This window comes from Lysinibacillus sphaericus, from assembly GCF_015844675.1.
Taxonomy (GTDB): domain Bacteria; phylum Bacillota; class Bacilli; order Bacillales_A; family Planococcaceae; genus Lysinibacillus; species Lysinibacillus sphaericus_E.
Genome location: NZ_LDGC01000075.1, coordinates 57672 through 163810, shown reverse-complemented (window position 1 = coordinate 163810; position 106139 = coordinate 57672). Strand labels below are relative to the sequence as shown.

The 106139-nt window shown below is 36.7% G+C and carries 108 protein-coding genes and 2 pseudogenes (1 of these 110 only partly in view); 71 read left to right on the top strand and 39 right to left on the bottom strand.

All coding sequences use genetic code 11. From position 1 onward, the window contains the following. Positions 1-222: zinc ribbon domain-containing protein (locus ABE34_RS19800; protein WP_197142287.1), on the top strand; the 222-nt coding region annotated here is incomplete at its 5' end. 527 nt (positions 223-749) lie between these two features. Here ABE34_RS19800 and ABE34_RS19795 read toward each other — a convergent pair. Then, on the bottom strand, positions 750-1169 hold the full coding sequence (locus tag ABE34_RS19795; RefSeq protein ID WP_197144160.1) for a DUF4183 domain-containing protein: 420 nt from the start codon (positions 1167-1169) through the stop codon (positions 750-752). A 683-nt stretch (positions 1170-1852) separates the two neighbouring features. Here ABE34_RS19795 and ABE34_RS19790 point away from each other — a divergent pair. The 7 genes from ABE34_RS19790 (at position 1853) to ABE34_RS19760 (ending at position 10261) form a co-directional block, all read left to right on the top strand. Beyond that, the gene (locus tag ABE34_RS19790; protein WP_197144159.1) at positions 1853-5464 is read left to right on the top strand and encodes a dynamin family protein; all 3612 of its coding nucleotides are present in this window, start codon (positions 1853-1855) and stop codon (positions 5462-5464) included. A 10-nt stretch (positions 5465-5474) separates the two neighbouring features. After that, positions 5475-6284 (top strand): sulfurtransferase, encoded by an 810-nt coding sequence (locus tag ABE34_RS19785; RefSeq protein ID WP_197144158.1) that lies wholly within the window; start codon positions 5475-5477, stop codon positions 6282-6284. A 58-nt stretch (positions 6285-6342) separates the two neighbouring features. Then, positions 6343-6567 (top strand): hypothetical protein, encoded by a 225-nt coding sequence (locus tag ABE34_RS19780; RefSeq protein WP_197144157.1) that lies wholly within the window; start codon positions 6343-6345, stop codon positions 6565-6567. After that, a complete protein-coding gene (locus ABE34_RS19775) occupies positions 6564-6899 on the top strand; it encodes a hypothetical protein (protein WP_197144156.1) in 336 nt (111 codons plus the stop codon). The genes ABE34_RS19780 and ABE34_RS19775 overlap by 4 nt, the downstream gene beginning before the upstream one ends. 64 nt (positions 6900-6963) lie before the next feature. Continuing rightward, positions 6964-7794, top strand: coding sequence for an MBL fold metallo-hydrolase (locus ABE34_RS19770; protein ID WP_197144155.1), 831 nt, complete (start codon positions 6964-6966; stop codon positions 7792-7794). A 94-nt stretch (positions 7795-7888) separates the two neighbouring features. Next, positions 7889-8497, top strand: a complete 609-nt coding sequence (locus ABE34_RS19765; RefSeq protein ID WP_197144154.1) for a DUF998 domain-containing protein — start codon at positions 7889-7891, stop codon at positions 8495-8497. A gap of 561 nt (positions 8498-9058) precedes the next feature. Then, positions 9059-10261, top strand: coding sequence for an NAD(P)-dependent malic enzyme (locus ABE34_RS19760; protein WP_197144153.1), 1203 nt, complete (start codon positions 9059-9061; stop codon positions 10259-10261). Positions 10262-10321: 60 nt separating this feature from the next. Here the strand turns inward: ABE34_RS19760 and ABE34_RS19755 are convergent, their stop codons facing one another. From ABE34_RS19755 to gdhA, 3 genes are all read right to left on the bottom strand, one after another. Next, positions 10322-10975 (bottom strand): Yip1 family protein, encoded by a 654-nt coding sequence (locus ABE34_RS19755; RefSeq protein ID WP_197144152.1) that lies wholly within the window; start codon positions 10973-10975, stop codon positions 10322-10324. Between the two features lie 169 nt (positions 10976-11144). Further along, entirely contained in the window at positions 11145-11831 is a 687-nt protein-coding gene (locus ABE34_RS19750) for a phosphoribosylaminoimidazolesuccinocarboxamide synthase (RefSeq protein WP_197144151.1), read from the bottom strand. A 173-nt stretch (positions 11832-12004) separates the two neighbouring features. Beyond that, the gene (gene gdhA, locus ABE34_RS19745) at positions 12005-13378 is read right to left on the bottom strand and encodes an NADP-specific glutamate dehydrogenase (RefSeq protein ID WP_197144150.1); all 1374 of its coding nucleotides are present in this window, start codon (positions 13376-13378) and stop codon (positions 12005-12007) included. A gap of 187 nt (positions 13379-13565) precedes the next feature. Here gdhA and ABE34_RS19740 point away from each other — a divergent pair, with 187 nt between their 5' ends. After that, complete coding sequence (locus tag ABE34_RS19740; protein WP_197144149.1) at positions 13566-14039, top strand: YaiI/YqxD family protein; 474 nt, start codon at positions 13566-13568, stop codon at positions 14037-14039. Then, on the top strand, positions 14029-15369 hold the full coding sequence (locus ABE34_RS19735; RefSeq protein ID WP_197144148.1) for a D-serine ammonia-lyase: 1341 nt from the start codon (positions 14029-14031) through the stop codon (positions 15367-15369). Before ABE34_RS19740 ends, ABE34_RS19735 begins: the two co-directional genes overlap by 11 nt. Positions 15370-15470: 101 nt before the next feature. Here ABE34_RS19735 and ABE34_RS19730 read toward each other — a convergent pair whose 3' ends face one another. Continuing rightward, positions 15471-15662 (bottom strand): hypothetical protein, encoded by a 192-nt coding sequence (locus tag ABE34_RS19730; protein WP_197144147.1) that lies wholly within the window; start codon positions 15660-15662, stop codon positions 15471-15473. A 227-nt stretch (positions 15663-15889) separates the two neighbouring features. Further along, entirely contained in the window at positions 15890-17059 is a 1170-nt protein-coding gene (locus ABE34_RS19725; protein WP_197144146.1) for an aminotransferase class V-fold PLP-dependent enzyme, read from the bottom strand. 207 nt (positions 17060-17266) lie between these two features. Between ABE34_RS19725 and ABE34_RS19720 the strand changes: the two genes are divergently transcribed. Continuing rightward, positions 17267-17965, top strand: coding sequence for a nuclease-related domain-containing protein (locus ABE34_RS19720; RefSeq protein WP_197144145.1), 699 nt, complete (start codon positions 17267-17269; stop codon positions 17963-17965). Positions 17966-17989: 24 nt separating this feature from the next. Next, positions 17990-18325 carry a nucleoside triphosphate pyrophosphohydrolase gene (locus tag ABE34_RS19715; protein ID WP_197144144.1) on the top strand — a complete coding sequence of 112 codons (336 nt, stop codon included), beginning with the start codon at positions 17990-17992 and terminating at the stop codon, positions 18323-18325. Between the two features lie 310 nt (positions 18326-18635). Here the strand turns inward: ABE34_RS19715 and ABE34_RS19710 are convergent, their stop codons facing one another. After that, on the bottom strand, positions 18636-19121 hold the full coding sequence (locus tag ABE34_RS19710; protein ID WP_197144143.1) for a hypothetical protein: 486 nt from the start codon (positions 19119-19121) through the stop codon (positions 18636-18638). A gap of 663 nt (positions 19122-19784) precedes the next feature. Here ABE34_RS19710 and ABE34_RS19705 point away from each other — a divergent pair. From ABE34_RS19705 to ABE34_RS25895, 3 genes are all read left to right on the top strand, one after another. Then, entirely contained in the window at positions 19785-20528 is a 744-nt protein-coding gene (locus ABE34_RS19705; protein WP_197144142.1) for a hypothetical protein, read from the top strand. A gap of 338 nt (positions 20529-20866) precedes the next feature. Then, entirely contained in the window at positions 20867-21088 is a 222-nt protein-coding gene (locus tag ABE34_RS19700; RefSeq protein WP_197144141.1) for a YdbC family protein, read from the top strand. Between the two features lie 229 nt (positions 21089-21317). Further along, the gene (locus ABE34_RS25895) at positions 21318-21425 is read left to right on the top strand and encodes a putative holin-like toxin (RefSeq protein ID WP_220443510.1); all 108 of its coding nucleotides are present in this window, start codon (positions 21318-21320) and stop codon (positions 21423-21425) included. 167 nt (positions 21426-21592) lie between these two features. On the opposite strand, the gene ABE34_RS19695 is transcribed toward ABE34_RS25895, so the two are convergent. Together ABE34_RS19695 and ABE34_RS19690 are read right to left on the bottom strand one after the other, a co-directional pair. After that, complete coding sequence (locus ABE34_RS19695) at positions 21593-22219, bottom strand: nitroreductase family protein (RefSeq protein WP_197144140.1); 627 nt, start codon at positions 22217-22219, stop codon at positions 21593-21595. A gap of 346 nt (positions 22220-22565) precedes the next feature. Continuing rightward, complete coding sequence (locus ABE34_RS19690; RefSeq protein ID WP_197144139.1) at positions 22566-23810, bottom strand: ferredoxin reductase family protein; 1245 nt, start codon at positions 23808-23810, stop codon at positions 22566-22568. 207 nt (positions 23811-24017) lie between these two features. Between ABE34_RS19690 and ABE34_RS19685 the strand changes: the two genes are divergently transcribed. After that, positions 24018-24506 (top strand): metal-dependent hydrolase, encoded by a 489-nt coding sequence (locus ABE34_RS19685; protein WP_197144138.1) that lies wholly within the window; start codon positions 24018-24020, stop codon positions 24504-24506. A 59-nt stretch (positions 24507-24565) separates the two neighbouring features. Here ABE34_RS19685 and ABE34_RS19680 read toward each other — a convergent pair whose 3' ends face one another. Next, entirely contained in the window at positions 24566-25387 is an 822-nt protein-coding gene (locus tag ABE34_RS19680; protein ID WP_346655592.1) for a squalene/phytoene synthase family protein, read from the bottom strand. A 701-nt stretch (positions 25388-26088) separates the two neighbouring features. On the opposite strand from ABE34_RS19680, the gene coaW reads away from it, so the two are divergent. Continuing rightward, positions 26089-26925, top strand: coding sequence for a type II pantothenate kinase (coaW, locus tag ABE34_RS19675; RefSeq protein ID WP_197144136.1), 837 nt, complete (start codon positions 26089-26091; stop codon positions 26923-26925). Between the two features lie 447 nt (positions 26926-27372). Here coaW and ABE34_RS19670 read toward each other — a convergent pair whose 3' ends face one another. The 4 genes from ABE34_RS19670 to ABE34_RS19655 form a co-directional block, all read right to left on the bottom strand. Beyond that, entirely contained in the window at positions 27373-28008 is a 636-nt protein-coding gene (locus ABE34_RS19670) for a hypothetical protein (RefSeq protein WP_197144135.1), read from the bottom strand. A 71-nt stretch (positions 28009-28079) separates the two neighbouring features. After that, positions 28080-28586: a PadR family transcriptional regulator gene (locus ABE34_RS19665; RefSeq protein WP_197144134.1), complete on the bottom strand. Its 507-nt coding sequence runs from the start codon at positions 28584-28586 to the stop codon at positions 28080-28082. A 6-nt stretch (positions 28587-28592) separates the two neighbouring features. Further along, a complete protein-coding gene (locus ABE34_RS19660; protein WP_197144133.1) occupies positions 28593-31058 on the bottom strand; it encodes an ABC transporter permease in 2466 nt (821 codons plus the stop codon). Continuing rightward, positions 31027-31746: an ABC transporter ATP-binding protein gene (locus ABE34_RS19655; RefSeq protein WP_197144132.1), complete on the bottom strand. Its 720-nt coding sequence runs from the start codon at positions 31744-31746 to the stop codon at positions 31027-31029. Before ABE34_RS19655 ends, ABE34_RS19660 begins: the two co-directional genes overlap by 32 nt. Positions 31747-31979: 233 nt before the next feature. Between ABE34_RS19655 and ABE34_RS19650 the strand changes: the two are divergent. Both ABE34_RS19650 and ABE34_RS19645 read left to right on the top strand, forming a co-directional pair. Then, positions 31980-32363: pseudogene (locus ABE34_RS19650) on the top strand (transposase); the annotation flags it as partial. Between the two features lie 78 nt (positions 32364-32441). Next, positions 32442-33869, top strand: coding sequence for a serine hydrolase domain-containing protein (locus ABE34_RS19645; protein ID WP_197144131.1), 1428 nt, complete (start codon positions 32442-32444; stop codon positions 33867-33869). Positions 33870-34187: 318 nt separating this feature from the next. Here the strand turns inward: ABE34_RS19645 and ABE34_RS19640 are convergent, their stop codons facing one another. Together ABE34_RS19640 and ABE34_RS19635 are read right to left on the bottom strand one after the other, a co-directional pair. Next, on the bottom strand, positions 34188-34745 hold the full coding sequence (locus tag ABE34_RS19640; RefSeq protein ID WP_197144130.1) for a carbon monoxide dehydrogenase: 558 nt from the start codon (positions 34743-34745) through the stop codon (positions 34188-34190). Further along, a complete protein-coding gene (locus tag ABE34_RS19635) occupies positions 34732-34884 on the bottom strand; it encodes a hypothetical protein (RefSeq protein WP_197144129.1) in 153 nt (50 codons plus the stop codon). Before ABE34_RS19635 ends, ABE34_RS19640 begins: the two co-directional genes overlap by 14 nt. 310 nt (positions 34885-35194) lie before the next feature. Between ABE34_RS19635 and ABE34_RS19630 the strand changes: the two genes are divergently transcribed. From ABE34_RS19630 to ABE34_RS19620, 3 genes are all read left to right on the top strand, one after another. Next, the gene (locus tag ABE34_RS19630; protein WP_386827991.1) at positions 35195-35431 is read left to right on the top strand and encodes a hypothetical protein; all 237 of its coding nucleotides are present in this window, start codon (positions 35195-35197) and stop codon (positions 35429-35431) included. Between the two features lie 14 nt (positions 35432-35445). Then, on the top strand, positions 35446-35589 hold the full coding sequence (locus ABE34_RS19625; RefSeq protein WP_170938888.1) for a hypothetical protein: 144 nt from the start codon (positions 35446-35448) through the stop codon (positions 35587-35589). Between the two features lie 99 nt (positions 35590-35688). Beyond that, on the top strand, positions 35689-36018 hold the full coding sequence (locus ABE34_RS19620) for a DUF3889 domain-containing protein (RefSeq protein WP_241747092.1): 330 nt from the start codon (positions 35689-35691) through the stop codon (positions 36016-36018). Positions 36019-36056: 38 nt separating this feature from the next. On the opposite strand, the gene ABE34_RS19615 is transcribed toward ABE34_RS19620, so the two are convergent. Then, the gene (locus ABE34_RS19615; RefSeq protein ID WP_197144128.1) at positions 36057-36611 is read right to left on the bottom strand and encodes a DJ-1/PfpI family protein; all 555 of its coding nucleotides are present in this window, start codon (positions 36609-36611) and stop codon (positions 36057-36059) included. A gap of 242 nt (positions 36612-36853) precedes the next feature. Here ABE34_RS19615 and ABE34_RS19610 point away from each other — a divergent pair, with 242 nt between their 5' ends. After that, on the top strand, positions 36854-37252 hold the full coding sequence (locus ABE34_RS19610) for a MarR family winged helix-turn-helix transcriptional regulator (protein ID WP_197144127.1): 399 nt from the start codon (positions 36854-36856) through the stop codon (positions 37250-37252). Positions 37253-37257: 5 nt separating this feature from the next. Next, on the top strand, positions 37258-38451 hold the full coding sequence (locus tag ABE34_RS19605; RefSeq protein ID WP_197144126.1) for an MFS transporter: 1194 nt from the start codon (positions 37258-37260) through the stop codon (positions 38449-38451). Positions 38452-38567: 116 nt separating this feature from the next. On the opposite strand, the gene ABE34_RS19600 is transcribed toward ABE34_RS19605, so the two are convergent. Both ABE34_RS19600 and ABE34_RS19595 read right to left on the bottom strand, forming a co-directional pair. After that, positions 38568-39206, bottom strand: a complete 639-nt coding sequence (locus tag ABE34_RS19600; RefSeq protein WP_197144125.1) for a C40 family peptidase — start codon at positions 39204-39206, stop codon at positions 38568-38570. Between the two features lie 346 nt (positions 39207-39552). Continuing rightward, positions 39553-39945, bottom strand: coding sequence for a ribonuclease HI family protein (locus ABE34_RS19595; RefSeq protein ID WP_197144124.1), 393 nt, complete (start codon positions 39943-39945; stop codon positions 39553-39555). 171 nt (positions 39946-40116) lie between these two features. On the opposite strand from ABE34_RS19595, the gene ABE34_RS19590 reads away from it, so the two are divergent. After that, positions 40117-40308 (top strand): zinc-finger domain-containing protein, encoded by a 192-nt coding sequence (locus ABE34_RS19590; protein WP_197144123.1) that lies wholly within the window; start codon positions 40117-40119, stop codon positions 40306-40308. 238 nt (positions 40309-40546) lie between these two features. Here ABE34_RS19590 and ABE34_RS19585 read toward each other — a convergent pair whose 3' ends face one another. Then, on the bottom strand, positions 40547-41530 hold the full coding sequence (locus tag ABE34_RS19585) for an SEC-C domain-containing protein (RefSeq protein ID WP_197144122.1): 984 nt from the start codon (positions 41528-41530) through the stop codon (positions 40547-40549). 223 nt (positions 41531-41753) lie between these two features. Then, the gene (gene pepF / locus ABE34_RS19580) at positions 41754-43562 is read right to left on the bottom strand and encodes an oligoendopeptidase F (RefSeq protein ID WP_197144121.1); all 1809 of its coding nucleotides are present in this window, start codon (positions 43560-43562) and stop codon (positions 41754-41756) included. A 215-nt stretch (positions 43563-43777) separates the two neighbouring features. On the opposite strand from pepF, the gene ABE34_RS19575 reads away from it, so the two are divergent. The 3 genes from ABE34_RS19575 (at position 43778) to ABE34_RS19565 (ending at position 45982) form a co-directional block, all read left to right on the top strand. Then, positions 43778-44707, top strand: a complete 930-nt coding sequence (locus ABE34_RS19575; RefSeq protein WP_206700837.1) for a hypothetical protein — start codon at positions 43778-43780, stop codon at positions 44705-44707. 275 nt (positions 44708-44982) lie between these two features. After that, positions 44983-45423 carry a Dps family protein gene (locus ABE34_RS19570; protein ID WP_197144119.1) on the top strand — a complete coding sequence of 147 codons (441 nt, stop codon included), beginning with the start codon at positions 44983-44985 and terminating at the stop codon, positions 45421-45423. 211 nt (positions 45424-45634) lie between these two features. Beyond that, positions 45635-45982: a general stress protein gene (locus tag ABE34_RS19565; RefSeq protein ID WP_197144118.1), complete on the top strand. Its 348-nt coding sequence runs from the start codon at positions 45635-45637 to the stop codon at positions 45980-45982. Between the two features lie 130 nt (positions 45983-46112). Here the strand turns inward: ABE34_RS19565 and ABE34_RS19560 are convergent, their stop codons facing one another. Next, entirely contained in the window at positions 46113-47012 is a 900-nt protein-coding gene (locus ABE34_RS19560; RefSeq protein ID WP_197144117.1) for a DMT family transporter, read from the bottom strand. Between the two features lie 134 nt (positions 47013-47146). Here ABE34_RS19560 and ABE34_RS19555 point away from each other — a divergent pair, with 134 nt between their 5' ends. The 3 genes from ABE34_RS19555 to ABE34_RS19545 all read left to right on the top strand — a co-directional run bounded on the left by ABE34_RS19555 (position 47147) and on the right by ABE34_RS19545 (position 49690). Then, a complete protein-coding gene (locus tag ABE34_RS19555; RefSeq protein WP_197144116.1) occupies positions 47147-48022 on the top strand; it encodes a LysR family transcriptional regulator in 876 nt (291 codons plus the stop codon). Positions 48023-48508: 486 nt separating this feature from the next. Next, positions 48509-49174: a phosphopantothenoylcysteine decarboxylase gene (locus tag ABE34_RS19550; RefSeq protein WP_197144115.1), complete on the top strand. Its 666-nt coding sequence runs from the start codon at positions 48509-48511 to the stop codon at positions 49172-49174. Positions 49175-49534: 360 nt separating this feature from the next. Next, complete coding sequence (locus ABE34_RS19545) at positions 49535-49690, top strand: YezD family protein (RefSeq protein WP_197144114.1); 156 nt, start codon at positions 49535-49537, stop codon at positions 49688-49690. A gap of 230 nt (positions 49691-49920) precedes the next feature. On the opposite strand, the gene ABE34_RS19540 is transcribed toward ABE34_RS19545, so the two are convergent. Continuing rightward, positions 49921-50409 (bottom strand): flavin reductase family protein, encoded by a 489-nt coding sequence (locus ABE34_RS19540; RefSeq protein WP_197144113.1) that lies wholly within the window; start codon positions 50407-50409, stop codon positions 49921-49923. Between the two features lie 185 nt (positions 50410-50594). Here ABE34_RS19540 and ABE34_RS19535 point away from each other — a divergent pair, with 185 nt between their 5' ends. Beyond that, entirely contained in the window at positions 50595-51380 is a 786-nt protein-coding gene (locus ABE34_RS19535; protein ID WP_197144112.1) for a VOC family protein, read from the top strand. Between the two features lie 76 nt (positions 51381-51456). On the opposite strand, the gene ABE34_RS19530 is transcribed toward ABE34_RS19535, so the two are convergent. Further along, positions 51457-51657, bottom strand: coding sequence for a cold-shock protein (locus ABE34_RS19530; protein ID WP_079560081.1), 201 nt, complete (start codon positions 51655-51657; stop codon positions 51457-51459). Between the two features lie 212 nt (positions 51658-51869). Here ABE34_RS19530 and ABE34_RS19525 point away from each other — a divergent pair, with 212 nt between their 5' ends. Further along, complete coding sequence (locus ABE34_RS19525) at positions 51870-53549, top strand: formate--tetrahydrofolate ligase (protein WP_197144111.1); 1680 nt, start codon at positions 51870-51872, stop codon at positions 53547-53549. 82 nt (positions 53550-53631) lie between these two features. On the opposite strand, the gene ABE34_RS25260 is transcribed toward ABE34_RS19525, so the two are convergent. Then, complete coding sequence (locus tag ABE34_RS25260) at positions 53632-53841, bottom strand: hypothetical protein (protein WP_430982173.1); 210 nt, start codon at positions 53839-53841, stop codon at positions 53632-53634. A gap of 574 nt (positions 53842-54415) precedes the next feature. Between ABE34_RS25260 and ABE34_RS19520 the strand changes: the two genes are divergently transcribed. The 16 genes from ABE34_RS19520 (at position 54416) to ABE34_RS19445 (ending at position 74366) form a co-directional block, all read left to right on the top strand. Then, complete coding sequence (locus ABE34_RS19520; protein WP_197229836.1) at positions 54416-54643, top strand: hypothetical protein; 228 nt, start codon at positions 54416-54418, stop codon at positions 54641-54643. 997 nt (positions 54644-55640) lie between these two features. Further along, positions 55641-56255: an HD domain-containing protein gene (locus tag ABE34_RS19515; RefSeq protein WP_197144109.1), complete on the top strand. Its 615-nt coding sequence runs from the start codon at positions 55641-55643 to the stop codon at positions 56253-56255. Between the two features lie 591 nt (positions 56256-56846). Beyond that, positions 56847-58268, top strand: a complete 1422-nt coding sequence (locus tag ABE34_RS19510) for an anion permease (protein ID WP_206700669.1) — start codon at positions 56847-56849, stop codon at positions 58266-58268. 240 nt (positions 58269-58508) lie between these two features. Then, complete coding sequence (locus ABE34_RS19505; protein ID WP_197144108.1) at positions 58509-60395, top strand: ABC-F family ATP-binding cassette domain-containing protein; 1887 nt, start codon at positions 58509-58511, stop codon at positions 60393-60395. Positions 60396-60407: 12 nt separating this feature from the next. Beyond that, the gene (locus ABE34_RS19500; RefSeq protein ID WP_197144107.1) at positions 60408-61532 is read left to right on the top strand and encodes a conserved virulence factor C family protein; all 1125 of its coding nucleotides are present in this window, start codon (positions 60408-60410) and stop codon (positions 61530-61532) included. Between the two features lie 409 nt (positions 61533-61941). Continuing rightward, entirely contained in the window at positions 61942-62850 is a 909-nt protein-coding gene (locus ABE34_RS19495; protein ID WP_197144106.1) for a hypothetical protein, read from the top strand. Between the two features lie 596 nt (positions 62851-63446). Further along, positions 63447-64679, top strand: a complete 1233-nt coding sequence (locus ABE34_RS19490; RefSeq protein ID WP_197144105.1) for a M20 family metallopeptidase — start codon at positions 63447-63449, stop codon at positions 64677-64679. A 2-nt stretch (positions 64680-64681) separates the two neighbouring features. Further along, positions 64682-65770, top strand: a complete 1089-nt coding sequence (locus tag ABE34_RS19485; RefSeq protein WP_197144104.1) for a tartrate dehydrogenase — start codon at positions 64682-64684, stop codon at positions 65768-65770. A gap of 1 nt (position 65771) precedes the next feature. Continuing rightward, positions 65772-66518 (top strand): SDR family NAD(P)-dependent oxidoreductase, encoded by a 747-nt coding sequence (locus tag ABE34_RS19480; RefSeq protein WP_197144103.1) that lies wholly within the window; start codon positions 65772-65774, stop codon positions 66516-66518. A gap of 11 nt (positions 66519-66529) precedes the next feature. After that, positions 66530-67984: an aldehyde dehydrogenase family protein gene (locus ABE34_RS19475; RefSeq protein WP_197144102.1), complete on the top strand. Its 1455-nt coding sequence runs from the start codon at positions 66530-66532 to the stop codon at positions 67982-67984. A gap of 25 nt (positions 67985-68009) precedes the next feature. Then, positions 68010-69038 carry an ABC transporter ATP-binding protein gene (locus ABE34_RS19470; RefSeq protein ID WP_197144101.1) on the top strand — a complete coding sequence of 343 codons (1029 nt, stop codon included), beginning with the start codon at positions 68010-68012 and terminating at the stop codon, positions 69036-69038. Beyond that, on the top strand, positions 69013-69990 hold the full coding sequence (locus tag ABE34_RS19465) for an ABC transporter ATP-binding protein (RefSeq protein ID WP_197144100.1): 978 nt from the start codon (positions 69013-69015) through the stop codon (positions 69988-69990). Before ABE34_RS19470 ends, ABE34_RS19465 begins: the two co-directional genes overlap by 26 nt. 37 nt (positions 69991-70027) lie before the next feature. Beyond that, positions 70028-70999, top strand: coding sequence for a P1 family peptidase (locus ABE34_RS19460; RefSeq protein WP_197144170.1), 972 nt, complete (start codon positions 70028-70030; stop codon positions 70997-70999). An 18-nt stretch (positions 71000-71017) separates the two neighbouring features. Beyond that, positions 71018-72565, top strand: coding sequence for an ABC transporter substrate-binding protein (locus ABE34_RS19455; RefSeq protein ID WP_197144099.1), 1548 nt, complete (start codon positions 71018-71020; stop codon positions 72563-72565). Between the two features lie 17 nt (positions 72566-72582). Next, positions 72583-73524 (top strand): ABC transporter permease, encoded by a 942-nt coding sequence (locus tag ABE34_RS19450; RefSeq protein WP_197144098.1) that lies wholly within the window; start codon positions 72583-72585, stop codon positions 73522-73524. Between the two features lie 14 nt (positions 73525-73538). Then, on the top strand, positions 73539-74366 hold the full coding sequence (locus tag ABE34_RS19445; RefSeq protein WP_197144097.1) for an ABC transporter permease: 828 nt from the start codon (positions 73539-73541) through the stop codon (positions 74364-74366). Between the two features lie 467 nt (positions 74367-74833). Here ABE34_RS19445 and ABE34_RS19440 read toward each other — a convergent pair whose 3' ends face one another. Then, positions 74834-75259: an HD domain-containing protein gene (locus ABE34_RS19440; RefSeq protein ID WP_197144096.1), complete on the bottom strand. Its 426-nt coding sequence runs from the start codon at positions 75257-75259 to the stop codon at positions 74834-74836. A 177-nt stretch (positions 75260-75436) separates the two neighbouring features. Next, complete coding sequence (locus ABE34_RS19435) at positions 75437-75889, bottom strand: MarR family winged helix-turn-helix transcriptional regulator (RefSeq protein ID WP_197144095.1); 453 nt, start codon at positions 75887-75889, stop codon at positions 75437-75439. 197 nt (positions 75890-76086) lie between these two features. Here ABE34_RS19435 and ABE34_RS25255 point away from each other — a divergent pair, with 197 nt between their 5' ends. The 4 genes from ABE34_RS25255 (at position 76087) to ABE34_RS19425 (ending at position 78303) form a co-directional block, all read left to right on the top strand. After that, complete coding sequence (locus ABE34_RS25255) at positions 76087-76464, top strand: hypothetical protein (RefSeq protein ID WP_241747094.1); 378 nt, start codon at positions 76087-76089, stop codon at positions 76462-76464. Positions 76465-76495: 31 nt separating this feature from the next. After that, entirely contained in the window at positions 76496-76789 is a 294-nt protein-coding gene (locus tag ABE34_RS25250) for a hypothetical protein (protein WP_241747095.1), read from the top strand. A gap of 76 nt (positions 76790-76865) precedes the next feature. Continuing rightward, a complete protein-coding gene (locus ABE34_RS25245) occupies positions 76866-77573 on the top strand; it encodes a hypothetical protein (RefSeq protein ID WP_241747096.1) in 708 nt (235 codons plus the stop codon). A gap of 289 nt (positions 77574-77862) precedes the next feature. Continuing rightward, on the top strand, positions 77863-78303 hold the full coding sequence (locus ABE34_RS19425; RefSeq protein WP_197144094.1) for a GNAT family N-acetyltransferase: 441 nt from the start codon (positions 77863-77865) through the stop codon (positions 78301-78303). 58 nt (positions 78304-78361) lie between these two features. On the opposite strand, the gene ABE34_RS19420 is transcribed toward ABE34_RS19425, so the two are convergent. From ABE34_RS19420 to ABE34_RS19385, 8 genes are all read right to left on the bottom strand, one after another. Further along, the gene (locus ABE34_RS19420; protein WP_197144093.1) at positions 78362-78751 is read right to left on the bottom strand and encodes a hypothetical protein; all 390 of its coding nucleotides are present in this window, start codon (positions 78749-78751) and stop codon (positions 78362-78364) included. A gap of 62 nt (positions 78752-78813) precedes the next feature. Further along, a complete protein-coding gene (locus ABE34_RS19415) occupies positions 78814-79260 on the bottom strand; it encodes an aminoglycoside 6-adenylyltransferase (protein ID WP_197144092.1) in 447 nt (148 codons plus the stop codon). 61 nt (positions 79261-79321) lie between these two features. Then, the gene (locus ABE34_RS19410) at positions 79322-79711 is read right to left on the bottom strand and encodes an RDD family protein (RefSeq protein WP_197144091.1); all 390 of its coding nucleotides are present in this window, start codon (positions 79709-79711) and stop codon (positions 79322-79324) included. A 20-nt stretch (positions 79712-79731) separates the two neighbouring features. Then, positions 79732-80706: a carbohydrate kinase family protein gene (locus tag ABE34_RS19405; protein ID WP_197144090.1), complete on the bottom strand. Its 975-nt coding sequence runs from the start codon at positions 80704-80706 to the stop codon at positions 79732-79734. A 613-nt stretch (positions 80707-81319) separates the two neighbouring features. Further along, entirely contained in the window at positions 81320-82234 is a 915-nt protein-coding gene (locus ABE34_RS19400; protein ID WP_197144089.1) for a DMT family transporter, read from the bottom strand. 218 nt (positions 82235-82452) lie between these two features. Beyond that, a complete protein-coding gene (locus ABE34_RS19395; RefSeq protein ID WP_197144088.1) occupies positions 82453-83703 on the bottom strand; it encodes a glutamate-5-semialdehyde dehydrogenase in 1251 nt (416 codons plus the stop codon). A gap of 12 nt (positions 83704-83715) precedes the next feature. Next, positions 83716-84810, bottom strand: a complete 1095-nt coding sequence (proB, locus tag ABE34_RS19390; RefSeq protein WP_197144087.1) for a glutamate 5-kinase — start codon at positions 84808-84810, stop codon at positions 83716-83718. Between the two features lie 503 nt (positions 84811-85313). Then, on the bottom strand, positions 85314-85697 hold the full coding sequence (locus tag ABE34_RS19385; RefSeq protein WP_197144086.1) for a sodium:proton antiporter: 384 nt from the start codon (positions 85695-85697) through the stop codon (positions 85314-85316). Between the two features lie 292 nt (positions 85698-85989). Here ABE34_RS19385 and ABE34_RS19380 point away from each other — a divergent pair, with 292 nt between their 5' ends. The 3 genes from ABE34_RS19380 to ABE34_RS19370 all read left to right on the top strand — a co-directional run bounded on the left by ABE34_RS19380 (position 85990) and on the right by ABE34_RS19370 (position 87827). After that, a complete protein-coding gene (locus ABE34_RS19380) occupies positions 85990-86613 on the top strand; it encodes a LysE family translocator (RefSeq protein ID WP_094075065.1) in 624 nt (207 codons plus the stop codon). 14 nt (positions 86614-86627) lie between these two features. Then, positions 86628-87434: a DUF1835 domain-containing protein gene (locus tag ABE34_RS19375; protein WP_197144085.1), complete on the top strand. Its 807-nt coding sequence runs from the start codon at positions 86628-86630 to the stop codon at positions 87432-87434. A 240-nt stretch (positions 87435-87674) separates the two neighbouring features. Then, positions 87675-87827: a hypothetical protein gene (locus ABE34_RS19370; protein ID WP_197144084.1), complete on the top strand. Its 153-nt coding sequence runs from the start codon at positions 87675-87677 to the stop codon at positions 87825-87827. A gap of 41 nt (positions 87828-87868) precedes the next feature. Here ABE34_RS19370 and ABE34_RS19365 read toward each other — a convergent pair whose 3' ends face one another. Further along, positions 87869-88750 (bottom strand): LysR family transcriptional regulator, encoded by an 882-nt coding sequence (locus ABE34_RS19365; protein ID WP_197144083.1) that lies wholly within the window; start codon positions 88748-88750, stop codon positions 87869-87871. Positions 88751-89034: 284 nt separating this feature from the next. Here ABE34_RS19365 and ABE34_RS19360 point away from each other — a divergent pair, with 284 nt between their 5' ends. From ABE34_RS19360 to ABE34_RS19345, 4 genes are all read left to right on the top strand, one after another. Then, positions 89035-89787 carry an alpha/beta hydrolase gene (locus ABE34_RS19360; RefSeq protein ID WP_197144082.1) on the top strand — a complete coding sequence of 251 codons (753 nt, stop codon included), beginning with the start codon at positions 89035-89037 and terminating at the stop codon, positions 89785-89787. 189 nt (positions 89788-89976) lie between these two features. Further along, positions 89977-91314 (top strand): branched-chain amino acid transport system II carrier protein, encoded by a 1338-nt coding sequence (gene brnQ / locus ABE34_RS19355; protein ID WP_197144081.1) that lies wholly within the window; start codon positions 89977-89979, stop codon positions 91312-91314. Between the two features lie 254 nt (positions 91315-91568). Beyond that, positions 91569-91955: a hypothetical protein gene (locus ABE34_RS19350; protein WP_197144080.1), complete on the top strand. Its 387-nt coding sequence runs from the start codon at positions 91569-91571 to the stop codon at positions 91953-91955. A 42-nt stretch (positions 91956-91997) separates the two neighbouring features. After that, the gene (locus ABE34_RS19345; protein WP_197144079.1) at positions 91998-92372 is read left to right on the top strand and encodes a DUF6612 family protein; all 375 of its coding nucleotides are present in this window, start codon (positions 91998-92000) and stop codon (positions 92370-92372) included. A gap of 353 nt (positions 92373-92725) precedes the next feature. Here the strand turns inward: ABE34_RS19345 and ABE34_RS19340 are convergent, their stop codons facing one another. Next, on the bottom strand, positions 92726-93484 hold the full coding sequence (locus tag ABE34_RS19340; protein ID WP_197144078.1) for an SDR family oxidoreductase: 759 nt from the start codon (positions 93482-93484) through the stop codon (positions 92726-92728). 197 nt (positions 93485-93681) lie between these two features. Between ABE34_RS19340 and ABE34_RS19335 the strand changes: the two genes are divergently transcribed. Further along, positions 93682-94251, top strand: a complete 570-nt coding sequence (locus ABE34_RS19335; RefSeq protein WP_197144077.1) for a TetR/AcrR family transcriptional regulator — start codon at positions 93682-93684, stop codon at positions 94249-94251. A gap of 163 nt (positions 94252-94414) precedes the next feature. Here ABE34_RS19335 and ABE34_RS19330 read toward each other — a convergent pair whose 3' ends face one another. Then, a complete protein-coding gene (locus ABE34_RS19330) occupies positions 94415-94636 on the bottom strand; it encodes a hypothetical protein (RefSeq protein ID WP_197144076.1) in 222 nt (73 codons plus the stop codon). 148 nt (positions 94637-94784) lie between these two features. On the opposite strand from ABE34_RS19330, the gene ABE34_RS19325 reads away from it, so the two are divergent. From ABE34_RS19325 to rarD, 8 genes are all read left to right on the top strand, one after another. Then, positions 94785-95096: a PadR family transcriptional regulator gene (locus tag ABE34_RS19325; protein ID WP_197144075.1), complete on the top strand. Its 312-nt coding sequence runs from the start codon at positions 94785-94787 to the stop codon at positions 95094-95096. 4 nt (positions 95097-95100) lie between these two features. Continuing rightward, positions 95101-95637 (top strand): DUF2812 domain-containing protein, encoded by a 537-nt coding sequence (locus ABE34_RS19320; RefSeq protein ID WP_197144074.1) that lies wholly within the window; start codon positions 95101-95103, stop codon positions 95635-95637. Between the two features lie 220 nt (positions 95638-95857). After that, on the top strand, positions 95858-96388 hold the full coding sequence (locus ABE34_RS19315) for a DUF2812 domain-containing protein (RefSeq protein ID WP_197144073.1): 531 nt from the start codon (positions 95858-95860) through the stop codon (positions 96386-96388). Positions 96389-96399: 11 nt separating this feature from the next. After that, positions 96400-97305 carry an ABC transporter ATP-binding protein gene (locus tag ABE34_RS19310; protein ID WP_197144072.1) on the top strand — a complete coding sequence of 302 codons (906 nt, stop codon included), beginning with the start codon at positions 96400-96402 and terminating at the stop codon, positions 97303-97305. Further along, positions 97292-98533: an ABC transporter permease gene (locus tag ABE34_RS19305; protein ID WP_241747097.1), complete on the top strand. Its 1242-nt coding sequence runs from the start codon at positions 97292-97294 to the stop codon at positions 98531-98533. Before ABE34_RS19310 ends, ABE34_RS19305 begins: the two co-directional genes overlap by 14 nt. 288 nt (positions 98534-98821) lie before the next feature. Next, a complete protein-coding gene (locus ABE34_RS19300; protein ID WP_197144071.1) occupies positions 98822-99991 on the top strand; it encodes a toxic anion resistance protein in 1170 nt (389 codons plus the stop codon). A 172-nt stretch (positions 99992-100163) separates the two neighbouring features. After that, the gene (locus ABE34_RS19295; RefSeq protein ID WP_197144070.1) at positions 100164-100700 is read left to right on the top strand and encodes a hypothetical protein; all 537 of its coding nucleotides are present in this window, start codon (positions 100164-100166) and stop codon (positions 100698-100700) included. 132 nt (positions 100701-100832) lie between these two features. Next, positions 100833-101738 (top strand): EamA family transporter RarD, encoded by a 906-nt coding sequence (gene rarD, locus ABE34_RS19290; protein ID WP_197144069.1) that lies wholly within the window; start codon positions 100833-100835, stop codon positions 101736-101738. Between the two features lie 512 nt (positions 101739-102250). On the opposite strand, the gene ABE34_RS19285 is transcribed toward rarD, so the two are convergent. After that, positions 102251-102784, bottom strand: coding sequence for a GNAT family N-acetyltransferase (locus ABE34_RS19285; RefSeq protein WP_197144068.1), 534 nt, complete (start codon positions 102782-102784; stop codon positions 102251-102253). A gap of 933 nt (positions 102785-103717) precedes the next feature. Here ABE34_RS19285 and ABE34_RS19280 point away from each other — a divergent pair. Together ABE34_RS19280 and ABE34_RS19275 are read left to right on the top strand one after the other, a co-directional pair. Next, positions 103718-103942, top strand: a pseudogene (locus tag ABE34_RS19280) (hypothetical protein); the annotation flags it as partial. A gap of 803 nt (positions 103943-104745) precedes the next feature. Beyond that, on the top strand, positions 104746-106139 hold the 5' portion of the coding sequence (locus tag ABE34_RS19275) for an endonuclease MutS2 (RefSeq protein ID WP_197144168.1). It continues 511 nt past the right edge of the window; only the first 1394 of its 1905 coding nucleotides appear in the window; its start codon is at positions 104746-104748; its stop codon lies beyond the right edge, outside the window.

Sequence of the window (106139 nt, the reverse complement as noted above, 5' to 3'; positions counted from 1 at the left end):
AAATTAGAATACAAAGCAACTTGGTATGGCAAAACAATCGTCAAAGTAAGCAGATGGTTTCCATCTAGCCAAATATGTTCTGATTGTGGACATCATGATGGCAAGAAATCTCTTAAAATAAGAGACTGGACTTGTCCTATTTGTCATGCAAACCACGATAGAGATATTAATGCTAGTAAAAATATTCTAGCTGAAGGCTTACGAACATTAGCCTTGGTTTAAAAAATCATAGAACCGTAGGAATCTACGGAGATAGCTTGGTAAATAAGAGAAACCGCTGTTGGTAAAGAAATACACCAACAAGTATGCTCTGTTCCCAAGAATCTCCCACTTCAATCAGACCGTAAGGCCGATAAGTGGGAGTAGTTCAAGTAATAACATTATGTATGAAGGGCTTGTTTACGCGAAGCAACATAAAGAGGTCCGTGCTGGCGTCATTTGATTTGGCGATTCAACATGGAAAAATACCGGGATGGAATATCCAAGATTTAATCACGTGTATTAGGCTCTGTATCGAGGAGACAATTCGTTCAGCAAATGATTGATTTTCCTCAAACGATGAGGATAAATAAAGAAGTACAATGGATGACCTGAAATGATAATCATCATTTTAGGCATCCATTTTTAGATAGATAAGTAATGAAACAAATTATGGGATAGTAGGATTGATTTGATATCAACGTACTCCTATTTATTCTATCACTAATACAGTGTCCAGGCAGATAAAGTATCTATTTCAAGGCTTTATTTTACTGTGTTGAAAACCCTATTGATTCTATGATGATTGGAGTACCACTATAAATTGTTGAATTACTTGGACTTAAGGTTAACGTGGTTGGAGTTAAGGTATAAAATCCACCTTCCTGCATGACGGCATTGATATAAAGATTAACGTAGCCATTCGGATTAAAAATGGTAAATTCGGTTGCTTGGTTCCCATTATCATTCCAAAATTGGCTAGCAGGTATAGTCGCCCCATTAGTCAAATCAATATCCGATGTAACAATATTGAAATATCTATTTACTATTGGAATAATATTTCTACTAGGTTCAACGACTGGGGGAGGGTCTCCAAAAGGAATGGTACTAGCTTTTATACGTGGCCAAATAAACCGATCTTTACATTCACATTCTTGCTCGATTTTTCGATGGTTCCTAAAGTTCACCATATGTTTATCACTCCATTTAACTTCGTATTTATCTATTCACTATTAGATTTATAATCGCACACCAATCTTTTTTCTTACTTTAAAATATGAAGAAAATTATTAGTTGAATAGTTGCACATCCATCTTTGCAATAGAAATTAGTAGTTCGAAAAATAATGACCATAACGTGTAGGTAATTTCTGTTCAGGCTGGGCGTTTTCCTGGTATAAGGTTTTAAGAAACATCATTACCTAGTAATAATGAGCCTATAAAGCTTTAATTTTATAAATAAACAGGGCGATATGGATGAATATGGCGTCTGAAATCCTGATATATATGCTTTTAATAGTAAATTAGTGTTATACTTTGCTTGTCGAATAAGGTAGAATATTATTTATGACTATCTTCATTCGTAAAAACTACTTCCTCTGAAGTTGTAAGATGAATACGGATATAGTTTCTTTTCAAACATCACTGAAATAGAAGAACTCAGTCTAAGAACGCCACGTCTTGTGGCAACTACTGAGTGACCAACATCGTGTTGGCCTAAAGCCTCGGGCGGATGTCACGGATTTTTAAAGGATTGAATTGTCTCTACAATTCAAAATCCGGACGCATTGTTTATCTGTAGCGAAAGCAAAGCGTCAGCTACAATTACGCCAAGGCTAAATTGATTAATATGAATAAAGGGGTTACTGGTTTTTATGAAAGATTTTGAACAACAATTGGAGGCGCTTTTAAAGCAAGCTTCGTTACAATACATAATTTATCAGCATAATGGTGATACAGAGCGTATGGATAAGACATCACTTTTTGCACGTAAAATTCAGCAAAAAGAATATGTTATTGGCTTTGCAGGCCATTTCTCTGCTGGTAAATCGAGTATGATTAACGCACTATCTGGTGAAGATTTACTTGCGGCAAGCCCTATTCCAACGAGTGCAAATATCGTCAAAGTCCATAAATCTGAAGAAGACTTTGCAATTGTCTATATGCATAATGAAAAGCCTGTAAAATTTGAAGCGGGCTATGATTTTAAAACAGTTAAAGAGCTTAGTAAAAATGGGGACCTAGTGTCACAAATTGAAATTGGTCATAGTACATCGACATTACCATTAGGTGTCACTGTTATGGACACGCCAGGTGTTGACTCGACAGATGATGCACACCGTATGTCAACAGAGTCTGCTCTTCATATTGCTGATATCGTATTTTATACAATGGACTACAATCACGTGCAATCAGAATTGAATTTTCAATTTACAAAGCAATTAATGAAGTACAATCCAAACGTTTATTTAATCGTTAACATGATTGATAAGCATAAGGAAAATGAATTAAGCTTCGAGGAATTTAAAGCAACTGTTCACAATTCCTTTGCAGCTTGGGGCGTAGTACCAAAAGGCGTATTTTTCACTTCATTAAGAGAGCCTGAGCACCCAAATAACGATTTTGCGGTTGTAAAGAAAATCGTTATGGATAGTATGAATGATTGGCAGGAGCAACTTGTACAAACTGCATCAAATACATTGCGTTTATTACAAAGTGAGCATGACAATTATTTAACGGAAGAAAGACAGGATCGTTTAGACATTGATGAAGATGTATTAAGTGCCGATGACTGGGCAAACCATAAGGATATTTTAGAGCAGTACAATAAGCTAAATCGTCAAGTTGAATTGTTCTCAGTTGAGGCATGGAATGAAATGTTCGAAGAGCAACGTAAAGAACTACTTGCGAATGCAGCAATTATGCCAGCAGATTTACGCGATAAATTGCGACTTTATTTAGAAAGTCAGCAGGAAGGATTTAAGGTAGGGGGCTTATTTACTGCTAAGAAAAAAACGGAGGAAGAGCGTAACCGCCGTAAAGAGGATGCCTATAGTGCCTATCAAAATGTTGTTCATGCACAGATAACTGGACATTTAAAAGGGCTAATGAAAAAGGTGATAAAGGATGTTGGTGCGTTAAATGAAGAACGTGCTACAACTATTGATGCCTACGCCTTTGATTTACCATTCTCCCTTATTGAGCAGCAGGTACAAGTTGGTGCAATTTTAACAGGAGATGCTGTGTTGAATTTTGCCAACCGTGTGGCAGAAGCTACTAAGCGCTACTACATCCAGGAAACTGATAAGTGGAAAGATGCGCAAGCAACAACTTTGGAAGCAGTAGCTACAGAAACGGCTGCTCCATCTAAATTAAAAATGGCAGGGATGCAAGAGAAAGTTGATGCCATTCAAGCAGTGCTTGAAATCGAGGGCTATCAGCAATATAGTGCTAGTATTATGCATCAGGCAAGCAATGAAATACGTAAAATAGCAAATCAACAGCTGACAAATTGGGAGCATGCATTTAAGCAAGATTTAGCAGATATTCGATTATTTGACGAATCGATGTTAAAGCCAAAAGAGGAAGCGTTAATTGAGGAAGAGGCACATCAAACAGTTAGTGCAACAAGTCTTCCTATTGAAGGTGTAGTGAAGCGTGCACTTCACACGGCAAATGCTGTAAAAGATGTACAAGGCTTTGCGGAAGTAGCAACTTACTTAGAAAATAAAGTAGAACGCTTACAGAAAAAGGATTTCACAATTGCGCTTTTCGGTGCATTTAGTGCAGGGAAATCTTCGTTCTCTAATGCGTTAATGGGTGCCAAGGTTTTACCTGTATCACCAAACCCGACAACAGCGGCTATTAATAAAATTCGTCCTGTGTCACCAGATCATCCGCATGAAACAGCAGATGTTCAATTAAAAACAGCTGACCAAATGCTAGAAGATATTCAAGCTTCATATGCAGCGATTGGTTTATCGGTTTCTTCATTAGAAGAAGCATTTAATCGTGCAGATGAGGGACTTGCGGTGCAACTATCTGACGAACGCTTAAATGTGCATAAATCATTTATTCGCGCATATAAAGAAGGGTTCCCAACATTTAAGTCTGAACTTGGAAAAGTATTACGTGTACATCGTGAAGAGTTCGAAAAATTTGTTGCGCAGGAAAATAAATCATGCTTTGTTGATAATATTGATTTCTATTATGACAGTCCGTTAACACGTATGGGTGTGACACTTGTTGACACACCAGGAGCAGATTCTATTAATGCGCGTCATACAGGTGTGGCATTTGAATATATTCGTAATGCCGATGCAATCTTGTTTATTACTTATTATAATCATGCTTTTGCTAAAGCGGACCGTGAGTTTTTAATCCAGCTTGGTCGTGTGAAGGATGCCTTCGAACTTGATAAGATGTTCTTTATCGTCAATGCGATTGATTTAGCGACAACAGAAGAAGAACAGGAAGATGTAAAAGGTTATGTGCGTTCAGAATTACAACGCTTTGGCATTCGCTTCCCACGACTTTATGGTGTGTCTAGCTTATTAGCATTAAAGGAAAAAGTAGAGGGTGCGGATTTAACATCTGGTATGCCACCTTTCGAAGATTCTTTCCACACATTCTTAAATGATGAATTAAGTGCATTGGCGGTTCAGGCACTTGCAGAGGAAGTCGATAAAACGGAGCAACGTTTAGGTGACTTAATTGCGCAAACAGAAGAGAACTTAAAGCGTAAGGATGAGCGTTTAGAGGAATTAACAACTCTTGAACAACATGTGAAATCGAAATTCAATTCGCTTAATACAAGTATGGTAGAAAGTGAAACGAAGCAAGAGCTTGATGAATTACTGTATTATGTTCTTCAGCGTGTGTACTACCGTTACCCAGAGTTCTTTAAGGAAGGCTACAATCCGTCAACATTTGCAGCAATGCCGGTTCAGCAAGCATTAGAGCATGCTTTAAAGGAAGTAATGCAAAGTTTACGATTTGACTTTACACAAGAAATGCGTGTAACAAACTTCCGTTTATCACAGTTTATTAGTAAAAAAATGCAACTGCGCTTTAAAGATGAAGTACGTGAGCTTAAAGAATTAAACCGTAGCTTCTCATTTTTAGCGTTTGAATCTTCTGAGCCAGATTTACTTGATTTTGAAGGGCCATTTACAAATATCACTAAGTATTCAGGTGTGAAATCACACTTCCGTAATCAAAAGGCATTCTTTGAGAAGAATGAAAAAGTGAAGTTAAGTGAGGCGCTAGAGATCTTAACAAAACCAGATGCGCAAGACTATTTAGATTCACAAAAAGTATCTCTCATGGCATGGGCGATTACTTATATTGCGGAGGAAGCAGAGAAATTACGTCTGCATATATATCATCAGGCACTTGAACAAATTGCAACAGAAAGACTTGCACTTCAGGAAGAAAGTCGTTTAGCTTCTTGGAAAGCAATTTATGCTCAATTACAATACGCATGAGGTGATTCATTTGGGAAAAGTATTCAAATCAGTTGAGGAAATTCAGTTTGATGAAGTCCGTTTCGTAGATGCTCGCTTTGATTTACAAAAGAAAGAGGCGGGTAGCAAAGCATTTGAAGAAGGACATGCACCAGGAGCGATTTATATCGATTTAGAGCAGGATTTATCTGATATGGGGTCCAGCGATGGTCGCCATCCCATGCCGAATAAGGAAAAGCTATCGGCAGTATTTCAAGGATTGGGATTAAACTATGAGGATCAAATTGTCGTTTACGATCAAGGAGCAGCTCCATTTGCACCACGTGCTTGGTGGATGCTGACTTATGCAGGCTTTCCGAATGTAGTAATTGTGAATGGTGGGGCACCGGCTCTTGAGGAGAAAATACCTTTCACAAAAGACATTATCAAATATCCACCAACTACTATCGAATTTGTTTGGCGAGATGAACTATATGCTCCACGTGAAGCAGTGAAAGCAATTGTGGATGGAGAAGTTAATGCTACGCTGTTAGATGCACGTGCCGCAGCTCGCTATCGTGGTGAGATGGAGCCTCTTGATAAGGTAGCTGGGCATATTCCAACTGCGAAAAACTTTGACTGGGAGCAATTAAAGTCAGATGGTCATTTGCAAGCGAATGATGCGTTACGTAACAAGGTTACTCGTGACGAGCACGTTGTGGTATACTGCGGCAGCGGTGTTACAGCATCACCATTGTATGCAGTGCTAGCAGATGAAGGCTACGAAAATATCCAACTGTATGTAGGTAGCTATAGTGACTGGATTACACAATATGGTGTTGAAAAAGGGACAAATGAATAAAAGATTATAGAAGAAACGCTCACTTAGGTGGGCGTTTTTTTTTATTGGAGTGGAAAAGGTGGAAAGCGGTCGAAGTGACGGGAAGAAGGGCGAGAGCGACGGAAAGAAAGGTAAGAGCGATGGAAAGAAGAGCGAAGGTGACGGAAGGAATCAGAGCGACGGAAAGAAAGGCCAAAGCGACGGAAAGAAAGGCAAGGGCGACAGAAAGAAGAGCGGAGATGACGGAAAGAAATCAAAGCGACGGAAAGAAAGGCCAAAGCGACAGAAAGAAGAGCGGAGATGACGGAAAGAAATCAAAGCGACGGAAAGAAGGGCCAAAGCGACGGAAAGAAGGGCCAATGCGACGGAAAGAAGGGCCAAAGCGACGGAAAGAAGGGCCAAAGCGACGGAAAGAAAGGCCGAAGCGACGGAAAGAAGGGCAAGAGCGACAGAAAGAAATCAGAGCACGGAAAGAATAGCCGAAGCGACGGAAAGAAAGGCAAGGGCGACAGAAAGAAGAGCGGAGGCGACGGAAAGAAATCAAAGCGACGGATTGAGATCAAAGCGATGGAAAGAATAGCCGAAGTCGTGGATAGCCCCGCCAGAGCGAAATTATACCAAAGAACGGAGTTTTGATGCATCAATAAAATGACTGAATATTCTTTTTATGCTAAACTCTTTTTACAAAGGGGGAGAAAGGATGTTTGAACGAGAGAAAAGCATAGAAATTCAACGGAATCTTGATGTGCAATGTGCTCAAGGGAAAGTGGCGGTTCAGGGTATTGGCATGAGTGTTTATAGCTTTTTTGTAGATGGGTTATTAATTGATACAGGCTCATACTCACTTTCGCAGGAGTTCCAATCTTTTTTTAAAGAATTACCGATTGAACAATTGGCGCTCACTCATGCTCATGAGGATCACTCAGGAAATGCAGCATGGATTCAGCAGCAAACGGGTGTACCTATCTATGTTCACCGTGATTCGGTGAGCCTTTGTGCAAAGGAAGGGGAGTATCCTTTTTATCGACAGGCATTATGGGGTGAGCGACCGGCGTTTATAGCTCAACCGTTTGGCGATACGTTACAAACGAATTCAACTACTTGGGATGTTATTGAAACACCAGGACATACGACAGATCATGTATCATTTTATAATCGGGAAACGGGTGCTATGTTTACAGGTGATTTGTATATACAAACGAAAACTAAGGTTGTCCTGGATGAAGAAAATATCGTACATACCTTAGCGTCTTTGAAAAAAATAGTAAACTATGATTTTGAGGTAGTATATTGTTGTCATGCAGGCTTTATAGCGGATGGTCGAGCGAAAATACAAGAAAAAATTGCTTATTTAGAAGAGATGGAGGAGAATATAAGGCAACTGTTTCATAAAGGCTATTCGGTAGACGAAATGACAAAATCAATCTTTTCTCGAGAATACCCGATTACAAAAGTATCAGGGGAACAATGGTCTTCCAAGCATATTATCACGGCATTTATAAATCAGTTTACGCAAGAGTCCTTAAAATAAGGGCTCTTTTGTTTCGTAATAATAAAGTCGTTTAAATCATAATATTATTGTTTTGAAAATAATAAAGTCATTTAAAACTAAGGGAGGTCTTAAATTGTCCATCGAGAAAATACTATCGATTGTGGCCGTATTGTTCTTTTTGAGTTATTTCATCCTTTTTCTTATACTTCACTTTAAGAAAACAAGCTATCATCCTATTCGACATGCTGTAAGTGATTACGGTGTAGGTGCTACAAAAAATTTATTTTTAATTTACGCTTGGTTTAGCAATTTAGGGGCATTGTCACTTTCTATCGTGTTGTTGAATGTAAAAGATCGCTTCTCCATATCCGCGTCAATTCCGATTTTAATCATTCTAATGGTCATCTCCCGTATCCTCATGTTATTCTTTCCAACTGACCTAGAAGGAGAAAAACTTACGGTTCGGGGAAAACTCCATTACTTATTTGCTATACTTGCGTTCGCTTTTTCCTATATGGTCATTGATCGAGGAGGAAGTCATTTAAAATTACTGGAAGGCTTTGAAAATCTAAATTCATTTTTTTACACCATAACCATGATTTCTTCTATCTCGCTTGGAGCTGTTATTGTAACGATGATCAAGCCGTTGCGATTTATCTTTGGGATTTGTGAGCGAGTGTTCCTGTTGTCCATCAACATTTGGTTTATTGTCGTAAGCATCTGGTTGGCTTATCTTCTATGATAAGTGAATGTAATGGTAAAAGGTTATTAACAATTAATCAAACGCGCGTGATTAATGATTGTTTTTTAAACGACTTGAATTAAAACACATTACACCGTCCACATTTACGGACGGTGTAATGTGTTTTTCTGCTTTAATAATAAACATCTATTGCTTAAAAATCGACGAAAGTAGAAAGTGAAGTAAGAATACTTGAGGATGCATAATAAAAAACTTTGTGAAAAAATGTGGAGAAAATGTGACGAATCTAGATAGAGTAATGGATGCGCTTACATAAGTTTGTGAAAAAATTCTCATTTACATAAGAAAAATACTATGTGAAAAGTTGAACAGGTTTAATGCCGGTAATTATACATTTATTGAAACGTTAATAGTTGTAATTGTTATATTAAAATAATAGATTGTGAAAATAATAACAAGACGAAAAACAGTAGTGGACGATTAAAAATAGCGCTATTTCAAAGAAAAAATAAAATTGACAGAAAATTCATTGACTTTACTTTCACAAAGTATTATGATTCTGAAATATATAATAATTCGAAAAGAAAAGGATGGGATTGAATGGACATTATGAAAAAGGCTTTAGAAATGCATGAATATTATAGTGGTAAATTAGAGGTGATTTCTAAAGTACCTGTGCAAGATTCATATGATCTAAGTCTTGCGTATTCTCCGGGGGTAGCTGCGCCTTGCGTAGAGATTGAAAGAAATCCATCGCTTGTTTACGACTATACAATGAAGGGGAATATGGTGGCTGTTGTTTCAGATGGTACAGCGGTATTAGGATTAGGGGATATCGGTCCGAAGGCGGCATTACCGGTAATGGAGGGAAAGGCGATTTTATTAAAGCGCTTTGCTAATGTTGATGCTTTTCCTATTTGTTTAGATACGAAGAGTACGGATGAAATCGTCAGCATTGTGAAGGCGCTTGCTCCAACTTTCGGTGCTGTAAACTTAGAGGATATTTCAGCGCCAAGATGCTTTGAAATTGAGGATCGTCTTCGCCAAGAATGTGATATTCCTGTATTTCATGATGATCAGCATGGAACAGCGATTGTAGTAGGTGCAGGGATGATTAATGCCAATCGTATTGTGAAGAAAGATGTGGCAACGATGAAGGTTGTCATTAATGGTGCAGGAGCGGCGGGTATTGCTATTTTGCGTATTCTTGTGCAGATGGGCTATAAAAATATTTTTATGTGTGATACAAAGGGACTCATCTATGAAGGCCGCGCTGAAGGTATGAATCTGATTAAAGAAACGGTTGCCCATTTAACAAATCCAGAAAAAATACATGGTACATTGGAGGATGCCATTAAAGGGGCTGATGTCTTTATCGGCGTATCTGTTGCCAATTTATTAACAGAAGCACATATTGCTTCAATGAATGAAGATCCGGTCGTGTTTGCACTTGCAAATCCAAATCCTGAAATTACGTATGAAAACGCCAAGGCATGGGGAGTGCGTGTTATGGGAACAGGGCGCTCAGATTATCCGAACCAAATTAACAATGTACTCGCTTTCCCAGGTATTTTCCGTGGGGCATTGGATGTTCGAGCAACAGATATTAATGAAGCGATGAAAATAGCTGCAGTGGAAGCGATAGCGGCTCTTGTTAGTGATGAGGAATTAACCGAGGAATATATTGTACCTAAATCATTAGATGTGCGAGTTGTTGAAATTGTGTCGCAAGCTGTAAGTGGTGCAGCTGTTGAGTCAGGTGTGTCGGAGCTCTTCCAACAAAATACAGTGCTTTCAGTTTAACATTTACGAATACAGGTGAACCTAAAAAAGCTCCCACTCTCATAGAGAGGGGAGATTTTTTTACATCATTCCGAAAAAAATGCCGAAAATGAAAACTAGAACAATAATAAGAATAATAAATAGTATAACGAAAATAATGGTTGGAATTAAGAGCGTTAAGAAAGCCATCCAATTTGGAATTTGATGTGCTTCTGCAACAATTCCTACTGTAATAACGAGGGACCAAATTACAACCACAAGGGTTAATAAAATTGCTGGCCAAATAACCCAAGGGTAAGTTCCAACGAAATCAGAATTCATTAAAGACTCAGGTGATGTAAATAACCAAATTAAGTAAAAAGGAATAAGTACTATAAATGGGATAGAAGTTAAACTTAGCCCTTTGAATAAGTGTGAGTACGTACCTGTTCCTTTAAAAAGTTTACCGAACAGCCAAGTGATTAGTGCAGAAAAAGCCGTACCAATTATCCCTAAAATCGGTGCTGCAATAACACAAAAAATGACGATAAACCAAGGAGACACGTCTGACAAAAATGAACTATCGATAAGGTCTGAAAGTGTAACACCTAGATAACCAATTGACATGAGAAGAATCGCAAAACCTATTGATTTTTCCTCTATCATGTAACGGGTTGTTTTCTTTGGATGCAACCAAATAGACAAAAATGGATTAACCTTTGGCCTTTCTTGTGATGATTCATTACAGTTATCCATCAAATTACCTCCAAAATAAAAGTATAAATTTATGCGTATACTGAGTATACGGAATGACCTAGTGAAAAGTTTCAAAAGAAATCATTTTATTAACAAAAAGAGCCGCAAAAAGCGACTCTTTTGATTACTCGAAACTACTCTTACATAGCATATTAATAGAATGTTTTTTTTATTCAGCTAACATAATTTTTTCAAGCTCTAATGGTTCTATGTATTGTTCGCCTTTGTAAGCGCGCATATTACCACCTGAAATTTCATCTATTAATAAAATTTCATTTGTTTGAGCATCACGGCCAAATTCTAATTTAATATCGTAAAGGGTTAACCCTTTTTTTGCAAGTTCTGCAGCAACAAATTTAGCAATTTCAATCGTACGTTGTTTTAAAATTGCATATTCTTCGTGTGTTAATAGGTCTAACATTGCTAAAGCATCTTCGGAAATAGGAGGATCTAGTCGATCATCATCTTTGATGGTAACTTCTACGAAAGAATCTAAGTCTTGTCCTTCTTTCACGTAAGCACCATAGCGACGTAGGAAAGATCCTACTGCCTTGAAGCGGCAAATGACCTCTAACCCTTTACCGAAAACAGTTGCAGGTTTTACCGTCATTGTTGCATCGTTGAAGTTTGCATCAACATAGTGAGTAGGAACACCTTGTTCGTTTAGTTTTGAGTAGAAATAAGAAGTTAAGCGAAGACCAGCTAAACCAGCACCGTCGATTGTTAATCCAACAGTATTAGCACCTGGGTCGAATACGCCGTTTTCACCAGTTACATCATCTTTAAATTTTAATAAGTAATGACCATCTTCTAACTTGAACACATTTTTCGTTTTACCTGTATACAATAATTCCACAAAAAAACCCTCCAATATGTTGTAGTACTCCAATATTATAACACGAATGTTTTGGTTATTTAATAGTAAAATCGTTCGTTTTAATGTATTTTTAACGCGTGTTTTAACTTTTTTTTTTATAAAAAATAAGATGATAACGAATGTTCGTTATCATCCAGGGTGGAATAAAGTTATTAATATACGCCTTCAGCAAGCATACCATCAGCAACTTTTACGAAGCCAGCGATGTTCGCGCCAACTACAAGGTTCCCAGGGTAACCATATTTTTCAGCAGCCGCTTTACTATCTGCGTAAATATTTTTCATAATTTCGTGTAATTTAGCATCTACTTTTTCAAATGACCAGAATACGCGACTTGAATCTTGCGCCATTTCAAGAGCAGATACTGCAACACCTCCGGCATTAGCCGCTTTTGCAGGACCGAATAATACGCCCGCATTTAAAAATTCATTAATTGCTTCTAAATCTGATGGCATGTTTGCACCTTCACCAATAGCTTTTACGCCGTTTTCAATTAAAGTACGAGCTGAATCGCCATTAATTTCATTTTGAGTAGCACATGGAAGCGCGATGTCACAAGGAATCGTCCAGATACCTGTGCAGCCTTCTTTAAACGTAGCATTTGGACGATAGTTTAAGTAAGTGGAGATACGATCGCCTTTAACTTCTTTAATTTCTTTAATTGCATTAAGGTCTAAACCTTCTGGATCGTAAATATAGCCTGAAGAGTCAGAGCAAGCAACAACTTTTGCACCATATGATTGTGCTTTTTCAATTGCATATGTTGAAACGTTACCAGAGCCTGAAACTACAACTGTTTTACCCTCGAATGAATCGTTGGCATCTTTTAGCATTTCATTTACAAAATAAACAGTACCATAACCAGTTGCCTCTTTACGAGCTAAAGAGCCACCATAGCCAGGAATTTTTCCTGTTATTACACCAGATTCACTTGCTTTTGTTATACGCTTATATTGGCCCCATAAATAGCCAACTTCACGAGCGCCAACACCGATATCACCTGCTGGAACATCGACATCAGGACCAATATGGCGGTATAATTCAGTCATGAATGCTTGACAGAAACGCATGATTTCTGAATCTGACTTACCTTTAGGGTCGAAGTTTGAGCCACCTTTACCACCACCGATTGGTTGGCCTGTTAAAGCATTTTTAAAAATTTGTTCAAAGCCTAAGAATTTGATAATGGATTCATTTACGGAAGGGTGGAAGCGAAGGCCGCCTTTGTAGGGCCCCATAACGTTATTGTATTGCACACGGTAACCACGGTTTACTTGAACTTGATTGTTATCATCTTGCCAAGCAACACGGAAGGAAATGATTCGATCTGGCTCAACGATACGTGATAAGATATTGGCTTTTATATATTCAGGGTGTTGTGCAAATACAGGCACTAATGAAATAAAAATTTCCTCAGCTGCTTGTAAGAACTCTGCTTGATAGCTGTTTTGGTTTTTTAGTTGCTCAAATACGCCATCAACGTATTCTTTTGCTAATTGTTCGTTGCTTACAGTTACAGTTGTCATAGTAAAAAACCTCCAGTTAGTTGATAGGTGTATCGTATATCTATTTTTCACACTATTCAATAAAATACTTTTTTTAACAGTCTTAAGTTTGTGAAAAATTGAACAAACGGGAGTGAGAATTTGTTATATTAAAATAACAATGATGTGATTGATCTATCTAATTATGAGAAAGGAATGATGCTTTATTGTGAAGGTTTTAATTGACGCTGATGCTTGTCCAGTCGTGGATTTAGCACTATCTATATCATCTGAATTTGAGATTGAAACAATCTTGTTTTGCGATACATCCCACCGTGTTGAACGTGATAATGTAATAACAATTATTGTTCCTAAGGGTCCAGATTCGGTTGATTTTACGCTAGTGAATGCGCTTTCAAAGCATGATATTGTCATTACACAGGATTACGGGTTAGCAGCAATGGTTTTGGCCAGAGGAGGTTATCCAATCGATCAAAATGGACGAGAGATGTCCGATGAAAACATCGAACGTTTGCTCGATATGCGCCATGTTGGACAAAAAATTAGACGTGCAGGTGGACGTACGAGAGGACCGAAAAAACGAACACAAGAAAACAATATTTCGTTCGAATTGAAATTTCGACAAATTTGTGAACGAGCAATTTTAGCTCAAAAAGTGGAGGAATCTAAAGGTGAAAAATGAACTTAAACACGAACTATTTAATCGATTTCCGAGATTAGAGGAGTTAGCGAATCATGAAACTGTGTTATGGGAAAATACAAATCGGAAAAAAAGGGGGGAAACCGATCTTTTTTCAATGGGAGAGGTTGAGGAAGCAGAAGAAACACTTAAACGTTTTTCTTCCTATTTGACTATTGCATTTCCTGAGCTTTTGGAAAGTAAAGGACTTATTGAATCATCTATACAAGACATAGCTTTGATAAAGAAAGCCTTTGAAAAGGAATTTGATGTTTTAATACCGGGTCAATTGATCTTAAAATGTGATCATACTTTGCCAATTTCAGGCTCTATAAAAGCTCGCGGGGGGATTTTTGAAGTATTAAGGCATGCAGAGCGCCTTGCCATCGCTAGTGGCAAACTAACAAAAGAGGACAATTATGCAGTGTTGGCAACAGATGATTTTCAATCATTCTTCCAGCAATACACGATTGCCGTAGGGTCTACAGGTAATTTAGGGTTAAGTATCGGCATTATGGGCAAAAAACTCGGCTTTAATGTCGTTGTACATATGTCGAGTGATGCAAAAGAGTGGAAAAAAGCATTGCTGCGTAAAAAAGGTGCGACAGTTATTGAATATGAAGCTGATTATAGCATTGCTGTGGAACAAGGGCGTCGAGAAGCTGAACTAGACCCTATGTGCCATTTCATAGATGATGAGAATTCGAAGGACTTATTTGCTGGCTATGCAGTGGCGGCGAAGCGTTTAAAAGCCCAGTTTGAAAAGACGAATATTGCAGTGGATGAAGCCCATCCATTGTTCGTGTATTTGCCGTGTGGTGTAGGTGGTGGACCAGGCGGTGTTGCATACGGAATACGTGAAATTTTTGGAGAACACGCCCATATTTTCTTCGCTGAGCCCGTAGCCTCTCCTTGTATGACAATTGGCTTAATGACAGGTTTACATGACGCCATCAGTGTAGAAGATATTGGCCTTGACAATAAAACAGAAGCGGATGGCCTTGCTGTTGGCCGCGCTTCTAAGTTCGTAGGGAAAGTAATGGAAACTTATATTAGTGGCTGCTACACGGTAAAAGATGAGCAATTATTTAAATCGCTTGCAATAACTATGGAAGTTGAAGAGTTATTTTTAGAACCATCTGCACATGCAGGGATGTTCGGACCAATTCAGTTAATGAAAAATGGACAAAATTATTTAGAAAAGCATGATTTGGTTGATAAGATGGAGCAAGCTACCCATCTTGTTTGGGCGACAGGTGGAAGTATGGTGCCGTTGGAAATGCGTGAGGAATACATGGCAAAGGTAGTGCAAGTAGCGAAAATTGATGATTAACGTATTTAATAAGAAAACGCAAGAATGCGATCGGACTTAACATTCTTGCGTTTATTACTTTTTGATTTGAAATTATTAAAAGGATATTTGCTCATTTAAAGTTATTTATATAAATAGTCCAACGCTTGATAATCTTGTTGATAGCGTCCACCATCCGCTACTTCAGCGTGATATAGAGCTTTTAAAGCATAATTTTTTTGCAAATCCATTTCGGCCATTAATTTTTTTAGGCGATCATGTAATTCACGATTTTCTTTCACAAGTTGCTGCATTTGTGGTTTGAAATATTTCATTCTATCTAACTCCTCAATTTATAACGTGCTTATTAGTATAACACTTTTAGCTTTTGAAAATACACCCGTATTCATAATTCTAGTTTTAAAAGATTATTCAGTCCATGCCATGAAATATTGTCCTAAATTGCAATTTTCCTTACGTTTATCGCTCGCTTAACCTGTAAAAATAATAAGAAAACCTCCAAATCCATATAAAGATTTGGAGGTTTCATATAGTCAAAGCTTTATCGTTGCAATTGTTTTCGCTGAGCGGTTAAAAACACTTCTTGTGCCGCACGTACACCTGCACCTAGCTCAAAGTCATATTCAAAGTCTTGAAGTGCGGCTTCCATTAAAGAAATAGCCTGTAAAATATCACTTGGGAAACAATAGCCCATATGACCGAATCTAAAAATTTTACCTTGCAAATGACCAAGTCCTCCAGCGAAATCTAAATGATAGTGCTGCTTTAAATGTGTCAAGAAGTCACCGAGAGCTATTCCCTTTGGTGCCATAATAGCTGTAATGGTCGGAGAAGCATGCTCATCAGTAGTGAGAAGTTCAATATTAAGGGCATTCATAGCATGACGAACCATGTTTTTCATTAGTTCATGGCGGGCAATTGTATGTTCAATACCTCCTTCTTCCTCTATAAGCTTACATACCTCGTGGAGTCCATATATTAAAGTGACAGTAGGCGTATTTGGAGTCATTCCTTTTTCTGCCCAGCTACGATAGCTCAATAAGTTTAAATAATAGGATGGTGCTTTATTTTCTTCGATAACTTTCCAAGCTCTTTCGCTTACACTGACTAAGGAAAGTCCAGGAGGTAGCATCATAGCTTTTTGAGAGCCTGTAACAAGAATATCGATGCCCCAAGCATCCATTTCAGCAGGAGCTCCACCTAGGCAACTAACACCATCGACAATACATAATGCATCTGTTTCTTCACGAACAACTTGTGCTAATTCAGCAATTGGGTTTATGATCCCAGTCGAAGTTTCATTGTATGTGATAAAAACAGCTTTAATATGTTGTAACGGCTGCAAAAATTCTCGTAGCTCTTTCGCTGTGCAAGCTTGTCCCCATTCTTTTTCAAGCTTATGTACATGAAAACCGTATTTCTCACAAATCGAAACGAAATAGTCTCCGAAAGCTCCAACAGTGATTACAACAACATTTTCACCAGCAGAAACAGTGTTAATCGCTGCAGCTTCTAAAGCGGCCGTCCCACCTGATGGAAGGAGTAAAATATCCTGTTTTGTTCCGAAGACAGGTTTTACTAATTCAATGGTTTCACGGTATAGCTCCACAAATTCATTGCTTCGATGACTAATAATATCACGATTCATCGCAAGCTGAACCTTTTTTGGAATAGGAGTAGGCCCAGGATGTCTTAAAATATTTTCATACACTATCATCAAACCCCTTTGCATTAAATTTTATAGATTCTAAATATTCTAATTATAGTATAGCATACTTTTTGATAGCTAACTTTCTTTTCAAAGATACGGTGGTAATGGATAAGGGAAATAGTTAAAGAATGTAAAAACATAATTGGTATAATAGTTTTGGGAATTATTGTTTTTTATCGAGTGGAAATATAATGAGATAGGGGATTTATGTTGCTAATTATTTTCTTTGTATTGATCGTTTTAGTTTTAAGCTTTTACCTCATGGAAAAAAATTATCGGAAAAGTGTCTATTATAAACTGACAAAAAATAATTTCTTTGCAGTTAAATTCAATAAAGGGAGAAATGGTGAGTACTTAACGTCGAAAATTATTGAGAAGCATGCCTTACAAAGTCATAGACAATTATTAAATGTATATGTTCCAAAGAGAAATTCAGATGAATTAACGGAAATTGACCTTCTATTTATTGATCGAACGGGACTATATGTGATTGAGTCAAAAAACTATAGTGGCTGGATTTTTGGTAATGAAACACAACAGCAATGGACACAAACGATGCCGAATAAGAAAAAATATAAATTTTTCAATCCAATTCGTCAAAATGCTACGCACATACGTGCAATTCAAGATTTCCTAGAACTTCCGATAGAAGCAATTCATTCAGTCATTGTGTTTAGTGAGCGCTGTACTTTGAAAAAAGTGGCGGTAACTTCCCAAAATGTACATATTATAAAACGAGAGAATTTAAGGCGTTTTATCCAAACGCAAAAGCAAACTGCAAGACAACTTTTCTCTCAAGACGATATTCAAGCAATTTACAATAAGCTTGTGCCTCGAATGCAAGTATCCGATGAAGTCAAAAAACAACATATCCAAACGATTCAGCAGAAATATGGTGAAAAATAAGATGTTAAGAGGGAGACAGGGGACATGCCAATATACAATAAATTAGTACGTGATTTAATTCCACAAGTAATTGAAACGGGAGGGAAAACATGTAACATAAGAACATTAGAACCGAGTGAACATTTAGAAGAAATAAAAGTGAAAATGCAAGAAGAAGCATTAGAATTTCTAGAGGCAGTCTCACCAAAAGAAGCCATTGAGGAACTTGCGGATATTTTAGAACTAGTACATACAGCTATACAAATGTACGATGTTTCCTACAAACAATTAGAACAGATACGTACTCGGAAGAAGAGGCAACGCGGAGGATTTTCGAAAGGTATATATTTAATTGAAGTAAAGGATGAAGAGGGAAGGTAAAATTATAATAATATACATTTACATAAGATACTGAAGAACATTTACTATGATCGATTCTATAATTTTATTCCTAGGGGGATTGGAATGAAAAAAGTAATTTTATCCATTTTGATTGTTACTCTTTTGGGTGGATGTAACGGATGTTAATGTAAAATAAAAACTATAACTACAATGGTTGGTTAGAGGAATCAAAAATTCAAACGTGAGATAAGGTCTTTCCTAAAATTAGGAGATTCTATAGTATAAATAAGTTCAAAACCTCTTAAACACTTTTAAAGGTGTAAAGAGGTTTTTGTACTTGCATATGTATTTATGCAACGAAAGGTTTATTCATTTTCATTAAGCCGTAAATATAATAGAATAGTCCGAATGTAATGAATGATAAAATGATATAAAGTATAGCTTTGCCAGTTTCACCAGTCCAACGATAGAAGAGGCGATAAGTGAAATACAATGTAAAGCCTAAAAGACCTAATGAAGCAATAATACCTATAAGTGGGATAAATGAAACAAGTATTAATCCTACGTAAATAAGAGCATTCTTTTTCGCTGCACCACGAACAGTTGCGTTATCTTCACCTTTTGCAGTTAATAGGAAAAGGCTATAAACGTTGATAATTGGAATCCATCCAATATAAGCTAGATCGCTAAAACCATTTACTTTTGACGCCTTATAATAAATTAGTGAACTAATAACATAGCTTACAATACTCAACACAAGGCCAATTAACATAATAATGATAAATATACCTCCGAGAGCCGCATCAAAATCATCGTAATAATAAGAATCGTACACAAGATAACCTCCTTTTCTAAAAAAATACTTTTTTATGATAACAGTGCTAAAGTAATAAATCTACAGTTAAAAATATCCGGAATTTAATGGTAATCACGTATTTGTATTATTTTCTTAGGGATATAATCGATAATAATAATGTGTTTTTGTCATTGGATTATAAGGCAACCCCGAAATTAGTGATTGAACCAAAAAGGAAGTAATGACAAAGGATGGCTTTTCCTTGTCGTTACTTCCTAGTTCGGTAGTAATGTTGCTGCCGCTACGTTGGCACTGCGCTTTCGCACAAAAGACATTTGTTGCTGCCGCTACGTTGGCACTGCGCTTTCGCACAAAAGACATTTGTTGCTGCCGCTACGTTGGCACTGCGCTTTCGCACAAAAGACATTTGTTGCTGCCGCTACGTTGGCACTGCGCTTTCGCACAAAAGACATTTGTTGCTGCCGCTACGTTGGCACTGCGCTTTCGCACAAAAGACATTTGTTGCTGCCGCTACGTTGGCACTACGCTTTCGCACAAAAGAATAACTGTTGTCCTAAAGCCTTCGGTGATGTTATTTTAATAATGAATGTTGTTACTATCCTTTATTTTACAGTAGAAGAGAGTACATGTTATATTGCATGTAGCACGTGTAAAATAATAGGCGGAAGGGGCAAATAGAAATTGAAAAAAGAAATTGGAATATTGATGTTGTTGAGTATTTTTACACTATCTGGATGCAGTTTAGATAAGTCAACAACAAGTACAGTAAAGGCTTCTGGTGAACAGGAAACAACGCAGTCAGAGCAACAGAATAATGCAAAGTTGATTGAGGCATCAGATGATAAAAAAGTTAAACTTTACGCACTTAATGAAGAAAACAATGAAATAAAAAGCGTAGTTTTGGATATTGATGGTGAACAAAAAAACTTTGACTGGGAAATCCCTAATACAGGAACTAAACCCCAGTTATTCTATACAGATCTTACAAATGATAATAAGGAAGAAGCCGTAGTTATAATCCAAACGGGACGAGGAACAGGATTAGATAACTATGATATTCATGTTATTAATGTTGAGGATTTCTTAGAGATTAAAGTACAAAGTTATGAAGACATTGTTGCTAATGAGATTAAATCAAAAGTTGTTAAAAATGACGATGGTACATTAACGATTACAGCTACAGCGCAAGGAAAAGAATCTAGATTTGATTATGATTTTGATCCAGCGCCAAATCTAAATCAAGATGAACTTGCATTCGGCGGTGTAGTTATATATACATTGGAAAATCAAAAAATAAAATTAAACATGCCTGGATCTGTAGGGGTATCTCCAGTATATGTAGGTGATTTCAACATCACATATAAATTCGATAGTGCCAAGAATGAATTCATTGTTGATCAAATTGAAATGATGCCTACAAAATAATAAAAAGAAAAACTAACAATAATATAATGTGTGCCCTTTGTAAAAGACAATACGTTTCAGGTAACTTAAAAAAGATGATGACTGTATGGTGTATCGTGCAGGCGTCATCTTTTTTTAATGAGCGTTGAAGGAAATTCAATGGGGCAAAGACTAAATTGGGAATAAGTTGTTGCCATTAGTACGTGAATAGAAACCAAAGAAATTACACAAATTGAAGTAATAATTTGATTTCTTTAAGGAAGGCCATAGAAAAGTCTCAATTTCACGATCTAGTTTCTATACAATTCCATTATTTCAAGATATAGTTCTTAATACAGATACATGAAGGAGGAATACATATGGCAGAAGTTAAATACGAAATTATTGAAACGATTGCGGTGTTATCGGAGGGCAATAAAGGCTGGAAAAAAGAATTGAATTTAATTAGTTGGAATGATCGTGAACCGAAATACGATATTAGAGATTGGTCGGAGGATCATACAAAGATGGGGAAGGGTGTTACGTTATCAATGCCTGAACTGCAGCTTTTGAAAGAGTCGTTAGCTAAACTGTCAGAATAACAATGGCATTTTTTTAGTGTTTTTTTAGGTAATTACGTAAGTCGGGATTCATGCTTATGAAGCGTAAAATATTGAGTATAGCCTTTCCTGACTATTGATGTGCGTTGAAGAACATAAATCTTCTGAGGATTTTCCGTAGAATATATTTCATAAAATTGGTAGACTAGCAATAGCAACAATTCATAAAGCAGGTGGCGGCTGAACTCCCTTTTGAAAGGGGGTGAGGCGGATGACAGTATTTGAAGCATTCAGTTTGATTGTACAGTGTAGCCTATTGCTAATTGCAGTACTAACGCTGATGCTTAGCATTATTGTCTCTCAAAATAAAAAGAAATAGCCACCCTGCCGGCTAAGTAAGGTGGCTATTTCTATGAACTTTAACTTGGTTAGCCGTTATGTTTGCGGCATGATTGTTGCTTTTGGCTGGATGTTAACGCATTCAGTCTTTTTTATTCTATAGTCAGTGTATCATATTTATTCTAAAAAGAACATTTTGTATAAGTCTTAAATGAATTTTGCAATGTCATTTAACGCTAAACGAGAAGAGCCGTAAGCCGGTGTTGCTGCTTTTCCGATGGCGATTAAGACAATTGGCACTAGATTATCTGTTAATTCAAAGCGTTTCGCAAAAGCCTCTTTATTGAAACCACCCATTGTAACTGTATCGTAGCCCATTTCTTTTGCTAAAAGCATGATTTGCATAGAAATTAAGCCCGCATCAAATGTAGCTATATTTTTTAGTACTTCTTTAGGAAGGTTTGAATATAGCTTTAATGAATTTTCAATCATCATATTTTTCGTTGTTTCATCCATGTAGCCAAGCTCGAAGTTTTTTGTATAGACTTCCTCTACATTATTGTACATTTCAGTATCACCTAATACCGCAATGATGGCAGAAGCAGTTTCTACTTGCTCCTGGTTATTAGCAATCAAACGTAGTTCTTTTTTTACTTCTTCATCTTGAATGACTAAAAAGCGCCAAGGTTGTAAATTGCTTGATGATGGAGCGGTTGTTGCCTCAACAAGCAATTCCTCTAATTCAGATTGTGGAATTTTAAAATTTGACTCATATTTACGAACAGATTTACGATCGTGCATTACTTTATTTAAATAACTTTTAGTTGTAGTCATGTTAAAAAATCTCCTTTAATTTTGATGAGATTTTTACTATACGATATCCTTTTCAATATTCCAAGTAAATTGCTCGAATTAGAGAGTTTTGACTTTTAGCGGGTATGCAAACACCTGCTAAAAGAAGTAAAAGCCTCCGACGGATGTTACGGAATCGGAAGGGAGTTCAATATAGGATGTTAGCCTAAAATCATCGCATCCATGCGATAACGGCTAACTGACCTGCATCGGTAAAAACGCCACGTCCTGTGGCATTACCGAAATGACCGACATCGTGCCGGCCCTCACGCAGGCCTAAGCGCAAAGCCGATTCCTGACGCAATTATGCCGAGGCATAATTGATTAATTACTTAAATTTAAATGCTTCGAAGTGAATGCTTAGATCTTTATTACAGGTTTTCAATTGCTTGGCAAAATGGTTAAGCATTTTTTGGGGGCCACACATAAAAATACTCGTATGCGCTGGCACTGAAATATTTTCAAAAGAAAGCCTGTCCATTTGGGCAGTATCAATAAAGTTCACACTAAATTGTTGATTAGTTTGTGCATACTCCTGTAAAAATTTTTTATAGATCGCATTGTCTACACCGTGATAAGTGTAAAATAACTCGATATTACGATCGACAGGCTGAGATTGCAAATAAGATAAAAAAGGAGTAATGCCTATGCCACCAGCTATCCAAATTTGTTGTTGTGCAGCATTTTCAAAATCGAAATGACCATATGGACCATCAAGTGTCACTGGTGTGTTCAGTTGAACGGAATCATATACTTTTTTTGTGAAATCACCAAGTACCTTCATAGAGATAAATACTTTTTTTCCATCGCCACCTGAAATAGAAAACGGATGAGGCGCCTTTTCTATGCCATCTTGCAAAATCTTGATAAAAATAAATTGTCCATGTCGATATGGTAATGTTTTATTAAGTGTGAGTTCCAGCTCAATAACATTTGGCCCCAATTTTTTGATCCCCGTAATGTTGCCATTATATTTAAAAAACATATCCTGATACATCGTCAACATATATAATGCTGACATAAATCCAATAGTAGCCGTTATTACGGTAAAAATTCCTAAAGGTGTAGGCTGTAATAAATCGTATTTGCTTGAAAAATAGGCATGATAAATTCCAAATGTATAAGGGATAAGCAATAATCGATGAAAGATCCGCCAATGTTCATATTTTAGAAATTTAGCTAAAAGCGCAATTAAAATAAGTGCAATGAAGCCATATTGGCCAAGTGACCCTAGTTCTTTCGCAAATTCACTGAATGAAGTTCTTTCTACTTTATCGAAGCGGGGGACTAGATCTTGTAATTGCCCATGGATAATTACCAATACTAGTGAAAATATTGCTAAATATTTATGATAAAAATAAACATTCTCTAGCCCATGGAACCAACGCTCAAAAATTTTTATTCTTGTTGCTAAAAAGAAGACAAGAAAGAAGCCCGTAATGGCCATGCCTCCAATAATATGACTAAGCCTGTTAACAACATGGATAGGTTCTATAGGCGTAGCAAAATACCACAGGGAAGCACTACTACTCATTATTAGTATAATAAACAAAATTCCTTTGATAGATTTCATACATAACCTCCAATACTCATTTTTATCTCTAATCATCCTATATATACAATAAGAACCTGAAATGTTTCTGATTTTTTATGAGAGTTTTTTCTCGAGTAAGCATAAAAAAGGGGGATTGTTTGTTCGGAATATATGTTCCCTTTTGGGGTGAGGTGTGATAAGTTAAGAAAGGTAAAAATATAGAGAGAGAAGGAGTGGAAGTAAATCATGCAAGGGAATACACATATTATCGGAGGCATCACGGCAAGCCTTGCTGTTGCACAAATTTCTAATGATAATGCGCTTGTTTTAGTAGGAGCAGGCGTTATCGGTGCATTACTTCCAGATATTTGCCATGGCGGCAGTAAAATTGGGAGGAAGCTTCCCATCATTTCAAAGATTGTCAACACTATGTTTGGACATCGTTCCTTTACACATAGTTTGCTTTTTTTATTTCTAGTTGGAATGCTACTACATACATTTATACCTTACGAAACTATTTCACTAGGTATTTTATTGGGGATCGCCAGTCATATACTTCTTGACATGGCGACGAAGAAGGGTGTTAAGCTGTTCTTCCCAGTATCCATATCAGTGCGTCTACCCATTACTACAAAAACGGGTAGTAAAGCTGAAAAGGTAGTGTTTATGTTGTTAACAATACTTTCAGTGTTTTTTAGCTATGAAATTATTTTTAAGCTTATACAGACAGTATAAAAAAGAAGCCCCAGTACGAAATTTTTTTCGTACTAGGGCTCTTTTTAAAGGAGCAGGTTTTAGTCAGCCTGTACTTCTTCAACCGTTTGTTCTACTTCTGCTCGTGTCATTTTTTCACGACCATCTTGCATCGCCTTCAATGTTTTATGAGCTAAGGCAAGCGGTAATCGACAGAATAATAATACCGTTCGTTTATTAATATCTTTCATATAAAGATCCGCTTTCGCAAGATTTTCTTCCGCGTATGCAAATAAATCATCACGTGTCCAACCGTCAGGAACGAAACTTACGCCGCGCTCATCTAAATCTTCATGCTGATTGCGTAAAATATTGACTGCTTGGAGACCTCGACCATAGCCAATTGCTAAATCGCGATCAGTTTGTATGTCTGCACCCCACGCCCAAAGCTCAGACAGCATTGTCCCAACAAGCCCTGCAACGTAGTATGTATAATCATCTAAATCGTCTCGCGTATGCACTTGCCAGTTTGCCTTTGCCCATTTTGCCATCCCGAATGCCATTTCACTCGTTGAATCTTGAACAATTTTACGTGAGCCTTCAGGACAAAATATTAGCCAATCTGCTAAACGAAGTGATACTTCAGGTAGCTGATCTGCATATGGCGCTAATAATGCTTCATAAGCCTCGGCATTGAATGTATTTTTTAATAATTCACTTGTTGCAGTTAGTAAATCAAATTTTACATCATTTGAAAGTTCTTCATGATCCTCAATCTCATCTATAGCGCGCATTGCTAAATATGCGGCTGCCACTGACAATTTTAAATCATTTTTTAAAAAAGTAATTGGTATATAAAAAGTGCGACTAGTTTCCTTTAAAACTTGCATCGCTTCTTTATAAAGTTTCTTTTGCTCTTTCACTTGTATTCCTCCGTTCAAATGGTAACGCATCTATAGTATATCGTATCGTAAAAGTGAAGAAAGATAAAACAGATTGTTCAATTTATAATCAACTATTTTCAAATGGGATTGAAAGGATGGATAACAAAGTTGCGAATAATATAGGTTGTACGTCAAGGATAGCCGTAGCACTGGATAAATTGTTTGGGTTGGTGAAAAAAATTACCTTGTGAATGATGAAGGATCTTCGGCTCGTTAATTGCTAGAATTGCTTTAGAAATGAAAATGTATCAGTGTGTTTCCGCTTCTTTTGTTTTTTTAGTTGAATAATGTTAAAGTTATAAAAATGCGACGAAAATCGCGTGAATAATAGAAGAAATTTGATGTTTTTCGTGTTTTTTTCATGAAAGTTTGCTAAGTTATTGCACAATTATTTCAACAGCGTTAAAGTTTAGGAAGAACAAATATGCAACTTCAGCTTTCAAGAAATTGCGGCTGCCGCTTCACTTTCGCACAGAAACATTTGTTGCTGATGTTTGCTTTCGGTACTTAAATACAATACATCGGATTTTGGCACAATAACTCCTTGCAAAATCCGTGACATTTGTGGAGACATGAACGTTATTCAACTGGCTTCTAAACGCCTCTTGAATACAAGCAAAATCTAGTATATATCTCACCATCTGAAATAGAGATTGTACGTAAAGTCAAAGGAGAATGGTATGCCAAAGGCTATAGGTATTGATGCAGGCGGAACATTGACAAAAGTTGCTTATTTAGATGAGCATAACGAGCTTGTTTTAACAACTTTTCCGTCAAATGATTTGCTCGCTGTGAAGAATTGGATTATTAATCATCCAGATATTGAGGATATTGGAGTTACGGGGGGGCGTACGGAACAATTACTTGATGTCATTAAAACAATGAAATCGATTCATTATATAGTAGAGTTTGAAGCCACTTTGAAGGGCGTTCGATTTTTGTTGCATAAAGAGGGCTACTTCTTCGAGCGAAGTATGATAACGAATATTGGTACTGGTACTTCAATTCATTATATGGAAGATAATACGCATGTCCGTGTTGGTGGGACAGGCGTTGGTGGTGGAACATTGATTGGATTGTCAGCGCTTACAACTGGAATCACGGATTACAATGAAATAAGAAATCTAGCCTCTATGGGAAATCGTGAAAGTATTGATTTACTTGTCAAGGATATTTACCAAGGGATGGACACACCTATTGATGGGCACTTGACAGCTAGTAATTTTGGGAAAGTTGGTATTACCGAGTCAGTCAAACATCCAACAGAAGATATTATTGCAACTGTACAAGGGCTTGTTGGTGAAGTTATTACTACACTTAGTATTCAATATGCTGAAGAGAAAAATGCTCAGCATATCGTTTATATCGGTTCAACTTTAAGTAATAATAATCATCTTGCACGTGTTATTGCCAATTACACACGAACGAAAAAACATACACCAATCTTTATAAATGACCACGGTTTTTCTGGTGCTGTCGGTGCACTATTAAATATAACTGAATATACGATTGTCTAAATACAATGTACATTACTAACGATTTGTTATCCAGACTTAGTATTAAAAAAGTGAAATAAATTAAAGGACATAACATATTATATATGACTAATATGTTATGTCCTTTGCTATTCAATTAACATACCCCGTTAGAAAAAGCATTCCTGCTTATAACAGAAAAAATAATACATTCATTCAAATGTTGATGGAGAAAAAAGCTTCCCGAAGTGAGGTTTAGGGGCTACTGATCATAAAGTGCCAAAACAAAATACTCGATGTATAAGGATAATAAAGTTATTGAATTTTGATTAATAAAAGCTAAGAGCCTTACTACATTCTACGTAGCAAGGCTCTTTAAAGTTGTTTCAAATTACATCCATCTGTTTATATAATACTTAATATTAAAAAGCGATTATAACTTGTATATGCCATAATTGTGCGAATTTTGAAGTTCCAACTTACTTCTGCCTAATTTTTAGGAAACAATGTATAAGCCCATGAATAAATAAAGTCAGCAATAAATACAATTCCCCAAATTACACCTATTGCAAACGCAGTATCATTTGGATAAGGTGATCCTTTAGCATTTTCATTTCCTAGCCACGAAAAATCACTTAAGTACATCTTTATTTCTGCCAAACTTTCTGTACCAATTACCCACAGAATAGCTTGAACTGTAATGAACAAAACTAAATGAATATAGGATGATACACGATATTTCTTTGCAATATATTTAGGATTATTATTTTTTTCAATAATCTCATAATCTTTATCAGTCAATAATTCAACGCCACGTAACTTTCCAATTTTTTTACGCATCCAACGATCCAATTTGATAAAATCGAGTATACCAAATGTAAAAGCATAAATGATAAAGATGATAATAACGATTTGAAAAGTTGATATTTCTCCTGTTTGACGATAGACATACAGTCCGAGTAATCCCTCAATTATCAACAAAAACAGAAATAAAAAAATAAACATTAGGCTATATCGAGTTTTTTTTAAAAGATAGCGAAATATACCGAATAAGATCAGGGATCCCAATGACAATACCTCTATAGAGATAAACAATTCCCAATTGTAATCAAGGATAACATCCAAAAAATTTTCACTCCCCTTCAAAAGAATGAATAACGGCAAAGGTTTTTAAAAGAGAAAACCTTTACCTAGAATTATGGTCTATTTCGATTTTCAACTTGATTTATCCAGTTTAAATCTGCTTCTAAATGCAAGAGGGTACCAGTGATTAATAAATACCTATTCTCGTCACCTTGAAGAAGAAATTCCGTTTTAAATTTAGTCAATTCCATGACATCTTTCATTATCATTGCTTTTTGTTGATCAAACATTTTCTTTTCCTGTTCGAAATCAATCTTACGGGCACAGCTCCATTTAAAATGAAAGTCTTCTTTAGTAGAATGATAGGGTACAGGTTCCAGTAACCAATTTTCCAACTCTTTTTTACCTTCTGTAGTGATTTCATAAAGTTTTCTTTCTTGGTCATCCATTCCTACAGATAAAACAAGTTGATCACGTATTAGACGGTCTAGAGTCGTATAAATTTGACCAGGATTAATTTTTCCTTTAACTCCCAGATGGGATTCTAACTCTAATTTTAATTCATACCCATGATTTTTTTGTATAAATAGCAGTGTTAATATTCCGTACTTAACCGACATAATTGCTTAACCTTCTTTGAGTGATGATATAATATTTATTTTACTAGCTGTTGTACTGGAAATCCAAGAAGCAAGGAGACTTAGAGAAACACCAGCAATCAGTGCTAGAATAATATTCCCTAAAGGTAATTGAAAAGATATAAACCCTCCCAATAGTTCGGATTGGCTAGTTGTATAAAGTAAAACTACACCCGAAATTATACCACCAATAACCCCCGACAATCCTATAAGTAAACCTTCTCCAATGATCATCTTTTTAACTTGCTGTTTCGTAAAACCAAGCGCTCGCATTGTCCCTATCTCGGTGGTACGTTCCAACGTATTCATTAATAAAGTGTTTGCTGTACCGATACTAGCTAGTCCAATGATTAAAACTAACATGATTAAAATCAACTCATTCATACCGGTTACTGCTGAAGTAGTTGATTTAATTTTATCTTCTACTGTTTCTACTTTTGAGAGATGAGTGCTGAAATCCAACCATAACTCATTACGTAATTGTTCACCAGTATATCCGTCATTTAAAGTTAATAATATGTCGAAAGGATTCGTCCAACCAAATTTATTATTTAAATGATTCTCATCCATAAATGCAACATAGCCTGAGTAATTCGATGTTTTCACTACATCAAGGACTTCAAGTTGTTGTTTACCTGAGGGTGTATTAATGTAAATATATTCTCCTATATTTCCACCCCATTCATCAAAAGCTCTTTCGCCGAGGATAACAGAAGGTTCCTTTGCCAGTTCATAATATAAATTGTCTTTATTAGAACTTTCAAATAAGGTGGGGCCTTCTTCATCTACAGCAAAAATGGAAAACTGTCTCTTCTCCCCATCAGTGGTTACCCATGTAATTGGCGTAGCTTCCGTTAAAGGATCAACATTTACAACAGCATCATACGATAGTAACTTTTCTATATCCTGATTAGACCAAGGTGCTTCTGATGAAACTCTCAGGTCTCCTCCATACGTATTCCTGATTTCATTTTCATAACCTTCAGGTGCGGATTCAATAACAGCACTTAGTAATAATATCACTGCAATCCCCACAGCAAGAATAGCAGCAGTATTAGCATTTCGATTTAATTGTTTTGTAAGGGTTTGCGTTGCCAGACTACCAGAGTAGCCGAAGATTAATTTTAAAATAGGTTTAAATATCCTGCTCACACCAAGTAACAATAATGGAAACAACAAAATGATGCTTACTAAAATCGCTAAATAAGAGATGGGATGATTGATAAATACAAAAGCAAGCAAGCCAACACCTAGAACTGCCCTAACTATGTACAGGCTTCTCGATGATTGGGTTTGATTTGCCATTTTTAATGTCAATAACACAGAGGTTTTCCCCGCATTGTAAATAGGAAATAATGAAGATGCAACAGGAAATAAAATTCCAACTACTACAGCTATTAATGCAGGGATTTTCCAATTTAATGTGTAAACCATGTCAAATTCAAATACGCTTAGTAAAGTTTGCATGAACATATCCCCAAGCCAAATTCCCATAGGCACCCCAACAGCTGTACCTATTAGCCCCAACAGTAGTACTTCAATAAGAATAAGTCTGGAAACAGAACTTTGTAGATATCCGAAACTTTTCATGATTGCAAATTCCTTTTTTCGCTCCATAACACTTGTATAAATCATATTAAAAACAATGAATCCGCTAATAAACATAGATAACCCAGCAATTAAGTAAAAGAACGTATATAGTCCCCCTATATCGTTACTTTGCCGATCATCCGCGACAACTGGTTGTACATATACATTTGAATTACGAAATTCTTCCTGGAGAGATTGAAAAAGTTTCTCTCCTTCTTCAGTTGTTTGAAATCTTACATAGGAAAGTTTGTCCTCCATACCAGTCCATTCTTGTAGCAATTCAAGTGGAGCCATGATTCGGAAGCTGGTTGATTCAGCACGCTCCCAGTTACTCGGACTTGCAAGCAACTGCGTATATTCAACAATGGCGGAAACCTTAGCTTCTCCCAAATCGGTAAACCTAATTGTATCTCCTACGTTTTTATTTAACAGATTTGCAACAGCTTTTGGTATCACCAAACCTTCTTTATCCAAACTCCCTTCGATAACAGGAAGTTTCAGTAAAGAACTGCTTTGATCATTCACGCCTGTAATTCGGACGGATCTTTGATTTAAAGATTGATCACCCTCCAGCTCAAAAAAGGCTTGTTTATCAAGTGCAAGCATGGTTTCCGTCACAATTGGGCTAGTTAAAACTGACGAAACCACATCCTCAGAGTAAGTATGTTCATCGCTTTGAACCCAATAATCCGCATTTGCCACATACATTTCTTCATAATAATCGAAAACATCATTTGTTGTTTTGTCTGCAATAAGCATAGATGTTACAAAAGCTATACCTAAGATTATCCCAAGTAGGGAAATGAAAAACCTTTTTTTATTTTGTGATATATTACGCCATGAAATTCGCCACATATTTAGCATAATCATCATCCTTTCTAGAAATCACTTGATCAATAACACCATCCTTAAAAAGAATAATTCGATCAGCAAACCCAGCTGCGAAAATATCATGCGTTACCATGATGATTGTTTGATTATTCTCTCGATTGAATCTTGATATTAATCCGAGTATTTCTTCGGCTTTACCTCTATCTAAATTTCCTGTTGGTTCATCGGCTAATAGAACAGAAGGGGTATTAACTAACGCCCTGGCTATAGCAACTCGTTGTTGTTGACCGCCACTCAGCAAATTAGCACGTTTCCGACCAAGTCCTTTCAATCCGACAGAATCAAGTAGTTCTATAATAATTTGGTTCTTCTTTTTAGTTAAACTACCATCTGCATGAAGAGGGAAAGCTATATTTTCTTCTACACTTAATGTAGGGAGTAGCTGGTAATTCTGAAAAATAAAACCGATATACTTTCTGCGAAATATCGTTCTTTCTTTTTCCGTCATATTACTTAAATTACTTTGATTTATTACTATATCACCTTCAGTAGGGACATCAAGACCCCCTAAAAGTTGTAGTAATGTGCTCTTTCCAGAACCACTTGGGCCCATTACAGCCACAAATTCGCCTTTTTCAACGTTCAAATCAAAACCCTTCAAGACTTGAGTTCTTTCTTGCCCCTGTATAAATTCCTTTTTCAAATTTCTAACTTTAATCATGTTTTAATTCCTCCTATCCTTTCGAAAGTATTATATACTAAGTATATAATACATAAAAGAAAAATCGTTTGAATTTCAGTATAAATTATGTATTTTTTATAAAATACCCCTAAGTATAATATATACTTAGTATGCATTATACATAAATATTGTATAATGATAAAGTCGTCACTTTTTTGAGCCATCTTCACGGATTTCAACGGTAATATAAACAGCCTCTTTTGCGACTGTTAATCTGTGACGATTTCAAAAAGGTTTACCGTGCAGATAACTTGGAAAATGCACAGAAAGCGCTCCAAGATTTCATTGAAAAGTGGAAAACACTCTATCCAAAAGTCACAAAACCATTAGCTGCCAATCCTTATATACTCACGTTCTATAGCTTTCCAAAATCCATTTGGCGTAGTATTTACTCCACCAACTTGATTGAATCATTCAATAAACAAATCAAGAAATATAGCAAGCGTAAGGAGCAATTCCCCAACGAAGAATCGTTAGAACGCTTTCTAGTTTCACAGTTTGAAGAATATAATCAACGGTTCGCCACCAGGTACCATATAGGTTTTGACAAAGCAGCTCGAGCAGAACTTGAAAATCTGTTCAAAACGAAAGAATAAAAGAGTGTCTACAAGAAAAGGAAAAACTTATTTACACAAAATTATTGACGGTACTTAATTTTTCAAAAAGGAGAGTTTATGAATAAGATTATTGTTTTTGTATTAACGATATTTATATTATTCTCAGGATTCGCAACACAAAGTTATGCGTTGTCAGATTCGAAATCTGCGGCAATTCAAGCGTTGCTAGATGATGCCCGTCGTATATCAGGTGTGCCGGGAATGTCAATCTCAATACTTGCTGATGATGAAGTGTTCTACTTTTCTTCAGGGTATGCAGACCGTGAAAAGGGGTTGTCTGCAAGTGAAAATACACTCTATGAGTTAGCCTCGGTCAGTAAAGCTTTTACCGGTATGGGTATTAAGCTGTTGGAAGAGAAAGGTCTGCTCTCAATGACTGACCCAGTCCAAAAATATTTACCTTGGTTTACGTTAAAGTATCAAGGGAAACCTGTTGATATGAAAAGCCTTACACTAAATAACTTTCTTCACCATACCAGTGGTCTAACAAATATTAGGCATTCTCAAAATATTCCTCAAGGCAATACACCGGATATGTTGCAAAAGACTGTGGAAATGCTCGTGGATGCTGAATTGGCGTTCCCTCCCGGTGAACAGTATAACTATGGAACTGTTAATTATGACGTATTGGGTTTGGTTATTGAGATTGTGTCGCGACAAAGCTATGAAGACTTTATGAGGGAGCAGGTATTTCAGCCATTAGGTCTTCACCAGACGTATGTTGATAAGGAAGATGCTCAAGCCACTGGACAGTTGGCGCAGGGCTACCGTTCTTCCTTTTTTATGACAACTCCATTTAAAGCTCCGGATTATGCTGGGAATAAACCCGCAGGCTACATCATTTCTAATACAAAAGATATGGCGCGTTGGATGGGCATACAGATGGGTATCGTGCAGGACATACCCGAAATATTTCACACGGTTATCGAAAAATCACATAAGGGTGATATGTCTGTTTCGGCTGTCAACGATATGTATTATGCGGCAGGTTGGTCGGTAAACGCCGACCAAACGATTATAGAACACACTGGGGGCAATCCAAATTTCAGAACCGAAGTAGTCATACTGCTAAATGAACGAACAGCTGTCTGCTTGCTGAGCAACGGTGCAAATACCAATATAAACCTGGTACTAAAAGTTAAAGATATATTAGACGGGAATCTAACTCAGTCATATGAAATAAGCGGCACACAGCTTTTGGATATCACTTTGTCGTCTATCACAATTATTCTTTGCCTATTGGCCGTTTTGTTATTTCTCTTAGGATTACGCAGAAGGAAAACGAATGAGCGGCAGCCAATGACAAAGAAGAGAATAATCGTAACAATTATTTTCCTGATCGCTACGATTGCCCTGGGTATACTGTGCTGTGCTTTAGATTGGTCAACGATACTTATTTGGCAAACATATAGTGTTCTTACAGCTTTGATTTCGTCAGTATTAATAACAGCAAGCATTGCATGGTTTATATACACTCACCGATAAAATACCTTGCTCCCAAGATAAGCATAATATTAAGTAATTAAATTTCAATTTATCGGTATGCTTAATTTGAAAAACATAAGACACTTCGGTGTCTTTTTTAATATCATCGACAATTTTCCCAGCCAAACCTAATTACTTTACTTCCACTAACTTGTTCGTTCGAAATAAGGATTTTTAAACAACTATATTATTTTTTAAATGACTTTATTGTAAATTAAACTAATAAAGAAAAAAGAGCTGCCAAAGCAACTCAATGATATTTAATTAACGCCTCGTTAATTGAAGAAGAAGACAACTAATGGACTTTAACTGAAGTAGTTAGTCAATTGAATTAGCTATTCTGACTAATATGTCAGGTGTTTCTGTATTGGCTACTTTATTATATATCCCCAACATATACTGCAAATTATTCTTTTCAAAGACAAAAAAATTAAATAATCGGTCTTCGAAATAAATCCCTTTGGTACCATCTTGAAGTGTATACTCCTTACCATTTAAGTTCAGTTTATTTTTGAAGTTCAATTTATTTTTTGAAGGACGAATGTCAATTTTAAAGATATTTTCTCTTATTTCTTTATTAACAAACCTAATTTCTAAGGAATCATTCATATTATAGTTCTTATCTTCAAAAAACCTTCCAAATTGATGTGTGAAAGATATTGAAGGCAACATTTCGGGCAACTTTACTTCACATTTAAAATGATTTTCAAATTCCATTACTGCTGCTTTTACAGATTTATATCCAGCTTTTGTGAACCCTTCCTCAAAAGAAGGTGGAGTGTCGTTCGGATTTGCATTTACTGTTCCGTAATACAACTCACAAATAAATAAACTTAATAAAAACAATAGAAGAGGAATGCTTTTATTCAATTTCATCACCCTTGCGATAGCTTTTTAATAAATCCTTTGTATTTCTAAAGCGATAGAGAATTTTCCTGATCGAAGTAATCTTAATAGTATCTTCGCTTTTTTGCATTCTCTCTGTAACCTCTTTTACTGAGAGTAAATCATCCATTAATCATATCCACCTTTCTTATCAATTTTTACAACAACAATTAATGGCATTAGAAAAGGTTATTGTTGTATTAGAGGTCAATAAGAGCCTTACAAAGAAGCCTGCTTATATTGTGCATAATATGTTTAACATTTATATTATGTAATAAAAAAAGGATAATATGTCCTTATATTGAACATATTATCCTCTTATTAGTTTAGTCTATTTAATTAATATTGGTGATGTACATTTTTTTTGGCAATGTCTGCAGTAATCCCCAAAGCATAAATCGTTCTATCCTGAGCACATTACAATTAGGAGGTGAACATCCGTGGGCAATAGAAACACGAATAAAAACAACAAAAATAACAATAAAACAATGAACATTAGAACACACAATCCTTTTGATACCTACAAAAAAATAGACCTCGATCAATCAAATAGTAATAACAATAACCCGAATGACAATCTAAATGAAGAATTCTCTGCAGAATTCGATGCGAAGGCCAAAAATAAAGATAATAAAACGAACCATAAGAAAAATCAACAGTCCAACAAAAACAAATAGTGGAGGCATAAAAAATGGCAAAGAAGGGTAAAACAAGCTTCAAAAAGAAAAAGAAAGAAGATACACATAAAAGAAATGATCGTGAAGAATATTCAGCAGAATTTAATCAAGTAATTCATAACAATCCTCAACAACCAAAACAATCCAGCAAAAGATAATAAAAACTGCTCCTTAAGTAAATTGAAAAAATACTTAGGGAGCACTTATTTTATGCCGTTTTGGCGACTTTATGCAAAAAAATTGAGAGGTTGATTCACTTGCGAAAAATTTTTGTAATGCTAGGATTCTCTCTTGTATTGTTTGCTGTATCGACCTTCCACCCAACAAGTGTCTATGCTCAGCAAGAAATACCAGCCCATGCTCAATGGGGAAAAGTAGCGATAAAAGAAACGCAGGTAAAATACCCTCAAGCTAAAATCCTCGATTATTTGCATGAGGGAAGCGAGGTTAAAGGAGACACCACGATTGAGAAATTTAAGCTTTGGATAAAACTAAGTGATAAGGAATTCGGTGTACAAGTTCGAATCAAGTATGTAACCAATACAAATAAATTGGTAAAGATTGAATTCCAAGAAATCACTTCATAAAATAAGAGGATGCCTATCTACAGGCATCCTCCTTTCTACTAGTTTTCTAGCTTATGAATAAATTCTCGCATTAATCCAGGTAAATCTGGCCATGCATGACCACTAATCAAATTGCCGTCTGTATGAAGATTAGCATCGATATATGTTCCTCCTGCTACTTGAACCTCTGGCTTGCAGGCAATATAAGCAGTTAGCTCACGTCCTTGCAGAACTTTTGGAATGGTCGCGAAAATTTGTACTGCGTGACATACAGCGGCGATTGGTTTATTTGCTTCAAAGAAATGGGACACTAGTGCTGGCACATGCTCATTTAAACGAATGTATTCCGGTGCTCGTCCTCCAGGAATGATGAGTCCGTCAAATTGTGTTGGGTCTACTTCGGCAAAGGATGAGTGGGCTTCTAAGCCATATGCTGTACGCTCGATGTAAGTATCAACTCCATCGACAAAATCGTGTGATACAGTTTGTAACTTCTTTGCGGATGGTGCTGCAATCGTTACATCATAGCCAGCCTCCAGACAACGATAATAAGGATAAAAAATTTCTAAAGCTTCAACTGCGTCTCCTGCAAGTATTAATACCTTTTTCCCCATGCTTTCATCTCCTTTTATTGTAATCTAGTAGCTAAATTCGACACTTTCAAAAAATTCCCTTCTAATAGTATAGAAAAGCTATAAGAAGTAGTGTAATCGCTGTTAATTGCGTGGGAATCCGCGCCAGTCGACTCTGGCTCATTCCCACTAAATGCACTACATAAACAGCTTGCTTTACAACGAAAAAAATGAGGCGTATAGTATTTATTTAGCTAGGTAAATAAATGCAGGAGGTCACAATCATGAATCCTTTATTTCATGCATTATTCCAAAAAAGTCGTTATATAACGAATTGTTTAAATGAAGTACTGAAACAGCATAATTTGTATAGCTCACAATGGACTATTTTATATTGCTTACATAATCACGGACCAATGACATTAACACAAATATGGAAGTATTTGAACGTTGAAGCGCCGAGTGTTACAAGAGCAATAACTCGACTCGAGACTTTAGGTTGGGTGCTAAGAATAGATGGTGAAGATAAACGGGAAAAAATTGTTACCTTATCTCCATATGCGGAGAAACATTTGCCTGATATTACTAAAACTATTTTAGCTTTTGAGGAAGAAATGGTTGGGGCATTGACGGTAGAGGAGCAGCAGCAATTTATGATTTTACTGGAAAAAATGAAAGGTTGATTGATATGCAGCAAGAGGGAAATACAAAAATATGGACGCGACGATTTATTAGTCTCTTTTTCACAAATATCTCGGTATTTTTTGTTTTTTATGGGTTAGTAACGACTTTACCGCTTTATGCGATTGGTGAGTTACACCAGACTGACAAGGAAGCGGGATTGTTACTGTCAGGATTTTTACTATCGGCTATAATCGTTCGTCCCTTTTCTGGTAAGCTATTAGATGTATTTGGAAAGAAAAAACTTTTAGTTATTTCGATTATCGGCTATTTTTTATGTACAGTTTTATATTTATTTATACATCCTTTTGGACTTTTACTAGGATTACGTTTTATTCAAGGGATCTTCTTTAGTATTATTACAACGGCAGCCGGCTCATTAGCAGCGGATATTGTGCCAGCCAATCGGAAAGGAGCAGGTCTAGGCTATTTTACAATGTCTACTAATCTAGCAGTAGTTTTAGGGCCATTTATCGGTTTACTGCTTATTCAATATAGCAGCTTTAATGTACTATTTATTGTTATGAGTATTTGCATATTAGTAGGGGGCATCCTAGCTGTAACAATGAATACGAATGATTTACCTAAGCCTGAACATCAAGGTAAATTGACATTTAAATTTAATGATTTATTTGAACGTCGTGCACTTCCGGTAGCAGCTATTGCTAGTTTAGTAGCTTTTTCATATGCGAGTGTTTTATCGTTTTTATCAGTGTACGCACAGCAAAAAGATTTAATGGATGTTGCGAGTCTTTTTTATGCGGTTTTTGCAGCGGCAATGCTTATAACAAGGCCATATACAGGTAAGCTTTATGATACAAAAGGGCCGCAATTTGTTATTTTACCGGGTATTATATTTTTTGCAATCGGACTTGTTATGCTTGCATTTGTCTCAGGGCCGGCATTGTTTTTATGTGCAGCCATCTTTGTTGGAATTGGCTACGGAGCGGTGAATACAAGTTTACAAGCATTAGCGGTACAGTCTACATCACATACACGTAGTGGTTATGCAACCGCAACGTACTTTACGATGTTTGACATGGGGATTGCACTTGGCTCTTATATTTTAGGAATGGTTGCCGTGCAAGTTGGCTATGGCTCTGTTTATCTAATTGGAGCAGGCATACTAGTCGTTGTCTTTATCATTTATTTAGCGCGTTCAACTTCTTTCAGCGGGCTAACATCCGCTGAAAGAAGTTGAAGCCTCCGGACGCAATATGCCAAGGCATCATTGATCAAAAAATAAAATCGAATAAAGTGGCACATATATAAGTACAAAATAAAACAGTTGGTATATCCCAACTGTTTTATTTTGTACTATAAACGACCATATCCTGCAAAATGCTTTTTCCAATAAGTGCTATTGATGTTAGCAATGGAAACACCACTGTTACTCGCGCTAATCATTTGGTTATTTCCAATATAAATACCTACATGTGAGATACCAGCTTTATACGTATTAGCGAAAAATACTAAATCGCCTGCTTTGGGTGAACTTACTTTTTTAGCTGTACTATAAAAACCTGCTGCTGACTTACGAGCGGTCGAAATACCAGCATTATTAAAAACGTAAGTAACATAGCCTGAACAATCAAAGCCTGTACTTGGTTTACTCCCACCAAATGTGTATCTTACGCCTAATTGTTGTTTAGCAATTTGTACTAGACTAGCTGTTGGTTTAGGTGTAGATATTGGTTTTGGTTTAACTGTTGATGTTGATGTAGTATTAAGGTTTAACTTTTGTCCAACGCGAATGGTTGAAGAAGATAAGTTATTCCATTTCATTAAAGTTTGATAAGAAACACCGTACTGATTGGCAATCTTCCATAAAGAATCACCGGATTTTACTGTATAAGTTGCCGCCGATGCTGTGTCGATTGTTGAAAAAAGTACAGATGAACTTAAAACCAATGTAGCTAATTTCATTCCCCATCTATACTTTTTATTCTTTTTCATAATATGTATCCTCCTGAAAATTTAAAAACTTAATACTTAAATGATATTAACATTGTAATATTACAATAGTATGTCAATAAAATAACATTAAAGATACAAATTTTACTAATAATAATTAGGGAATCATCCACTTTATGGCTCATTATCTAAAGTCAGGGATGATATAAGGTAAACGTATTTCATATGGAAGAGGATTTATATTTTATGGGAACGTAGTTTTGTGGAAGAATGTATTTGAAGATGATAAAAATGAAATATTGGTGGATATTAAGTATCTAAATAAAGTGAAGGTGGATAAAGGAAGGAGACCGGCTCTTGGTTTAAGACAAGGGACAGTCCCCGAAGTTTAATTTTTTTCTTTTTGAATTGCTTTACGTGCAAGTGCATCTGCAGCTTTATTTTGCGTATCTGGAACCCATTTGATAAAAAATAAATCGAAGTTACTTACAAGTGTAAGTGCCTGCTCAAGATAAGGTTTAAATTCCTCATTTTTCACATACTCTTTTTCCATAGAGGCTACAACAATTTTTGAATCAGAGCGCACTGATACTAGGTTTGAACTAAGCTTGAGTGCTTCCTCAAGTCCACGTACTAATGCAGTAAACTCGGCGATGTGGTTATTGGTCTGTCCTATATACTCACTTATTTGTATATGGTGGCCCTCTCCTTTAATAAATATTCCGATACCACTGGGGCCAGGGTTTCCTGCACTAGCAGCATCAATGTAAACTTCTAACATAAAATCCCTACTTTTTGATTTAGATTTTACATTAATTGTACATCAATAGTGCTTTTTCACAATATTTTAGTTGAAGTTAAATATGGATAAACAAAATAGTTGCTTGTTCAAAATGTTCACTTCATAATAGTAAGAAGCGAAATTTGGACGTGAAAGGAGCGAGAGTTCAAATTGGATAAAGTGACGGTTATGAAAGATATTGATGAACTACATGATATGTATTGTGCTGATTGCTTAGTGATCAAGCAATTACGAAAAGAGCGTGGTAAATCTGGAGCTCATCGCTTCTGTATTGAAGCCTGCACAATAGGAGAGCGACTACAATTTCTTGGTGAAGAACTCATGAAGGTATATAGTAAATAATGTTTTCACATATTGCAAAAATGTCTTTGAAGTAATCATAGGACTAAATGGACTATGTTTAAATAAAGTAAAGCTTAATGAAAAAATTTTTACTCAATTAAAATGGTGATGGTTGGATACCGTAAAATAAGCTACTTTATTGTTGTTTCACTACCGACAAATGTAGCTTTTTCTATGGTAACAAAAATGCGCCACACACTCTAAAATCTGAGCGTGTAGCGCAATATAATTTTAAGTATTATTTAGTTGCAGCATAGGTACTTAAGTCTTGGTAGTATTTTGTGAGAGAAGAAGCTGAAATATCGAATGTCGCTGCAATTTCTTTTACTGTCAATGATAGCGGCTCGAACAGCTCTTTTTCTTGACCATATCGAATCGCGCCAGCAGCAATCGCAGCCTCTTTGCGCGCAGATGGTTGTCCTTCAATTAAGTAGTCTTCTAAAAGCTCTAACATAGGAGCTGTTTCACGATCATTTTGCTCAAGGAAATCTTTCACTTGTGTGATTACATTGCTCTCAAAATTCGTGAATTCCTCGCCTTTATAACCGTTTGACACAAGTAACTCCCAAAAGGATAAATGCTCTTCTTTTAAGAATGCGCCAACCTTCTTCTCAGAAGCCTCGAATTTTTTATTAAATTGCTCAAACACCTTCGCGTGATCTTCCGGGAAGAAGATCAGCGTTGAAACAGCTAAATAATGCTCTGATTTTTTTGTACCATCCGGTAAGATGAATGCAAAGACATGCATACCTTCAGGGATTGGTTTGTCATTTTCACGACGAATATAAATTTCTTCATTTGATAACACATGTGTAGCCTTGAAATATTTTTCTTCTACAACAGACACAGAACCAATAAATAGACGAGGTTGTGACCAGCCTTCTAACACTTTTACAGTAGAAGGTCTTACCGCTTTTTTCTTTGTTTTCTTTAAGTAACCTTTCCAAATAGATGGCTCCTGATGGAAGAAGAAGTCGTCTAACGCGATTGCTTCAATTAGCTCTCTTTGTAGTACGCTTTCTAATTTAGGCTGCCATGTACCTACATGCTCGATATAAGCGCGAACATCTTTGCGTTCTGGATATTCTAAGTAAAATGTTTGTAGTACACGTTCTAATTCTTCGATTGCTACAGTTTCTACTGTAACCTGCTGTTTGCCTTCACAACATTTTTTGTATTTTTTGCCGCTTCCGCAAGGGCATGGATCATTACGTTTTACCATAATTAGAAACACTTCCTTTGAAAATTGTTAGTCGAATTTTGCTAAATAAATTGCATCTACTTAATAATAACGGTACATTTGTATGAAGAAAAATGATTGTCTATTTAGAAATATCAAAAAATGGACGCCCTGATTCTATTATATGAACATATTTTCCAACTTAGAACTAAAAAAAGAAAACCATCTACGCTTTATAAATAGCATAGATGGTTCTAAGGTTTGTTTAGCTTTTGATAGCTTCCATTTCTGTTGTTAATCGTTCAAGCTCATCAACGAGGTGACCAATGTAAGCAATCGTATCTTGAAGCGGCTGGTCTGTTGTAACATCGACACCCGCCATTTGAGCTAGCTCTACAGGTGACTTCGTACCGCCAGCTTGAAGGACGGCTAACCACTCATCTACCGCCGGCTTACCTTCTTTTAAGATACGCTTGGATACTTGTGTAGAAATTGTTAAGCCAGCACTGTATGTGTATGGATATAAGCCCATATAATAGTGTGGCTGACGCATCCATGTAAGTTCTGCACCTTCAGAAATGTCGACAGTATCGCCCCAGAAATCTTCAAGGACAGAACGTTTTAATTGATTTAAAACCGAAGCATTAACAGCTTCACCGGCATCAATTAATTCATATACTTTTCGTTGATATGCTGCCTCTAGTAAGTGTGTGACGAAATTATGATAGTATGTTTTGGACACAATGTTTGAAATAACCCAACGTTTGAAACGAGGATCTTCGTTATGGGCCAATAAATAATTGGCTAGAAGCATTTCATTCATTGTTGATGGTGCCTCGATAAAGTATAACGAAGGACGACTATTAAAATAAGATTGATGGGCATGTGCATTCACAAAGTGACCTGCATGTCCTAGCTCATGAATAAGCGTAAATACCTCATTCATACGTTCATTCCAAGACATTAAAATATAAGGGTGATTACCATATGGACTTGAACAGAATGCCCCAGTAGATTTTCCCTTGTTTGTTGCATAATCAATCCAGCGCTCGTTAAATGCCTTTTCAATCATGTTCTTGTAATCATCGCCCATAACCGATAATGATTTCTCAACATATTCTTTTGCTTCCGACATTGTTAATTTTGGATCATACTCTGGATCTAGTGCTATTTTTAAATCTGCAAAAGTCATGTTCTCGATATCGTTCGCTTGTTGAATAAGCTTTGCGTAACGGCGCATATGAGGCGCAAGCTCTTTAGTAATAAGGTCTATTTGACGATTATAAAGTGATCGATCAACATCCTGATCAAACAATAAATAATCAATGATAGAGTCAAAGCCACGTAAATCTGCCATTGTTTTTTCTTGTTGAATATGTGTGTTATAAATTTTTGCAGTTGTGTGCTGATAATCTCGTAACTTACTAGAAAATGCTTCAAATGCAGCACGACGTACGTTTGTATCAGCCTCGAACTCCCAGTTGTTTTCGTATAATACAAAACTTAATGGATGCTTTTCACCATTTGCCTCAAACTGTCCAAAATGCATATCAACAAGCTTTGTCGTATTATATGTTTCATAAGGTGCTTTAAAAGTTGAGCTAAATGCAGCTAATGCCTTTTCTACTTCAGGGTGCAGCTGATAAGGCTTTTGCTTTAACAATTCCTCTAAATAAACTTTGTAAATAGGACTCAACTCAGTGGCTTCTTGTAAAATTGCCTCGTCTAGTGCTAGTAATTCACTGCGTACGAAAGAAAATGCGCTACTTATTTTACCCACCGCAGTACTGTATTTGGCAGAGCGCATTTGCGCTACATCATCTGTAAGATCTGTTTGAATATTTAAATTTGCATAAGTGCCAATAGGGACGATGCTTTTCTGTAATGCTTCAAAAGCTGTTAAAACTTCAATTACTTTTTGCGCATCCGTAATTGTACCTTGATACTTGTGTTCAAAGCTTAGTGCATCCTCTACAAGTTGAGCTAAAACAGGCTCAAAATCCGCATCATTTTCAAATAAATCTTTTAAATTCCATGTTTCTTCTACTGGTACATCTTTTCGTAATACTTCCATCAATAAACACCCCTTATGTGTAAGTGTCTCCATTATAACGAAACTATTTCGGAAAGTGAAATAATTATAGAGAATAGTTTAAATATTTTTAAAAATAGAATAACGAAGTAGAAACTTATGTTCGTGTTGGGTATAATGGATGGAAAGAAGGGAGGAGGAATGAAGTTATAAAGCAGTTAGTGTGGGAAAAACCAGATGTATATAGACTTAGCCAAGTGAATCAAGATAATTTATGGAAGAAGTTAATTGCGGATTTGTTTGAAGATTTTTTGTTGTTCTTTTTGCCAGAATTACACTTAGAGGTAGATTTTTCGAAGCAAGTAGAATTTTTGCAACAGGAGCTTTTCAAAGAAATTATTGAGCATCGTCAAGGGCGCAAAATAGCTGATCAAATTGCGAAGGTTCATTTAAAAAATGGGAAAGAGCAATGGATTCTTGTCCATACGGAAATACAAGCTGGAGATGAAATGCATTTTGCGAAGCGTATGTTTGAGTATTTCTATCGTATTAGGGATCGATATGGAAAGAAGATTGTGGCTATTGCTATTTTTACGGATAAGAGTACAAAAAGCACGAACTGGTATCATGAAAAGTATTATGGTACAGAATTAATGTACACTTTTAATAAATTTGTTGTATCTGATTTTGATGAAGAAGAATTGAAAAAGTCAACGAAGCTACTCAGTAAAGCATTACTAGCATCTCTTTATTTGAATCGTACAAAAAATGAAATGAGTCTTCGTAGTGCGTACAAAAGAACTTTACTAAGAGAAGTATGGTCATTAGAAAATGTTGAAAAAACAGAAGTAAATGCGTTACTTTACTTTATTGATTATTTATTGAAACTACCAAGAGCTATGACTGAGCAACTTATAAGAGATGTAAAAGAGGAAATTAGAGGGGAGGAAGAAATGTTGCATCAATATAAAGAAGATTTACCACCGACACTTGCTGGAGTATTGGAATTAGAGAGGCGGGAGGGCATTGAGTTAGGAATCGAACAAGGAATCGAACAAGGAATCGAGCGTGGCATGAAACAAATAATTTTAGGTTTAATTGAAAAGGGTGCTGAAGATGAGTGGATTGCTGAAGTTGCAAAGCTTCCAGTGGAAAAGATAAGAGAAATTCGAAAGGAACTTAAATAGTCTAATTGTGTAGAGAGACAAATTGCCAATCTATTTTTAGGTTTGTTGTAAGTTTTCTAACGTCCTAATGATGAAATCTTATTGTGTGAAATTGTTGTGGAACTGCAGTTGCCTCCTTTTGTAAGGCAAATCTTCTCACGGGAAGATGTTTTGATTTTGTATGATAAATGACTTTTATAAATTGTTTGTGTTAATGGTAAAAAATGTGTGTATAGCAAATATACTTTGCTACGCATACTAATGGTTAGAATAACTGGCACATTGGAGGAGAAACAATGACACAAAACTTAAACAAGCAATTAAATAAACTTGTCGCTACATGGTCTATACTTTATACGAAATTGCACAATTATCATTGGTATGTTAAAGGAAATGCCTTCTTCACACTACATGCAAAATTTGAAGAATTATATAATGAAACAACCTTAAATCTAGATGAAATTGCAGAGCGCATTCTTTCGAAGGATGGACAACCAGTTGCTACGTTAAAAGAACATCTTGAGCTGTCCTTTATCGAGGAAGCGACTGGTAATGAGACGACGGAGGAAATGGTGGCTACAACCATTGCAGATTTCCAAAAAATTATGAAAGCTTTACATTCAACAATGGGGCTTGCAGCAGAAGAAGGGGACGATCGAACAGAGGATTTACTGAATGCTATGTACCAGTCCCTTGAAAAACATACATGGATGTTAAAGGCCTTCCTTGGACACTAATAACCAGAAATAAATGATAGGCAATGGAAACTCGCTCATGCATTTCCATTGTCTTTTTTTTTATTGTTTCACATGGTTGTTTCAAAAGATAGACATAAATCACAAAGAAATAACATATATTACAGTTCGGAAAAGAATGGGCAAAATATGTTTTTTTTTGAATAGGAAGGGTAGATACTTAGTAAGCCATACAAGTTAGGAGGAATTGAACATGATAAATGAACAAAACCCACAAATTGAAGTGGCCCATACAAGGGAAGAAATGCTTCATATTTTAGAAAGTATGCGATTAGAAGCATATCAAATAGAGGACATTCATGTTATTGCAAAGGATCCAAGCCAATTTGAGGATGTAGAATGGGCTATTAATGTTAAAACCCATGAGGCAGGGAACTGGGTGGATCAATTTAAGTCTTGGTTTACCGGTGAATCGGCTGTGACGGAAGGATTAAAGCGTTTTGATCTGACAGAGGGACAAACAGCTTATTATTCTCATCTCGTAGAACAAGGTGTCATCGTAGTTTTTGCTGAGCCTACAATTGAACCTATGACGACATAATCTAGTGAAAGGTGATTGAAAGTCATCTTCATTCACATAATAGGGAATATTTGCTTAGTACAATACGGAAAACAGAGTGAGTGCACATGCATCACTCTGTTTATTTGTGTAGAATGGTTTCAAAATTGATTTAATGAATCGCTTTTTTGTGGTCATGTTTTTTTATAAAGCGTAATACATGAAGCTGCTCGAATTGAGCAACAAGGTTACCAATTAGAATAAAGCTACCACCTATTAATACTTTTATCGTTAATCCTTCTCCTAAAAACATCATGGCGAACATCGCTGCAAAGATTGGTTCTAAGGAAAATATTAGTCCTGTATGTGTAGCAGAAGTGAACTGTTGTGCAACAGTTTGACCTACGAAACAAAATGCACTACAAATGACACCGAGTCCAATAATAGCAATCCAAGAAGTCGTTGTATTTGGAAGTGTAGGTGTTTCAAAAATGAATGTTAATACGAGTGCATATAATCCAGCAAAACCGAGCTGGTAAATGCCATATGAAATGGATTCAACGTTACGCGTAAATGTACTGTTTAACAGTAAATAAATCGAATATCCGAGTGCAGCTAGGGCTATTAAAATATCCCCTTTTTGAAAGGTAAATGAACCGTGGGCAGTTAAAACTGTAATCCCAATCATAGTGCAAACAATCGCAAAACTAACTGCTCTTGAAGGTAATTTCTTTTCAATAAAACTGCTGATAATAGGTACTAAGACAACTGTTAGACTTAAAATAAAGCCAGCATTTGATACCGAAGTTGTTTCTAGTCCAAATAGGCTTAGAACGAACACAATGAATAATATAAAGCCTTGAATAGCCGCATATTTTAAAGTTTTAGCATCGGCCTTAATCATGCGTTTGTAAAAGATGATTCCTGCTGCCAAAAATGCGATGATACAACGCAATGCTACCACATTATAAACAGCCAATGTTTCAAGCCCCATAACCATAAAGGTATAAGATAATCCCCAAAACATTGTCACTATAACCATTAATAAATTTGCTTTTCCTTGGATACTCATTATGCTCACCTACATTCTGTGTACTAAAACAGTTTATAACCTAAAATTTACTATATCTCTTGTATTGTGATTAGTAAAACGAATGTTTATAATAATCAGTATTAAAAAAATTCATGTATATAGAGGACAAGACAATGAGTTTAGTTAAATATGAGATTTTGAATAAAGTGGCTGAGGTAGCTAGCTTTACAAAAGCTGCGGAGGCATTAGGATTAACTCAATCTGCTGTAAGTCATGCTGTTTCAAGTTTAGAAAAGGATTTCGGCTTTGCACTCATTCACAGAAGTCGAGCGGGTGTCTCATTAACAAGTGAAGGAGACGCAATGTTAAGGTCAATGAGACATGTTCTCGATGCAGAGGAACTGTTGCAGCAAGAAGCAGCACATATACTCGGTGTTACTCGAGGGAAAGTGCGAATAGGTGTAATTTCAAGTATATCGTCAAACTGGATGCCGGAAATTATTCGAATTATGGAAAATCAATTTCCTGGTATACAAGTTGAATTACGCGAGGGAGATTATTATGAAATCGAACAATGGCTATTGAGTGGAGAGGTGGATGCAGGATTTTTAAATGGTCAAAAGTCGAAGCAATTTCAGTTTATCGAACTACAGCAAGATCCGTTGCTGTGTATAGTTTCTGATAAAAGTCCGCTTTATAATAAAGCGGAAATTGATATTGTGGAACTAGAAGACATGCCATTTATCATGACTTCACATAAAGGAACAAATGATGTAAAAGTACTGTTAGAGCAATATCACGTGAAGCCAAATATTCGTTTTGAACTATCTGAAGAGGTAGGAATCACGTCGATGATTTCCCACCAACTTGGAATTAGTATTTTACCGAAATTAGTGACGAATAATTTGCCGCCTACGATAAAAGCTATACCGTTAAAACAAGGTGGCTATCGGACAATTGGAATTGCAATGAAACACCATGCATCACCAGTGACCAAAAAATTTGCGGAAATACTAAGTTCTTGGTTAAAAGAGCAAAATAGGAATTGATTTATTTGTAAGTCTTAAAGGATAGCAACTTTCTCTATAAAAACAGCATTGAAGCATAACATAGCATTACGCTAAAATAGTATTTGTATATTTATCTTCATTCAGAAGAAGATTCCCACCTCTAAAGGTGGTGAGATGAATGCAATTTTGATTACTTTTTCAATGGGTGTCCAAACACCCACTGAAATAGAGGAACTCAGTATAAGAACGCCACGTACTGTGGCAACGACTGAGTGACCAACATCATGTTGGCCTAAAGCCTCGGGCGGATGTCACGGATTTTTAAAGGAATGAATACAAGGATGTTAGCCTAAAACCTTTGCATCCTGCGAAAACGGCTAACTGACCTGCATCGGTAAAAACGCCACGTCCTGTGGCATTACCGAAATGACCGACATCGTGTCGGCCCTCGTGCAGGCCTAGGCACAATTCAAAATCCGGACGCAATTACGCCAAGGCGAAATTGATTAGAAAAAAGGTGAGTGTATGGGGACATTACAAGGGAAGACCGTACTCATTACAAGTGGGGGAACACTTGAAAAATGGGATCGTGTGCGTGGGCATACGAATTTATCGAAAGGATTGATGGGCTGTTATTTAGCGGAAGCGGCACTAGCGGCTGGGGCAAACGTATTGTATATGCATGGTTATTTCGCTCAGCTTCCAACGAATAAAGATAAAATGCGTACCATTCGATTTGAAGGCATTGAAGATTTAGGCGAGAAAGTTCGACATGCTGTTCAAGAAGAGCATGTGGATATCGTCATTATGGCTGCTGCTGGTTCTGATTGGCTCATTGATAAAGTGTATGACCAGTCTGGGACTCTAATGGAGGAGGCAGGCAAAATGCCATCTGACGAACCACCAATCATCCACTTTAAAAAGGCACCTAAAGTATTAGGTCAAATAAAAGCGTGGAATCCGGAAGTTACATTAGTGGGCTTTAAACTTGAGGCAACAGATGACGAGGAATTTTTAATGTCCCGTGCACGTCTACGAATGGAATCGGCCAACGCTCAGTTTATGGTAGCTAACAGCTCGCAATCTTTATATGGTGGCGATGAACCTCACTGGATTGTACCGGCTAAAGGTGAACCGAAAAAGGTTATGGGCAAACAAAAGACAGCAGAAGCATTAATAGATCTTTTATAAAATGATAAAGCTGTGTAGAGGTAAAATAGACTCTACACAGTTTTTATTTTTGTTTTTTTGACTATGAAGAATGAGTTGATACTAACTGGCATAACTAATAGATAAGCCTCATTTTTCTTAATTTCTTAGTAAACAACTAAGTTTTCTAATGTTTATATTGACAATAGGTTTTCTGAATTATAGAATTATTTCCAAGAAACGTAATTCTTTTATCGGGAGCGGTAGAGGACTTGGCACAAAATGAGGCTTCTACGATAACAAAATAGTATAGGTCAAACCTAGGAGAGCTCCTAAGGGTTAAGGGGCTATGATTGACGCGTTGGCTCTTTTGTACAAAAAATAAAAGAAGAGGTGTATCGGATGACTCAACAGGCAAAAGTAGATGACAAAAAACTAGAGGCAATTGCAAAGGCAATTCAAAATTTGGAGTTTGGAGAAGTACACATTACGATTCAAGATGGTGTCATTGTGCAAATTAACAGATTAGAAAAGCAGAGATTTCCACAGAAAAGGTAAAAGGTATGATGATAGGCGGACGGATGTTTCTAGGTCGCGGGGAATATTTCCTTAACATTATAGCTAGCATTTTTTAGGGTATGGGGAGCCGGCTATCTTTTTTACTTAATCTGAAGGGGATCATCATTTGAATTGGATTAAAAACACACATAATTAAAAAAGAACAACTCAACGACAAAAACCAGGATGATTATGGTGAATCATCCTGGTTTTGCGTATATTCTTATAACCTATTCATAAAAACTTTTTGGGATTTCACCAATATGTCTGCGATGATACAGTAAAGGTTCCTTCTGTGCATTGTCAATTTCTAGGACCTGCCCGATAAATATCGTATGATCTCCAGCATCGATTTGTTGAAATGTTTTACATTGTAAAATGGCTGCAGTATCATGCAAAACTGGAACACCTAATACAGAACTTGACCAGTTAGCCTGGGCGAAGCGATCTGGAATTTTACTTGAAAATAGTGTACATAGATGCTCTTGATTATACGCTAAAACATTAACAGCAAACTTTTGAGCTACTGTAAAATATGGATGTAGCTGTGATTTTTTATCGAGCGACCACAAAATAAGGAGTGGATCTATAGAAACGGATGCAAAGGAATTGACAGTTAAGCCAAAAGGTTCGTTTGCGTCGTTACAAGCAGTGACTACCGTTACGCCTGTTGGGTAATTTCCTAATGCTTGTTTAAAAGCAGCAACTTTGTCTGTCATTCTAATCACCTCTTCAATGATTTTTGGAAATGAAAAATCTCTTTTTGATGAACCATCAGCGTGCCAATCATCTCCTTGCTGGGTACTGTTTATATTTTTAATAATTGTAATATTCTTAATTTTATTTTAAACCAACAAAACTAACTGGTAAAGTATATAATAGAGAAAAAAAGGGGGGGCTAGACATGTCTTTATATTTTGACCATTTAGTTCATCAAGTTCAATCACCAGAGAATACAAAGATTTTCTTAAATAAACGTAATATCCATACAGTTAACGGTGGTCAACATACAATGTGGGGGACATTCAATACGTTAAGCTACTTTGGATTAAACTATATTGAGCAAATAGCCATCTATGATCGTCAATTATTTGAAAATGCAGTGAAATTACCTTATTCACTACATTATACGTTTAAACATACAAACGAGCGCTATGGTTTTTCAAGAATTGCGTTACGTACAAAAAACATTAAGGAAGAGGGACAACGATTACGTGCACTTGGTTTCGAAGTATATGGACCTGATGCTTGTAGTCGTACAAGACCAGACGGCTCCGTAGTTAAATGGAAGCTCTTGCACTTTGGGAAGCCAGGGCTGGAAATCGATTTCCCGTTTTTGATTGAGTGGGCTGATACTGACGAGGAACGTGTTGCGCAATTAAAAGCAAATGGAGCCATTAAGAGCGATCAACCCATATCGATGGAATCTGTACAATTTTATGTAAAAGATGTGCAAGCCACAGTGAAACTATGGAGGGAAGTATTACAATTACCAGAGCCTGAAATACAAGAAAAGTTTATTTCCCTACACTTACCAAATATTCGCTTAGATTTTTATGACGAAGTTACTGCGGCTACGATGGCGCTAGGTCAATTAAATGAAGGGCCGTTTGGGGTTACACTTAAGGATACTGATAGAACGAAGGAAACGTTAGTTTTTCCAGGAGCTTTTTATTGGATCAATAGCTGAGGTTAAAGAGTTTAAAAGATTTATGAAGAGCATTTGAAAAAAGGAGCCGTTCATCAAATGAACAGCTCCTTTGTACTTAAAATTTTACAACATTTGACGCTTGTGGACCGCGATTGCCTTCCACCACATCAAATGATACCTTTTGACCTTCTTCAAGTGTACGGAAGCCTTCCTCCTGGATTCCCGTAAAATGTACAAATACATCTTCTCCATCATCACATTCAATAAAGCCATAACCTTTTTCATTATTGAACCACTTTACGATTCCCTGTTGCAAAAGCATTCGCCTCCCATGCGCTTGAAAGTAGAATAAAATCAACTAAGTCGTGAAATAATTGAGAAAATGTGAAAAAATGCATTTTCATTAAGAACATACATGAATTGAGCAAAGTTGTCAATTGATTGTCGAAATGCTTGTATAACTTCCTATGATTTTTTTCACAATAAAGTCTATAATGGAAATTAACAACATAGAAAGTAGGATGCCAAATGACAACGACTAATCAACCTTTATCAGATCTAGAAATCGCTAATCAAGCGGTGATGAAGCCTATTACAGAAATCGCGAAAGATGCAGGTATTCCAGAGGATGCACTTGAGCAGTATGGTCGCTACAAAGCAAAAATTGACCCACTAAAAATAACAGCACATGGTGAGGACGCAAAGGTAGTATTAGTTACTGCCATTAGTCCAACTCCAGCGGGTGAAGGGAAGTCAACTGTAACGGTTGGACTTGCTGATGCACTTCATCAATTGAATAAAAACGTTGTTGTTGCTTTACGTGAGCCATCACTTGGCCCAGTAATGGGCGTGAAAGGTGGTGCAACAGGTGGTGGATACGCACAAGTTGTACCGATGGAGGATATAAACTTGCATTTTACTGGCGACCTTCACGCTATTACGACTGCGAATAATGCATTATCAGCCTTTATTGATAATCATATCCACCAAGGAAATGCTTTAAACATTGACCCTCGCCGTATTATTTGGAAGCGTGTAATGGATTTAAATGATCGCACCCTTCGTAAAGTTGTTGTGGGTCTTGGTGGTCCTGTACAAGGGATGCCACGAGAGGATGGCTTTGATATTACCGTTGCATCAGAAATTATGGCAGTTTTTTGTTTAGCTACAAGCATTGAAGATTTACGTGAACGTTTAGCAAGTATCGTAATCGGTTATACATTTGAGCGTGAACCTGTATTCGTTCGAGATCTTCAAGTGGAAGGTGCTTTAACATTATTATTAAAAGATGCCTTTAAACCAAACTTAGTGCAAACACTTGAAGGAACACCTGCCATTATCCACGGTGGGCCATTTGCCAATATTGCACACGGCTGTAACTCGATTATGGCGACACAAACGGCTCGCCAGCTAGCTGATATAGTTGTAACAGAAGCAGGTTTCGGTTCAGATTTAGGTGCTGAAAAATTCATGAACATTAAAGCGCGTAAAGCAGGCTTTAAACCAAGTGCAGTTGTTATTGTAGCTACAATCCGTGCATTAAAAATGCATGGTGGTGTACCAAAAACAGCGCTTGTAGGCGAAAATGTTGAAGCACTTTTACAAGGAATTGAAAATTTAGCTAAGCATGTTGACACGGTTCGTACATTTGGCGTTGAACCGATTATCGCTTTAAATCGATTTATTACCGACACAGAAGCGGAGTTAGAAGCAGTGCTGAACTGGTGTCAAGAAAATCATGTTCGTATAGCTCGTACAAATGTTTGGGAAGAAGGCGGTAAAGGTGGATTAGCCTTAGCTGAACAAGTAGTAGCCGTATTAGAAGAAGAAAATAACTTCTCTCCTTTATACGATGTAACAGAGTCCGTTGAAGAAAAAGTTCGTACGATTGTTCAAAAAGTGTACGGTGGGAAAGATGTACAGTTTACTGAACAAGCGAAAAAGCAAATTGCCCAAATCGAAAAATTCGGCTGGGATTCTTTACCGATTTGTATGGCGAAAACACAGTATTCTTTATCTGACCAACCAAGCCTTTTAGGACGTCCTGAGGGCTTTACTATCACAATCCGTGAAGTGATTCCAAAACTGGGCGCTGGATTCTTAGTTTGTCTTACAGGCGATATTATGACAATGCCAGGTTTACCAAAAGCACCAGCTGCCTTACGCATGGATGTAGATAACGAAGGACATGCGGTAGGGTTGTTCTAAGAAAAAAATGCAAGGTTTCGTAAAAAAATAAACACAACATACAAAGCTGCTCCTATATGTTATAAAGGGCAGCTTTTTTAATTTAAAATATCCCCCATGTGAATAAGAAATAACTGGATAACCATAAAAAAATTGCAATTCGAATTAGTATATACATTGCATATTCAAAAAAAGAAAGCGTTCTTTCACATTTAATCTTTTTTAAAAGTCTAATAGTAAAAAACGAACATAAGAGTAGGACTGCTATTGAAATTTGATAAATGTTCTCTAACAGACTATTCAACATAATCATCCCCTCAATCAAGATTATATGAGCTGTCTTGTTTTAGTATGCTGTTCATCTTGAATAGTAGGTTACAAACATGAAACAGGCTATGTAGTTCACTGGTATAAAGGAGGAATGCCAGTGTCAAATCAATATTTATTAATAATTCGTTCCTATTTCCTTTATACATATACTCCCACAACAAGGATTGCCCAAAAGTTTTCCCACTTCTTGAAGTTGGTCCTATTTCTAATCAGCACGATATGTTTAAGCGCACATTATTTTACTTGGCGCAACTTTATACTTCACAATTACAAAAGGGTATGGGGTATCATGTAATTTCAACTTGTTTCCTCAAACCGGATATTATCACAGTACATTCCATTTTTATGAGGATAAAACTTTAAAGCGATTAATTATACAGGATGATGCTTTGAAAGTGCACTTTATTGAAATGAATAAATTTCTTGAACAATGGCATAGGGGAGTTCTGAAGCCACTGGATGATATTTAAGCTCGTTGGTTGTTATTATTAGGAATGGTCGATGCACGAAAGAAAAAGGTTTATGATAGCATTTATTGCGAATTGGAGGAACTAGCGATGAAGGACGAACATTTATTACAGGCATTCAATGTCTGGGAAGAACTAAGTCTTTCTCAGGAAGATATTATTGCTTATCAATCCCGCTTAAAATATATCCTTGATGAAGAGGCAAAGTTAGAGGATGTAAAGCATATGGCAGAGCAACAGGGAATAGAGAAAGGAAGAAGAGAAGGAAAAGAAGAAGGGAAAAAGAAAAAGAAGAAGAAATTGCCAACAATCTTTTAGTGTATGAAATGGATATTGATTTTATTAGTAAAATAACAGGCTTATCTGTGGAACGGATTGAAGAAATAAAAGAGAGGTAAAATTCAAAATCAAGATTATAAACAACGATAAGATTAACAAGGCTCGTCATGTCTCTAAAATCTCCCATGTTCAGAATAATTAATGTCTAAGAAGGGAAATAGGGAATAACAAGAAGCGATGTAAAAGGAGATAGGAGATATATGTCTTTGAAATGGAAATCGAAGAAACAATAAAAGCTGCCATCATCTACACTAGTAAGATGGGCAGCTTTCACTTTTTCTTCAGCGGGTTGGTAATACGTAACATAACTATCGTTCCTACTTCCTTCATAACTTATTACTTCATTTACGGCTTAAATGAAATTCGGAAAAATGGTTGCCTAAAAAAGAATTCTCTAGTTTTGTTAGCACGACTCTGATATTTTGACTTTTCGCAAATGTTGGCATGAATTCGATATGTTATTTGTTATTAATGGGAGGAGTTACGTTCACACATACTCAAGGGTATGATTACAGAAGGTAACGTCAATTAATGATACAAATATCACACGCTTGCGACAAATGGTCAAAGCTTTCTAGTTCGTGACAACAAGCTATCTGTTTGTTCACTTATTTCGTCATGTACATTCGCTATGCGGGTTGAAACAAAGAATTTCTAAGGGAAAAATGTTCACTTTTATTTGTTTTCTTGGATAATTGATTTACACTATACGCACGTCATCTTTCAACACAGTATTCAATTGCAAGCCCGCTGAAGTTGTTAAATCTGTCAAAACATAGTTGCTGTACACCACTGAAATAGTGAGTTACAGAACAATGTTAAATGTTCTGTACATTCACCTTACAATATTCTGAAAAGTTTGTCAATTGAAATCATTTTGCGATATTGTTTTTTTAAAGCCTCGAGGTTGCTTAATAATTGCCAACTATTCTAAGCAATACAGTATAATAATGTACGAAGGGACTGAACTAAGATTATGAACAATTTAATGGACAAAGTACGGGGAATTTACGAACAATTTGATGCTAGTCATGATTTTCAACATATTGAACGTGTTTATCAAAATGCGTTAGCGATATTAGAAACAGAGTCAGAAGCGGATGCAGAAGTTGTGAAAATTGCTGTGCTCTTGCATGATGTAAGTGATAAAAAGTATACCGAAAGCAAAGAGCAAGAAAATAAGCTGATTGCTGAGCTACCTTTAAGTGAAGATAAGAAGCAACATATTCGGGATTGCATCGAACAAGTATCGTTTAATGGTGGCAACGAACTAGAAGCAACTTCTCTTGAAGCAAAAATAGCACGGGATGCAGATCGTTTAGATGCAATTGGAGCAATCGGTATTGCACGGACGTTTGCTTTTGGAGGGGCTAAAGGTCGAAAGCTTTATGACAAGGAAGAAAATGCGCGTATGGATATGACTGAGGACGAGTATCGTAGTAAAAATACATCCTCAGTTACTCATTTTTATGAAAAGCTCTTATTGCTGAAGGATTTAATGATTACAGAGAAGGGCAAACAAATGGCTGAAGAACGCCATCAATTTATGGTGCAGTTTTTAGAGCAATTACAAAATGAGATTGGTGAGTAATTATTCACGCTTCCAAAAATAATGTGGGCTAATTAAATAGATGTTTCATCAAAAATCCGTTGTCTACTCCAATAGACAACGGATTTTTTTAGAGCTGAAATGTCGATTAATTTACGCCTGAAAGAAGAATGATTCAGGTTAAGTATATTTTTTCTTGTCAATTTTTTTGCTGCCGCTCGAGTGAACGGGGCATAATTGAACTTTGTAAGATTATTATATTGTCTTTGCATGAAATAAAATATTTTTTTACTTTCTGGAATGTGTGGGATTGGTTCAAGCCTAAAAGGTAATTTACACGCTATTCGTATCTTTTTAGTATAGTTGCGCATGCTAACCTCAATAACTATGATGTTTCAAAAGTTAATAAAACAAAAAAATGACATAAAAAACGGATATATACAATCAAAGGTGAATTTTTTTTGAAAGATAAGCCGAAATTCTTTTCATCAGTTACGTAAAGTATATATAATTACTTATGCTTTTTCGACAATGGGGATCTTGATTTTGTCTATAGTTTATTCGGGTATTAGATCGTGGGAGAAATCGCCTGTTAAAAAACATTGGGGTAACCGTCAAAGGAGCATTAATATTATGAAAGAAGCAAAAAGCTCAGTCAAATGGATTCCTTTCTTCATTTCCCTTGCTGTTGGCGTAGCAATCTGGTTTTGTCCAGTACCTTCGGGAGTAGATGAAAAGGCATGGCATCTATTTGCTATTTTTGTTGCGACAATTATAGGATTTATATCGAAACCGTTGCCAATGGGAGCGATATCCTTTATTGCTATGGCTATGATTGCCATAACAAATACATTAACTATTGAAGAGACTCTAAGCGGTTTTGGCAATTCAACGATTTGGCTAATTGTTATTGCCTTCTTTATTTCTCGTGGATTTATTAAAACGGGACTAGGTGAACGAATTGCCTATGTATTTGTTCGTCTTTTTGGGAAAAAAACTCTGAGTTTGTCTTATTCTTTATTGGCAAGTGACCTAATATTAGCACCTGCTATTCCTAGTAATACAGCTCGTGCTGGTGGTGTTATATTTCCAATCATCCAGTCTTTATCTCATACTTTCGGATCTAAACCGGAAGATGGGACGGAGCGTAAGATGGGGGCATTTTTATTAAAGGTAGGCTTTCAAGGGAATTTAATAACGTCTGCTATGTTTATGACAGCCATGGCAGCAAACCCTTTAATTGTAAAGTTAGCAAGTGATTCAGCTGGGGTAACGATTACTTGGTTTGGTTGGGCATTGGCCATGATTGTCCCTGGATTAACAGCTTTAATCGTTGTTCCTTATGTTATTTATAAAATTTATCCGCCTGAAATCAAGGAAACACCAGAGGCAGCAGCTATTGCTAAAAAGAAATTGGATGAATTTGGTCCATTGAAAAGTTCTGAAAAACGAATGATCGTAGTATTTGTTGCTGTGTTGTCGTTATGGATTGGTGGAGACTACTTAGGCATTAGTGCTACTACAGCAGCTCTTATTGGTCTTTCATTACTTTTATTGTTAGATGTATTAACATGGGCAGATATTAAGAAGGAAGAAGGCGCATGGGATACACTAATTTGGTTTGCAACGCTATTTATGATGGCATCTTTTATGAACAAACTAGGGTTGATTCCGTGGTTTAGTAATGAAGTGGGTGGACTTGTATCTGGGTATAGTTGGATATGGGCTGTAATCATATTAGCATTAGTCTACTTCTATTCTCATTATTTCTTTGCGAGTTCCACTGCTCATATTAGTGCGATGTATGCAGCGTTTTTATCTGTTATGTTGCAAGCAGGTGCACCAGCAATGTTGGCGGCTATATTATTAGCGGCATTTAGTAATTTATTTGGCGCCACTACTCATTATGGTTCTGGTCCAGCACCGGTCTTCTTTGGTGCAGGCTATATTGATCAAAAAAAATGGTGGACAGTTGGTTTTGTAGTTTCCGTTGTAACAATTCTGATTTTTGTTATTGTAGGAGGATTATGGTGGAAGCTTCTTAATTATTGGTGAAATAATTAGCTTCTGTATCCGGATGGAAAAATTTTCTATCCGGATATTTTTTTGTGATTTTTACCCTTCTTCATTTTGCATGTAATGGAGGAGGTTTTTTTAGAGGGGTAAGAAGAGTTTGTTGTCCTTTGTTTACCTGTCATTTGGTGTTATGATAAAAATGGATATCAATAATAAACTACATATTAAAAGTAGTATGGACATTAAACAACACCTAAATGAAAGAGATGGACAAGTGTAATGAGTCATTTAATTGTACAAAATTTAACGAAAACAGTGGGCGATAAAACGCTCTTTCAAAATATTGAATTTACCATTTATGAGGGGGAGCGAGCTGGGTTAATTGGTATTAATGGTACTGGTAAATCCACATTGCTTTCTATTTTAGCAAATGAAATCGAAGCGGATTCTATGGAAGTTGACCGCCCAAATAAATATCGTGTTGCTTATTTACCACAGGAGCCTACTTTTAATAGTGGCGAAACTGTGTTACAGGCAGTGTTTGCAGGGGATTCACCTATTTTAAAACTGAATCGAGAATATGAGGAAACGGTTGCTGCACTTGCCTTAAATCCGACTTCAGAAAGTTTACAAAAAACGTTATTTAGCTTGCAACATCGTATGGATGAAGAGCAGGCATGGGATGTCAATGCTCTTGCTAAGACAGCGCTTACGAAGCTTGGGATTGAAATGTTTGATAAAGAAGTATTAACACTGTCAGGCGGTCAGCAAAAGCGCGTTGCTTTAGCAAAAGTGTTAATCGAGCCGGCAGATCTTTATTTATTAGACGAGCCTACCAACCATTTAGATGTACAGTCTACAGAGTGGCTACAAGAAATGGTGTTACGATTAAAGGGAGCAGTTATATTTATTACCCATGACCGTTATTTCTTAGATGAGCTGTCTACGCATATTTACGAACTGGCTGATCAAACATTATACCGCCATACGGGGAATTATGGGGATTATTTAGAATCTCGTGCTATTCGTGAGGAAATGAAAGCAGCCTCTGCACAAAAGGATCGCAACCGCTATCGCTCAGAATTAAAATGGATTCGTCGTGGTGCGAAAGCGCGTTCTACGAAGCAAAAAGCACGTATCCAGCGCTTCGAGCAGTTAGAGGATAACTTGGAGCGTAAATCTGAGGATGTCTCTCTTGAAATGGGACTAGCAACAACACGACTCGGTCGGAAAGTTTTAGAGGCTGAAAATATTTCAAAGGCATTTGGCCAACAAAAAATCCTTGATAACTTTTCATTTTTACTACAGCAGGGCGATCGTATTGGTATTATCGGCGCGAATGGTGTAGGAAAATCAACATTATTGAACATGCTAGCAGGAGAGCTAACACCTGATGCTGGTGAAATTCTTGTTGGTTCGACAGTGAAGTTAGCACATTTCAAACAAACACTACCAAAGATGAATGAAAATGAGCGAATGATTGAATATATTCGTGAAGCTTCAAATGATATTACAGATGCAGAAGGTGTACGCTATTCGGCTGCTCAAATGCTGGAGCGCTTCTTATTCCCACTTCATGCACACGGTACACCTATTGGTAAATTATCAGGTGGTGAACGTAAACGTCTGCATTTATTACGATTATTAATGGAGCAACCGAACGTACTGTTACTAGATGAGCCTACAAATGATTTAGATATTGAAACATTAGGTGTGCTAGAGGATTTCATTGAGCATTTCCCTGGAGTCGTTATAACGATATCCCACGATCGCTTTTTCTTAGATCGAATCGCGAAGAAGCTGTGGATTTTAGATGGTCTTGGGCATGTTGAAGAGATGCTTGATATTTACAGTGAATATTTACTAAAGCGTGAACAGGAAGCAGCTGTAAAGGTAGAGGCTCCAAAAGTTGAAAAACCTAAGACCGAAAAACCTAAATCAGACAAGAAAAAATTATCTTTTAAAGAGCAAAAAGAATGGGAAACTATTACTGATGACATAGAAAAGACTGAGACAGCGATTATGGAGACAGAAGAAGGTATTGCTAATGCTGGAGCTGATTTTACAAAGCTACAGGAATTAACGGCGAAGCTAGATGAGCTGAATGCAAAATATGAGCATCTGATTGAAAGATGGTCGTATTTAGATGAAATCGTAAACGGATAAGGAGCGATAGACATGAAGATTATTACAATTGAGCCGACACCAAGCCCTAATTCTATGAAGATTGTCGTTGATACAGAGTTACCTTTTGGCAAAAGCTATAATTTTACAAAAGATAATAAAGATGAAGCAACGGGTGAAGCGGCAGCAATTTTAGCAATTGAAGGTGTTAAAGGTGTGTATCATGTAGCAGATTTCTTCGCTGTTGAGCGTAACGCAAAGTATGCATGGGAAGGTATTTTGGCAAGCATCCGTCAAGTGTTAGGTGAAGATGTACAGGAAGTAAACAATGAACAAGTTGCCAATGAATTTTATGGTGAAGTGTACGTCCATGTGCAGTTTTATAAACAAGTACCGCTTCAAGTAAAGGTGTTTGATAATCAACGTGAGCACCGTGTAAGCTGTGGTGAGCGCTTTGTGGAAGCTTTCAATAAAATTATTGAGACAGCAGTTGATGAAAATTATATTTTCCAACGTAAGTGGATTGACTATGGTGTACGTTATGGAGAGCTTGAGGAAATTGCAGAAGCCGTAAAACAAGAAATCGATGTAACTTATTCAGAGGAACGTTTAGCGGAGATTATTGCAACGATTAATGATTCTGAGAAAACTATTGAGAAGCCAGCTAAGCTAAAAATTTCTGTTGAACAGTTTAAACAACCAGAATGGGAAAAACGTTTCCAACTGCTTGACCAAATGGCAGATCCAGAGCTAGATGATTTACCACTTTTAGATTTAGCGTTACAAGATGAGCAAATGTCTATCCGTCGACTTGCAACCGTTTATTTAGGAATGATTGAAGATGTAGCGGTTGTACCTTTTTTGGAAAAGGCATTACAGGATAAAAGTGCAGCGGTACGTCGAACTGCAGGAGATTGTATGAGCGACCTCGGCTTAGTGGAATTTGAAGACGCGATGCAGCAAGCATTACAAGATAAAAATAAACTAGTTCGTTGGCGTGCAGCTATGTACTTATATGAAATCGGTACGGAGAAATCGTTAACGGCATTAAAAGCTGCTGAAGAGGATAAAGAGTTTGAAGTGAAGCTACAAGTAAAAATGGCGATTGCCCGCATCGAACAAGGTGAGGAAGCAAAAGGTTCTGTTTGGAAGCAAATGACAGAATCTCGCCAGCAATAAAATGAAAAAACCAGCGTCTATTTGAGCAATTCAAATAGACGCTGGTTTTTTTATATTTCAATTCCATTTTTTGTTAGGCTGTTTTTTTATAGATTGTTGCTTCCTAGAATGTGTATGAAGCAGTCGAATACTTAAGAAAAACAGATCAACTAGTCTTATTGAAGGAAATTACTCCCTAAGATTAAGGATTTTCGTTTTGATTTTCTTTCAGTCATGTTTTTTTCATAAGTTTCATACATTGAAATCTCACAAGTTATTTTATAGTGGAACAGGAGAACAGGAACATAGGAGAGCAGGAGCATATTCTATATCGGTACCCTTGAAGTTTAAGCTATAAGAGCACAGTGCATAATAAATAATAACAAATGACAAATAAAAAAAGATTATAGTTTTTAAGGAGGGAAGATAAGTGCAGTTGAAATACGATTTCGTAGACTTACCTTTAACTGAAATTAGAGTAGGCGCAACAGGAAGAACACTATTCGATTATTGTCTTAACCGTAGCCATATATTTGCCTTAGCAATGAATGAAGTCTTTGGATATAACATCATTGCAATTTGGCTTCCAATAATACAACACAACAGAGTTTTGCAGATGAAACTATTAAAGGTATATTTAGAAACATCTTATTTAGGTAAACCATATTTGTTCGATCCATCAGGCAATATCCAAACATCTGAAGTACTTAAATATGAAGGGGCTATTACAGAGCTTATCGCCCCCCAACAGTTTAGAGATCAAATGAAAGATTTGACTAAAACGTATTCTGAGGGAGATTACGATGAAACTAATTTCGACAACTTATTCGCTCAAGAACTTGATGAAATAAAACAATTCATACTAGAAAATCCGAGTCGATACGTCCCTATCTTTAGTTATATTGAGAATGCTCTTACAGAAAGTGGTTGGGAGCAAGTAGAGAGAAGCTTATATCATCCAGATAAAGAAGAACCATTTCACCGAGCTGTTACCGGGTGTAGATTTTCTGCTACTCGTTCAGTTGGTCAATTCCAACATACAATCGTAATCGATGTATTAAAAGACGGGGGAGTTATATACCATATTGAGACCGATGATAATCACCGTATCTTCCAGACTGGTGTTTGCTCTATGGAACAATTCACCCTTGTTCTAAAGGAATGCGTCGATATTAAATATCCTATCAGATCACAAGTAATGATAGCTGCCTTAAAGATAACGGGCGAAGTCATCTATACTACTATTAATAACAACTACAAACCGCTTTATTTAGTTGATTTTCTCGGCGGTAAACACTGGCTAGAAAATGATGATTTAATGGCCATATCCACTAACTAATCTCTAGCAGATTAAAGTATCTTTCACCACACAAACACTAGAAGGCGTATCCTGTTCATAACAGGATACGCCTTCTCTAATTGAACTAACTTGCAAATGTCAGAGCTCTAACATTTTGTATGTTGTGTCCAGTCTTACTTTTCCTCGAATCCACCTGTGGTTATGCAACCCCAAACATAGTTTAGTTTATTAATGATTTAAAAACTTGAAGCTATATAAAATTAATTTCTCCATCATTACTTTTAAATTCGGCTAAAGATGAGATGACATTTTGATAAAACCTATGTCATGCAAATAAGTTGATTGGAGTGGAGGCTTGACACCCCCAAGAAGCTTTGCTCTGTGCGAAAGCGTATCGACAGCAAGCCCGGCCGGAACGGAAATCAACCCCATGTTATGGTAATGATCCCTTAAGTCTCTTTTTATCGAAAAATAACATAATATATATTATTTTTGTGTTTTCTAGCTTTTCACTACTAAACATAAAGTTAAAAGCATTCTATATATTATTTACAAATTGTCTAATGCTTGTTGAATCGGATAATGATAAAATGAATTAATTTCAGAATATTCTATAAAATATAGGAGGCTTATAAATGACAGTAACTAGTTTAAAGACGACGGAATCTTATTTACGTGACCGCGAAGCAGTTATTGAGCTTACACAAAAGCTAGTACGTATAGAAAGCGTTTACCGAGAAGATGATCCAAATGGCAATGAACAAGAAGTTGCGAATTATGTAGCTCGATATTTACGTGATATAGGGATTGAAACACATGTTGAGGAGGTTGTGCCAGGTCGGCCGAATGTCATTGGTATTATTGACTCGGGTAAGCCAGGAAAAACACTCCTCTTTGAAGGACACACAGATGTCGTTACTGAAGGAAATCGTGAAGCGTGGACGTACGATCCATTCGGTGCAGAAATTATTGATGGTCGAATGTATGGCCGAGGTACAAATGATACAAAAGGGAATCTTGCGTGTATGATTACAGCTTGTCAGTCGTTGCTACTGGATCAGGAGGAATTTACAGGCAAGATTATTTTATGTATTCCATGTGATGAAGAAGGGTTAATGCTTGGTATTAAGCATTTTATAAAAAATGGCTGGGCAGATGATGTGGATGGAGCGATTATATGTGAGCCAGAGGAAAACAACGTTTGTATCGCACAGCGTGGGGCAATACGCTTGAAAGTGGATGTTTTCGGTAAAATGGCGCACGGTGCGATTTCTTGGAGTGGCATTAATCCGAACTGGCGCATGGCACGTTTCATCGTAGAGCTTGAAAAATTGGAAAAAGAAGAGCAGGCACGTTTAGGACGTGATCCGATGCTTAACTGGCCATCTATTACACCAACGATTTTACGCGCGCCTGTAAAAGGAGATGCGCAAATTAATGTCATTCCTGATCATTGTATGACGACGCTTGATATTCGTACAGTTCCTGCACAGGATCACGATGAGCTTCTCGGTAAAATTGAGGGAATTATTAAACGCCTGCAAGCAGATGATCCGGATTTTAAAGTTGAGTTAACAGTACTTGATAATCGTCCTGCGACAGCAACAGCTAAGGAGGAGCCTGTTGTACAAGCCATTTATGAGGCAGTCGCTGAGGTAACGGAAAAAGAGCCGAAATATAACGGTGTCCCAGGGGCTACAGATGGAACATTCCTACATGTGCATGGGGTACCGATCGTTACCGTTGGAGCGGGTGATCGTGATATGCCCCACCAAATTGACGAATATGTCGATATCGAAGAATTAGCAGAAACTACAGCCATTTACCGTTTAGCAGCATTAAAGTTTTTAGCAGGTGATGCACAATGACTATGACTCACACAAAAATCGCAGTCATTCCAGGTGATGGCATTGGAAAGGAAGTTATGGAGGAAGCACTAAAGGTACTAAATTCTATTCAGGAACATGATTCATCTTTACAAATAGAAACAACAATGTTTCCTTGGAGCTCAGATTATTATCTCGAAAACGGTCGGATGATGCCAGACAATGCATTAAAGATACTAAAAGAATATGATGCGATATTATTTGGGGCTATTGGAGATGCTCGTGTTCCGGATGACGTGACAGTATGGGAATTAATTATGCCGATACGAAAAAACTTCCAGCAATATGTAAATTTCCGTCCGATTAAATCATTACCTGGTATAGCCTCCCCTCTTGCTAATGGAAGGGATATTGATTTTGTGATCTTCCGTGAAAATGCAGAGGGGGAATATTCCGATAGTGGTGGGCGAATTTATCATTGTCAGCCACAGGAAATGACGATTCAAAATACGATTATGACACGTATCGGTATTGAAAAGATTGTCCAAGCCGCCTGTGATTATGCCTATAAAAATGGCAAAACAAAAATTACGAGCGCGACAAAATCGAATGCTATTATACATTCAATGAAGTTTTGGGATGAGCATGCTAAGAGAATTCTTGCACAAATCTCACCAGCACTAGAGTTAGAATCTATCTATATCGACGCTTTAGTAGCTTATTTCGTGGAACGACCGCAAGATTTTCAGGTTGTTGTGGCCTCCAATTTATTCGGAGATATTTTATCAGATTTAGGTTCAGCCATCGTTGGTGGTCTTGGGTTATCACCGTCAGCGAATTTAAATCCAGAAAGGGAATTCCCGTCTATGTTTGAGCCTGTACATGGGTCAGCACCAAATATTGCAGGAAAGGGCATAGCAAACCCAATTGCACAAATTTGGTCACTTGCTTTGTTACTTGGACATATCGGAAGACCTGATTTAGAGGTGCTAATAGTAAGTGCGATTGAGGCGGTACTTCGAGAAGGGGCTGTGAAAACCGCAGATATTGGTGGACAGGCGACAACGGCACAAATGGGTGATGCGATTTGTCAGGAGATTATCAAAATGAATTTAGCGGCAAGGGGTGTATAGCATGGCAGTAGTACAAAAGGTCATCATCGTAACAGGTGCTGGTGGTGGTATGGGAAAAGCCATTATTCAGGAACAACTTGCAAAGGGCAATATTGCTGTAGGGCTTGATTTATCAGTAGCTTCTTTAAATGATTTAGCACACGATGCCTTGCGATGCTTTGAGGTCAATGTCTTACAAGAGGAGCGTGTGAACGAAGTCTTCAAGCAGATTTTTAATGAGTATGGACGGATTGATGGACTTGTCAACGCGCTTGGTATAGCGCAGGCGGCAAAACCGATTGAGCAAGTGACGATAGACGAGTGGAACCGGTTAATGGATGTCAATGTTAAAAGCTTATTTATTACAACAAAGGCAGTCGTTCCTTATATGAAGGAGCGGCTAAAGGGCTCAATTGTCACAATCGCTTCCATTTCTGCAGTACGACCACGCCCAGGTTTACAGTCTTATATTGCATCTAAAGGGGCAGCGGAGAGTTTTACACGTGGTTTGGCTATTGAGCTAGCTCCGTTCCAAATACGTGTGAATACGATTCACCCAGGGCCAGCTGATACGCAGATGCTGTCTCAATTTACGGCACAAGGAGCGGACGTTGAGCAAACGAAGCAGAGTGTCTTTGTTCAATCGGTCCCACTTGGGCGATTAGTGAATCCATCAGACATTGCCGGAGCGGTAAGTTATTTACTCTCTGATGCAGCGAGCATGGTTACAGGAACGACAATGCATGTAGACGGTGGTCGTGGACTATAGGAGGGATACGCGTGAAGAAAATTCCGATGTTGATAAATGGTGTGTGGATACATGGTGATATGGAAGCATTATTAGATGTCATGAACCCCTCTACTGGTAAAGTCATTGCCCAAATTACGAATGCGAATAAAATCCATGTGGACGAGGCTGTACGCGCTGCGCGAGTAGCGTTTGAAAGTGAAGAGTGGCGACAAATAAAGGCTTATGAACGTGGGCAGCTACTCATTGAACTTGCACGCTATATACGTCTGCATGCAGAGGAATGGAGTTTGTTAGAATGTCGTGATGTTGGAAAGCCGTTAACACAAGCAAGAGCGGATATGGAAGCGGCAGCCCGCTATTTTGAGTTTTATGGAGGAGCTGCTGATAAAGTTATGGGGGATACGATTCCCATTGAAGACGGCATTTTAAATGCGGTAGTGTTAGAGCCTGTAGGAATTACCGTACATATCGTGCCTTGGAATTATCCTATTCAAATTACGGCAAGAAGTGTAGCAGCTGCAATTGCTACAGGCAATGCAGTAATTGTTAAAAGTGCGGAGGATACGCCATTAACTACACACGCTATAACGGAATGGTTTGCGGATAAGGTACCAAAAGGTATTTTTCAGCATATTACAGGTTTAGGTCGTGATGTTGGACCGTATTTAACATCCCATCCTGATATTAATCATATTACGTTTACAGGCTCTGTTCCGACAGGCATTGAGGTGATGAAGTCAGCCGCAGAAAATGTTGTACCAGTGACATTAGAGCTTGGTGGAAAATCCCCAAATATTGTTTTTGCGGATGCCAACATGGAGCAAGCGCTTGAAGGAGTTGTACGCGCCATTATTCAAAATGCCGGACAAACATGCTCGGCAGGAGCCAGACTCCTAATTGAAGAGTGTGCTAAAGAAAAATTCATGGCACAATTAATACAAAAATTCCAAGCATTAAAAGTTGGCCCTGGTGAAGCGGACGTTGATATGGGCCCGCTTCTAAATGAACGACAATATACGAAGATTTCAACACTGCTGCAAAAGGCGAAAGAGGATGGCTACGTAGTTACTGGTGGTGAAACTCTTACGATTAAAGGCTATGAACAGGGCTATTATGTTGAGCCAACAATACTTGCTGGAGTAAAAGCTAACGATCCTCTCGCGCAGGAGGAAATTTTCGGACCGGTGTTAACTGTATTTGCGTTTACGACGGTTGATGAAGCAATTACCTTAGCGAATAGTACAGATTACGGATTAGTTGCAGGCGTTTGGTCGAAAAATTTGGATACCGCACATTATGTTGCAAGTCGTGTAAAAGCTGGACAAGTGTTTGTCAATAACTATGGAGCAGCAGGCGGAATTCAAATGCCGTTTGGTGGCTATAAAAAGAGTGGCATTGGACGAGAAAAAGGTTTTGTCGCGTTGAGAAATTATACGCAAATGAAAAATATTGCAATACGTTATGCACCACCTAATCAAATGTAATGAAATGTGAGATGGAGGGATGCATATGGATCAGCCAAAAGAAAATCAGGTGCTCCTAGAGGTAAAACATTTAAAAATAAAATTCCATTTAAAAAATGGTAAGCAGGCAAAAGTGGTCGATGATGTGAGCTTTACGATTCGTAAGGGAGAAACGGTTGCGCTTGTAGGTGAGTCTGGAAGCGGTAAAAGTATTACATCGTTATCAATTATGCGATTACTGCCTATTCCACCAGGAGAAATTACAGCTGGTACCATTAAACTGAATGGTAAAAATCTCTTAGACTTTAAAAATAAAGAGATGAGCAATATAAGAGGCAATGAAATTAGTATGATTTTTCAAGAGCCGATGACATCATTAGATCCTGTCTTTACAATCGGTAATCAAATGATGGAAGGCATTCGCAGACATCAAAGGATATCAAAAAAGGAGGCGCGGGAGAAATCTCTGCATCTTTTAAAAGAAGTGGGTATTGCCAATGCAGAAAAGGTGATTGCTGAATATCCACATCAATTATCAGGTGGTATGCGCCAACGTGTCATGATTGCGATTGCAATGTCCAATAACCCTCAACTGTTAATTGCTGATGAGCCAACAACGGCTCTTGATGTAACAGTACAAGCTCAAATTTTAAAGCTTATGATGAAGATGAAGGAAGAACATCAATCGGCTATATTATTTATTACACATGATATGAGCGTTGTAGCAGAAACGGCAGACCGCGTTCTAGTTATGTATGCAGGCCAAATTGTAGAAGAAGCGCCAGTGCGAGAGCTTTTTATGAATCCAAAGCATCCGTATACAACGGCTCTTTTAAAAACAATGCCTAATCTAGAGACAGATGTTAAACGATTGCCGTCAATCCCTGGAACTGTTCCCCCGGCTTATGCGTTACCAGAAGGCTGCCGTTTTGCATCACGCTGTCCATTTGTAATGGCACAATGTCATAGCGTGCAACCTGAGGCAATCCATATTCAAGATGAGCATAAAGTACGCTGTCATTTATTTTCAGAGAAAGGGGCGCATGATCATGACGAAGAAAGAAACCTTGCTTGAAATAAAATATTTAAAAGCGTACTTTCCTGTAAAACGTAAGTCGATGAAGGAAGAGAAAAAGGTCATTAAAGCAGTCGATGATATTTCTCTAGAAATTTTTCGAGGTGAGACGCTTGGGATCGTAGGCGAATCCGGCTCCGGAAAATCGACGTTTGGCCGAACTATTTTAAAACTCGTGGAACCGACGGAAGGAGAAATTTTATATAAAGGACAGCCTATTCAGCAATTAAAGGGAAGTAAACTACAAACGTATCGCAATCAAATGCAAATGATTTTTCAGGATCCTTTTGCATCACTCAATCCTCGTATGCGAGTAGGTGCCATCATCGAAGAGCCGATGAAGCTGCAATTAACATTAACGAAAGAACAGCGCAAAGAACGTGTAAAGGAGCTTTTGCAGAAGGTAGGTCTACCAGAAGATGTTATGCAAAAGTTCCCACATGAATTTTCTGGCGGTCAAAGACAACGAATCGGTATTGCGCGGGCTCTAGCTATTCATCCAGAGTTCATTATTGCGGACGAGCCTGTATCTGCATTAGATGTTTCGGTGCAGTCACAGGTATTGAATTTAATGATGGATTTACAGGATGAATTTCATTTGACCTATTTATTTATTTCACATGATTTAAGTGTTGTAAAACATATTAGCGATCGAGTAGCTGTGTTGTATTTGGGGAGGGTAGTGGAAATTGGTGCGAAAAAAGAACTATATGCAAATCCTCTGCACCCATATACGCAGGCATTGCTATCAGCCATTCCGGTGATCAATTTTGATGAGCCGAAACAAGAAATACCGTTACAGGGTGAATTGCCGAGCCCGATGAATCCTCCTGTAGGCTGTGTGTTTCATACACGATGTCCCTATGTGATGGACAGATGTCATCAGGAACGGCCAGAGCTTCGGGAAGAAAATAACCATCAACGGGTAGCGTGTTTTTTATATGAAAAATAGACTGAAAAATCGGTCTTTTTGAAGTGGGGCGTGTATGATGTTTGGAAACATTACAGATGTGCCTGGAGTTAAAGTAGGGCATGTGGAAAATAGTGAAGGAATTACAGGCTGTACAGCGATTTTAGTGGAAAATGGTGCGGTGTGCGGTGTCGATGTAAGAGGCTCAGCGCCGGGCACTCGAGAGACTGATGCACTTGATCCTATTAACGAAATTGAGCATGTGCATGGGATTTGCCTGTCAGGGGGGAGCGCATTTGGATTGGATGCTGCGACCGGAGTCATGCAATTTTTAGAGGAGCGGGGTGTTGGCGTACAGGCAGGTGTTGCCACAATTCCAATTGTTCCTAGTGCGGTGCTGTTCGATTTGTTTATCGGTGATCCAAAGACAAGACCTACTGCTCCAATGGGCTATGAAGCCGCTAAAAGTGCGGTTGTTGGTCCATTTGCAAATGGTAATACAGGGGCTGGTTATGGTGCGACTGTAGGAAAATTGGCGGGTCCTCAATTTTGTATGAAAGGGGGCCTAGGCAGCGCCTCTATAGCTGGTAAAGAGGATGTTGTAGTGGGGGCCATTGTTGCTGTCAATGCTGTTGGAGATGTGAAAGATCCTACTACAAGAGAAACGCTAGCAGGAGCTAGGGATCCGAAAACAGGGGAATGGATGGATTGCTGTACGTATTTAGAGGAGCATGTGCAATCGGAAGCGTTGTCTGGTACGAATACCACAATCGGTGTCATAGCAATGAATGCTAAGCTGACAAAAGCAGAGGCGAAAAAAATAGCCCAGCTTACACAAAATGCTCTTGCACGGACAATTTATCCAGTACACACAATGCTGGATGGAGATACGATTTTCGTGCTTGGTACAGGAGATAAAGGATTTCCGGTGGACTATTTGGGGCATTTAGCTACAAAAGCTATGGAGGAAGCGATCATTACTGGTATTAAAGCTGCTGATAAATTAGTTGAAGTAGAAAGCTATAAAAGCATTCAAATAATGAACACATAGAGAATAGGGGGAAATAACATGAGACTAAAGAACAATTGGTCGTTGCTGTTATTGACAATGATAGTCGTTTTACTAATGAGTGCCTGTTCAAGTGATGACAAAAAGGATGCAAGTACTAGTGGAAAGACAGTGGCGGATTTACCTCAAGAAATCGTAGTACGTATAAATGACGACCCAGATTTTTTAGATCCACATAAAGCGACAGCGTCTATTTCTTACCAAATGATCCTTAATATTTTTGAAGGACTGATGGCACCGCAAACAGATGGAACTTTAATAGAAGGGTTAGCCGAAAGCTATGCAATATCTGAAGATGGTTTAACATATACATTCAATATTCGTCCGGGTGTGAAATTTCATAATGGAGAGGATTTAACTGTTGAGGATATTCAGTATTCATTTGATCGTTTAATGGGGAAAAACGGCGGCGAAAAGATGTCAAATAGCTTTGATAATGTTGCGTCAACGGAAGCACCAGATGCCAATACATTTGTGATTAAGCTAAAGGAGCCAAACTCCAATTTCTTATATTCATTAACAGCTCGACAATCAGCTATCTTACCAAAAAGCAATGATGGAAAGCATAATGAAAACCCGATAGGTACTGGACCATTTGCTTATGTAAAATACTCTCCGGGCACAAATTTAGAACTGAAGAAAAATGAAAACTACTGGAAGGAAGGGTTACCTTACTTGAATAAAGTGACGTTTACCTTCCAATCGGATGATCAAGCAGCGATTATGAGTTTAATGGCCAATGAAGTCGATTTAACGAGTGTACCTTGGCAGCGCGTAAGCGAAGTAGGAGATAACTATAACTTATCTCATCAAAATAATAACTCATCATTAATCGTTACATTTAATGAAACGAAAGCACCTTTTGATAATGTAAAGGTCCGTCAGGCAATTAACTACGCGATTAGTAAGTCCGATATTATTGACTCAGTGTTTGCGGGCTATGCTGTACCACTTGGTTCAAACATGAGTCCAGCAATGGGGGACTATCAAAAGAAAGGCTTAGAAGATATGTATAAGCGTGATGTGGAAAAAGCCAAAGCATTATTAGCAGAAGCGGGCTATCCTAAAGGCTTTAAAACGAAAATTACTGTATCTTCACATAATGATATTTATTCAAATATCGCGCAAATCGTTGCCGATAATTTAAAGGAAATTGGTATTGATGTAGAAATTGAAGTTGTAGAATGGGGAATTTGGCTAGACCGAGTTTACTTTGGTCGGGACTATCAAATGACAACAATCGATTTAACTGGTCGTGCTTCTGCTTATGAAATTATTAATGATTACATTTCAACAAATGATAGTGAAAACTTCTTCAAATTTAAAAATGAGGAATACGATAAAATTATGGCAGACGTTTTAAAGGAAAGAGATCAGGCGAAGCAAATTGACTACTATCATCGTGCACAGGAAATTTTAGCTGAGCAGGCAGCAGCGGTATATGTCGCAGATTATCAAATTGTTTGGGGCTCTAAGAAGCAAGTTACTGGATTAAAGAACTACCCATTCTGGTTCCATGATATGTCTGAGGTTAAAATTTCTAACTAGAAAGGGATGAGTGCTTGATGATGTATATTATACGTCGATTCATCCTGTTAATAACAACTATCCTTCTAGTGTCGATCATTACATTTGGTGTTTTTCAAATTTTACCTGGTGATCCGGTTCGGACGATGTTAGGTACTGAAGCGGATCCCACACAAATTGAAAATTTGCGATCAGAGCTTGGCTTGAATCGCCCCCTTTATGAGCAATATACAGATTGGATGAAGGGATTATTAACAGGGGAATTAGGAAAGTCTATTCGCTTTTCAATGCCAGTAAAAGACTTACTGTTTGACAGACTACCTGTAACGATGTCATTAGCTGGGCTCGCCCTCGTAATTGTGTTACTCATTTCCTTACCGTTGGGGATGTTTGCGGCGAGAAGACAAAATAAGTTCAGTGATATGTCGTTGTCAACAGTGACACAAGTTGGAATGGCCATTCCTTCTTTCTGGCTCGGAATGATTCTCATTTTATATGTTGGACTGCAGTTCAGCTTCTTTAAAATAAGTGGCTATATTCCGTGGACGCAAAGTGTAGCAGGAGCGTTAAGTACACTTGTTCTTCCTGCGTTAACGATTGCGATTCCACAAATTGCGATCAATTTTCGCTATGTTCGTACGTCAATTTTAGAGCAAGTTCAGCTCGATTATGTGCGTACCATTCGTAGTAAAGGGATGTCTGAGCAAAATGTTATGTATAAGCATGTCTTAAAAAATTCGATGATTCCAATATTAACGGTATTTGGATTGATAATGGCTGAAGTTGTTGCTGGAACGATTATTGTGGAGCAAGTATTTTCACTGCCAGGCGTTGGTCAACTTCTCATCACAGCTATTAGTAATCGTGATTTTCCATTAGTACAAGGAATCGTTATGTATATTACTGTTGCGGTGGTCATGATTAATTTTATGGTCGATATTTTATATTCAGTGTTAGATCCTAGAATCCGATTACGATGAGCGAGGTGGATACGATGAAACATATACAAAGATACATGAAAAATATTAATTTAATCATTGGTCTACTAGTCATTGTCGGTTTTCTAATCATCATGATCATCAGCTTTTTTTATACACCCCATGATGTGAATTCGATGAATATACCTCAAAAATTACGTAGCCCAAGTAGTGATTATCTATTTGGAACGGATGAATTTGGTCGTGATATTTTTAGTCGTATTATGAAAGGAACACAAACGGCCTTTGCAGTTGGACTAATGACAGTATTTATTGGAACAATTTTTGGTATTTTAATTGGTGGTATAGCGGGGTATGTAGGTGGCTGGATCGATGAAATTTTTATGCGCATGATGGATGCATTAATGGCCTTTCCAGGAATTATACTAGCTTTAATGCTCGTGGCTGTATTTGGGCCGGGGATTGTTAATACGGCTATTGCATTAGGCATTATTGCCATACCGGCCATTGCCAGAATTACACGTAGTGGTTTCGTCCAACATCGTGACACTGAATATGTTTTAGCAGCAAAGTTAATCGGTGTAAAACCTTATAGCATTATGTTTCGTCATATATTACCTAATATTTCATCGCAAATTATCGTCGCTGCCACTGTGACCTTTGCGACTGCAATGCTTGCGGAGGCGGCACTTAGTTATTTAGGGCTTGGCGTGCAGCCACCAAACCCTAGTTGGGGACGAATGTTAAAAGATTCACAAGCCTATTTAGTGGGAGCCCCATGGTACACTTATGCGCCAGGTGGAGCTATTACAGTACTTGTATTAGGTTTGTATATGCTTAGCAATGCATTACGCGATTTTATGGATCCGCGTTCAAAAGCGTAAAATATCAGGTGCTTTCTTACATCGCTATTGACGACGAAGGCTTGTAAAAGAATAAAATAATTTTTAGTAGTTCAAACGTTTATAAAGTTGTTTGAAGACAATTAATTTGATATTTTCCGTATTATCTTCCACGACTTTACTATTGTTATATTAATATCTTTTGGAATTAACTTTATTTTTAAAATGTAGTTAATTTATAAGGACACCGTCCACGCGTAAAATTGAGAAAGCATTTTGCATTATGCAAGGTGCTTTCTTCTTAAATCATTCGAACCCTCTTACCCGTCAGTAAGTACCCGAAAGAAAAAGACTGTCAAATTTGACAATCTAATCAAGTGCTTTGTGAGCTGTTTTCTTTGCTTTTGTAGCAAAGGCAAGGCGGATAAGTTGAACAATCCAGTTAAGACCTGAAAAAGCTATGACGGCAATATAAATTTCACTTAACAATTCTTTTTCTAAATGGTTTGTTATTGCTCTAAAAACTCAGTAGCTTTTTTATATTTTTCAAGCCGCCCTAAATCCTTATCGGTTATGCTTAGAAGTCGGGAGCGGTCTGAATTATGTTTTAAGTCTGCTAGTTTTACTATTCTAGCAATAGGGGAGGCTTTAACTTGCCTAAGATAATCAAAATAAGGTGTATTTCTATCTTTGGTTAAGACTTGCACCGCTTCAATCACACTTTCAGGTATTCCAGCGCTCTTTAAGTCATTTGCTGTTACCTTTGTATCTTCAAGAACGTCATGCAAATAAGCAGTAGCCTTTTCTTCCGCTGATTTCACAAAACTGGCGACTGTTTCAGGGTGTTTAATATAATCAACGCCTGCTTTATCAACTTGTCCAGCATGAGCATTTCTAGCTATCTCATGGGCTATCTCAACATAATCATGCAACATATAGCAGACCTCGCTTAATTCCTATAATAACTTTCATTTTAACATACTATTCTCTCGCTAACTAATGCTTAGAGTGCCAAAAGAGTGTAATTCAAGGGCTGTTAACGTTATATTAAAATAGTTATTCTTCGTGAAGAAAGGCGATTCCAAATGCTCGAAAAGCACTAGGGATCGCCTTTAATAATTTCGTTTATGCCCTTTTTTTACGTATTCCCAATCGGTTTCAATGTTTTGACGAATACGATTTAAAAAGTCTTGAACACTGTCCATTTCTTCAGGAGAAAAACCATCTAATGCTCTAGCATTCGAATAGTCTCCTTCTCGCTTTAATAATGGATAAATCTTTAAACTTTTTTCTGTTGGGTAAAGCTGTTTGTTTTTCTTGTTACCAACTTCACTACGCTTTTCTACAAAACCTTTAGTCTCCAACTTTTGAATCGCTCGGGAGGCCGTTGTACGATCTACCTTCAATAGTTCAGCAACCTTTTCTTGAATAATACCAGGGTTTTCACAGATGCGAGTGACATACAAATACTGTCCCTTTGTTAAATCAAGTTCTTTAAACTCAATATTACTAATGGAATCAAGTGCCCGTGCAATCGCACCAATATCACGTAAAATTTCCTTCATTGATTGCCTCCGAAAAAATATTGTATTTGCAACAAAAAATACTCTATACTATATAATATCATCCATGAAGGGGAATTTCACAGAATTGAGCTTTAGGAAGCCCACTTCTTCAGAGGTGGGAGGAATAAAGTGCTTTTCTTTGCGGAAAGTATGTTTTTAGTATATTATGAATAATCGAAAAAGAGGGGTGGCGGGTAATGACGAAATGGAGGAAAGATTGTTTTATTAAAGAACTCAAGTTACTTCTAGAGACATGGCAAAAGGATATCCTATTAAAACGTTTTAAAATTGCCCGGACACTCTATAATACGACTTTATCTTATGCAGTAAAGCACTATACTTTAATGCAAGAATCCAAACACTATCGAAAACAATTACGTCGCTATCAAAAAGCGAAAAAATCGAATGATTCAAAAGAATTGAAGCAGACCGCAAAAGAATTAGATAACATTCGTCAATCTTTTGGATTAAGTGAATATCAACTGCATGCGTATATTAAAAAGCATCAACATAACTATAAAAAACATATAGATAGCAATACTTCTCAGAAAATCGCTTCAAGATGTTCTATTTAAAAGGAGTAAAGCACACTTTAAACGTTACGGAATGCTTCATTCTATAGAAGGGAAATCGAATAAAGCAGGCATTCGATTTAAAGAGAATATTGTCTATTGGAATGGATTAACCCTTCCTGTTCGTATTCGCAAACAAGATTTGTTTGTAAAAGAATCCCTTGCTCGTCATACCATTAAATATTGCCGTCTAGTCAAAAAAGTGATTCGTGGAGTATATACTTTTTACGTACAACTTGTGATGGATGGGATGCCTCCTGCAAAGAGAATTCCATCTACAGGAGCATTTCGGCATGCCTATCAAAAACAAAAACGAGTAGGTATTTGACATTGGTCCTTCTACCATTGCGGTTGTTTCAGGAAAAACCGTTTTCATCCAACAACTTGCGCCAGGAGTACCTTTATTGGAGAAACGAAAAAGACGTTTATTACGCAAATTGGATAGAAGTCGTAGAAGTACCAATCCTAACAATTTCAACAAGGATGGACTTATCCAACATGGCGTCAAACTCCATTGGACATATAGTAAAAACTATCAAAAAACAAAAAAACAACTACAAGAATTATATAGAAAGAAAGCTTGCTACATCAAAGAAACACATGGTGCGTTAGCAAATAAAATCTTGTCTCTTGGCGATGAGGTGTACATCGAAACCATGCATTTTAAAGGATTGGCAAAACGTACAAAACAAACTAAAACAAATATACTGGGCAAAATCCAATCCAAGAAGCGTTTTGGAAAAAGCATTGGGCATCATGCCCCTGCCATGCTAGTGGAAATCATCGATCAAAAATTAGGTTACACAAAACAAATGATAAAGAAAGTAAATACGATCATCTTTAGAGCCAGTCAGTACAACCATGTGACAGACAGTTATGAAAAGAAAAAACTCCATCAACGTTGGTGTCAAATTGGCAGTCATCTCGTACAACGAGATTTATATAGTGCATTTTTACTGATGAATAGTGAACCAAATTTACAACAAACGAATCGAGACTTATGCAATAAAACGTTTAATACCTTTTTAGCGTTACACAATCAACATATAGAAGGCTTGAGACAAGTCAAGAAAACATTCCCTCTTAGCATGGGTATCAAACAAATCAAGTGAGGGCTATTCCTCCGTAGGTAGAGCTACCTGCCTTCGTTAAAACTTATTGTTAACACAACATCGGTTGTGTAAATAAGAAAGTCTTATAGAACAGAAGATAAATCAAAGATGTTGTACACAGGACATGGCAACACCATCTGTGGAGAGCTTTGTAACGCTTCTTTTAAGTATATAAGAACCCCACTGCTTTAGCTGTGGGAGTAGTCAGTTCATATCTACAGGTGGTTTTCTTTTCCAAACAGGGGAGAGTACGCTCCTAGAACAGTAAAAAACGAGGAGGAATATAAAAATGAACACGAAAAAAATTACAGATGAAAAAGATTTACAAACAGCGTTTGCCATTCGTCAAAAAGTTTTTATTGAGGAGCAAAAGGTGCCAGAGGAAGAAGAATATGATGAATTCGACACGTTAGATGCAGCATGTGATCATATTCTTGTGTACTATAACGATCAACCTGTAGGTACTGGTAGACTGCGAGTTGTTGATGGCTATGGCAAACTAGAGCGTATATGTATATTAATAGAATTCCGCAAATATGGTTTAGGTAAAGTAATTATCCAACGTTTAGAGGAAATAGCACTAGAAAAAGATTTAACAAAATCAAAATTAAACGCGCAATCTTATGCAGAAGGCTTTTATGAAAAACTAGGCTATAAGCGTGAAGGTGAAGAATTTATGGATTGTGGCATCCCACATATTTTAATGAAAAAGCAATTAAATATGGCGTAGGGTACTCAATATATTTAAAAATAGCAAACTAGGTTTTATGTTAGTTTGCTATTTTATTTTAGTGCAATAACTCTTTTGTTTTCTCCCATAATGGTTTAATTTCTTCTTTATTTGGCACATTTTCTAATATCCAATCTAATTCATTATTGAAGGCGTTCACTAATTTCTTAACGGCCATTTCATGTGTGACAAGGGTCATACAATTCATAATATCGCCTATCTCATTTAAGGGGTTAGAGGGGAGCGAATTATATGTAGCTTTAAGTCCTAGTAAAGCTCGCTCAGGGCAATATTTATGCAGGAGTACTTTAGCGAAGTGTTCTAAACTATTCCGCAGTAAATGAACACACCAAATCTCATTTCCGCGTTGAGCACTCCAATAATATTGATACAAATACCAGACAGTATCATCTACAGCATTTTGAAATTCAAGTGGAGTTAATGCCATAGTTGTACTTTCCAGTTTAGCTATAAGGATTTCATTCGGATCAAATAATATTTTAACTTCTTTCAGCGGGTGTTTGGACACCCGCTAAAAGAAGTTAAAGCCTCCGGCGGGATGTCACGGAATCGGAAAGGAGTTCTTTGTGCAAACGCAAAGCCGATTCCGGACGCAATTATGCCAAGGCATAATTGATTGACATCTTTATTACTTATTTCTGAGGGAGCTACGGTAAATAAATCGATATGAATCAAGTCTTCATATACGACTAGTAGCTGAGGGGCAATAATATAAATGTCATCAACAAATAATGTATCCTTATAAGTTTCAATATGCTTCTTGCGATTAGGCAAAAATGCTTCCATATTTTCTTCCTTCACAACGCAGTACATATCGATATCTGAAAATCTATCATGCTCCTCTCTAGCCATTGATCCTCTTAAAAATACAGCTTCAATATATTCATCAGCTTTAAGACTTTCAAGTAAAACCTCAACAACATGATCTAAATTCAAGTATATCCTCTCCTTCTATTAAAACAGGCCACCCAATAATATTTTGAGTAGCCTTATTTTGTTAGACTTCTTTTACAACGGTGTCTGAGAAGAGATCGTGAGGTAGAAGTTGTCCGTTTTGTTGTTCGAACGCTGTTGGATTTTTTAAGTAGTCGAATGAGCTAATTGAGTCACGATACGCCATTCGTTTCAGAATTTGAGCAGAAGTGAGCTTAGTCCCATTTTTATTCTCAAGAGCTATCCCCATTTTATTATAGCCAACGGTTTGCCCATTTTTATGTAATTGTGCAAATTCAAGTGACCACATAACTGCTGTTGGTGTGACAATGGCATGAATAGCCTCGTTTTTTACTTTTTTCCGCAGGACATATTCCACTCCAGCTGTGACAGCAGTTGAAATTGCCAAATCAATTAGAAATGCTTTTGTTCGTTTTTTAGTAATAGATTTCATCGGAGTACCTCCTCATATGTTCAAAGGAATATATTGTCTTTAAACGGCAACTCTTGCTTAGTAAGGTAAGAGGCTATGGCCCCATGTTTTTCTGTCGAAGCTCCAGCATAGTTATTCGCGAATGTAAGGAGGGAGGGTGCATGCTGCTGACAAAAGTCAACTAGATTGATCGCTGTTATCTGCTTGCTAAGGAGAACGGTTAACAATGCACCAATAAAGGCATCACCCGCTCCAGTTGTATCAATCGCATGGACTTTTTCAGCTGGCACTTTGACATGAAGTTTTTTAGTATAAAGACTTGCACCCTCTGCTCCACGAGTAATGATGAGTACTTGTACTTTCCCTTGAAATAATGAATGGACTGCTGTTTCCTCATCCTCAATCGATGTTAAAAATAAAAGCTCCTCCTCGGACAATTTAACGATATGGGCCTCGGGTAAAAATTCCAAAATCGTTTGACGACAGGCTCTCTCATCATTCCATAGTGGCAAGCGAACATTTGGATCAAAAGAAACGAGACTACCTGCCTGATGAGCTTGTTCTATCAAGGCTACATGTGCATGTTTCATTGGGCTTTCCACTAAATTAACCGAACAAAAATGAAGAATATCTTTATCTGTTAAAAGATTAGGTGGCAGTTGCTCTTTGTTGTAAAGTAAATCTGCTGCGTGGCAACGATAAAATAAGAAATCACGGGCTCCATCACTTGTCAGTGAAACAAAGGCTAAACTTGTTTCACCCTCAACAGTTTGAACAATATAGTTCGTATCGACATCGGCTTTTTTTAATGTTTCTACTAGAAAATCTCCAAAAGCATCCTGACCGACCTGTGTAATAAGGGCTGCTTGTTGCTCAAGCTTTGCACAAACAGCTGCAACATTGGCAGGGGCCCCACCAGCATTTTTAGTAAATTGCTCAACTGTAGCAAGGGAGGCATTTTGTTCGGTAGGTGTAAAATCAATTAATAATTCACCAATTGCATATAGTTTACTCATGGAAAATCCTCCTTTATATCAATTTCGTCCTAGATAATTGGTGCTGTCGCGCAGAAAAATTGCCATAAGGAGTGGCTATCCGCCGTTATGCGCATTGAATCCGTCGTTCAGCACCATCATTCCGTCACTAAGCGCATTGTATCCGTCGATAAGCCAGTCGGTTCCGTCGCCTTCATTTGAATCCGTCGCTCAGCAGGATCTATCCGTCGATAAGCGCATTGTATCCGTCGATAAGCCAGTCGGTTCCGTCGCCTTCATTTGAATCCGTCGTTCAGCAGGATCTATCCGTCGATAAGCGCATTGTATCCGTCGTTAAGCCAGTCGATTCCGTCGCCTTCATTTGAATCCGTCGTTCAGCAGGACCAATCCGTCGATAAGCGCATTGTATCCGTCGTTAAGCCAGTCGATTCCGTCGCCGTCGCTTGCATCCGTCGCTCAGCAGGATCTATCCGTCACTATGAGCTTTGTATCCGTCGATAAGCCAGTTGGTTCCGTCGCCTTCCTTTGAATCCGTCGCTCAGCAAGACACTTCCGTCATCTTGCCCTCACATACTTAGACTGAGTTCCTTATTTCAGTAGTTGTTTAGATATCCGAACCACACCACATACACCTTTAAAGGTTGGGGTGTTCCGTAGCTGACGCTTCACTTCCTCTACGAGGCACACGCTTTTTCTTTGGTACGTAAATAGTGTAAAAAATACCGCCGAAAATTAATACAATACCAGCTGTTTGCATAAAGCTCGGCATAAAATCAAGCAACAGCATATCAAGCAATATTGCCACAACAGGGTCAACAAATACTAATACTGAAACTAGTATGGTAGAGAGGCTACGAATACTATCAAAAAATAAATAGTAAACAAATCCTGTATGAATAAAACCTGTTCCTAAAATATATAGCCAGTTTGTAGTTGTTAAGCCTTCAAATAATGAAAAATTGACAAATGGCAATAGTATGATAATTCCGACCGCTGTTTGGATATATGTTAATGCGTAGGAGCTAAGCTTTGTGATTGTTTTACTTGTTAACATCGTAAATGCGTAAAATAATGCAGACAGTAACGCCCATATAAAGCCTGATTTCATAAATTCAGAGAGGGACATAAAATTATTTAAACCAATAATAAACATACTGCCGATAAAACAAGTTAGTGTTGCTAGTAACGCTTGAATAGTCATTTTTTCTTTTAAAAACAATGCCCCGAAAATTAATACGAATATTGGTGCTAAATTATAAATAGAAATGGCAATGGAAATCGACATTTCTTCAAAGGCTTTAAATAAAAATACCCAGTTTAAGACAATAAAGACACCGCATAGAAGTGTACGTAATATTTCTTTTTTATCCCATTTTTCCGTCTTATGACCACCAGTGATAAGCCACATTCCGCCAAGGAAGAGGGTAGCGCAAATACATCTAATAAATACTAGCTCGATTGCAGGTACGCCCGTATGAACGGTGAAAAATCCAATAGAGCCGAAAAGGGCCATTGAAACAGTTAGTTTGATAATCGCTGACATGTTCATATAAAACCTTCTTTCTATTAAAATTTTTGACGCTTGTGAAAATTTATACGTTTATTTCGCCCCATTATCAAAGTTCTTCACTCATGTTAGAACTACTCGGTTAGGAGTAGAATCCGCCATGTCCTTCTATAAATCTTTCAATCCTCAACCTTTATAAAATAAGCGAAGAAAGCCGACAGTGTACGTGCGTCAACTGTCGGCTTATCATTGTTCTACAATTATTCTCGGATTTGGCCGTTACCGTGAATGAAATACTTTGTAGATGTTAACGCAGGTAAACCCATCGGTCCTCGAGCATGTAATTTTTGCGTACTAATGCCGATTTCTGCACCGTAGCCAAATTCAAAGCCGTCTGTGAAGCGGGTGGAGGCATTGTGATAAACAGCGGCAGCATCCACGCTATGTAAGAAAGTATCTGCTGCTAACTGATCCTCTGTTAGGATAGCTTCAGAGTGGTTCGTACCATATTTATTAATGTGCTCAATTGCTTCATAAACGTTTTCCACAATTTTAACGCTAATCTTTAAATCTAAATATTCAGTTGCATAGTCTTCTACAGTTGCTAGTTGCGCGAAATCAAGAGCTTGACAAACAGTAACATCGCCGATAATTGTCACACCAGCTTGATGTATAGCACTTAGTAGCTGCTTGCCATGCTCATGAAACCATTCAGGATGAATAAGTAAGCTTTCTGCGGCATTACAAACAGAAGGACGCTGTGTTTTTGCATTGATGCAAATCTTTTCTGCTTTTAAGTAATCGGCCGTTTGGTCTACATAAATATGACAGTTGCCAGCACCTGTTTCTAGTACTGGTACAGTGGCTTCATTTACTACTAAGTCAATAAGTGCCTTTCCGCCACGAGGAATTAAAACATCTAAGTATTCTTTTAAATGGAATAATTCTTTGACAGTTTCGCGATTTGTATCCTCGATTAATTGCACAGCGTCCGCAGGGATAGACGTTTTGCTAAGTGCACGATGAATACTTGCCACTAGCGCTACATTCGAAAATTTAGCAGAAGAGCTACCACGTAAAATGACTGCATTGCCTGTTTTTAATGATAATGTTGCAGCATCTACTGTTACATTAGGGCGTGCCTCGTAAATCATCCCGATAACGCCAATTGGTACTAGGCGCTTTTCAATTAGTAATCCATTATCTTTTTCTATTCGTTCTAAGAGACTACCTACTGGATCATTTAATTCAACTAGTAAATGAATAGCACTTGACATTGCCTTTACTCGTTCTTTGTTTAGCATAATGCGATCGAGAGTAGAAGCGGGCATTCCTTGTTTCTCGCCATTTGCTAAATCCTTTGCATTTTCAGCAATGATCATATCTTGGTCGATTAGTAATTGCTCAGCAATTTTTGTGAGAGCCTCATTTTTCTCGTGAGTTGTTTTAATATTTAAAATATAGCTTGCGGCCTTAGCCAGCTTTCCTTTTTGTTGAACTTCACTCGTCATGTGAATTCCTCCTTAATTTGTTTGGATTTTTAGCCATTTATCTCGATGAATGACTTCAATGGGATAGTTCACTAACTCATCTGTGCGTTTTCCCATCGCATGTGCTAACTCTAGAGAAGAATATAAGACCTCACCACGGCCAAGTAGTCCATTGTCACTATAGACTTCGACAACGTCGCCATTTCCGAAGTCGCCTTCGACACGATATACACCAGCAGGCAACAAGCTTTTCCCATTTGCCAATAATGCATGTTCTGCACCGCTATCTATAAAAATTTTACCAGATACTTCCGTTAGTGCAATCCACTGTTTATTATTCGTTAAAATAGCAAGCGCGTCATGCTCAACATACGTACCATCACCACGTCCTTCTACTATATCGACAAGCTTATTAGCACCGTGACCAGTTCCAATAAACACCTTGACACCTGCATTTAAAGCTGCTCGAGCTGCCAGTAATTTGGATTCCATACCACCTGTACCGACCTTAGACCCTGAACCATCTGCAAAGCCAAGCATCTCATCAGATACCTCTGTTAAACGATCAATACGTTGTGCATCAGGATTTTTAGATGGATTTGCATTATACAAGCCATTGATATCTGTTAAGATAATGAGCTGATCAGCATGTATAAGACCACTTACAAGTGCTGATAACATGTCGTTATCTCCAAAGGTTAATTCGCTGACAGATACCGAATCGTTTTCGTTAATGATAGGTAAAATGGAGCGTTCTAATAATTCCTCAAATGTGGCACAGGCATTTTTATAACGCTCTTTTTTTGAAAAATCAGTGCGTGTAAGTAAAATTTGAGCAGGCACAATATCATAAATGCTAAATAAAGCATTGTAGGTTTGAATCAGTAAACTTTGCCCAACTGCCGCTGCAGCCTGTTTACCTTTTAATGTGACGGGACGAGAAGGGTAGCCTAGCTGTTTAAAGCCCGCTGCTACTGCACCTGATGAAACAAGCAATACTTCATGACCGTAATTTTTTAATTCAGCGATCGCTTGAACATGGTCCATTAAACGTATTTTATCAATTTCACCTTTTGCATTTGTTAAGGAGCTACTCCCAATTTTGACGACAATTCTTTTTCTTTCCATAGCAATACCTCCAATTCGCCATTACACTTGTACTATGATTTAAACTTTAGCAGCTACTAAGATTTCGCTAAATTTAAAAATAAAAAAACCTTTTCATCCTAAAAAATTAGGACGAAAAGGTTTACTTTCCGTGGTACCACCTAGATTGAACATCATTGACATTCCACTTTGCTCATAACGCTTGAGACTGCGCCTAGTTAGCTAGGACGATTTACGAAGTAGGTTCTTTAGTCTTTCTTGTACAATGCCTTACAGCCGGTGGGCATCGCTCTCTGATCAAGCAGTTTCTAAGTACTAATCTTCGCTCGCTTATATTGTATAATTTAATATCTTTGTTGAATGGACCTTCATCAATTATTTTGGTTGGAGTCCGATTTCTATAAAGAATGCACTACTTTAGCATGTCTGTCAAGCTGATTAGGAATGTTAATAGAAAGTTTTGAATAAAAAAGTGGGTATTACCGAACAAGCGAGAGAAACGTGGAGGAGCAACATAAGCTTGATTACTTGAACCACCAGATTGCGATTAATAGTGGGAGCATCGCTAAAACAATGACGAAAGAACTCCATATTATTTGTTTTCCAGAAGACATATTTTTCGGTTTAATACTCATTTGTTCATATAGTTCATTGATGGAACGTTGTTCTTTCGCATAAAGCATAGTTTGAAATTCATCGTAATCTTGAATATAACTTGAGGGAGGGCGAGGGCTAAAGCGTAAACTTCGAATATCGTCTGTAATCTCTTTTTCACCAATCCAATAAGTAATAACCGGCGCTAACCCTGAAGTTTGCGTAGCCTGTACCCTGATATCATGTGTTTTCATTTTATAATAGACATTTCCTTGCTCGTCTTCATATTGCTTTACAATATCGCTTACTGCCATCAACAAACACCTCTTTCTCCCAAACAATCCGACTTTTAAGTTATAATAATATTTATTATAATGGATTAAGGTAGAAAAGTATTGCTGAAACGAGCAAAATTGGTTAGAAGATTTTTTTTGTAAAAATTCAGAAAAAATATATTGATATATAGTATAATGTTAAGAAATACATTTTCTGGTTATTATTTTTTGAAAAGTAATTGTTCTACTAAAAGTAGAGTTTGTCGGAATAGAAATTAATCTCACTTATGATGAATATTTTTGTAAAAAGTAATAGAAAGAAGGGATAGTATTGGCATTTTCAACCTTAATGGCGTTTTTAGGAGCGGCAATTATTTTAACTATAATGCCAGGTCCTGATAATTTATTTGTTCTTGCACAAAGCATTGCACAGGATAAAAAGGCTGGTATAGCAACATCACTTGGCTTATGTACAGGTTTGCTCGTTCATATAGGAGCGGCGGTTCTCGGTATCTCGGCTATTATTTATCAATCAACAGTTATTTTTTCTATTGTTAAGTTTGCAGGTGCAGCGTATTTATTGTATTTAGCATGGCAGTCGTTTCGTGCGAAAGGTGATCCATTCACAATGGAACAGCAAAATGTACAAGCCTATGTGACGTTATATCGAAAAGGTATTTTAATGAATATTTTAAATCCAAAAGTTTCTTTATTTTTCTTAGCACTATTGCCACAGTTTGTAAATCCTTCTAATGGTCATGTAGGTTTACAGATGCTAGTTTTGGGTATTGTATTTTTAGTACAAGCGCTTATTCTGTTTTCATTATTTAGTATTTTTGCCGGTAAAGTAAGAAAAGTAATTATTGGGAAGCCTGCAATTGCTAAACGATTGAATATGATTCAAGGTGTACTTTTTACTTTTATTGGAATACAAATAGCGCTAAGTAAACAGTAAATTGGGGGATTTTCATGGCAATTTTACATATAACGTTTAGCTTATCTACGCAAGGTTCAATTAAACATGCAATACGACAACATCATTTACAACGAGAGGAGTCAGTGCTTAGTGTCAATGAGATTTTCTCGATTGGTCCGCTAAGTAGTTCAGAAGAACGAAAAAGCTGGTTAAAAGCCAATATTTTTAGGGACAGTGAAGAACGTGAATTGAACGAGGATCTTCATAAAGAATGGAAGAAAAAAATTGCAGGTTTACCATGTGATGTTGATGTCTGGGTATGGTACAGCCAAAGTACTCATGAAGAGATTGGGTTACGTTATGTCATGAGCGAGTTGGTCAATAAATGTAGTATGGTATATGGGATTGATGCCACAGATGGCTTGAAACGTGTACAACCTAACATGACGATTCGTCAAACAGGTGAGCTTTCGCCAGACTTGCTTATGAAGCTACGTTCTGAGGCAAGGCGTTTTTCAATTGATGAGTGTCAGCAACTTGCTAATGAATGGAAAGAGCTAAAACAAAACCCTAGTACATTGCGAGTTTGGCAAGATGGAATTGTCCATGTAGCGGAAGATGCATTGGATCCTATCATTATAAAATGCGCCGAAAGAGCTCATGCAGAACTAAATGAGGAATGGGTTAAACCGATGCGTATCATCGGTGAAGCAATTGGTTCGATTGATGAGTATTTAGGTGAAGAGTTTGTGGAAAAACGGCTAATGACACTTATAAAGCAGGGACTTTTTAAGGTTGATGGAAATACAACAGATATATATTCGTATCAAGTAAAATATATAGGAGAAAAAATAAGGTAGCTTCTTACTTAAAGCATTTTTTTGAAAAATAAACTACTAGTTATTGAACTGCGCCCTCAACTGTCAGGTTACAGTTGGGCTATTACATCGGAAGCTTGTTACGATTATCGGTATAGCTACAATCGATAATGTTCTTGGGGTGCTAGTTGCGCAATCGCATGCGGGATTATTTTCGGCGGTGGTGGATATATTGCTGCTGTTTAAGCACTTTGTTAGTTAAAAAGAGAAGGAGGGCTAATATTGTTTGATTCGACATTAGAAATGGCCATAGTCCTTGCGCTATTAACAATCTCCATAACTCTTGCTTTTATGTATAAAAGAGAAGTTCGAAAAAATAAAAAAATGATGAAGAATAAAAAAACGATTCGGTTTAGTCGAATCGTTTTTTTTTGAACTTTTTTATTCCTAAACAAAAGTCAGGTTCTATCTTTTATTTATTTCTTTTCGTAATAATCAAATACAAATTGCTGAAATTGTCGTGCTGATGGTGAAAGGTATCGATTTTCAATCCAAGCCATACCTATGGTCCGTTCACAAACCATATCCTCAACACGAATTTTCGCCAATTTATTTGGATTCAAGTCTTCATCAACCGGTAGCAATGACACGCCAAGCCCAGCACTTACAAATCCAGCAACCGTAGATACCTCATCACCTTCAAACGTAATTTTCGGTTTGATACCTGCAGCATTTAATAATTTATCCGCTGTGCGGCGTAATGCGTAACCCTTTTTCAACAGAACAAAATTTTCTTGTTCAAGTTCCTTCATTTTGATGCTTTTACGGTTGGCGAGGGGATGGTCAATCGGCACCATAATAAAAAGCTCGTCTCGCCACAGCTCTTTCCAACAAACAGGTGGCTCCGTGTCAATCGCTGCGAGTAAGCAAAGATCTAACTCTCCCGCAAGTAATTGCTTCAACTGGGAGTGTGAGTAATTTTGTGTAAAGTGAAAGCGTATATGCGGATGCTTCTGACGGAAGGAACGGATCAAGTCAGGTACAATGCTAGTCCCTAGAGTATGTAAAAAACCGAGTGATACATCTCCTAGCTCTGGGTTATTCAGCTCCTGTAATTCAATCACTGCTTTTTCGTATTCCTTACGCATACGTTGGACACGATACAAAAAAAGCTCGCCATATCGGTTGAGCATAATCGAGCGTCCTTGACGGTCGAACAAGGGTACTCCTAATTCCTCTTCAAGCTTTGAAATAGAGCGACTTAATGCTGGCTGAGAAATCGCTAATGCTTCAGCTGCACGAGTCATATGCTCAAGTTTAGCTACCGTTACGAAATACTCCAATTGCTGCCACTCCATTTTTTCACCTCTATTCTTGTTATTTTTGAGTTAACTGCATTATAACGGTAAAAGAGTAGGAAGTATAGGCGCCAAAAAAATTTAAAAAAGATGGAGCACTTAAAAAGAGAAATAAAAAATGAAAGTAGCTGAAAGTGTGATAGTACAGCCGTTAACCTCACATCATTAATGCATGAAACACATTAATATGATAAAAACTATAAATTGTACATTATGAATAAAGGGTGTTAAGATAGACACATAAATTACACAATTACAAATTTCCGTGAAGGGGATATTATAAAATGAATTTATCTAAGCCACAACCTCTAACAATTGAGGGAGGCAAAAAAGCCGTACTATTACTGCATGGATTCACAGGTAGCACAAAAGATGTGAAAAAGCTAGGAGAATTTTTATCAAAACGTGGTTATACGGTTCATGCACCGATTTATAGTGGGCATGGTGTAGAACCAGAAGCATTACTTGAAACAAGACCGGAAGACTGGTGGAACGATGTTGTGGAAGGCTATAACTTCCTAAAAAGTAATGGATATGAAGAAATCGCGGTAGTAGGAATTTCACTTGGCGGCGTATTTTCGTTAAAAGTAGCAGAGACATTTCCTGTGAAAGCATGTGTTGCCATGTGTGCACCAATCACACGCGATAACTCAAAAGGCTTATTTACACGTTTATATCATTACGCTCGTTTATATAAACATTTTGAAAATAAATCAAAAGATCAAATTATTTCGGAATTACATGAATTACGAATTACACCTAAGGATTCATTAGATGGTGTGACACGTTTAACGACAGAAACACGCGAGGATTTATCTACAATCAAAGCACCTACATTAGTATTACAAGGTTCATTAGATGATGAGCTTTATCAAGAAAGTGCACCATTTATTTTAAATACCGTTGAAACAGACGATAAAGAGATTATTTGGTATGAAAATTCTGGTCATATTATTACATTAGATAAAGAGCGCGAAAAAGTGTATGAGGACGTATATAAGTTTTTAGATCATATAGAGTGGTCTGTAGCAAACTAAGGGCTGTCAGCAGACAGCTCTTTTAGTTTTGTCTATTTAAAGCTAGGAACTGTACAATTAACGATTTTAAAAGAAAAAACAACTATTGTTTTTCAAATAAAAACTATGTTAATATAGTGGAATTATAGTGAAAAATCTCTTCATTTAAATTGTTCGCAATAGTTAAATACATCTAAGGAGTTCATCAAAATGCAACAGAAAATACCTTTTTCAACATATGCAGTCATCGGTACAATGCTTTTCGGACTGTATTTTGGAGCAGGGAATCTTATCTTTCCAATTCAGCTTGGACAATTAGCTGGGACTAACTTTTGGCTTGGCCTAATTGGATTTTTAGTAACAGCTATCGGTTTACCTTTTCTAGGTATTTTAGCTATTGGTTTGTCAGGTAGTAACGGTTTACGTGACTTAGCGAGCCGCGTTCATCCATTATTCGGTATCATCTTTTCATTAGCTCTCTATTTAACGATTGGTCCTTTCTTTGCGATTCCTCGTACAGCGACAGTTCCGTTTGTAGTTGGCTTTGAACCATATATACAAGCAGAGCATACAACACCTTTACTCGCTTTATTTAGCTTTGTATTTTTTGCCATCGTTTATTATTTCTCATTGAATCCAGCGAAAATTATGGATTATATCGGAAAATATTTAACACCAGCATTTCTGATTGTGTTATTTATTTTAATTATTATTAGTATTGTAAAACCGATGGGGCCTTTCCAATCGCCAATGGGGGATTATATTGATACAGCATTTATGACAGGCTTTAAAGAAGGATATAACACAATGGATGCCTTAGCTTCACTAGCTTTTGGTATTGTCGTCATTAATGCAATTAAAAGCGCAGGAATAACGGAACGAAAAGAAATTGCTAAAGCAACGTGGAAATCTGGTATTTTTGCCATGGCTTTAATGATGTTAATATACGGTTTAATCACGTATATGGGAGCATCGAGTGTGGAAGCTGTTGGTACATTTGATAACGGTGGTTTAATATTTGCCGCAGTGGCAGATCACTATTTTGGATCATTCGGAGCTATTTTATTAGCAGTTATTATTGTCCTTGCTTGTTTAAAGACAAGTATTGGCTTAATCACATCTTGTAGTGAGTTTTTCCATGAGGTATTTCCGAAAATTAGCTATAAATGGTTTGTATTAATCTTGTGCGTTGTGTCATTTACAATTGCCAACTTCGGATTAACGAACATTATTAAGTTTGCCATTCCAGTGCTGATGTTCCTTTATCCGATAGCAATTGTCTTAATTGTCCTTGCATTATGCTCACCACTATTTAAAAATAAGCAAACGGTATATGCGGTTGCTATGATTTTTACAATTTTTATTAGTGTTATTGATGGCTACAAAGCATTAGTAGATAGCATGCCTACGGCGAAGTTAAGTATCTTTGATGCGATTGAGAAAGCTTATTCGAATATTTTACCCTTTTACGACATAGGATTAGGCTGGATATTACCAGCGTTAGTTGGGGCATTTATTGGATGCTTATTCTCAACAAAAAAAGCGTAATAGTTTTAAATACCACAATCTATGGGTTGTGGTATTTTTGTTTTGGAAATTTATTCACTTACTGAAGTAAAAGCTTGTAATAATGTAGTTTTCTCCAATTTAGCTCCATTTGTAAATATAGAGGCATTTTAAGCAATTATAGTTGATAACTTTAACACTGATAATGATTTTTTCGATAACAACATAATTTATTTGGTTAAATTAACCATAAAAGAATGTTATTATATTGGTAGTAAATTTTGAGGAGAAATATTATGAAGAAAAAATTATTGCAATCTTTCATATTAGTCCTAGTGCTTTTTTTGATAGCCTGTAGCAACAAAGATTCGGAGGGTACAGTTGAGGAAGTTTCGGAAGGTATTTCAAAAGCGACAGTAATCAGCAATGTACTTGAACAAACCATTATGAGTTATAAGTCGAAGACAGAAGCAACTGTAGTAGGTAGTTCAAAAAATGAAGAACTCGAATCAACTTTCACAATGGATATGGTAGTTCAGAAGGAGCCTTTTCTTATTTATTTTAGTGAGGTTTATCCTGAAGATATGACTAAGGGCTATATTGATATTGAAAGCGAATATTACAATTTTAATAATAGCGAACGTTGGTACAAGATGTCTGAATTAGATATGGACGAAAAGTAAGAACTGGTAAAAGATGGATATCTTTTAGGGGATTTTAAGAGAATGCTGGAATTTGAAGACATATTTGAACTTCAGTACAGGGAAGATGAGTACATATTGATTGCCAAAGTGAATGATTCATCAGATAAAAAGAGTCTAGCATTTGTAACAGATTATGTTGAAAATACTATGAAAAGGGAATTGGAAACAAAGCACATAAAGACAAAGATTAATAATTTCAAATATACACTAATATTTAATAAAGACTTTTTATTGAAATCATCTAATATTATTGCAAATATAGATTTATATGAAGAAATTGGAAATACGAATATGATTTTAAACTTCGATACTGTTTATTCGGATGTAAATAATGTAAATAATTTAGTTGTTCCTGAAGAAATTAGTAGGAACGCCATTATAAAGGAAGAACTTTAAAACCACAATTATGCAACAATCGCACTTAATTATGAAAGAAGATTGTTCTATTTTTTATAGCTAGAAACAAGTATCATTTTGTAATCATCTACAATATATGAAATGTTAAATATGAAAGAATAATACTTTGTTATGTTGAATTTCTTTATCATTTATGAAATACGTGATTATTTATCTGAAGAAATTTGAACATATAGAGCATTTCAAACGAGAACTTAAAATATATTTGAATACTATAATTCGAAACAGATAAAGACCAAATACAAAATGAGTTCGATACAATACCGAACTCATTTTGAAACATGCTACCAAATGAAATAACCTTGTCTATTTCATTTGTGCTGTATAGAATCTTAGTAAGCTGTCCAGCCACCATCAACAGCAATTACTTGTCCGTTGACAAAGCTTGCTTCATCTGAGCCTAGGAAAATAGCAAGCTGTGCGATTTCCTCAGGTTGTCCAGCTCGTGGGTTGATGGCCATACCTAGTGATTGGCGTGCTGCACCTGTTTGGCTCACGTTTGTCATGGAAGAAGCAATGTTTGTTATAACTGCACCTGGAGCGATCCCATTGCAGCGAATATTTTTATCTGCATACATAAATGCTGTGTTTTTTGTTAGTCCTACAACAGCATGCTTAGAAGCAGTGTAAGCAGCTCCGGCACGAGCGCCATATAGACCGCCAGCAGAAATATTATTGACAAATACACCATGTCCTTGAGCAAGGAAAATCTCTGTCGCCATACGCATTGAACGCATAACAGCAGTTGTATTTACCGCGAACACTTTGTCCCATCGCTCATCAGAAACTTCACCAATTGGCTCCATTCCATCCATAATACCAGCATTATTCACTAAAATATCTAATTTGCCATATGCATTTTTTGTTTCATCAAATAAGCGTTGTAAATCTTCTGTTGATGCAACATTTGTTTGAATGGCGAATGCTGAGCCACCAGCTGCTTTGATACCTTCAACAACCGCTTGTGCACCTTCTATATTTAAATCAGAAACTACGACTTTTGCTCCCTCTTTTGCATAACCTTCTGCAATTGCTTTACCCATACCTGACGCAGCACCTGTTACGATTGCTACTTTACCTTCTAATCTCATCACAAAAACCTCCTATAAATTATGTTCTCTCACCAGCGTTTGTCCCGGTGATTTTTAGGATATAGTATGTTAGATATTGAACATGTGTTCATTAAAATAATATAATAGCTTTGTAAGCGATTTCAATATGCAAAATACTATAAACTGTTCAGTAATCAACACATATAAAAAATCTGTTTAATAAGGGGGCAAAATATTTGAGCGCTAACGATTTACGAGTTTTCAAAACGAAGCAAGCATTACATAATGCTTTACTAACTTTACTGAGTGAGAAGCCTTTAGAGAACATTACAATCGCAGAAATTTGTCGGGTGGCAAAGGTGAATAGAGGTACATTTTATTTGCACTATGAGCAAAAGGAAGGGCTATTTGAGGAATACTTTCAGGAAATTATGGAGGATTTGAATAATTCCTACGAGGAACCGTACCGTGCAGTAACAACAATGGATAAAAATCAAATAGATCCTAATACTATTCGTATTTTTCATCATATCGAGCGCTTTAAAATGTTCTATCGCATTGTTTTTTCTAAAAATGTGCCTTTGACCTACTATTACATGTTATTTGATGGAATATTCACTTTGCTGAAGAGGGATATCACGATCCATAATGAAATACATGATGAAATATCCATTGAATATTATAGTGCGTATCAAGCAAATGCAATCATAGGCCTAATCATTCAATGGTATCGTCAAGATTTTGTGGATAGCGTTAGTACCTTGAATAAACAACTTGCGGCTATTTTGCGGATTGGTGAAAAGTGATAATTAAAGTAGGAGAATATCGCTCGTTTGTTAAAAATTATTATGTCAATAGTATTACGATGTCATATACATGAAAGTTATAACCTAGAACGGAAATCATAAAGCATCGCATATTAGCAAAGTTATCTTCACCGTTTTATGATTTTACAATAAAAGCGATGTACTAAATCGTTATTAGTACATCGCTTTTTTGATAAACGGTAGCATGGGAAAATTGCTCACTTTCGCTTTTTTCTTTTGATCTTCTTAAAGTAACAACGATAGTAGAAATGGCCAATGATGCAGCAGTAATTATTCCTAACGAGCTACAATTATTTTTAAAATTATCAGTGTTGCCGCCAAAAATAATTAGCAATAGCCATCTGCTGGACTCAAAGTGAATCAAAACAACCTCATAGTGCTACTCTACGAGTATGAAAAGATTTTATACTTTTTATGGGAAAAATAGCATTGACAACTATATCGTCAGTTGATATATTTTAAATGTATCAGCTGACGATATATTGTTGGACGATATAAAAAGGGGGATTTGTATGACGCAAGAGCATCCGCCTTTAACAGAAGGCGTTTATTATATTTTATTAGCATTATTTGATGCAAGGCATGGTTACGGCATTATGCAATTGGTAGAGGAAATGAGTAATGGTCGAGTTCGCCTAGGAGCGGGTACTATTTATGGAGCAATCAAAACATTACTCGAGAGAGGGTGGATTGAGGCGCTAGATGGTGACGGCCGAAAAAAAGAATACATCATAACAGAGGATGGGAAAAAAGTTGTTAAATATGAAATTTTGAGATTAAGGGAACTTTTTGACAATGGCATCCGTATAACAAAGGAGGATTGAACAAATGGATAAATATAGGTTGGTATACAACCCGTATGCTGTTGAGAAATGGGTCAATGATATGGCAAGTCAAGGTTGGCATTTGAAAAAGTTCACTTGGATACGTTTTACTTTCGAACGTGGGGAACCAGGTAGTTATAATTATCGGCATGATGAATTGGAGCGATTTGGTGCACCAAATGAAGGTGAATACTTAGAATTTCTTAAGTCGTCAGGAATTGAACAAGTAGATCGTTCTGGCAATTTCGTCTTCTTTAGAAAGGCAGCGAAAGATGGACCATTTGAACTTTACTCTGATAAGAAAAATAAAATTAGTAAACTGTCTCAAAAAATTTCAGTGCTACTATCACTCATCCTCCTAAATTTGGTTATAGCTGTAATTGGACTGAGTGGAATTTTTTCAGCACAGGCAATCGACTGGATTAAATTATCAATGAATATCACTAATATTCTTGTAGTCGTAGTATTTTCAATTCCATTATTAAAACTTATGCGTGTGCGCCATAAATTAAAGAAGGATTTGGATCTGTATACAGATTAGTATAGGAAATAACTAAAAAGACTGGTTGTCTATTTGCCAAGCTTGATGAAAAGTTTATAAGAATGGGATGAATATCTGCTTAGAAATTATTTTCCGGGAAATCAGAAAAATTAAATAATTCAACAAAGAAAATGCTACGGTATTACGGCTATTATCAAGGCGCATATTTAACCAGGAGTTCATATCAATTTTGTAAGATTTAGATGGGAGGTGGAATTTTATGAGAAAAAGAGTGTATCGTTTTTTTCTTGATTATGAAAAGGAAGAAGCATGGGTTAATGATATGGCGGCACAAGGTTGGCATTTAAAGCGTACAATGGTGGGATACTTTATGTTTGAAAAAGGAGAACCTGGTCAGTACATATATCGCAATGAACTAATCAAAGGTAAAAGCCAGGAATACTTTGATTTTTTAGAGACGATGAATATTGAGTTTGTTTCAAAATTTGGAGTATGGGCTTATTACCGAAAAAAGAAATCAGAAGGCCCATTTGAATTATTTTCAGATAGTTCTTCGAAAATAAAATATTTAACATTAATAAGCCGCCTTTTTATTGCCGTAACATTTCTTAATTTATTAATTGGATTTATCAATCTTTATATTTTACTTGGTGAATCAACAGAAATAATCTTAACCACGGGAGTATCATCTATAAATTTTGTAATCGTAATAATAATGTGTACACAAATTCTGAAGGTTGAAAGACGTAAAAAAGGGCTGCAAAGAGAATTACATATATTTGAAGCGTAGGAGGAAAAAGAATGACATTACAATTAGAGCGTGTCACAAAGAAATACAAAGATTTCACAGCAGTCGATAATCTAAACTTTACGATTGAAAAAGGGGAGATTTTCGGGCTGATTGGACAAAACGGAGCCGGTAAAACAACGACGTTCCGAATGATTTTAGATTTACAGGAGACAACGGCTGGTACGATTACATGGGATGGCAAACCCGTTAATGCCATCAACCGTGATGTACTTGGCTATTTACCAGAGGAACGAGGTATTTTTCCGACGATGAAAGTAGAGGATCAGCTTTACTTTTTCGGCGAGCTACGTGGCATGAAGAAGTCGGAGTTAAAGAAGGAGATTGATTATTGGATTAATCGATTTGAGCTCGAAGAAAGACGAAAAGATAAGGCTGAAACTTTGTCAAAAGGGAACCAGCAAAAAGTACAATTGATTGCTAGCTTTATTCATAAACCACAGTTCTTAATACTAGACGAACCATTCAGTGGCTTGGATCCTGTGAATAAAGATTTACTGAAAGATGCAATATTACATTTAAAAGAACAGGGCACAACGATTTTGTTCTCTAGTCACCAGATGGATAATGTAGAGGAGCTATGCGATCATCTTTGTCTATTAAAACGTGGAGTCTCTCTATTTTCAGGTAGTTTACTAGATTTAAAGAAACAGTACGGAAAAACGAGATTAGCAGTACGTACAGAGTGGTCGACAACTCAATTGTTAACACTTGAAGGAGTCAAAGATGTCCGAGTGGAGAAAGAGCAAACTGTGCTCACTCTAGAGGATGAGAGCTATGCACAAAGTATTTTCGAGAAGCTCTCCAATGGTAAATATATAGAAAAATTCAGCTTAGATTATTTATCGTTAGATGAGATCTTTAAAGATAAGGTAGGTGGCAACGTTGTCGAAGTTTAATTTATTAATGAAACAGCTTTACACATCAAAAATAAAATCAAAATCCTTTGTTGTAATGACAATCATATACATACTTGGGATGTCAGTTGCAGTTTTCTGGTCAGATATTAAAGAGCTTTTTACAGGTGATGATCAAGCGCAACAAATTGCAATCGTCAATGAAACAACAGCTGATTTAAGTGGTCTCTTTGTATCGAATGGCGATATGGAATTTATACAAAATGAATCGAATATATCGGAGCTAGAGAAAAAGGTCAAAGACGAAAAGCTAGATGCAATCGTTACAATAACAGATCAAAAAGGTCAGCTACATGCTGAAATTGCCACTTTCACTCCGTTGAAATTAAATGATCAAGGTGCGATAAATTCGATATTACAACTTGCTGGCCAAAATTATGCTGTACAACAGTTATCATTAACACCAGACCAAGCAGCTCAAATTATGGATGCCAAAACGATTATTACTGATAAAAACTTAAATATAGAGTCTACAGGTGGTAAAAGCGAAGAAGAAAAACAATCAGGACAATTTGTATCTTATGCAGTAGGTATTTTAATTTATTTCTTTATTTCTACATTCCTATCTATGATTACAACGGAAATTGCAACTGAAAAAGGTTCACGTGCAATGGAAATGCTATTAGTAAGTGTTAAACCAGCTACCCATTTTAAAGCAAAAATTGCAGGTGTATTATTACTCGCATTAACACAGATGGGTATTATTATAGTTGTCTTCCTAATCTATGCGAAATTTGCGAAGAACGGTGTTATTTGGGATATGGCAGCTAGTATCGTTAGTGAATTATCGATTGGTTATGTCATATATGCCGTGCTATTCTTACTATTAACAATTATTCTTTATTTAATTGTTGGCGCACTATTCGGTTCTTTAGTGTCTAAAGTTGAAGAAGCAGGTCAAGTATTAATGCCAGCCATGATGATTACATTAATTGGTTTCTATGTTATGTTATCGGGAATGGGGAATCCGGATACTCTTATCATTAAGATATTCTCTTATATTCCATTTACGTCTGGAATGATCATGCCGATGCGTATCGGGGCTACTGATATAGGCGTAACGGTACCACTTGTATCGTTAGGTATTTTAATTGCAACAATAATTGTAGCTTACTTATTCAGCATATCATTCTATAAACGCAGTGTGTTAACTTATAGTACAGGTGGCGTTATTCAAAAAATTAAGACCGTACTAAAAGTGACAACATGATGTTGAAAGCAGCTACATTTAGTAGCTGCTTTTTTTAGAGTGAACATACCAATACTAGAAAACAATGTAAAATATTTTGTAGATCAGTCGAATTTCCTAATAAAACAAGCTATAATTTATAGTAGAGGTAAAAAAAACACCTATTTAACATAAGAAAATCAAATAGAACATCACGAGGGTTTTCCTATATTTAGTGACTCTTATTTTGCAGAGGCTTACTAAAATGAAACTTTTTCAGCTTGGAATCGTATGTAAGTAAAAGAGATAAATCGCAGGGGGTAAAACTTTATGTCTGAATTTGACAACGACCTATTAAAATCAAAGGATCCATTCGCATCAGAAAATCCATTATTACAACCTAATCCATTATTACAGGCGGAGCAAGCACAAAAACCAGTGCTTGTTTCTGAGCAAGAGTTATCACAAATTGCTCAAAATCAACTTGTACTAAAGCAAGATCCTGAGGTTCATGCATTAGCACAAAAAATTGATGTGAAAGATCAAATTGCAATGCTAGAGCTTGGAAAAGAAACAGCGAATGGTATTTCTACCTTTTCAGATAAAATGCTAGCAACGATGAAAACAAGTAAGCTTGAGGAATCAAGTGTATTATTAAATAATTTAAATAGAATTATGGATAAATTTGACCCTCAAGATTTTGCGGAGGAACAAAAAGGCGGCTTCCTTACGAAGCTGTTCAGTAAAGGAAAGGAACAATTAGAAAAGTTTCTATCCAAATATGACAGCATGAATAAAGAAGTTGACGTTATTTTCCGTGAGGTTCAAAAATACGAAGGTGAAATGAAGCGAAATACGATTGATCTTGAGAATTTATATGATCAAAACTTAAACTATTTCCAAACGCTAAGTAAATTTATAGCAGCAATTGAAGTGAAAACAGATGAAGTGCGTTCATCATTACCAGCGCTAGAGCAAAAAGCACAAACTGGCGATCAATTAGCAGCAATGGAATATGAAACGATGGTACGTGCCGTTGATTTACTAGAACAACGTCGTTATGATTTAGAAATGGCACAACAAGTATCATTCCAGTCTGCTCCACAAATTCGATTAATGCAGCAAGGTAATAACCACCTAATTGCTAAAATTAACTCTGCATTTGTGACGACAATTCCTATATTCAAGCAAGGGCTTATTCATGCGGTGACGTTAAAGCGCCAAAAACTAATTTCTGATTCAATGAGTGAATTAGACCGTCGTACAAATGAAATGCTTGTCAAAAATGCAGAAAATATTAGTAAAAATAGCGTTAATATCGCACGTGCGGCTGGTAGCCCGAGCATTAAAATCGAAACAATTGAAACAACATGGCAAACAATTATGTCAGGTATTCAAGAGACGAAGCAAATTCAAGCAGAAACAGCAAGAAATCGTGAGGAAGGCCGTAAACGTATTGAACGTTTACAACTTGAATATGAAAAACTGAAAAAAATGTAAATGTGAAGCTTCTTGCAATCTTATCTTGCAAGAAGTTTTTTTATTTTTTGACAAAATTGAAATTCCTCATTATGATAAATTAAATGAGAATCATTATCAGAGAAAAGGAAGCGGAAGATGCTAAACACTGAAATTCGGATATATAAAACAATCAATCATGGAGAAAGAAAAGATGATGAGCAAAATGAATCCAACTTTATTATCTTGTGAGTCTTTAAATGATGGAGCACTTGCGATTAATACGACAGAAAAACTAATGCTCGTATTAAAAAGTCGCTACCATGAATTAACGCATATAGAAGAACTGTTCAATGCCTTGCATATAGATTTAGATGAAAAGCACTCAATCTTAGAGCAAGAGAGGAAAATTTTAAAGAAACAAAATTTAGAGCTTGTGGAAGACATGCAAAAAATAAAGAAGCAAAACGCCGTCTTACAAAAAAAGTTAACAGAATATAATTGCGTCGTAGAAGAGCTCAAGGAGATTCGCCGACAAAATACAGAGCTACTAATTGAATTAAGTAAATATACTGCGCTGTCAAAGGAATCCTTATCAGGTCCTTTAAAATGTATGATTCGCGATATGCGAGAGCAAGGTGTTGGTATTAAAGAGATTCATATTCGCATTAAACGTCAAATTAATCCTGATATTAGTTATAGTACGGTGCGCAAATATATTTCTGAGCTTGAATCTGAAATGAAAAAGTAACAGTATACATGTCAATTTATTAAAATTGGGCATTTACAGTTTCCACTCAAAGTCCTATAATAAGTCTATTCTTTTAATGGTAATATTACGCAAAGACGTATAGATTCATATGGAGTAGGAGAGTTAGAGGCAATGTCAAATGAGAAAAAAGGAGTTCTGGCAGCATTTTTCGCCTATGCTTTTTGGGGTGCATTTCCGCTTTATTGGAAACTACTTGAACATGTACCGAGTATGGAAATTTTATTATCGCGCGTCATTTGGTCCTTTGTCTTTACAGTACTAGCAGTAATAGTATTTGGAATGCGCAAGGATCTTCTCGCAGACTTAAAATATTTGTGGTCACACCAAAAGCATTTTTGGCAGCTTGCTGGAGCTTCATTTGTTATTTCGATGAACTGGTATTTATATATTTGGGCAGTTAACCATAACCACTTAATTGAAACGAGCTTAGGCTATTATATTAATCCTTTACTGTCAGTTATTTTAGGGGTTATTTTCTTTAAAGAAGCACTTAGTCGTGCGCAATGGGTAGCTACCGGAATTGCCTTTATTGCTGTTATTATTTTAACGATAAATTATGGATCAATCCCATGGGTAGCACTTCTTATTGCTATATCCTTCGCTATTTATGGTGTTCTGAAAAAGAAAATTAAGCTTGATGCGACAAGAGGCCTAGCCATAGAAACGTTATTTATTCTACCGTTTGCATTAGGCTATTATGTTTACCTCTTTACAACGAATCATGCCTCATTTTTACATGTTGATATGAAAACAGACATCCTCATGATTGTAAGTGGTATCGTGACAGCAGTACCGTTAATTTTATTTGCGAAAGGTGCACAAAATATTCCACTCTATTTATTAGGCTTTATTCAATATGTATCGCCAACAATTACGTTAGTTATAGGGATCGTACTTTTTAAGGAACCGTTTAGTCAAATAGAGCTTTTGGCATTTAGCATTATTTGGGCAGCCTTACTACTGTTTTCAGGATCAAAAATTATTGAAACGAGAAGGGCGCATCATAAATCTGCATAATTAAATACATGAATGTTAGTAGTACAAACCATGCCCTTGGTTTGTACTACTTTTTCGTATTCTTTGAAAAATCCCTGCAATGTGAGGGGAGAAAAGAGTTTTTTGCCTTCAATGTTTCTTTAGAATTGGGATAGTATCCTAGCATTTCACACGAATAGAAGCCATCTAAAAATGAAGAAGATTGTATAGGAAATAAGAAAGTATGGAGAAAAATGAGATCAATTGTTCAATTGTCGAAAGCTTACACATAAGTTTTTATATCTTAAAGGAGATGCCTATGTTCATTTAACAAAATAAAAGTGAAGCTATAATTTAAAAACTTATAGTCTTTGTCCCAATATGACCTTTTTGGACATTATGTTGAGGGAGCGTCAGATTTATGTGGATTTACAACGATCTTATAATCTAAAACAAATAGTATATTTTTGCTAAGACAGAGTTAACAAAATCGGTTTATTCTTCTGGATATTTGTGTTATATTATGGGTCGAGATGTTGATAGCTTATATTTCTTTACGAGAGATCCAATTCTGCTAAGGATTCTGTTATTTTCCCATCTAGATTTTTTATCGCCAGCATCGAATTATCCTGAATGATTCCTGTATCTACGAAACTAAATGAAGCGTATAATGTTTTAGCTATGACATTACTTGTTCGATAAAAGAGGGTTACAAATTCTGCTTCTCCATTTGGCATAGTTTCTATATCCATCAACATTTTTTCAAAAGCAAGTCTGCCATATCCTTCCCCTTGGTAATTCTTATCAATCATAATATGCCAAATAAAATAGCTCTTCTTCCCGTAAAAAACTTCATTTTCAAATGATTCATGATCCAACGTATCATAAATATACATCAAAAATCCAACCGCAACTCCATCGGTATAAATGGCAATAGGAGTCGCTGGTATACCGTCTGCGTTCAACATATGAGCGTCTGCAAAGCTTCTTAGATTAGTAGTTTGTATAAAATCTTTCTGGTTTTCTCCCACTTCAAGTGCTATTACTTCATCTATGTTATCCCCGGTTATTTTTCGTAATTCAATCATTTTTTTATCTCCTCTCCTATGAAAAGCAACTTTCCCACATCCTAAAACATTTCTAATATCATTTCCATAATTCTCGAAATAGGGTACGCAAAGTTTCACCAATGCTAACCCTGTAATTTCTAATTATTGTTCCGCAAAATGTTCTATTTGTTTAATTTTGGCAGTTTAATTGTATCATACACTTTTACAAATCATAGGAATTTATTGCAAATGATCAATCCTTATTTTAAATGTACAGGAACGGTAAAATGAGAAGTTTTAGAGAAAATAAATTTAGTGTTAAACGATTTATCTTTATTCGGCTTATGCTCTGGCGAACGCCTCTTATCCTAACGGAGAACGAGTATACAGTGTACAAATTATACTCTTTACCAAAAATTATGAGAGAGAGCTAAATATAATAATGAAAGTAAAGAATTGTATTTCGTAGCAAAAGAAATGAAAGTTTAGACACGCCACAAAAGCCGCGAATGTTGTAAATCAACGTTTCGTGGCTTTCTTTGTGAACCTTATTTACACATGTTTTTATGCACTTTCTTCAAATTAAGGCTTAGCAGTGCTTTAGTGGTATTTGGAACACTGTTGCACTATCGACTTAAATGAATAAAGTTATGCAGATTAATATTACCTATAATAATTAACTAGATGCAGTCTTATTTTTTTCTTAACAGTGTATCCCCAAGAGGGAGTCCAATCACAACAACCAAAACCGTTAGAATTAGCAGGGCTTGAAAAATAAAATATGCTACTTGATCGAACATCATATCTCTCCTTCTTTTTTAATTCCTACTTCGTCCTGTAATTATCCAACTCCAATTGAAGAGTCAAATAAAACTTAATAAAGCAAGAAATCATTTGTGTTTTTATAATATAGTTTACTTCAGTCTAACGTATGTATGCGTCGTTACTTTTTATATTTTGTGATCTACAACAATGGAACGATTTCAAGTTGTTGGTACGTATTATTTGGATAGTTACCTATATTGGTATCGTTGGCCTGAGTTACATAAGAACTTAGCATTTGAAAATCGTAGAGCAAATGCTTATTTCAGCTTGTATAAAAAATCTAACTATTTCACGGTTGAAATATTAAGAAAAGATATCAAAGCATCATTAAAGATGCTTTTTAGATGGATTCGGTGGTTTATTGTTATTTAACTTATGGAGCAATTTAGTTGAATAAGAAAAAAGATTAATGCGTATTTGACTTAAAATGCGAAACAAAAATGAACCGTACAAGGATGACAATTCATTTAATAGATGGTTTTATTTCCTATTTTTAGAGGGGGGGATTACCTTGTTATAAAAAAACTTTCCCATTTAGCCAACAAACCGTTCCCATTTTCACCACGTTGAATTTCAATTTCGTGGTTTTAATGAAATTCTGCTATTCGTTTATTATGTTCTTTGTGCAATTGATGGAGAGCCACTTGTTTCATTATAATCCCTCCTTTCTTATATCTTGGGTTGATTATAGCAAAGTATTCTACACGTATTGAAACTTAACTCGGTTTTTAGTTTTCCCCAAGTTTAAAATCGTATCAAACATAAGCACCTTTACTTTTTTACCAGCATATAGTAAGATAATGACAAATTAGATAACAATGATAATTAATGAGAGGTGCTTTTGATGAGTGCGGTAGGTTCTAAATAGGAACAACTTAATGAAATAAATGTAAATGACGCCAGGGGATTTATGTCAGTTTGTCACCCTTTATTTAGTCGTGTATTTATTTCGATACCTATGAAGATACCTACAATACTTTATAAAGCTTGTAATGGTCTGAATGTGCTTCACTTTGATGAGGTCTTTTTCATGATGCTTTTTACACATGCCTTGTAATGTAAAAGCTGTGGGTTCTCCCGCAGCTTTTTTGTCTTTGAAAAGAACATCATTGCTATCTAATGAGTAGGTGTCTTCATGAATGATTCTAGAAAATCATAGTGAGGAGACATTAACAATGAATCATACTGCATTTGAGAAGTTACAATACAATGAATTGAAGGATATCGTTAAATCATACTGTGTCAGTGGATTAGGTAAACAGTTATTAGATAAATTAACGCCGAGCCCAAATTTGACAGTTGTTAAAAATCGTTTGAATGAAACGACGGAGGCACGAGTAATTTTAGATGCGGAAGGTCATGTCCCGTTTTTAGGGGTATCCAATATTGACAATACCATTCAAAAACTTGAAAAGGGGATCATTTTAGACCCAAGTGAATTAGTTAGCATCTCAGACTTTTTAAGAGGCTGTAGAAAAATAAAAAAATTTATGCTGGAAAAGGAGTTTTTTGCACCCGTACTTGCATCCTACGCTAATTCGATGTCTGAGTTTAAAAGTGTGGAAGAGGAGATTAACTTTGCTATAAAAGCAAATCGTGTCGATTCAGCAGCTAGTAGAGAATTAAAGCGTATCCGAAATCATATCGAAACAACAGAGGAAAAAATTAAAGACCGTTTAACTAAATTTTTGAATAGCAGTGCAAATAAAACATATATCCAGGAATTTTTTATAAGCAAGAAGGATGATCGATACACGATTCCTATTAAGGCTTCTTTTAAAAATCATGTGCAAGGGACGATAGTAGAGATTTCATCAAAGGGTGCTACGGTCTTTATAGAGCCGAGTGCTGTCGCTAAATTAAATGTGGAATTGGCCACTTTGAAGGCAGAGGAAGCGGTGGAGGAATATCAGATTTTGGCGACATTATCAGGGCTTCTGATGGAACATATCCGTGAAATCAACATTAACATGGAGTTAATTAGCCAATATGATATGGTGTTTGCTAAAGCCAAGTTTAGCAAGCATATTGGAGGCGTAGAGCCGAGCTTGAACGATGTTGGCTATATAAAGCTCGTCAATTGTAAGCATCCACTGTTAACAGGTGAGGCGGTGCCACTTCATTTCGAAATTGGTAAAGACTATCGTTGCTTAATCATTACAGGGCCGAATGCTGGCGGAAAAACAGTTGTTCTAAAAACGATTGGCTTATTAACATTGGCTACAATGTCAGGCTTCCATATTGTTGCGGATAAAGGTACTGAAATAGCTATATTCGATCATATTTTTGTAGACATTGGTGATAATCAAAGTATCGAAAATGCACTTAGTACGTTTTCATCCCATATGAAAAACCTTTCGGATATTATGAGGGCGTCCAATAATAATACTCTTTTGCTATTTGATGAAATAGGTAGCGGTACGGAACCAAATGAAGGGGCAGCGCTGGCAATTTCCATCTTGGAGGAGTTCTATCATATGGGCTGTATTACAGTGGCGACAACACATTATGGAGAAATTAAGCGTTTCTCTGAAATGCATAGTGATTTTATGAATGCGGCTATGCGATT

What these genes read in the sequence shown, in the direction of transcription:
- ABE34_RS19795 (WP_197144160.1), bottom strand. Translation starts at nt 1,169, where the DNA reads ATGGTGAACTTTAGGAACCATCGAAAAATCGAGCAAGAATGTGAATGT.
- ABE34_RS19790 (WP_197144159.1), top strand. Translation starts at nt 1,853, where the DNA reads ATGAAAGATTTTGAACAACAATTGGAGGCGCTTTTAAAGCAAGCTTCG.
- ABE34_RS19775 (WP_197144156.1), top strand. Translation starts at nt 6,564, where the DNA reads ATGACGGAAAGAAATCAAAGCGACGGAAAGAAGGGCCAAAGCGACGGA.
- ABE34_RS19770 (WP_197144155.1), top strand. Translation starts at nt 6,964, where the DNA reads ATGTTTGAACGAGAGAAAAGCATAGAAATTCAACGGAATCTTGATGTG.
- ABE34_RS19760 (WP_197144153.1), top strand. Translation starts at nt 9,059, where the DNA reads ATGGACATTATGAAAAAGGCTTTAGAAATGCATGAATATTATAGTGGT.
- ABE34_RS19755 (WP_197144152.1), bottom strand. Translation starts at nt 10,975, where the DNA reads ATGGATAACTGTAATGAATCATCACAAGAAAGGCCAAAGGTTAATCCA.
- gdhA (WP_197144150.1), bottom strand. Translation starts at nt 13,378, where the DNA reads ATGACAACTGTAACTGTAAGCAACGAACAATTAGCAAAAGAATACGTT.
- ABE34_RS19730 (WP_197144147.1), bottom strand. Translation starts at nt 15,662, where the DNA reads ATGAAATATTTCAAACCACAAATGCAGCAACTTGTGAAAGAAAATCGT.
- ABE34_RS19720 (WP_197144145.1), top strand. Translation starts at nt 17,267, where the DNA reads ATGTTGCTAATTATTTTCTTTGTATTGATCGTTTTAGTTTTAAGCTTT.
- ABE34_RS19715 (WP_197144144.1), top strand. Translation starts at nt 17,990, where the DNA reads ATGCCAATATACAATAAATTAGTACGTGATTTAATTCCACAAGTAATT.
- ABE34_RS19700 (WP_197144141.1), top strand. Translation starts at nt 20,867, where the DNA reads ATGGCAGAAGTTAAATACGAAATTATTGAAACGATTGCGGTGTTATCG.
- ABE34_RS25895 (WP_220443510.1), top strand. Translation starts at nt 21,318, where the DNA reads ATGACAGTATTTGAAGCATTCAGTTTGATTGTACAGTGTAGCCTATTG.
- ABE34_RS19695 (WP_197144140.1), bottom strand. Translation starts at nt 22,219, where the DNA reads ATGACTACAACTAAAAGTTATTTAAATAAAGTAATGCACGATCGTAAA.
- ABE34_RS19690 (WP_197144139.1), bottom strand. Translation starts at nt 23,810, where the DNA reads ATGAAATCTATCAAAGGAATTTTGTTTATTATACTAATAATGAGTAGT.
- ABE34_RS19685 (WP_197144138.1), top strand. Translation starts at nt 24,018, where the DNA reads ATGCAAGGGAATACACATATTATCGGAGGCATCACGGCAAGCCTTGCT.
- coaW (WP_197144136.1), top strand. Translation starts at nt 26,089, where the DNA reads ATGCCAAAGGCTATAGGTATTGATGCAGGCGGAACATTGACAAAAGTT.
- ABE34_RS19665 (WP_197144134.1), bottom strand. Translation starts at nt 28,586, where the DNA reads ATGTCGGTTAAGTACGGAATATTAACACTGCTATTTATACAAAAAAAT.
- ABE34_RS19660 (WP_197144133.1), bottom strand. Translation starts at nt 31,058, where the DNA reads ATGCTAAATATGTGGCGAATTTCATGGCGTAATATATCACAAAATAAA.
- ABE34_RS19655 (WP_197144132.1), bottom strand. Translation starts at nt 31,746, where the DNA reads ATGATTAAAGTTAGAAATTTGAAAAAGGAATTTATACAGGGGCAAGAA.
- ABE34_RS19645 (WP_197144131.1), top strand. Translation starts at nt 32,442, where the DNA reads ATGAATAAGATTATTGTTTTTGTATTAACGATATTTATATTATTCTCA.
- ABE34_RS19640 (WP_197144130.1), bottom strand. Translation starts at nt 34,745, where the DNA reads ATGAAATTGAATAAAAGCATTCCTCTTCTATTGTTTTTATTAAGTTTA.
- ABE34_RS19635 (WP_197144129.1), bottom strand. Translation starts at nt 34,884, where the DNA reads ATGGATGATTTACTCTCAGTAAAAGAGGTTACAGAGAGAATGCAAAAA.
- ABE34_RS19625 (WP_170938888.1), top strand. Translation starts at nt 35,446, where the DNA reads ATGGCAAAGAAGGGTAAAACAAGCTTCAAAAAGAAAAAGAAAGAAGAT.
- ABE34_RS19615 (WP_197144128.1), bottom strand. Translation starts at nt 36,611, where the DNA reads ATGGGGAAAAAGGTATTAATACTTGCAGGAGACGCAGTTGAAGCTTTA.
- ABE34_RS19610 (WP_197144127.1), top strand. Translation starts at nt 36,854, where the DNA reads ATGAATCCTTTATTTCATGCATTATTCCAAAAAAGTCGTTATATAACG.
- ABE34_RS19605 (WP_197144126.1), top strand. Translation starts at nt 37,258, where the DNA reads ATGCAGCAAGAGGGAAATACAAAAATATGGACGCGACGATTTATTAGT.
- ABE34_RS19600 (WP_197144125.1), bottom strand. Translation starts at nt 39,206, where the DNA reads ATGAAAAAGAATAAAAAGTATAGATGGGGAATGAAATTAGCTACATTG.
- ABE34_RS19595 (WP_197144124.1), bottom strand. Translation starts at nt 39,945, where the DNA reads ATGTTAGAAGTTTACATTGATGCTGCTAGTGCAGGAAACCCTGGCCCC.
- ABE34_RS19585 (WP_197144122.1), bottom strand. Translation starts at nt 41,530, where the DNA reads ATGGTAAAACGTAATGATCCATGCCCTTGCGGAAGCGGCAAAAAATAC.
- pepF (WP_197144121.1), bottom strand. Translation starts at nt 43,562, where the DNA reads ATGGAAGTATTACGAAAAGATGTACCAGTAGAAGAAACATGGAATTTA.
- ABE34_RS19570 (WP_197144119.1), top strand. Translation starts at nt 44,983, where the DNA reads ATGACACAAAACTTAAACAAGCAATTAAATAAACTTGTCGCTACATGG.
- ABE34_RS19565 (WP_197144118.1), top strand. Translation starts at nt 45,635, where the DNA reads ATGATAAATGAACAAAACCCACAAATTGAAGTGGCCCATACAAGGGAA.
- ABE34_RS19560 (WP_197144117.1), bottom strand. Translation starts at nt 47,012, where the DNA reads ATGAGTATCCAAGGAAAAGCAAATTTATTAATGGTTATAGTGACAATG.
- ABE34_RS19555 (WP_197144116.1), top strand. Translation starts at nt 47,147, where the DNA reads ATGAGTTTAGTTAAATATGAGATTTTGAATAAAGTGGCTGAGGTAGCT.
- ABE34_RS19550 (WP_197144115.1), top strand. Translation starts at nt 48,509, where the DNA reads ATGGGGACATTACAAGGGAAGACCGTACTCATTACAAGTGGGGGAACA.
- ABE34_RS19545 (WP_197144114.1), top strand. Translation starts at nt 49,535, where the DNA reads ATGACTCAACAGGCAAAAGTAGATGACAAAAAACTAGAGGCAATTGCA.
- ABE34_RS19540 (WP_197144113.1), bottom strand. Translation starts at nt 50,409, where the DNA reads ATGACAGACAAAGTTGCTGCTTTTAAACAAGCATTAGGAAATTACCCA.
- ABE34_RS19535 (WP_197144112.1), top strand. Translation starts at nt 50,595, where the DNA reads ATGTCTTTATATTTTGACCATTTAGTTCATCAAGTTCAATCACCAGAG.
- ABE34_RS19525 (WP_197144111.1), top strand. Translation starts at nt 51,870, where the DNA reads ATGACAACGACTAATCAACCTTTATCAGATCTAGAAATCGCTAATCAA.
- ABE34_RS25260 (WP_430982173.1), bottom strand. Translation starts at nt 53,841, where the DNA reads ATGATTATGTTGAATAGTCTGTTAGAGAACATTTATCAAATTTCAATA.
- ABE34_RS19520 (WP_197229836.1), top strand. Translation starts at nt 54,416, where the DNA reads ATGAAGGACGAACATTTATTACAGGCATTCAATGTCTGGGAAGAACTA.
- ABE34_RS19515 (WP_197144109.1), top strand. Translation starts at nt 55,641, where the DNA reads ATGAACAATTTAATGGACAAAGTACGGGGAATTTACGAACAATTTGAT.
- ABE34_RS19510 (WP_206700669.1), top strand. Translation starts at nt 56,847, where the DNA reads ATGAAAGAAGCAAAAAGCTCAGTCAAATGGATTCCTTTCTTCATTTCC.
- ABE34_RS19505 (WP_197144108.1), top strand. Translation starts at nt 58,509, where the DNA reads ATGAGTCATTTAATTGTACAAAATTTAACGAAAACAGTGGGCGATAAA.
- ABE34_RS19500 (WP_197144107.1), top strand. Translation starts at nt 60,408, where the DNA reads ATGAAGATTATTACAATTGAGCCGACACCAAGCCCTAATTCTATGAAG.
- ABE34_RS19490 (WP_197144105.1), top strand. Translation starts at nt 63,447, where the DNA reads ATGACAGTAACTAGTTTAAAGACGACGGAATCTTATTTACGTGACCGC.
- ABE34_RS19485 (WP_197144104.1), top strand. Translation starts at nt 64,682, where the DNA reads ATGACTCACACAAAAATCGCAGTCATTCCAGGTGATGGCATTGGAAAG.
- ABE34_RS19480 (WP_197144103.1), top strand. Translation starts at nt 65,772, where the DNA reads ATGGCAGTAGTACAAAAGGTCATCATCGTAACAGGTGCTGGTGGTGGT.
- ABE34_RS19470 (WP_197144101.1), top strand. Translation starts at nt 68,010, where the DNA reads ATGGATCAGCCAAAAGAAAATCAGGTGCTCCTAGAGGTAAAACATTTA.
- ABE34_RS19465 (WP_197144100.1), top strand. Translation starts at nt 69,013, where the DNA reads ATGACGAAGAAAGAAACCTTGCTTGAAATAAAATATTTAAAAGCGTAC.
- ABE34_RS19460 (WP_197144170.1), top strand. Translation starts at nt 70,028, where the DNA reads ATGTTTGGAAACATTACAGATGTGCCTGGAGTTAAAGTAGGGCATGTG.
- ABE34_RS19455 (WP_197144099.1), top strand. Translation starts at nt 71,018, where the DNA reads ATGAGACTAAAGAACAATTGGTCGTTGCTGTTATTGACAATGATAGTC.
- ABE34_RS19450 (WP_197144098.1), top strand. Translation starts at nt 72,583, where the DNA reads ATGATGTATATTATACGTCGATTCATCCTGTTAATAACAACTATCCTT.
- ABE34_RS19445 (WP_197144097.1), top strand. Translation starts at nt 73,539, where the DNA reads ATGAAACATATACAAAGATACATGAAAAATATTAATTTAATCATTGGT.
- ABE34_RS19440 (WP_197144096.1), bottom strand. Translation starts at nt 75,259, where the DNA reads ATGTTGCATGATTATGTTGAGATAGCCCATGAGATAGCTAGAAATGCT.
- ABE34_RS19435 (WP_197144095.1), bottom strand. Translation starts at nt 75,889, where the DNA reads ATGAAGGAAATTTTACGTGATATTGGTGCGATTGCACGGGCACTTGAT.
- ABE34_RS25255 (WP_241747094.1), top strand. Translation starts at nt 76,087, where the DNA reads ATGACGAAATGGAGGAAAGATTGTTTTATTAAAGAACTCAAGTTACTT.
- ABE34_RS25250 (WP_241747095.1), top strand. Translation starts at nt 76,496, where the DNA reads ATGCTTCATTCTATAGAAGGGAAATCGAATAAAGCAGGCATTCGATTT.
- ABE34_RS19425 (WP_197144094.1), top strand. Translation starts at nt 77,863, where the DNA reads ATGAACACGAAAAAAATTACAGATGAAAAAGATTTACAAACAGCGTTT.
- ABE34_RS19420 (WP_197144093.1), bottom strand. Translation starts at nt 78,751, where the DNA reads ATGGCATTAACTCCACTTGAATTTCAAAATGCTGTAGATGATACTGTC.
- ABE34_RS19410 (WP_197144091.1), bottom strand. Translation starts at nt 79,711, where the DNA reads ATGAAATCTATTACTAAAAAACGAACAAAAGCATTTCTAATTGATTTG.
- ABE34_RS19405 (WP_197144090.1), bottom strand. Translation starts at nt 80,706, where the DNA reads ATGAGTAAACTATATGCAATTGGTGAATTATTAATTGATTTTACACCT.
- ABE34_RS19400 (WP_197144089.1), bottom strand. Translation starts at nt 82,234, where the DNA reads ATGAACATGTCAGCGATTATCAAACTAACTGTTTCAATGGCCCTTTTC.
- ABE34_RS19395 (WP_197144088.1), bottom strand. Translation starts at nt 83,703, where the DNA reads ATGACGAGTGAAGTTCAACAAAAAGGAAAGCTGGCTAAGGCCGCAAGC.
- proB (WP_197144087.1), bottom strand. Translation starts at nt 84,810, where the DNA reads ATGGAAAGAAAAAGAATTGTCGTCAAAATTGGGAGTAGCTCCTTAACA.
- ABE34_RS19385 (WP_197144086.1), bottom strand. Translation starts at nt 85,697, where the DNA reads ATGGCAGTAAGCGATATTGTAAAGCAATATGAAGACGAGCAAGGAAAT.
- ABE34_RS19375 (WP_197144085.1), top strand. Translation starts at nt 86,628, where the DNA reads ATGGCAATTTTACATATAACGTTTAGCTTATCTACGCAAGGTTCAATT.
- ABE34_RS19365 (WP_197144083.1), bottom strand. Translation starts at nt 88,750, where the DNA reads ATGGAGTGGCAGCAATTGGAGTATTTCGTAACGGTAGCTAAACTTGAG.
- ABE34_RS19360 (WP_197144082.1), top strand. Translation starts at nt 89,035, where the DNA reads ATGAATTTATCTAAGCCACAACCTCTAACAATTGAGGGAGGCAAAAAA.
- brnQ (WP_197144081.1), top strand. Translation starts at nt 89,977, where the DNA reads ATGCAACAGAAAATACCTTTTTCAACATATGCAGTCATCGGTACAATG.
- ABE34_RS19350 (WP_197144080.1), top strand. Translation starts at nt 91,569, where the DNA reads ATGAAGAAAAAATTATTGCAATCTTTCATATTAGTCCTAGTGCTTTTT.
- ABE34_RS19345 (WP_197144079.1), top strand. Translation starts at nt 91,998, where the DNA reads ATGCTGGAATTTGAAGACATATTTGAACTTCAGTACAGGGAAGATGAG.
- ABE34_RS19340 (WP_197144078.1), bottom strand. Translation starts at nt 93,484, where the DNA reads ATGAGATTAGAAGGTAAAGTAGCAATCGTAACAGGTGCTGCGTCAGGT.
- ABE34_RS19325 (WP_197144075.1), top strand. Translation starts at nt 94,785, where the DNA reads ATGACGCAAGAGCATCCGCCTTTAACAGAAGGCGTTTATTATATTTTA.
- ABE34_RS19320 (WP_197144074.1), top strand. Translation starts at nt 95,101, where the DNA reads ATGGATAAATATAGGTTGGTATACAACCCGTATGCTGTTGAGAAATGG.
- ABE34_RS19315 (WP_197144073.1), top strand. Translation starts at nt 95,858, where the DNA reads ATGAGAAAAAGAGTGTATCGTTTTTTTCTTGATTATGAAAAGGAAGAA.
- ABE34_RS19310 (WP_197144072.1), top strand. Translation starts at nt 96,400, where the DNA reads ATGACATTACAATTAGAGCGTGTCACAAAGAAATACAAAGATTTCACA.
- ABE34_RS19300 (WP_197144071.1), top strand. Translation starts at nt 98,822, where the DNA reads ATGTCTGAATTTGACAACGACCTATTAAAATCAAAGGATCCATTCGCA.
- ABE34_RS19295 (WP_197144070.1), top strand. Translation starts at nt 100,164, where the DNA reads ATGATGAGCAAAATGAATCCAACTTTATTATCTTGTGAGTCTTTAAAT.
- rarD (WP_197144069.1), top strand. Translation starts at nt 100,833, where the DNA reads ATGTCAAATGAGAAAAAAGGAGTTCTGGCAGCATTTTTCGCCTATGCT.
- ABE34_RS19285 (WP_197144068.1), bottom strand. Translation starts at nt 102,784, where the DNA reads ATGATTGAATTACGAAAAATAACCGGGGATAACATAGATGAAGTAATA.